This window comes from Mesorhizobium sp. M0768 (genome assembly GCF_040320195.1).
Lineage (GTDB): Bacteria > Pseudomonadota > Alphaproteobacteria > Rhizobiales > Rhizobiaceae > Mesorhizobium.
Genome location: NZ_JAMYPD010000007.1, coordinates 1 through 107,233, shown reverse-complemented (window position 1 = coordinate 107,233; position 107,233 = coordinate 1). Strand labels below are relative to the sequence as shown.

Genomic DNA, 107,233 nt, shown 5'->3' with positions numbered 1-107,233 from the left:
TTCCGCCTATCCGATTGCGGCACGTCGGCAAGAGCCGGAAGCCGCGTCTCAGCGCGGAAACGGCCATGATCGGCCGGATTCCGCATTACGGCGAGTTTGTCTATGAAATAGGCACCGGTGGCAAGAGGCTGACTTGCGGAAGGGTTAAGCCAGTCAGCTCCATGCAGGCTGTTGGAGAGGCTATGGAAGCCGCTATGGTCGCGGCAGATCCATTTGAAAGGCAGCCTGATGAGCACGTTTCCCGAAATCTATCTGGTTCGGCATGGCGAGACGGAATGGAGTGCGTCCGGAAAACATACCGGCCGAACCGACATACCGCTGACGCCGGCCGGCGAGGAAGCGGCAAGGCGGATCGCTGAGCGGCTCAAGGGCCTGTCCTTCTCGGCGGTGTGGTCGAGCCCGTCGCAGCGCGCCTTCAACACCTGTGCCCTGGCCGGCTTCGGCTCGTCAGGCGTGAAGAAGGACGATCTGGCGGAGTGGGATTATGGCGCCTATGAGGGATTGATCACCAAACAAATTGTCGCCGAGCGCCCCGGCTGGCGTCTCTTTCGCGACGGCTGCCCGAGCGGCGAGTCCGCCACGGATGTCGGCTCGAGGGCGGACCGGATCGTCAGCCAGTTGCGCGAGGTCGGCAGCAATGTCCTGGTCTTCTCAAGCTCGCATTTCCTTAGAGTGCTGGCCGCACGCTGGCTCGGCCTGCCGCCGCAAGCCGGCGCGTTTTTCGTGCTGGATACCGCCAGCATAAGCGTGCTCGGTTATGAGCACGACCTTGACGAGCCGGTCATCCGGCGCTGGAACCAGAGATAGCAACCGATCCCGATTTATCGGATCGCGTCCAGCGCCTGCCTTTGCCTGTGCATTTCGAGAAACACGCGGTAGTCGCGATCGAACCGGCCGGCGGCAGCCGGATTGGGCTCTCGCGTCCTGCCGCCCTGTTGCATGGCGACGCAGGCAGCGTTCAAATCGGGAAAAAGCCTGGCCGCGGTGGCGGCAATCATTCCGCTGCCGAGCAGCACCGCCTCGTCCGCCAGCGGCTCGACCACCGTGCAGCCGGTGGCATCGGCATAGAGCTCCATCAACAGCGGGTTCTTGGTGTGGCCGCCGGTGACGTGCAGCGTGTCGATCAGATAGCCGTTCTCGTTCAGCGCTTCCAGCACATGACGGACGCCAAGCGCGACGCTGACGGCGGTGCGCCAGTAGAGCTTGCACAGACTGTCGAAGGAGGCATCCAGCGTCAGCCCGCTGATGACGCCGACGGCATGCGGGTCGGCGAGCGGCGAGCGGTTGCCGTGAAAATCGGGCAGTACGTGCAGCCTTGCGGCGAGGTTGTCGCCCTCGACGGCGCGCAGCTCGGCGACGCGGTGGGCAATCCTGGCATGCATGGCGGCATCCGGCTCGCCGCCGGCGCCATGCCAGCGGATGATGTGGTCGAGCAGCGCGCCGGTGGCCGACTGGCCACCTTCCGACAGCCACAGGCCGGGAAGGGCTGCGCCATAATATGGGCCCCAGACACCGGCGAAAGGCTGCGGATCGGCCGACATCGCCATGACGCAGCTCGACGTACCGGCAATCAGGGCGAGATGGCGACCGATGTTCGTTGCGTCACCGGCGAAACCGCCGAGCACGCCAAGCGCGCCGGCATAGGCATCGATGACGCCGGCGCCGACCCGGCATTTTTCGGTGAGGCCAAGCTCCGTCGCGGCTTGCGCGCCGAGCGGGCCGATATCGGCACCGACCGGGCTTGCCTTTTCCGGCAGGTTGCCGTGCTCAAAGATATCGCCGAGCCCGACGGCTTCGAAGAAGTCGCGCCGCCAGCCGGTCGCTTCATGGGCTAGATAGGTCCATTTGGCGGTCAGCGTGCATTGTGAACGGGAGAGCGAGCCGCTTGCCTTCCAGGTGAGGAAGTCGGTGAGGTCGAATAGATAGCCGGCTTCGTTCCATGTTCCGGGCAGGTTGCGCTTCAGCCACATCAGCTTCGGCGTCTCCATTTCCGGCGACATGACGCCGCCGATATAGTCGAGCACAGCGTGGCCGCTTTCAGTGCATTCGTCGGCCTCGGCAATTGCGCGATGGTCGAGCCAGACAATGGTGTCCCAGCGCCTTTCACCAGTGACGGACACGCTGAGCTGGCCGCCATGCCGGTCTCGCACCACCAGCGAGCAGGTGGCATCAAAGGAGATGCCGACGATATCCTCGGCCCGCACGCCCGCCTTTTCGCGGGCAGCGCGGACTGCCATGCACACCGCCGACCATATATCCTGCGAATCGTGCTCGGCATGATCGGCCTTCGGCTGTTGCATGGCGATCGGGTGCTCGGCGCGGCCGAGCAAGGCGCCACCGGTGTCGAGAATGCCGGCACGAGCGCTTCCGGTGCCGACATCGACCGCGCAAACGAAACTGTTGGTCAAGGTGTTCTTGCTCTCGCTCCCAGGCCTGCAATCAGATCGGGCAATTGCAGCATGTCAGCGAATATAAAGTCCGGCTCACTCGACGCAAGCCGCGCTTTCAATGCCGGGTTGCCGGTGTGCGAGCCGCCGGTGAAGGCAAGGACGCACATGCCGGCCGCCCGCGCCGCTTCTATGCCGGCCGGGCTGTCCTCGACGACAAGGCAGTTTCGCGGGGCTGCTCTCATTTTATCTGCTGCATGGAGAAAGAGATCGGGCGCCGGTTTGCCCCGCGCCACCATGGCGGCGCTGAACAAATGCGGCTCCAGCAGCCCAAGCAACCCGGTGACGTCGAGCGCATAGCGGATGCGTTCCAGGGTGCCGGAGGAGGCGACGCAGCACGGTACGCCGAGCCTCGGCAGGACCTGTGCGATACCTGGCATCGGTTTCAGCTCCTCGCGGAATCTGCGCATCAGTTCGGAGCGCATCTCGGTCAGATGCTGCTCGGTGAGATCGAGCCCGAAGTCGCTTGCGAGGATTTCGCGGACGCTCTTCATGCTCTTGCCGAGGAAGTGCTCGTAGGCAATGTCCTCGCTGACGTTGCCACCGGCAAGCGCGATCATCTCCAGCAATGCCGAGACGGACAGCATCTCACTGTCCACCAGCACGCCGTCACAGTCGAAAATGACCAGTTCAGGCGTCATCGCGCTGGATCGGCTTCAGAGGTCGCCGGCGAGATAGCGCGTCAGTGTCGCGCGCGCGCCGTCCGCCCACAGCAGTCTCAGCGCTTGGCCGAAGGCTTCAGCGAACGGCGGCGAGCGGCCGACATCGCCATAGATGTCCTCCATGGCAAGCCAGGCGGCAGGCATGTCCCTGGCCGCCTTGGCCGTCGCCTGCAACCGGCCCCAGTTCGGGTCGTTGGGCTCGGTGACGGCACCGGAATCCGTCGTGCCGAAGCAGTAGCGACACCAGAGCGCCGATTCCAGCGCAAGGCCGGTGACACTTTTGCCAGCCTTCAGCCGGTCGGTGATGGTCGGGATGATGAATTTCGGCTGGCGGTTGGAGCCGTCGAGGCAAAGCCGGCGTATGGTGTCGCCGATCTTTGGATTGGAGAAGCGGTGCTCGATGAGCTGGTAGTAATCTTCGAGGTCGGTGTCCGGAACCGGCGGCACGGTCGGGATGATTTCGTCATGCTCGAGCTTGTCGAGGAAGCCGCGTACCAGCGGCTCCTGCATCGCCTCATGGACGAAATGGATGTCCATCAGCCCGGCCGGATACGCGATGGTCGCATGGCCGCCATTGAGGATGCGGATCTTCATCAGCTCATAGGGCGCGACGTCGCTGACGAACTGCACGCCGACTTTTTCCAGCGGCGGGCGGCCGTCGGTGAAACGGTCCTCCAGCACCCATTGCTTGAACGGTTCGCAAAACACCGGCCAATTGTCGTCGAGGCCGAACTCGCTGGAGAGAATGCCGCGCTCGCGGTCGGTGGTGGCCGGCGTGATGCGGTCGACCATGCCATTGGGAAAGGCAACGTTCTCGCTCACCCAGTTTGCCAAACCTTCGTCGATCAGCCGCGCAAGGCCGATGACGCCATCTGAGGTGACGTGGCCGTTATGGGGGATGTTGTCGCAGGACATGATTGTGAAGGGCACGATACCGTCGGCGCGGCGGCGCAGCAGCCCGGCGAGGACCAGGCCGAAGACGGTCTTCGGCGTCGCCCCCGGCTCAGCGTCGGCAACGATGTCGGGATGTGTCGGATTGAAGACGCCGGATGCCGGATCGATGAAATAGCCGCCCTCGGTAATGGTCAGGGAGACGATCTTGATCGCCGGATCGGCAAGCCGCTCGACGATTGCGGCCGCATCGCCCGGCACCAGGAAGTCGATCATGACGCCGGTGACGCGCGCGCTCATATGGCCGCTGTCCTGCTCGACCACGGTGGTCAGCCAGTCCTGCTCCTGCAACTTGCCGCGGCCGACCTTCTCGCCCTCGAAGACGCCGGCGCCAACAATGGCCCAGTCGTGGCCGACACCCGAATTGAACAGGTCGTCGAGATAGACGGCCTGGTGCGAGCGATGGAAATTGCCGACGCCGAAATGCACGATGCCGGCCTTGAGCGCGGCGCGATCGTATTTCGGGCCGGCGACCTTGGGCGGCAGCTTGGCGAGGATGGAAGAAGAGAGTTTCACGGTCATCTGCTTTTACCCTTTAGCGGGACGGCTCTTCCCCCCGTGGAGGAGACGGGGGGAAGAGCGCCTTCGCCCCCTCAACTCATCCACTGGCCGCCATCGACATTATAGGTCTGGGCGACGATGTACTCGGCCTCATCGCTGGCCAGGAACACCGCCATGCCGGTGAGGTCTTGCGCCGTGCCCATGCGGCCATAAGGCACGGCTTCGCCGACCAGCCTCTTCTTCTCGCCCCTCGGCCGGTTCTCGAACTTGGCGAACAAGGCATCGACATGGTCCCAATGCTCGCCGTCGACGACCCCCGGTGCTATCGCGTTGACATTGATGCGGTGTTTGATCAGGTCGAGCCCTGCCGACTGGGTGAGCGAGATGACCGCGGCCTTGGTGGCGCAGTAGACGGCAACCACCGCCTCGCCGCGGCGCCCGGCCTGGCTTGCCATATTGATGATCTTGCCGCCCTTGCCGCGGGCAATCATAGAACGGGCGGCGGCCTGCAACGTAAACAGCGTGCCGGCGACGTTGACCGAAAACAATTTGTCGTAGCTTGTCTTGGTGATCTCGACGATCGGCGCCAAGTCGAACAAAGCAGCGTTGTTGATCAAGATATCGAGGCCGCCGGCCCTGGCTTCGACTGCCTTGACGGCCTCATCGATAGACACGAGATCGGTGACGTCGAGCTTTACCGCGTAGGCATTGCGGCCGATTTCCGAAGCCGTCTTCTCGGCGGCTTCGAGATTGATGTCGCCAATCGCGACCGTCGCCCCTTCGCGCATGTAGGCTTCGGCAAACGCCCTGCCGATGCCGCGCGCCGATCCGGTAATCAGCGCCGATTTACCCCGGAGCCTCATTGCAGCATCGCCTTCCCGTCGGCGCCGAAACGATGCAGCTTGGCCTTTTCCGGCGTCAGGTAGATTGTGTCGCCGTGATGGGCGGCCAACTCGCCGTCGGCACGCACCGTCAGCTGCCCGACACCATCCGCCTGGACGTGCAAAAACGTGTCGGAGCCGAGATGCTCGGCAACCCCGACCGTCGCCTTCCAGTCGCCTGACGTCTTCGAAATGTTCATATGCTCCGGGCGGATGCCGACTGTCTTGGCGCCATATTTGGCGGCCGGCGCGCCTTCGATCAGGTTCATCTTCGGCGAACCTATGAACCCGGCGACGAACAGGTTCTTCGGCGTCTTATAGAGCTCCATCGGCGAGCCGACCTGCTCGATATTGCCGGCATTGAGCACGACGATCTTGTCGGCCATGGTCATCGCCTCGATCTGGTCGTGGGTGACGTAGACCATGGTTGTCTTGAGCTGGTGATGCAGCTCGCTGATCTCCAGCCGCATGGTGCCGCGCAGCGCCGCGTCGAGATTGGACAAAGGCTCGTCGAACAGGAAGGCCGACGGCTGGCGCACGATGGCGCGGCCGATGGCGACGCGCTGCCGCTGGCCGCCGGAGAGCTGGCCGGGGCGGCGGTCGAGGTAGTTGGTGAGGTTCAGGATCCGCGCGGCGTCCTTCACCTTCTTGTCGATGGTCGCCTGGTCCTCGCCCGCCATCTTCAGCGGGAAGGCGATGTTCTTGGCCACCGTCATGTGCGGGTAGAGCGCATAGGACTGGAACACCATAGCCAGCTTGCGCTTGGCCGGCGCCTCGCCGGTGACGTCGCGACCATCGATGATGATGGTGCCGCCGCTGGTATCCTCGAGACCGGCGATCAGACGCAACAGGGTGGATTTGCCGCAGCCCGACGGGCCGACGAAGACGACGAACTCTCCGTCCTCGATGACCAGATCGAGGCCGGGGATGATGGACGTCGCCCCGAAGGATTTGGAGACGTTCTTGAGCGTGATGTTTCCCATGGTTTCCTCCCCCGAAGGGCTATCCTTTCGTTTTGCGTCAGGCAATGCCCGCTACTTTACCGCACCGAATGTCAGGCCTCGAACCAACTGCTTCTGGCTGAACCAGCCCATGATCAGGATCGGCGCGATCGCCAGCGTCGAGGCGGCCGAAAGCTTGGCCCAGAACAGCCCCTGCGGGCTGGAGAAGGAGCTGATGAAAGCGGTGAGCGGCGCGGCCTCGGTGGTGGTCAGCCGGATCGTCCAGAACGCCTCGTTCCAGGCGAGAATGATGTTGAGCAGCATGGTCGAGGCGATGCCGGGGACCGCCATCGGCGTCAGCACGTATATGATCTCGTTCCAGAGCGATGCGCCGTCCATGCGCGCCGCTTCCAGGATCTCGCCCGGGATCTCGCGAAAATAGGTGTAAAGCATCCAGACCACGATCGGCAGGTTGATCAGCATCAGCATGACCATCAGGCCGATGCGGCTGTCGAGCAGACCGGTATCGCGGAAGATCAGATAGATCGGAAACAGCACGGCGACGGCCGGCATCATCTTGGTGGAAAGCATCCACATCAGGATGTCCTTGGTGCGTTTGCCCGGCGAAAACGCCATCGACCATGCCGCCGGTATGGCGACGAGCAGAGCCAGGATGGTCGAGCCGACCGACAGGAACACCGAGTTCAGGAAGAATTTGAAATAGCCGTTCTGCGCCTGGACCTCGGAATAGCTCTCCGTGGTTCCCGACGGGAACAGGTTGAAGCCCTGGATAGCCTCCTGCTCCGACTTGAACGAGGTGATGATCGTATAGAGGATCGGGAAGAAGATCAGCAGCGCGACGATCCAGGCGGCCGCGGTAGCAATCGTCTTGTGCTGGGTGGTGACTGCACGTGCCATCTTATCCTCCCTTATTTATCCAGGTTCTTGCCGACAGCGCGCATGGCGAAGAAGGCAACGATGTTGGCGAGAATGACGGCAATGATACCGCCGGCGGACGCCTGGCCGATTTTGAACTCCAGCAATGCCTTCTGATAGACGAGGAAGGGCAGGTTGGTGGAGGCGTAACCCGGGCCGCCGTTGGTGGTGACGAGGATCTCGGCATAGACCGACAGCAGGAAGATCGTCTGGATCAGGATGACGACGGTTATGGCGCGCGACATGTGAGGCAGCGTCAAATAGATGAAGCGGCTGATGAAGCCGGCGCCGTCCATTTCGGCGGCTTCCTTCTGCTCGACGTCGAGCGACTGAAGCGCGGTCAACAGGATCAGCGTAGCAAACGGCAGCCATTGCCAGGCAACGATGATGATGATCGCCAGGAGCGGGTGCTGCCCGAACCAATCAATCGGCTGCCCGCCGAAGAAGCGCGCAATATCGGCGAAAACCCCGTACTGCGGATGCATGATCATGTTCTTCCAGACCAGTGCCGCCACCGGTGGCATGACGAAGAACGGCGAGATGACAAGGATGCGGACGATGCCCTGTCCCCACATCGGCTGATCGAGCAGAAGGGCGAGCAGAATACCGCCAATCACCGTGATCAAAAGCACGCTGACGACGATGGTGAGCGTGTTGAGGATCGACTGCAGGAATGCCGGGTTGGAATAGAACAGCGCGTAGTTCGAAAACCCGACGAAGCCGTCGCGCATCGGATTGAGCGGGTTGTATTGCTGGAAGGAAAACCACAGCGTGAATGCCAGCGGCACAATCATCCAGACCAGCAGCAGCACCACGGATGGCGCCATCATGAAACGGGCAAGCGAACGGGTCTGCTGAGTAGCCATGACGGTCACCCTTCGAGGTCGGCCAAGTTTTTCAGCGGTGTGAAAGCTGGCCGCCCGAACTGGGATTCGGGCGGCCGTTGCCGGTCGCCATTGGCAACCGGCACCGGGAGGAGCTTACTTGATGTAACCGCCCTCGGTCATCGTCGCGGTGGCGGCGTCCTGCGCCTGCTTCAAGGCATCGTCGACGCTCGACTGGCCGGCAAGTGCCGCCGAGAAGAGCTGGCCGACGGTGGTGCCGAGACCCTGGAACTCAGGAATGGCGACGAACTGGACGCCGACATAAGGCACCGGCTTGACGGTCGGGTGCGTCGGATCGGCGGAGTTGATCGAGTCCAGCGTCATCTTGGCGAAAGGTGCTGCCTTCTGGTATTCGGGATTGGCATAGAGCGACGAGCGCGTTCCCGGCGGAACGTTGGCCCAGCCTTCCTTCGAGGCGACGAGCTCGGCATAGTGCTTGCTGGTTGCCCAGGATACGAACTTTTGAGCGGCGTCGGCCTTCTGCGTGCCGGCGGGGATGGCTAGCGACCATGCCCACAGCCAATTGCCGCGCTTGCCGAGGCCGTTGTCCGGCGCCAGCGCATAGCCGACCTTGTCGGCGACGGTGGAGTTCTTCGGGTCGGAAACGAAGGAGGCAGCGACGGTAGCGTCGATCCACATGCCGCATTTGCCCTGCTGGAACAGCGCCAGGTTTTCGTTGAAGCCGTTGGACGACGCGCCCTCGGGGCCGTCGGCCTTCATCAGGTCGACATAGAACTGCAGCGTGTTCTTCCATTCGGGCTGGTCGAATTGCGGCTTCCAGTTCTCGTCGAACCAGCGCGCGCCGAACGAGTTCGACATGGCGGTCAGGAAGGCCATGTTCTCGCCCCAGCCGGCCTTGCCGCGCAGGCAGACGCCGTTCACGCCGTTGGCGCGGTCGGTCATCTTGTCGGCGGCCTGCTTGATGAAGTCCCAGGTCGGTGCATCGGGCATCTTGAGCCCGGCCTTTTCCATCAGGTCCTTGCGGTACATGACGAAGGAGCTTTCGCCGTAGAACGGGGCGGCGTAGAGCTTGCCGTCGACCGACAGGCCGCCGGCTATGGCCGGGATGATATCCTTGACGTCGTAATCGTCGCCGAGCTTGTCGAGCGGCAAAAGCCAGTTCTGCTTGGCCCAGATCGGCACTTCATAGGTGCCGATGGTCATCACGTCGTACTGGCCACCCTTGGTGGCGATGTCGGTGGTGACGCGCTCGCGCAGGACGTTTTCCTCAAGCGTGACCCACTGCAGCTGAATGTCGGGATTTTTGGCGGTGAAGTCGTCGGTCAGCTTCTGCATGCGGACCATGTCGCCATTGTTGACCGTGGCGATGGTGATGGATTCGGCATGCGCGGCGAAAGCGAGGGCGCTGGCCGAGAACAGGCCTAGGGTGAACGTGCGAAGTTTCATCAAAATTCCTCCCATAAACCAAGATGAGCATTTGCCTTGGCTGTGAGCAATTACTCACTTGCGATGAATTATGTCAAGACGGATTCGTTGCTGCAGCGCAGCACGCCGGATCTTGTGCAGCGGCAAGCCTGGAACGTTTGCGGCATGTCTGACGAAGGATTCGGCCGGGCTGATTGGGCCCGGCGCTTTGCTGTCGGTCTTGCTGGGATTCAGCCTATTGGCAAGCGATCTCGCTCAGGATCCAATCGCGGAAGGCGCGGATCTTCGGCACGTTGCGTCGTGCCGTCGGATAGACCAGCCAATAGGCGTGGCCGTCGTCACCGACCAGATCAAAGGGCTGGATCAGGCGGCCGTCGGCAAGTTCGGTCTTGAACAGCGCCTTGGTAACGATCGCCACGCCGTGGCCGGCAATCGCGGCATTGGCCTCGTAGGCCTGCGCGCCCATGCTGGTGCCGGGACGCTTGGCCAGCTCCTCGACCGGCAGGCCGGCGGCGGCAAACCAGTCCCGCCACCAGATGTCACCCGGGTCGAGGATCGGCAGCCGCAGCAGGTCGGCCGGCTCCTTGACGCCGCCGATGCTTGCCGCGAGCTTTGGACTAAGGACCGGCGTGAAATCGGCCCTGAAAAGCATATGGGTCTCGACGCCCGGCCAGTTGCCGCCGCCGGAGCGGATGGCGATGTCGATATCCTCTCTGGCAAAGTCGACAACCCTGTTCGAAGTATCGACGCGCACCGCCAGCGACGGATGCGCGACCTGGAACGAACCGAGATGCTGCGCCAGCCAGTTGGAGGCAAATGTCAGCAGCGTCGAAACGCAAAGCACGCCGTCGGCGCCGGTGCGCGCGGCGGCATAGGCGCCGCTCAACAGCGCGAACGCCTCGCTGACCGCGGGCGCCAGGCGCTGGCCGGGTTCGGTCAGCACGATCTGTTTTGGCTGGCGCAAGAACAGGGGCGCGCCGATGCGCTCCTCCAGAAGCTTGATCTGATAGCTTGCCGCCGCCTGCGTCATGCCAAGCTCCTGGGCGGCCTTGGTGAACGAGAGATGCCGCGCCACCGCCTCGAACACCCGGATCGCCTGAAGCGGAGGAAGCTGCGAAACCAGCTGCCGTGAATTGAGCTCCGGCATAAGCCCTCCTTATGGGCAGTGATCGACGTTTGATTGGCGGCACCGGCCGGTCCTACCGATATTCCGTATTGAAGATCAATTACGCCTAGAGATAGCGAAGGCTGACGATCATGACCACAATACAGGAAAAGCTGCTTCTTGCTCCAGCCCATGGCTGGTTTTCACGGTTGGCTCGGGGATTGGCAAGGCACGCGGCGCGGAAACGGGCCTATCTCGACGTCCGGGAGCTGCCGCCGCATCTGCAGCGCGACATGGGCTTTCTCGACGGCAACGATCCTTGCGGCCGGCACCAGTAGTGACGCTCGTTTTATCGGGGATTCAGATGCGTTTCGATTTCACATGATCGTTTCCGACCGCCAGCGGTTCGGAGATCATGCGCCCGCCAGCAAGGCGGCGGCGGTCCGCTCATCGGTGATGAGGCCGTTGACCAGCCGCCGGTTGACGGCGGCGAAGATGCCCGGCAGCTTGCGGTCGCCCATGGCAAGCGCGATCACCAGCGACTTTTCGCGCGACGGCAGCGGTGCCGACGACACCCGATCATTGGTGATGCCCTCGATCATGCGCCCGTCACGATCGAATACCCAGCCGACGATCTCGGCAACGCCGCCGGCCTTCTGCAGCGCCTTTAATTCACCCTCCGAAATGAAGCCGTCCTCGTAAAGCGGCGCCTTCGGGCCGAGATCGCCGATGCCGACAAAGGTGACGTCGGCCTCGGCCGCAAGCGCCAGCGTCGGCTGGATCATCGGCTGGCTGAGCAGCATCTCGCGCTCCTCGGGCGAGGAAGCGATGACCGGCAAAGGCATCGGAAACGAACGCGCCTTGACCCTGTCGGCCATGGTGAAGATGACGTTGTAGAAGGCCGCCGAGCCGTCCGGCGAGATGTTGCCGGTCAGCGACACCACTTTGTGCTGCGGGCATTCCATCGGCGGCAGTTGCTCGATCGCGGCCTTCAGCGTGCGGCCGGTGCCGATCGCCATGACGATCGGCACCGGCGACCGCAGCCGCCGTTCGATCTCGGCCGCCGCCGCCTCGGCGACGCCGATGACGGTGGAGGAAGAAGAAGGGTCGCTCGGCACCACCTCGACCAGATCGAGCGCAAAGCGCGATTTCAGCCGTGCCGCAAGGTCGAGGCAATTGGCGATCGGATGGTCGACGCGCACCTTGATCAGCCCTTCGGAGACTGCGAGCGACACCAGCCGCTGCGCCGTCTGCCGCGAGATGCCAAGCGTGGCGGCGATCTGGTCCTGGGTGTTGCCTGCGACATAATAGAGCCAGCCGGCACGCGCCGCGTCGTCCAGCCTGTTGCCGCCGCTGTCCTGCCGCGAATTCAAGTTCCTGCCTCCCAACCCCGCCGAGCATAAGAGGCGGAGCGCAGTAGTTTCGCAGGGAATGAACTTGCGCGCAATTGCCTATTGTAAGAGCAATTGCTTAGTGATGAAACTTGGGTGTTTGGAGCGAAGTGACAGGTCGACCCAGTCTCGTTGCAACAGCAAGGCTGTCGAGGTCGCACCAATCCCGGTTCTAAAGCGCGTTGCGTTCGATCGGCCTCATGCGACGCGTTTTAGGTTCCTTTTTATGCATGTCGTCATCGCAAAACCGCTGCACACTTTGCGCGACATGCATTAGCGGGGACGCGGCGGTTTATCTCGCGCGCTAAACGCTTTAAGGAATTTTTTGAGAATGGAGCCTTGCATGACGCCGAAAGCGGTTTTCTGGGATATGGACGGCACGCTGGTCGACAGCGAGCCGCTGCACGAGGCGGCGCTGATTGCGGCGCTGCACAGCGTCGGCATCGCGCCGCCGGCCGACCTGCATGAGCGCGTGCTCGGCATCGCCGCATGGCCGGTCTACGAAATGCTGCGCGACGAGTTCGGCCTCGACCTGCCTTTCGACGACTGGATCGTGCGCAAATACGATCACTATCTGCCGATGGCCGAAACGCTGACGCCACGCACCGGCGCAATCGAGATTTTCAATGAGCTGCTCGCGCTTGGCGTGCCGCAAGCGGTGGTGTCCAACTCGGACAGGCTGATCGTTGATGCCAATCTGCGCGCCGTAGGCCTCGTATATCCCGGCATGAAGACGGTCAGCCGCAACGACGTGCGTGAAGGCAAGCCGCATGCCGAACCTTTCCTGCGCGCCGCCTGGTTGGCCGACGTCGATCCCGCCGAGGCAGTGGCGGTCGATGACAGCGTGACCGGCGCCACGGCGGGGCTGGCAGCTGGAATGAAGACGATTTTCTGGCCAGAGGTGCCCATGGAGGGGCCGCCGGGGGCGATTGTCATCGACAGCGCCGGCGAATTGCGGGCCGAACTCGGGCTTTAAGCCAGGCCCGGCGGGACCGCGCTCAACTCCGGTAGGCAGGCTCCTGCTCGTCGAGGATCGCCTTCAGTTCGGAAAGGTGGCGCTCGGCCTGGCCGGGATAGTCTTCCTGTTCCCTTGCCGCTTTCTCCGCGATCTCATCCGACAGTACCCGCAGCGGCCGGCCGGTCCACAGCGCCTTGATATAGGTTTCGGCGGCGCGCTCGAAATAGAACATGCGGTTGAAGGTGTCGGCGACGCTGTCGCCGATGACCAGCACGCCATGGTTGCCCATCACCATCACCTTGACCTTCGGGTCGACAAGAAGCTGGGAGCAGCGCTCGCCCTCTTCCTCGAAGGCCAGCCCGCCATAATGAGCGTCGACGACATGGCGGTTGAAGAAGATCGCCGAGTTCTGGTCGACCGGCGGCAGCGTCGAGTCGGCGAGCGAGGCAAGCACGGTGGCGTGGATCGAGTGGACATGCATGACGCAGCGCGCATGACGCACGTTGCGATGGATGGCACCATGCAGGCCCCACGCCGTCGGGTCGGGCGCATTCGGGCCGATAAGCGTGTCGGGATCATTGGCGTCGATCAAAAGCAGATCGCTCGCCTTGATGCGCGAGAAATGCACCTGGTTGGGGTTCATCAGGAACTGCGAACCATTGTCGTTGACGGCCAGTGAGAAATGGTTGGCCACCGCCTCGTGCATGTTGAGCCGCGCCGTCCAGCGGAAGGCGCAAGCGAGGTCGACGCGCTCCTCATAGAACGGCAGGTTGGTCAGCACTTCCTTCTGCAGGCGAGTGATGCTCATCGTAAACCTCCGTGAAAAAAGCAAGGATGCCGCGCGGCTGGAACACGCGCAACCCGGTTTCGTTTGGTGCAGGCGAGCGCCGTTATGCCGCCGTGCTGGTGGCCGCGCCGACCCTCAGCCCGCCATGCTCGACGATGAAATCGATCACCTCCTGCAGCCCCTTGCCGCGCGACAGGTCGGTGAAGCCGAACGGCCGCTTGCCGCGCATGCGGGCAGCATCGCTCTCCATGATGTCGAGATTGACGTTCACATAGGGCGCAAGGTCGCTCTTGTTGATGACCAGGAAATCGGACCGGGTGATCGCCGGTCCGCCCTTGCGCGGAATCTCCTCGCCCTGGCAAACCGAGATGACATAGAGCGTCAGGTCGGCAAGGTCCGGCGAGAAAGTGGCGGCGAGGTTGTCGCCGCCCGATTCGATGAAGACGACATCGAGATCCGGGAATTTTTTGGTCATCTCGGCGATCGCCTGCAGATTGATCGAGGCGTCCTCGCGAATGGCGGTGTGCGGGCAGCCGCCGGTCTCGACGCCGATGATGCGATCCTCAGGGAGCGCCTGCAGCCGGGCCAGCATCATGGCGTCTTCCTTGGTGTAGATGTCGTTGGTGACGACGGCGATCGAGAACTCGTCACGCAGCGCCTTGCAAAGCTTTTCGGTGAGCGTCGTCTTGCCCGAGCCGACCGGACCGCCGATGCCGACGCGAAGAGGACCGTTGGGTGATATCATGCGGGGAACTCCGTGAGGGCAAGAATGGCAAAGCCAAGCCCGATCAGCAGGCACAGCGGCGAATAATAACGCAGATCGAGCCGCACGAAAGGCTGCTCGGGCGTCAGCCGGCGCCACCAAGGCGTGAAGCCGGCAATGCCGCGCGCCAGGAAGACCAGTGCGATGAGCAGCGCTGTGGCGGCGAGCCCGGCCTTGGGAAAGGGCGTGGCAAACACGCCTTCGAGCGCCATCGGCCACAGCGTCGCCAGGCCCAGGCATGCGGCGACGGCGAAGCTGGCGAAGGGCGCCGGCATTTCGTCGACGCCACGGAAGCCGACCACCGCGCGGGCGCAGGAGGCAGCGTCCCTGCCCGGCCAGATGCCGCCAATGCCCCAATAAACATGCAGTGCTGTGATCAACAGCAGGACGAGCGAGAGGGCGAAAGCGAGGACGATCATGAGCGGAACAGCCGCGAATACTGGGCCTCGTGCTTCATCGCCGTGACGTCGGAGATGAAAGCGCAGCCGCCGAGATCATCGAGGGTCGAGCCGGCAGCGCGGTCGGCCGTGGCCAGGGCAAGCGGTTCGAAGGCGGCCAGTAGCGTCATCGCGGCACTCTGGCCAACGATGCCAAGCCGGATCGCAGCCTGGACGAGATTGGAGAAGAAGGCCTGCAGAAAGGCCGCCAGGGCGTCCCGCAGCGCAATGCCGTGATCGCCGGCAACGGCGCCGACGGCAACGCAATAGGCACATTCGGCCGGCAGGCGATCCAGCACCTGGCACGGCCAGGCGATGGCCGCCTTCATGAAAGCAGCACCCTGCAGCATGGTCTCGGCATGGCGCTCGCGCGAGCCTGCCAGAGCTTCGGCAAGGGCGACGATTTCATCGAGATCGCCGGTTTCGCGCGCCCTGTGCCAGCTTTCGGCAAACAGCACCGCATCATTCCAGCCCGAACCCATCTCGACCAGCGTTTCCAGCCACGCGGCGAGCTCTTTGCTGTCGGCAACCAGCCCGGCATGCACGGCTTGCTCGAGACCATGGCTGTAGGAAAAGCCGCCGACCGGGAAGGAAGGCGACAGCCACGCCATCAGCCGCAACAAAGCAATATTGGAAGGCTGGGCAACGTTGGAAGGCTGGTCAGTCATGGTCATGGTCGTGCGAATGGCTGTGGGAATGCGATTCGGTATGGGTATGGGAATGCGCTTCGGCATGGCTGTGCGCATGCGCCTCGGCATGAGCGTGGCCATGGCCGCCATGCCCGGAATAGGCGCCGCGCACCGGCTTGAACGGCTCGGAGACGTCGCTCACAATGGCGCCCAATCCCTCCAGCATCGCCTTGATGACATGGTCGCGCAGGATGAGGATGCGCCCAGCTTCGATGGCGGCTGCGAGGTGGCGGTTGCCGATGTGCCAGGCAAGCTCTGCCAGATGGACAGGGTCGCTGGCCCTGATATCGTAGAGCGGCTCCTCGGCCGCGATGATCTCGATGTGGCGGCCATCCTCCAGCACCAGCCGGTCACTATGGTTCAAGGTCACCGGTTCGGGCAGGTCGACCAGCACCTTGTCGCTACGGGCCGTTTCGATGGCGCGACGGCGCAGATGCCGCTCGTCATGGGCAAGCACCGCACTGTCGTATGGCGTGGTGGTTCCGGCTTCGCCTGCGGCCAGGACGGAGACGGCGCGCGGGAATTTGGTGAAGTCGGTGCGAATATCGAGCTTCATGTAAAAACTGCCTCTCCCAAAAAGCCTAGCCTATCGCATCCGCCGCCCCAATGGGGCTCAAACAATCGTGTCGAAGAGCCGCAGGATGAACGATATCTGATAGACGAGCGCGCCGGCGACAAAGGCGATATGGAAACGGCGGTCGCGCAGCAGGATCGCAATGACGCAAAGCGCAACGAAACCCGGGGTGCGGATCAGATATTCGACGCCGAAATGGGCGAAATGCTCCGGCCCTTTCAGCAGCGTGTCGATCACGTCGAGCAGATAGGTCGCCGCCAGCAGGCCGAAGAACCAGGCCCGGCGCGAATAGAAGAAATCCTCATAGCTGGTGTAGTCCAGCATCGAATCCGGAAACAGCAGCGCGCAAAGCAAAAACAGCGTGACGGCGTAGAAGATGATGAACAGGTATTTGCCGAAGGTCCAATTCTCGATCTGGAACAGACCGAACTCCCACCACCAGAAATGCACCAGCATCAAAAGCACCGACGCAACCCAGGCGAGGTGCACGGGATAGAGCCGGTACTGGCCGGGATGCTGGACGATGCGGGCGAGCCCCGACAGCAGCCGTGTGACGCCAAGGCCGATCACCATGCCCAGGACGATGCGGATATGCGGGAAAATGTCGTGGGCGTAGGGGAGTTGCTGGTCCATAGGCCTGGCGCGGCATGTTCTACATTTGGCGTTCTAGATTGTGATCTGAAAAGTGAAAACCGGTTTCTGCTGCGCTGACCTGCCGTTCGAATCTTGAGTCCGTTGAGACCTTGGCTATTGGTGCGCCGCAAGCAGATCGGATGAAATGGATGGCGTCTGCGCCAGATACTTCGTTGCCTTGCGAAAATAGGCCAACGGCCCGGAATCCAGATACTCGCGCGCGTCCTGTATTCCCTGACCGCGCGCCTGGGTGAACAGCGCCAGCGCAAAGGCGCGTTCCGCTGGCGACAGATAGCCTTGTCGCTCGAAGGACCAGCCTTGCGTGCCGGTGGCGGTGTCGCGGTACTGAGTGAAACTCGCCGCAGTGTTGGAATTGAAGATACCAAAGCCGAAGAAGGTGACCGCGAGATCGGTTGCGAACTCCTCCATCTCGGTGCCGCCCGGCGGTTCTTCAGGCACCGAGAACAGCAATGGATGACAAATCTCATGCGCGAACGTCGCAATGAGCTTCATGGGCTTGGGAACGATCGCCGGATTGTAGGTGATTGTCATGGCACCGCCCCGGGACACGGAGAAGGTTCCGGCAGGCTCCCGCGGCGCGTCCTGAAGGACCTGAAGCGGTCCCAAAACCGGATCGATTGAATCTTCCTGTGGCACGAGATTGAAGCGGGGCGCATCGATGCCAAAATATGCCGCCACCTGCCCGAAATAGTGCGATGCAGCGGCGTGCCCCTGTTCTTCAGAGGGGGTGAAAAATGCTCGTGTTGGCAAGATCAGCGAACGTTTGCGCAGCGCGGCTGCCCCGCCGAAATGCCTGAGCAGCCAACCCCAGCAATCGAGCTGCCACTCCTCGTCGTCGGCGTCCAGCGGGGAGCTTGTGCGCCAGAACACGCATCACCTCAAAACAAAAAGTACCTTTGCGCCATCGGTAGCACGGTTGCTGGCTCGCAGGTCAAGAGTTCGCCGTCGGCGCGGACCTCATAGGTTTCCGGGTCGACCTCGACATGCGGCGTGGCGTCGTTGAGCACCATCGAATGCTTGCCGATGCCGCCGCGGGTGTTCTCGACGGCGACCATCTGCTTGTCGATGCCGAGCCTGTCGCGCAGGCCGGTGTCGAGCGCGGCCTTGGAGACGAACGTCACCGACGAATTGGTCATCGCCTTGCCGTAGGCCCCGAACATCGGCCGGTAATGCATCGGCTGCGGCGTCGGGATCGAGGCGTTGGGATCGCCCATCGGGGCGGCGGCGATCATGCCGCCGATCAGCACCATGTCCGGCTTGACGCCGAAAAAGGCCGGATTCCACAGCACGAGGTCGGCGCGTTTTCCCACCGCTACCGAGCCGATGTCCTTCGACAGGCCATGCGCGATGGCCGGATTGATGGTGTATTTGGCGATGTAGCGGCGGACGCGGAAATTGTCGTTGTCGCCGGTCTCCTGCGGCAGCGAACCGCGCTGGCGCTTCATCTTGTCGGCGGTCTGCCAGCAGCGGATCGCCACTTCGCCGACACGGCCCATGGCCTGGCTGTCCGACGAGATGATCGAGAAGGCGCCGATGTCGTGCAGAATGTCTTCGGCGGCGATAGTTTCCTTGCGGATGCGGCTTTCGGCAAAGGCGATATCTTCGGGGATCGACGGCGACAGATGATGACAGACCATCAGCATGTCGAGGTGTTCGGCCAGCGTGTTGATCGTGTAGGGGCGTGTCGGGTTGGTCGAGGACGGAATGACGTTAGGCAGGCCGCAGACCTTGATGATATCAGGCGCGTGGCCGCCGCCGGCGCCTTCGGTGTGGAAGGCATGGATGGTGCGGCCCTTGATCGCCGCGACCGTGTTTTCGACGAAGCCGGACTCGTTCAGCGTGTCGGTGTGGATCATCACCTGCACGTCGTAATCGTCGGCGACCGACAGGCAGCAGTCGATTGCAGCCGGCGTCGTGCCCCAGTCCTCGTGCAGCTTCAGCGAGCAGGCGCCGGCGAGCACCATCTCCTCGAGCGCGGCAGGCAGGGACGCGTTGCCCTTGCCCGACAGGCCGATATTCATAGGGAAGGCGTCGAAAGACTGGATCATGCGCGCCAGATGCCACGGCCCAGGCGTGCAGGTGGTGGCCAGCGTGCCGTGCGCCGGGCCGGTGCCGCCGCCGAGCATGGTGGTGATGCCCGACATCAGCGCTTCCGCGATCTGCTGCGGGCAGATGAAGTGGATATGCGCGTCGAAGCCGCCGGCGGTCAGGATCTTGCCCTCGCCGGCGATGATCTCGGTGCCGGGACCGATGATGATGGTGACGCCGCCTTGGGTATCCGGATTGCCGGCCTTGCCGATCGCGGCGATACGGCCGTCCCTGAGGCCGATATCTGCCTTGACGATACCGGCGGTGGCATCGACGACCAACGCATTGGTGATGACGGTGTCGACCGCGCCTTGCGCGCGCGACACCTGGCTCTGGCCCATGCCGTCGCGGATGACCTTGCCGCCGCCGAACTTCACCTCCTCGCCGTGAAGAGTGAGATCCCTTTCGACCTCGATGAACAGCTCGGTGTCGGCGAGCCGGACCTTGTCGCCGACGGTCGGGCCGTACATCTGCGCATAGGCGGCGCGGGTGATTTTAGCCATCAGCAATTGCTCCCGAAATACAGCCCGAAAATACCGCTTGTCGAAGCCGGGCTCCACATTGCCGCCATCCTATGGTCACGCAATGACCCGCTGAGCGACACTTTCCGATCCCATTTAGCGTTTGAGGTGGCCGGGCCACCCCAAAACGACCATTTGCCAATCGATGGAAAGGAACATCCATGCGCAAAACGACCCTTCTGGCAGCCGCCGCCACGCTGGTGCTCGCAACCGCCGCCAGCGCCCAGCAACAGCCTGCGCAGCAGCCCAGTCCGGCGCCGGCTGCGCCTGCTCCTGCCGCGCCCGGGGCGCAGCCGCAGGCGCCCACCATCCAGGCGATCAACGTCGTCGATATCAAGGATCTGCCCGCGGACACTCAAGCCAAGGTCAACGAGGTGATCGCCAAGCGCAGCGATGCCGACCTGCAGAAACTGCGCGGCTCGATCGACGCGACACCGCAGGTCAAATCCGCGCTCGAAGCCAAGGGGCTCACCTCGGCGCAGGTGATCGCCGCCAGCATGAGCACCAATGGCGCGCTGACGCTGATCACCAAGAAAGCGAGCTGACGAGACGAGGCGGCGGGCCGGTGCCCGGCCAGCCCGCCGCATCACAAAGGGAACCTTCACGGGGGACGTTACGTTTCGGTCCTGTCGCCCTGACACGAGCCTCGAAAAGGACCCTGAGAACGAGCGATGGCGATCACCACCTTCTCCGACACCAGATGGCTGCATGGGATTGCCGCGACCGCGTTTCTGGCAGCCAGCATTCCGCACGCCGCGCTGAACGCGCAGAGCCTCGACAGCGCCGAGACCGTCAACCGGATCGTCGGCTCGGAGGTCGGCCAGGAAGAGACCAAGACAAATGCGGAAGCCGGCAAGGTCAGTTCGGCGATCGACCGCACGCGTGAAAACATCGCCGCCGTGCGCAAGACATCCAAGCTCGACAAGGTCGACATCGTGTTTCTTACTGATGCCGCGCGCACCGAAGGCGGCCCGCCGCCGGCGATCGAAAACAAGGTCAGGCAACATCGGGACGACATCGCCGAGCTGCGCAAGGAGATCGAGGCGAACGCATTGCTGTTCAACGCCATCGATTCGCGGCGAGTGCAAACCGAGGACGTTCTGGCGGTGGAATTCGACGATCCGGGAAAGGTCGTCATCTATGCGGCGGCCAAGCCGCCCGGCTGAGCCGAAACTGCTCGACGCCTTCGATCTCACAGCGCGCCCATGATCTTCTGCTGAAATCCGTAGACCTCGCGCTTGCCGCCGAACGGCACCAGGGTAACGTCGCGCTCCTGGCCGGGCTCGAAGCGCATGGCGGTGCCGGCAGCGATGTCGAGGCGCATGCCGCGGGCCTTGTCGCGATCGAATCTCAGTCCCTCATTGGTCTCGAAGAAATGATAATGGCTGCCTACCTGGATCGGCCGGTCGCCGCTGTTGGCTACCTTCAAAGTGACCGTCGCCAGACCCTTGTTCAGTTCGATCTCGCCGCTTGCCGTGATGATTTCGCCGGGGATCATCGCGGCCTCACACGACGCCGAAAGCGAGGCCGGCGCCAATCGCGGCACAAGCGGCGCCAGCGGCGCGGGCAAGCCCGCGGAAGCGCCAGCCGAGGCCGAGACCGGCCGCGATGCCGACGGCGTGGAGCAGTGCCGTGGCAACGGCAAAGCCCGCCATATAGCCGAGTCCGCCGACATTCTCAGGCACCTCGGTGCCATGGGCATAGCCGTGGAACAGCGCGAACAGGCCGGTGACGGCGACGCCGGCCGAGACAGGAAGATCGACGGCGAGCGCAACCAGCAGCCCGAGTGCCACGACGGACGCCAGTATTGCCGGCTCGACGAAAGGCATCGGCACATGCAGCATGCCGAGCACGCCGCCGGACAGCATGACGCCTACGAAGGCCAGCGGCCATGCCCAGATCGCTTTGTCGCCCTTGAGCGCGGCCCATAGCCCGACGGCAATCATCGCCGTCATGTGATCGAGGCCGGAGAGCGGGTGGGAGAAGCCGGCGGTGAAGGACCAAACCGTGCCGACGCCGACATGGGCATAGGCTGGCATTGCTGCCGCCAGCAGCAGGACCGCCGACAGCGTTGAGCGTTTCATCGTAGCGGGGATCATCGGCGTAGCTTCCATCTTCGAGTACCTCTCACGCCGCCTTGCGGGCCGGAGCGCAGCCCTCTGCCTTGAGGACGCGCCTGGTGGAGGCCGGATATTTCTTCAGCAGCGCTGCCGGACGGATCGGGCGGGCCGAGAAGTTGCCGCCGCAATTCGGACAGGCGCCGCCGAGCACGTTTTGTGCGCAGTCGGCGCAAAAGGTGCATTCGAAGGTGCAGATCACCGCATCCGTCGCATCGGGCGGCAGATCCTTGTCGCAGCACTCGCAGTTGGGACGCAGCTCAAGCATTTTCCTCTCCTTGGCGGTGTTATCTGATCGGCTCGTGCACGGTCACCAGCTTGGTGCCGTCTGGAAACGTCGCCTCGACCTGCACATCGTGGATCATTTCTGCAATGCCTTCCATCACCTGGGCCCGGGTGACGACATGGGCGCCGGCCTCCATCAGCTCGGCGACCGCGCGGCCGTCGCGGGCACCCTCGACGACGAAATCGGTGATCAGCGCGATCGCTTCCGGATGATTGAGCTTGACGCCGCGTTCGAGCCGCTTGCGGGCCACGATCGCCGCCATGGCGATCAGCAGCTTGTCTTTCTCCCTCGGCGTCAGATTCATGCTTTTTCCTGCGGTGGCACAATCGAAATCAGAGTGACCATAATTTGGGCAGGCCCGCCCGTCCGTTGAGCAATTCGACAAGCGGCACCAGCCGCTTGCGGAGCTGGTAGCCGTCCTCGGCGAACAGCCTCGCAAGAAGCTTGCCAGATTTCCGCACGCTCCAGAAACTGACGCCGCCCTGGCCGCCGACTATGCCCCGGGCCGGCTCGAGCAAAGCCTCTGCCCGTGGCGACACCATCAGCAGCGTCGCCACGGCGACGGCACCGCCGGCCGCTGCGGGACGGTTCAAGGCGGCCGCAATGTCCGGCCCGATGCGGAACTCCTCTGCATGGACCAGCGCCCCGTCCTGGCGGACGCGCCAGCGGTCGTGGAAATGGCCTTGCGTGGCCCGTTCACCCATGGCCAGGCGGCCGAAGACGGTGGCCTCCAGGATCAGCGCCTCGGCTCCGGTGGCAAGCTCCACGTCAAGGCTGCGGGCAAAGGCCGAGCGGTCGAAGACGATGGTTTCCTGTGGCAGCCAGGCAATGTGGCCTTCTTCCCCGATAGTCAGCTGCACCCGCACTTCGGCGCGATCGGATGCGGCGCGATAGATTTTCTCGCAGGCCTGCGTTGTCATGGTTGCGGAGGCGCCGGCACCGACATCGACCTCCCAGGCGAGACGGTCGCCACCGGTCAGCCCACCGGCGGTGTTGATCAGGACGGCTTCGAGCGGATCGGCCGAGACCGCCGGCATGCGGATCTTGGCCGAACCGTCCTGGTACAGACGCCGAAGACGCGTGCGGCCTCCGTTCCAGTCGCAGCCAAGCCGCGCGACGCCGGCAACACGCTGGGCCGGCGGCACTGAAGTCAAGCTATATGCGATCGTATCCACGACGCCAACGTTAAGCACTGCGGCGGCTTTGTCGATATATAGCTTGTTGCTTGACAGCGTTTCGGTTTCTATAGAGGGAGCCACCTTGGTACGGTCACCGGCGCCTGGCGGGGGTAAAAGGCGACGATGACGACGTAATCGAGGACAAAAGGGGCGCTGATCAGTTAGCGTCGGGAAACGACAGAGTTGGGGAAGAAACCGAATGGCTGACCAGCTGGCAAACGATATCATCGCCAAGATCAAGGCTCATGCCGAGCCGGGCGGCGAGGAAATCACCACCAGTACCGAACTGACCGCCCTTGGCATCCATTCGCTGGAACTGACGGAGATCATCTTCGATCTCGAGGAAGAGTATGGCATCGAAATCGAGATGAACACTGTCGATGCCTGGAGCAATCTGAAGAATGTCGGCGACATGGTCGAGGCGGTTCGCGCGCTGATCGCGAAAAAAGCCTGACTGAATGCACAAGCGCGTCGTCATCACGGGCATCGGCGGATTATGCGGGCTCGGCACCAATGCACCGGCAATCTGGAATGAAATGCGCGCCGGCCGTTCGGCAATCGGCGCGATCGACAATCCGCTGCTGCATGATCTGAAGGTCAAGGTCGGCTGCGAAATCAAGGCGCTTCCCGAGCACGGCATCGACCGCAAGCAGGTCGTGTCGATGGACCGCTTCAGCCTTCTGGCGACGATCGCCGCGCGGGAGGCGGCACAGCAGGCGGGATTGAACCCGCACGCCGCCAACACCTACCGGATGGGCACCGTCGTCGGCGTCGGCGTCTGCGGCTGGGAGGCGATCGAAGAGAACTATCGCGCCATCCTGCTCGAAGGCAAGAACCGCGCCGGCATCTTCACCGTCCCGAAAGTAATGCCGGGCGCTGCAGCCGGCCATGTCAGCATGAATCTTGGTCTGCGCGGGCCGGTGTTCGGCATCACCTCTGCCTGCTCGTCATCCAACCACGCCATTGCCTCGGCGGTCGATCAGATCAGGCTCGGCCGGGCCGACGTCATGGTCGCCGGCGGCACCGATGCGCCGCTGGTCTGGGGCATCCTCAAGGGCTGGGAGGCCCTGCGGGTACTGTCGCCGGACACCTGCCGGCCGTTTTCGGCCGACCGCCAGGGGCTCGTGCTCGGCGAAGGCGCCGGCATGGTGGTGCTGGAAACATATGAGCATGCCATGGCGCGCGGCGCCGCCATCCTTGCCGAAATCGCCGGCGTCGGCCTTTCCGCCGACGCCTCCGATATCGTCGCGCCAACCATCGAAGGGCCTGAGGCGGCGATGCGCTTCTGCCTCGTCGATGCCGGGCTCAATCCCGAGGACGTCGACTATCTCAACGCGCATGGCACCGGCACCAAGGCCAACGATCAGATCGAGACGGCGGCGATCAAACGCGTGTTCGGCGGCCATGCCTGCAAGCTTTCGGTGTCCTCGACCAAATCGATGCACGCCCACTGCCTCGGCGCCTCCGGCGCGCTGGAAATGATCGCCTGCGTGATGGCGATCCGCGAAGGCATCGTGCCGCCGACCGCCAATTATCGGGAAGCCGACGCCGACTGCGATCTCGACATCACGCCGAACGTGGCGCGCGAACGCACCGTGCGCACCGCGATCAGCAACAGCTTCGCCTTCGGCGGCACCAATGCGGTGCTGGCGGTAAAGGCCGTGTGACCGCACCCCTTGCGGGTCCTTCACCGGGGCCGGCGAAACTTTCCATGCGCATATTGATCGCGCCAGGCGTCGCGCCTAACTCTCTGCGACCCGCCATGACCGTGCCGCTCGGCGCGGTCCCTACCAGGAGTTTCGATGACCGATCTGTCCGCGTTTCCGATTGCCAGGCGCTGGCCGGCGAGCCACCCCGACCGCATCCAGCTTTATTCGTTTCCGACGCCGAACGGGGTGAAGATATCGATCGCGCTGGAGGAACTTGGCCTGCCTTACGAGCCGCATGCCGTCGATATCGGCAAGAACGAGAGCTGGACCCCGGAATTCCTGTCTTTGAACCCGAACGGCAAGATACCGGCGATGATCGATCCGGACGGCCCGGGCGGCAAGCCGATCGGCTTGTTCGAATCCGGCGCCATCCTGCTTTATCTCAGCGACAAGACCGGCAAGCTGGTCCCGGCAGACGCGACGCTGCGTTATGAGACGATCCAGTGGGTGTTCTTCCAGATGGCTTCGATCGGGCCGATGTTCGGCCAAGTCGGATTCTTCCACAAATTCGCTGGGCGCGAAATCGCCGACAAGCGCCCACTGGAACGTTATCGCGACGAGTCGCGACGGCTGATCGGCGTCGTCGAAACGAGGCTCAAGGGCCGCAGCTGGATCATGGGCGACGATTACACCATCGCAGACATTTCGATGCTTGGGTGGGTGCGCAATCTGATCGGCTTCTACGAGGCGCGGGAACTCGTCGGTTTCGACGATTTCCCCAGCGTGGGCGCATGGCTGGAGCGTGGCCTCGCCCGACCGGCGGTGCAGAGGGGCCTCACCATTCCGGCCAGAAGCTGATCTTACGTCGATTCCGCTCGGCTATTTTGCCTTGGTCCGGGGCTTTGAGCCGCCCTTGCCGACTACGGAAGCAGCAAGCGACGCCGCACCTTTGGCGGTGGCAAGCACGGCACCGGCGGCGACATTGGCCGTTGCTTTAACAGTGCGCATTGCGCTGCCTGCGATCGATCCTCTGCTGCTTGCCGATCTTTTGGGCTTGGGTGCAGCGGCTTTGGCCGCGGCAGGCATCACCTTTTTCGGCGCCGCCTTGCCAAAGCTGGGCTTTGCCGCATCCTTGGAGCGGGCCGCTGCTGCCGGGCCGGCGCTGGTTTTCACTCGAGTGGCTTTTGATCGTGTTGCCCTGCCCTTGGCGGGCGCAGGCTTTCTTGCCATGGTTTCCATCGAACGGTTCCCTCATGGGCACAATTGCCGTGTCCGGGATAACGGCCTGAAACTGGCAAGGTTCCGGCCGGGCGGTTCCTTGCAAGTCAGGCCAGGTCGCCGACCACCAGGTCGGCGGGCCGCCGACGGGCAAGCACGCGGTCGATGTTCGGCATATCGTTAGAGGCGATCCAGGCGCGCGCGTCCTCGTCGGAGCGGCCGTGCTCGTGCCATCGCGCCAGCAGTCGGCGCTCGAGCTCGGCGCGCGGCACATCGACGAAGATCGAGAAGTCGAACAGCGGCGCCAGCCGCGTCCAGGGTTCCTCGTCGAGCAGCAGATAATTGCCTTCGACCAGGATGAATTTGGTGTCGGCGGCGACAATCGCAGCGGCGGCGCGCGACAGCTCCATGCTGCGGTCGAAGACCGGGATGGCGATATCCGGCTCGCCGGCGCGGATGCGCTTCAGCAGCGCTTCGAAGCCGGCAAAATCAAAGGTTTCCGGAGCACCTTTTCGCGCGCGAAGGCCGCGTCGATCGAGCACGACGTCATCGTAATGGAAGCCATCCATCGGCACGACTTCCGCCGTGCCTTCCGGCAGCAGGTCGTGCAAGCCTGCCGACAATGTCGACTTGCCGGCGCCGGGCGGACCGGCAATGGCAACGATGAAGCGCGGCGCCTTGCCGGCGCGCTTGAAAATGGCAGCAGCGATATGGGCGATTTCTGACATTGGCCCCCTTACGGTGGTTCTGGCGCATTTTGGCGGCAGTTTTCGGAAATTTCAAACGCCGGCTTGTGCCAAGCCTTCAATCGGGCCTGGATTGGCCGATCGGCAGGAAATCGCCGTCGAAGCCGATGTCGCGCACGGCACCGTCAGCCGCCAGGATGCGCATGCGGCCCGGCGAGGTCGTGACGTCGTGCGGCGGCTCGCCGGATGGCCATGGCAGTGCGCCGATGACATGGCGGAACGAAAAGCGGCGCCCTTCGGAAAGGGCAAAGGCGGTCGCCACGCCTTCGCGCTTCAGCCAATTGTCGCCGAGCGATGCGGCGTGGCCGACGGCCGTGCGGCCGTCCTCGATGCCGAGCACGCCGCGGTGGCGGCTACTCCATGGCGCATAATCGCGCCCGCCATTGCTGACCCACAGCATGGTGACCGGCAGTTCGGCCGGGTTCTTCAGCACCAGCACGAGATCGGCTTCCGCCTGGCGCGCCAGCGCCGTCCAGCCCGGTCCGCCATGGTCGGCTTCGACCAGCGTGACGAAGTCCTCACGCAGCTGGTCCATGCGATAGGTGGTCAGGTCAATCGTGCCGCCGTCGGCAGCGGGAAAGCGCGTCAGGTCGGCGGTTCGCGCCGGGTAGGCGAGCAACGAGCGGCCGCGGGCCGGATCGGGCTCCGGCGCCTCACTCGGCGTTGCGGCAAGGCGCTTCGGCGAGAACGCTAGCCCGCCGCCGGCCGTCATCACCGTCATCGGGTGGTGGGCGACGGGAATGGCGCCGGCGCCGCCGGAAAAGACGTGCTCCTGATAGAGAAAGGGATGATCGTCGCGCAAGGTCAGGATCTTGTCGACGGTTGCGCCCATGACCGGGCGCTGCAGGCGGAAGACGGCGCGCCAGCCGTCGGCCGTTGCCGCGCTGTCGACGACGTCCCAGCGACTATTTGCCGGCCAGCCATGCAAAGGTGCCGCTTCGACGTCGCTGATCGAGAAGGGTGCGCAGAGGAAATCGCCGGACAGGTGGACCGTCCCTTCGGGCAGGTCTTTCGGCAGCATCTCGCGCGGCTCGCCGACCCAGGGTGCGCGATGCAGCGGCTTCAGCCGGCGGCCATCGATATCGACCGTCATGTCGGCGAGATGGCCGACGGCAAGATCGACCGATACCGAAATGCCCTTCGCCGTGATCGTGACCGTATCCATGTGCACCTACCGATTCAGCCCGATTCTGGCGGCCCGATTCTGTCGGCGCCAGCAAAGCCCACTCGCCGCCGGTTGCGCAAGCGCGGTGGCCGGCAATTCACATCAGGCGGCGCCACGTCGGCCTGTGGACAGGGCACCGTTCGAGGGCCAGACCGATATTAACCAAATGGACTGTGCCTTTGCGTTAAGATAGCTTCGCCTCGTCTCAGAAACTGCCTGCCTTCGGAACTGACTTGTCCGCCTTCCGGTTCTTTTCGTCCATCCACAAATGCGTCGCTGTGCTGGCGCTGCTGCTGTTTGCTGCCGGCTGCACGACTGTCACGCCGCCCGACAGCGTGCTGGCGGTACCGGCGCCGCCGCAGAAATATGCCGCCATGGTCATCGATGCCGGCACCGGCAAGACGCTGTTCGAGGTCAACTCGACGGCGCCGCGCTATCCGGCGTCGCTGACCAAGATGATGACGCTCTACCTCCTGTTCGAGGCGCTGGATTCTGGCCGCATCAGCAAGGAGACACAAGTTCCGGTGTCGGACAACGCCGCCCGGCAGCCGCCGACCAAGCTGCGGTTCAGGCGCGGCGAGACCATCGACGTCGATTCGGCGATCCGCGCCATCGTCGTCAAATCGGCCAATGACGTGGCGGTCGCCGTTGCCGAATATCTCGGCGGCAGCGAAGAGGCGTTCGCCGGCATGATGACCGCCAAGGCGCGCCAGATCGGCATGAGCAGCACCGTATTCCGCAATGCCTCGGGCCTGCCGGACGGTGACCAGCACACCAGCGCGCGCGACATGGCGGTGCTCGGCATGGCGCTGCACACCCGCTTCCCGCAGCATTTCCACTATTTCTCCGAAAGCGACTTCATGTTCCGCGGCAGGCTGGTGCGCGGCCACAACGACATGCTCGGCCGGGTGCGCGGCGTCGACGGCATCAAGACCGGCTACATCAGGGCTTCGGGCTTCAACATCGTCACCTCCTATAATGCAGACGGGCACAGGCTGATCATCGTGGTGATGGGCGCCGACAGCGCGCGCCAGCGCAACGACCACGTCGAGGCGCTGATCCAGCGCAGCCTGTTGCCGACCTCCGAGGCAAAGACGCGGCTGCTGTACGCCGAGGAGCAGTGAGAGGTGACGTCCGAGTGTTGACCGCGTACGGGTTCAGGCGACAAACGCAGAGCCGCCGTTTTGCGCGACACTGCTGAGATACTTTGCCGGCGGCTTGCCAAGCGCTTTCTTGAACATGGTGATGAAGGCGGTGACCGATTCGTAACCGAGATCGGCCGAAACCTGCTGCACGCTGGCGCCGGAGGCCAGCTCGCGCATTGCGACGATCAGGTGCAGTTGCTGGCGCCAGCGCCCGAAGGTCAGCCCTGTCTCTTTCACCACGAGACGTGCGAGACTGCTCTCGCTGAGCGCGACGCGACTAGCCCATTCCGCCAGGGTGCTGCGATCGGCAGGATCTTGCGCCAACGCCGCCGCGATGCGCCTCAAGCGCGGCTCGGACGAGATCGGCAAATGCAGCTGCTGGACAGGCATGCGCGGCAGTTCGGTGAGCAGAGCCCTGGTCAGGAGCTCGCCCCTCGCGTCATCGTCCTCAACGCGATCCGTCAGCTCTATGATGAGCTCGCGCAGCAACGGCGTGATCGAAAGCGTGCAGCACCGGTCCGGCAAGTCGGTAGCTCCCGGTTCGATATAGACGAAGAAAATCCGGGCATTGGCGGTCGCGATATTGCTGTGCTCCATGTCGCCGGGAATCCACACCGCGCAATGCGGCGGCACCATCCACAGGCCGCTGGGGACGCGACATGTGACGCCACCGCCCAGCGCGAAGACGAGTTGCCCTTTGTGGTGGTGGTGGTCCGGCACCTCCGCCCTGGTTTCGGTAACGTCAACGCGCACGGCGATTGCCGGGGCGAGGACATCGTCCGGGTCGAAAGGCCAGGGGTAGCGGAGAGGCTGTCTCATATTGACTGATTCTAGCGATCAACTGCCAAGATATCTAAATTACTCAAACAGGAAAGTCGATAGTTTAGGGCCTTAAGTAACTCAGAAGACGGCAGGGCGGGTTTCAGTGCCCTGCTCGCGTTCTGAACGTCGGACCAACAAGCCCGGCGCACGAAAACAGGCTGGCGTCCGCCACGCAGCAAGAAGGGACGATACCGATGCTCGCCTTGGTCACATCTTCCGACAGCGCCACCGGGTTGCGGCTCGCCGAGCTTGGTGAGCCCGAGCCCGCCCCGCATGAGGCGCTGGTCTCGGTCCGGGCAGTCTCGCTGAACCGCGGCGAACTGCGCCTGCTCAACATCCGTCCGAACGGCTGGGTGCCTGGCCAGGACGTCGCCGGAATTGTCGAGCGCGCCGCGGCCGACGGCTCCGGGCCGGCCGTCGGCGCCAGGGTTGCGGCTCTGGTCGACGAGGCCGGGTGGGCCGAACGGGTCGCCGTTCCGACCGACCACCTCGCCGTCCTGCCGGACGACGTCAGCTTCGTCTCCGCCGCCACTGTTCCGGTCGCGGGCACGACCGCGCTGCGGACCCTGCGCCTCGGCGGTGACCTGGCCGGCCAGCGGGTCCTGATTACCGGCGCAAGCGGCGCGGTCGGCCGTTTCCAGATCCAGATCGCCCGCCAGCAGGACGCGTCGGTGGTGGCCGTCGCCGCTGAGCGGCATGCCGACGATCTCCGCGGCCTCGGAGCCGAGCGGGTCGTCGAAACGATCGAGCTGGCCGAAGGACTGTTCTCGCTGATCACCGAATCGGTGGGCGGCGATAGCCTCGCCCACGCGATCGAACGGATCGCGCCCGGCGGGACAGTCGTCATGTTCGGCTCGAGCAGCGGCGAACTCACGCCCATCGGCTTCCGCCAGTTCGTTCCGGGGCACGAAGGCGCTCGGCTGCAGACCTTCGCCTACTACGCCTCCGGTCCGGAGGTAGGCGCCGACATCGCCTCGCTGCTCGCGCCGATCGCAGCCGGCCGGCTCGAAACGCGGGTGGTCCTCACCGTGCCGTGGCGGGACGTCGGTCAAGCCCTCGACGCGCTGCGGCAGCGCAGCATCAGCGGCAAGGCGGTGCTTACCGTGACCGAATGAGCAGGCGGTGGCGGCGGACGGGACGGTGTCTGTCTCCCCCGGGCTGCTACGGCAGTTTGAGCCCGCTGGCGATTGCCCGTTGAAGCCGGCGCCTGCTTCCGCTAAGAAGCCGTGGCTGGCCGGTTTACCGGCTGGTTCGTTTTTGGGATCACCGATCCTGAAAGCACCCGTAGCTCAGCTGGATAGAGCGCTGCCCTCCGAAGGCAGAGGTCACAGGTTCGAATCCTGTCGGGTGCGCCAATCTCAAATGTCCAACCCGGAGACATGGGTTGCGGTTTATACCGGAGACATGGTGGACCGCACCCCTGGGCGAGACACCAGTTCCCCAGATTTTGGATTGCGCACAGCCTCCTAGCGCAACGGTTAAGCAGGCGACCGCGGGAAAGTCCGCGGGGGTCAAGCCTGTGTAAAAACGCCGGGCCTGGCTCCAGCCAGATCCGTGGATCGTGTACTGTGATGAGACGTTGGGACCGAGGATCAGCGAATATGGACGAGGAGGGCTTGGCCGAGATCTCAGCCCGATATATTCGCTTCGCCGATACGGAAGCTCGCGGTCGCTCGCCGCTCTACGAGGAGTTGGCTCGGGCAGTCGCTGGGGATCGGGAGGCACTCGGTTTCCTGTCGACTCTTCCGGACCTAAAGCGGCAACCGAACCTTCTACTTGCAGCGGTGCGTCACCTGTTCGGCACGCCGACAGGGTGGACCGAGCTTCGCCAGGCGCTTCAGGCTAATCCCGACGCTATCCGCTCGCTCATGCTCGAGCGCTCAACGCAAACCAACGAGCCGGGAAGATGCGCCACCCTGCTCCCCGTCCTGGCGCGTTTGCCGCAGCCGCTGGCCCTCATCGAGGTCGGGACCTCCGCAGGGCTCTGCCTCATGCCCGACCTCTACGGCTATGACTACGGACGCAAGGCGATCCGCGCACCTGCGATGGCCTTGGAGCCGCCTGTTTTCCGATGCCTCGCCAGCGAAACAACGCCATTGCCGACGGCCTTGCCGCAAGTCGTCTGGCGGGCGGGATTGGACCTGAGCCCGATAGATGCTTCGGACGACTCGCAAGTCGCATGGCTTGAGACACTGGTCTGGCCGGAACAGACAGCACGGCTTGCCAATCTCCGGGCGGCCCTAAAGATAGCTGCCACAGTCAAGCCTCGGGTGGTGAAGGGCGACCTGCGCGGGAGCGACCTCGTGCAACTCTGCAACGAAGCGCCAAACGACGCTACACTCGTCATCTTTCACACAGCCGTCCTCGACTATGTCTCCGACCTTGGTGACAGAGAAGCTTTCGCCGAGCAGGCGATGCGTCTCTCGCCTTATTGGGTATCGAACGAGTTCCCTCGCGTCTTCCCGTCCATCGCCACACGCGCCGGAACAAGCTGGCCGCCTGGCCGCTTCCTCCTATCTGCGAACAGCTTCCCTGTAGCTTGGACTGACCCGCATGGCGCCTCGCTCGAATGGATCGCGGACGAGGCGTAGGCTATAGGTCGTGGATTGCCGTCCTTGGCCAGAGACGCCATCAGTTCTCAGTTTCATCAATGCTCGTCTGCCACTGCTTGCGTCTTGAATTCGCGGCAAGCGCCCTTCGGACTTGCTACCGGGCGGTTGAACCCAGGAACAGCGCGTTGGGCGCGCGAAGACCGCATCCGCAGTCGGGAACCACAGCTATCGGCAAGCCGTTTACGCTGCAAACCCGCCTGTCGATCCTCAGAGCCGGGCGAGTTCTCCGAGATCCACAAATTGGAGATTGATCATGACTAGCGCTGCCGACCGCGATCCGCGCCACCACACGCAGAAAATGCAGAAAAAGTTGGAGGAGGTGAAGCAGCACCTTCGCGAGGACATCGAGAAGGTCGATGAGCCGCAGCTGAAGGCGATGTTCGAGACGTCCGCCGAGGTGATCGGCGGTCTCCAGAAGGCGTTCCAGGACTATGAACAGAAGAATGAACCCGCTTGGCGTTAAACGGCTTCTTCGCGGGTAGGTTTCAAAGGAGCGCCCCCGTGCCTGCACCACCTGAAATGGATGTCGTCCTCGAAAAGCTGCCTTTGAGGATCGGCGCCTATATCCCCGACGACTTGCTGGAGGACTGGTTTGCGCCGGGAACCGGCATGAACCCGGTCAGCAAGGAGGCGCTTGCCGCCGCCAAGAACTACGGCTGGCGCTTCGAATGCGAGTTCAAGCACTACCCCGAACGCAAGGAAGGCGTGTTCTGGAAGTGGGTGCCGGCGATCTGACCGCCGCTGGACGGTTCATCGTTCCGCGGAAACGCAGAACCGGTCTATCGTATTGTTTGACGCAAATACCGGACGGAAAACCGCTTCACACTTTTCCTGGAATTGCTCAGCCTCCGCCTATCGGCGTCGTCACCTTGCCGGTTCCGCCGCATTCGGGGCAGGTGCGGCCGTCGATCATGCCTGACCCTGCACAGCGGCGGCAAATATTCTCGCCAGCGCCTGGAGTGCCTGCGGGGACTTCGTCCGTGTTGGTCTGACCGGCTTGCCGGGGCTTGCCCTGCAGCTTGTTTCTCAGCCGGGCGACCCAGCCTTCGTCGACCTCGAGCGGCCTGCTGCTATCGTCCGGCAGGCCTTCGCCGGATTGGCCGATGGTTTCATTGCGCGGCCGGTCGTTCGCGCCTGTCGTGATCTTCTGAGCCATTGCGTTTGCCTTTACGCCTTGCAATTTTCGAACGCCTCAGCTCCGCAGAGGTTCCGGTTCGACCGGCAGCCTTTCAGCGGGGTGTTTGCCGCACATTATCTATCCTGAACCCGGATTTCGGCCGCGCCGGCATGCGGGCAAGCGAGACGGTCATATCCTGATCAGGCACCTGGTAGGCCATCGACCGCGTCAGCAGGCGAACCGCGTCCATGATCAGCGCGACGGTGACGGCTTCTCCGGGGCAGCGATGGGTAGTCGCCGGATCTCCGCCGCCATGCGGGATGAAGTCGAAGCCGTGGGTTTTCCAGCTCAAGCCGCGCTCCGGGATAAATCGGTCCGGCTCCACAAACAGGCGCGGATCATGGTTGGTGCCGTGCAGGTCGAGCAGGACCCAGTCGCCTTGGTGGAAACGGTAGCCCTTCCATTCGAAGGGGTGGCGGGCGCGGCCGCCGATGAACGGGAAGAACGGGTAGAGCCGGCGAATCTCCTCGGCGAAGGCTTCCAGCCCGTCGTCATCGCCGGCGGCGAACTTGTCATAGCATTGGCGGTGCTGGTGAAGCGCCAGCGCCGCAAACATGATGAAGCGGCCGATGGCGACGATTGGACGGATAATGTTGATGATTTCGACCGCGGCACTGGCAAGATCGAGCGGCATTCCCTCGGCATCGACATGTTCGCTGACCAGGCGGACCGGGCTGTTTGCCGGCAAATCAAGCGCGCCGCTTCGAACGCGCCGTACAAGCTCGCCGATAGTGCGTTCGGTCCGGCGTCGCCGCCACAGCGCCAGCACGGTCGACGGCCCAATGCCGCCGGCGTTCTCGACCATGCCGCTGAGCTCGCGGCAGAGTTCGGCGCGATCCTTGTCGGCGGGGATGCCGGCCCAAGCCGCTGCCGCCTGGGTCAGGACGAGGTTTACGGCGTCGAACAGGACGATCTCGTCACGCCGCTGCCAGTCTTCCAGCTGGTCGAGCCAGGCGCGACGGAAGGTTGCGCGGAGCCGCTCGATCTGGTCACCATCCAACAGGATCGACAGGAAAAGCGCCTTGCGGTGGCGGTGAGCGGCGCCGTCGAGCGCCTGGACGCTGCCCTTGTCCTGCAGCAGACGCAGCGTGGTCTGCGGCATCGCACCAATTCGGGTGAAGTGGTCGCCGCCATAAAACATCTCGGCAGCCTCGGCACCACGGACACAGATTGCCGGCCGCAGCATCAGGCGCGTCGCAAAGATGTCGGTGTTCATGCGCCGGCAGCGGGCCGAAATGAAGTCATAGCCCTCACGCAGCAGGGCCAAGGTGCTGTCGAACGCGGCATCGCGCGGGATGGGCTTTGCGACACGCTTGCCGCCGTCGGCATCGATCAGTTCACGTCTGTTCATGGCGTGCTCCCTGGCGTTGAAATTCCTCAACGCACGGCCGGCACTTTCGATCACTCGACTTTTTGACGGCTTTGCCGCGCCGCCCTTCGGCCGCGGCTGGCAAGGATGGTGGTCAGCGTGACCGGACGAAAATCCCAGCTGTCGACGCCGACGTCATACTGGCGCGTGACCGGGGTCAGCCTGCCGTGGGAATGGCCATGCAGGTCGATCGATTTCCTGCCGATCTGGTTCCAGGTGCGAAAAGGGTAGTGACAAAGGATCAGCAGACTGCCGTCGAGCGCCAGCTCCTTGTAGTGTTGCGTGCTCGCCCAACCTGTGGCCTCGATGGTGGCCGCAGCATCGTTGTTGCCGATGATCAAATGCTTGCTGCCATGAAGAGACGCCAGAAGCGACGACACGAACGCGGCCGATCCCCTGGCAAAATCGCCGAGATGCCAGACCTCGTCGTCCGGCCCGACAGTCTCGTTCCAGAACGCAACGAGCGACCGGTCATGTTCCGCCAGCGAGCCGAACGGGCGGCGGTCGATGCGCAAAATGCGCGGGTCGCTGAAATGCGTGTCGGCGGTGAAGTAGATCATGCGCTGGAGCCTGTTTCGAACTGCCGATCTGGGCGCGTGGCGCACCAAGTCCATGTTGCTCTCCCGATGCTTGCTCAACCCGCTCGATCGCCGGTTGTTCCTGGAAGCAGGCCCAGGCGGTTTCCGCTCGTTGGCACTTTGAAACGGGGGAACTTTGAACCGGGGAATTTTGAAACGGGGGAACTTTGAAATGAGACGCAGGTTAGAATGCTTGAGGCCGATGCTCTGAAAGGACCTCGACGATGACCGACGCAGCACCTCTTGGGCGAAGCCCGGCTCAAGCGCGGGGCGATATCGACGCCGGGCGCGAAGGGGACAAGACCCCGGGCATCGATCCGGCTGCGGCTCCCATGGAGACCGACGCGGAATCAGCCGGCAACGCTCCGCCGAAGAGCCCTGCCGCGCGCCATGAAACGGCGAAGTTTACCAACCAGGCGAGCTATGCCAATGCGATGCGCCCGCTGACGGATGAGCCCGACGTCCAACCGAGCAGATATTGGCCGGTGCTGGTGATTGCCGCCATCGTCGTGCTGGCCGCGGCGGTTTTCATCGGCGCAGCCATGCTGCGCTGAATACCTTCATCCGAGAGCTGTGGCTGGACATTTCGTGTCCGGTCCGGGAACTTGCTGACGCGCCAGGTCCAGGCGCGATCGAGTCTGCCGCACAATGACCACGACCCATCGTTTCTTTGCCCGTGACGCCACCACCGTGGCGCGCGACATGATTGGCGCCTCGCTGCTCTTGCACGGCGTTGGCGGCATCATCGTCGAGACCGAGGCCTATCGCCCGGATGACCCGGCTTCGCATGCGTTCGGTGGCAGGACGGTGCGCAACGGCGCAATGTTCGGCGCCCCAGGCAGCGCGTATGTCTATCGCTCCTATGGCCTGCATTGGTGCCTCAATGCCGTGTGCCTGCCCGGCAGTGCCGTGCTTGTCCGCGCAATCGAACCGCAATCCGGGCTGGAGGTGATGCGGGCCAATCGCGGCGTTGACGATCCCCGGCTGCTTTGTTCGGGACCGGGTCGCCTTTGCCAGGCGCTGGCAATCGACAAATCCCATGACGGGCTGCCGCTGGACGTGCCGCCATTCGAATTCAGGCAGCCGGGCGACGCCAGCGCCGTTCTGACAGGCCGCCGGATCGGCATTTCCAAGGCTGTCGATGCAGAGTGGCGGTTCGGCCTGCGCGGCTCGGACTATTTGAGCCGCAAGTTCTGACGCCCGCGGCAGCGGCAGAGCAGTTGCCTGGCATCACTCGTCGGGTTTGCCGAGATGCATGGGTGTCGCCTGCTGGCGGGCTTCCCTGGTCACCTCGTCGGCTCCGGCAGGTGAAATCCCTCGCAATGCCTTCGCAGCTACGGTCAGGCGCCCGCGATCATTGCCGAAGCTCTTGATCAGCTGGCGGACCTGATCGGCGGTGATGCCGTTCTGTTGGGCAAAATACTCGACTTCACGGTCGTCTTCCGTAGAAACGCGGTCGCGCTCGCGGAAATCTCGCTTGCTCTTATCGTCGGCCATTTTTTCCTCCTGGTGGAGCGTCGCATCCATCCATGGCAACGTGGACAACGAGCTTTCGTTGCCGCGATCGGGTGGACTTTTCCGCCGTTGTGCCGACTGCCCAGGAACCATGAGGCGAGCAGCCGGTTTGGCTTGGATGCAGACATATTCGGCCACAATTCATACCGATGGAGAATACGATGACGCTCGCAAGCAAAACCACTGTAATTGTCGCGGCGCTGGCCATGTTGGCCGCGCCGGCATTCGGCCAGACGAGCCCACCTGCGCCCGCCGCGCCGGCACCGGATCGTGGCGCCGAACCGTCGCCCGGAGTGATCGGGCAGAGCCAGGATGCCATGCGCGATATGATGCGCCAGATGATGACTGAGATGCTGGAGGAGAGAATGCAGGAAGATCGCGCGCCCTGGACAGAACGGCGAGGTCCCGACCGCTGGCATCGCGACTACAGGATGGGCCCGCCTGAGCGAGGGTGGGAGATGGGAGGGCGCGGCGGCATTCCACGCGGGATGCATGGCGCGAAGATGCGAGTGATGTTCGCCATAGTAGATGCGGACGGCGATGGCGCGCTTTCTCAGAGCGAAGTCCAGGATTTCGTCGGGCGAATATTCAACGCCGTCGATGAGGACGGTGACGGCAGCGTCGACATGCAGGAAATCCGGTCCTTCTTCCACGGAGGCGGCGCCGAGGATCAGGAGTAAGTCTCCTACCGGTCGGCAGGAGGCCTGTCTGGGGCAGCGCGAGCTCGTCGGCCGGGGAGGATAAAAAGTCGCCGGCAACTGGATACCAGGCTGCCAGCCGGGGAGATGCGTTCCTTGGCTGGCCTTGCCGAACGCCGCGGACCAATCAGACCAGCAGGAATTCATTGGCCATGACAGAGAAAGCTACAGAGAAATCCCCGACCATCGCTCGTATCTGGCGCGGCAGAACCGTGCCTGAAAAGGCGGATGCCTATGAGAGTTACAATTACGAGGCCGGCATCAAGCCGCTGATCGAGAAGGCCCTGGGCGTTCAGACCTTTCGCGAGGACACGACGACCCATTCGGAATTCGTGACGATCTCCTATTGGGAAAACGTCGAGGCGATGGCGGCGCTCACCGGCGGCGATCCGACAAAAATCCACCATCTCGAGCGGGACGAAGAGTTCCTGATCGAGCTGCCGTCGCGGGTGCAGGTGTTGCGCATCCGATCGAGTCACGGGCGGCTGGGATAGGGCAGCGCCGCCCGGTTCGGCCCGATCTAGGAAATCGCCGTCAAGTCGATTTCGGTGATGTGCCAGCGGCCGAGATTTGCGGTGTAGAGCTTGTCGCCCTTGAAAGCAATGTTGGTTGGGTGGGCGAGCGTCGTTGCCGCCGGATCCTCGATCAGCACCTCGAGCCCGCTATCCTTTCGCCAGCGATAGATACGGCTGGGCTCGTAGCATGAGATGAACAGCGACCCGTCCGGCGCCAAGGCGACGCCATCGGGAACGTTGCTCACGCCGTCCACGACGAGTTGGCGAGGTCCTGCCGTGCCGTCGGCACGGATTGGCACATAGCTGAGGCAGGCCGCATGGCTTTCCACGACGTAAAGCCCATCGCCACCCGGCGCCATCGCCATGCCGTTGGCGAAGGCCATGGTCTCGCTGCACCACAGGCCGCCTTCGCCGGTCTTCAAATCGTAGCGAAAAATGCCGGAGCGGTTGTCTTCGCCGAGGCTGTCCGACACGTAGAGCCAGCCGCGTGTCTCGTCGACGATCGGATAGTTCGGCACGCGGATGCCGGCCGAGGCGAAGCGCTGCATACCAGCCGTCGCGGCATCCCAGCGAAAGATCGCCGAATGTCTCAAATCGCATGCAAAACAGTTTCCCGCGCTATCGAAGGCGATGCCGAGCAGAAAGCCCTCCGTACCGCCCATGCGTTCGACCGAGCCGCCATCGGCGGCCAAGCGCAGCAGGTCGCCGGTTTCGGTGCCGCACCAGATCGAGCCGTCGCGATGGATGGCCACGCCTTCCGGATGGGCGATGCGCGGGCTGGTGAAGATGCCATCGAAGAAGACCCTCGCGGCCGACATTTCGAGCAACGGCTTTGCCATGCGCACCCCCTTCAATCCGGTGCAGTATGCGACCGCTGTGCGGCGATGCAGCGCTCGACCATCCGCCGGTCGGTGGCCAGGATCTCGGCGATCAGGGCGCTGCGCTCCCTGGCGCTGACGAATTCGAGGCGCCGCAGGCCGAGCGGGTCGATGCGGTTTCGCAGGATGTCGAGCGTCTCGTTTGAGGGTAGCGCAACTTCGTGGCAATCGGCATCGAATGTCAGGGCAAGCCGGTGGCATCCTGGAGCTGCTGGCGCGTCACGCACGGCATGGTCTCGATGACGGCCAATTGCCGGCTCTCCCCGTCGAGCCGAAACACGCAAAGGTCGGTGAACACCAATGCCGCGCCGGTCCGATAGCCCATCGGCTCGCGTTCGGCCTCAGTCAACAGGCCGCGCGCCGAGCTGGCAATCTCGACCGTCTCGACCAGCGACTGCACGGAATGGCGGGGGACGTAGAGCAGATAATCGCGATGCATGTTGGCGACGTCGGCCATGCCGCCTTGCCCGGGCAGCCGGATAAGGCTGCCGTCACACTTGCGCAGCGCAATGGTGTTGACGCGCCCACGGCGGTCGACCTGCGCGGCACCGACGATCTCATGCGTCACCGCGCCGGCCTGATAGTAGGTCGAATAGGTGTCGTCGCCGCCGGCATGCGCCACCGCCGTTTCGCAATCGAGGCTTTCGATCAGCGACAGGATCATCCGGCTCGGTGCTATGTCGAGATGGCCGCAACTCATGGTGGCGATGATCATGTCCGGCGCGTGCGTCGCTTTGGCCAGCCGGTAGGCGACATTGGCGAGCGGCGACACCGCGCCGGCACTGGCAAAGCTCTCATTGTCGAGCTCAGCGGCGATGCGGGCGGCGATGATCTCGTCGATGGACGCCTCCTTGTTGCCGTGCACGAGCCTGGGCATTGCGAGGACTGTTTCAGCGCCGACTTTTGCAGCGTCTTGAACCCGCTCCGGCACGCCTTCCGAAGGCATGCTCAGGCTGTCCGACAAAGGTATTTCCTTGGCCGCGAACGCCTCCGCTAACGCTTGATAGTCCGTCACATAGAATGGCAGGCAGGAGGCGGGATAGGCGCCGCCTGGTGCCAGCGCGATCGCCGACACCTGGTTGCGGGTCAAAATGCTCTGCCGACCATCATGCCGCAGCCCTCCGACCGGGACGATCTCCTCGACCGTCACCAGCACCTCGCGCGCCGCGCCGGCCAGGGCGAAATCCAGCGCCCGTGGTCCGATGATCTGGACATTGCCGCTCTCGTCGGCACGCTGGGCATGGACGACGAACGTATCGAGCCGCAAGGCCGGGATGATCCCGGTCGTGATTCCCGCGATCGGATCGGGCACGGCGATCGCACCCGGCACGCGCGCCAGCATGTCCGAACCCTCCGGAAGCTGAAACGGCATCGACGGCAGGTTCTGCTGCCCCGCCCGCAGCGCCTGGATCATGGCCAGCGCCGTCCAGTCGCGGACCGGCACGGCATTGGTCTCGGCAGCCGCGCGGAAGCGCGGCGGCAAGCCAAAAATATCGAGGCTGGAAAAGCAGATATCAACCTCCGCCACGGCATTCGCTTCGAGAAGCAGTTCGAGCGGCAGGCCGCCGGCCCAGCAGACATAGCGAAGATCCTTGACGCCCAAGCGGGCGATGGCCCGCAACAAGGCGATCGGCAGCCGGGCAAAATGATGGCCACCGACACCGAAGACGTCGCCGCCGCCGACCATCGCGGCCAGGCCCTCGACATCGGTGAAGCGCGGCCGGTTTTGCTTGACCAGGGATGTTATTGCCCAGCCTTCGGCCGCGCGGCGCTTTTTTCGGCGAACGCCTTCACCCGCTGCTGGCCGGTCTCGCTACGATAAAGCCCGCCCAGTACGTCGCGCTCCATGGCAAGGCCTTCCGCCAAGTCGCCCGACACGGCGTGCGCCGTCAGCGCCTTCAATGCCTCGATCGCGGCAGCCGGTTCGGCGGCTATCATGCCGGCGAGTTCCAGCGCCCGCGGCATCAGCTTTTCGGCGTCGACGACCTCGTTGACCAGCCCGGCGGCGAGCTCGGAAGCCGGCACGATGGCGCCGGTCATCAGCAAAAGGTTGGAGCGGTTGCGGCCGAGCTTCTGGACGCTGCGCTGCGTGCCGCCGCCGCCCGGGACCAGCCCGAGCTTGATCTCGGGCAGGCCGAGCTTCGCGAACTGGTTGGCGATGACGATGTCGCAGCACAGCACCAGCTCCATGCCGCCGCCGAGCGCAAAGCCATTGACCGCGGCGATGACCGGCTTGCGGTTGTTCTCGACCGCCGCATACATGCGCGTGCCGGCGGCCTGGAAGGCGTCGAACTCGATAGCCGTCTGGGCAGCGTATTCCTTGATGTCGGCGCCGGCCATGAAGCCGCGCCCCTCGCCGGTCACCACGATCGCGCCGACGCCGTCATCCTGCGACAGCGCTTCGAAAACCTCGGTGATCTCGCTTTGCATCAGCCGGTTCATGGCGTTGAGCTGATCGGCGCGCCGGAAGGTGACGACTGCGACGCGCCCGGATATTTCCAAGCTGAGTGTCTGGTAAACGCTCATCGTCAGGCAGCATCCACGGTCATATCGCCGGACGCCTCAAGCGCTGCAATCTCGCCGCTGGAGAGGCCGAACTCGGCCAGTATCTCGCGGCCATGCTGGCCGACCAGCGGTGCCGGCCGCTCTATGGTAGCCGGCGTCTCGCTCATCTTGACCGCCGGCGCGACCACCCTGACCTTGCCGCCGCGCGGATGATCGTAGCTGGTGATCATGCCCAGGTGCTTGACCTGCGGGTCCTCGGCTGCGCGCCTTATGTCCTTCACCTCGGCACACCAGATGTCGGCTGCCAGCAGCCGCGCCAGCAGGTCCTGCGTGGCAAACTTCCTGGTTTCGGCGTTGACCTTGTCGAACACCTCGTCGCGCCTGTCGAACAGCGTCTTCAGATCGTCGTAGACAGCAAGCTGCGGCGCCTCCAGCACTTCATACAGCGTCTTGAACGGGCTCATGGCGATCGACACATAGCCGCCGTCCTTCGCTTCATAGACGCCGAACGGCGCCTGCATGCCGGGGTGGCCGATGCCGGACTTCGGGCGCACGAAATCCTCGCCGAGATTGAGCACGGCGACATATTCCTGATTGAGATGCGCCAGCATGCCGGCGAGCAGATTGACCTCGATTTTCTGGCCCTTGCCGGTCTTCTCGCGATAGTAGAGCGCCGACAGGATGCCGTAGACCATGTTCATGGCGCCGATCTGGTCGGCCAGGCCGGCACCGGCCGGAACAGGAGCCTGATCGCCGCGGCCGGTGTTGGAGATCAGCCCGGACAATCCCTGGATCAGCATGTCCTGGCCGGGGCGCTCGACGTAGGGGCCCTCCTCGCCATAGCCGGAACCCGAGCAATAGATGATGGCGGGATTGACCGCCCTGAAATCCTCGTAGCCATAGCCGAGCCTGGCGAGCACGCCGGGGCGGAAATTCTGCACCACCACATCGGCCTTCTCAGCCATGTCCATGATGATGGCATGCACCTTGCGACTTTTCAGGTTGAGCGCGATGGAGCGCTTGTTGCGGTTCCAGGCGAGGAAATTCGGGCTTTCGGAGCCGCCGACCCATTTGGCGAAGAAGGTCATGCCGCGGAACATGTCGCCGGCGCCGGCACGCTCGATCTTGATGATGTCGGCGCCCATGTCGCCGAGCAGCTGCGTGGCGAACGGCCCTTGCAGCAGATGGCTGAAATCGAGAATGCGGACGCCTTCGAGGGCTTTGTTCATTTCATGTCTCGTTGGTTGTCAAAGCAGGTCGGGTACGTAGCGGGGTGCCGCGGTGAGGCCGCCGTCGACGCGCAGGTCGGTACCGGTGGTGAAGCCGGCGGCGTCGGAGGCCAGATAGACGGCGGCTTCGGCCACCTCGGACGGTTTGCCGATGCGGCCGAGCGGATGCATCTTGACCCAGGCTTTGGCGAGATTGCCGCCGATCTCCTTGACCAATTTGTCGTTCATCGGCGTGTTGATGGTGCCGGGCGAGATCGAGTTGACGCGGATGTTGAGCGGGCCGAACTCGACCGCCATCTGGCGCGTCATCGCCATCACCGCACCCTTGGCGCCGGCATAGGCGGTCCAGCCGTCGAGCCCGATATGCCCTTGTGCCGAGGCCATGTTGATGATCGAGCCCGATTTCTGCGCGATCATATGTGGCAGCGCAGATTTGCAGCCGCGGAACACGCTGGTAAGGTTGACCGCGATCAGCCGGTGCCACTGCTCGTCGCTCATTTCGTGAACCGGCATGCCGCCGATGGCGATGGCGGCATTGTTGACGAGAATATCGAGATGGCCGGTCTTGCCGACGGCTGCGTCGATCAGGGCGACGATGTCGGCCTCCTCCGCCACGTCGCAATGGATGTAGTCGGCGCGGTGGCCGGCGGCGCGCAGCTCGGCTGCGAATTTTTCACCCTTCTCGTCGGCGATGTCGCCGAGGAAGACGTGCGCGCCTTCCCTTGCCATCGCCTCGCTGATCGCGTGGCCGATGCCGTCGGCGGCGCCAGTGACGATTGCGGTTTTCCCTTTGAGACGATCCATATCAGCCTCCAATGGCGCGCCGGCGCTTTGCTTCGTCGAAGGCGACGGCGGCAATGATGATCATGCCGGTGATGACCAGTTGCCACTCGGTCGGCAGGCCGAGACCGCGCAGGCCGTTGGACAGGAACTGCAGGATCAGCACGCCGAGCGCCATGCCGGTCAGGCTGCCTATGCCGCCGGCAAGGCTCACCCCGCCGAGCACGGTGGCGGCGACGACCTGGAACTCGAAATTCAGCCCGGCCGTATGCTGCGCCGAACCGACGCGGGCTGCTAGGATGATGCCGGCTACCGTCGCCAGCAGCGCGCTGATGATGAAGCAGGTGAACTTGACGCGGCGCACGTCGTAACCCGCCAGCCGTGCCACTTCCGGATTGCCGCCGATGGCATAGATCTGCCGCCCGAACGGCCGGTGCTGCATCACGTAGGCGAAGACGGCGAGCAGGACGATGGCGATGACAGCCGAATAGGGAACGACGTTGAACAGGCGGCCGTCCGACAGCGCGATGAAGCTGTCGAGCGCGGCGTCGTCTGGAATAGCACGCTGGCCGGTATAGAGATAAACGCCGCCGCGCATGATGAACATCGTGCCCAGGGTCACGATCAGCGAGTTGATGCCGGCATAGGCCGTCAGATAGCCATTCACGACGCCGATGATCAGCCCGAACAGCAGCGCGCCGCTGATGCCGAGCAGCAGAGAATTCGTGTCGTTCATGATGATGATCAGCGGCAGTGCGATCGTCGCCAGCAGCGAGCCGATCGAGATGTCGACCTCGCCTGATATGAAGACGATGGCGCAGCCGATGCCGGCTGTCAGCGCCAGCGAAGCCTGACCGAGCACATTGGTGATGTTGCGCACGGAGAAGAAATTCTCGGCGGTGAAGGAAAAGAACGCGATCACCAGGATGAGGCAGAGGAGCAATGCCAATTCCTGCCGCGCGACGAGCCGCGCCAGCATGGACGGCCCAGCTTTCATGGAGTCGGTGCTTGCCAGGCTCATCGCTTGGTCCCTTTGCGAAGCGTCATCGTCTTAGCCGATTGCCGCATTGAGGATGTTCTCCTGCATGGCCTCGTCGCGAGGCATGATCGCGGTGAGGCGGCCTTCGCACATCACCGCGATGCGGTCGGCAAGCCCCAGCAGCTCGGGCATTTCGGACGTCATCATGACGACCGCCAGGCCCTCGCCGGCGAGCCGGTCGATGAGCGCAAAAATCTCCGACTTGGCGCCGACGTCGATGCCGCGGGTCGGCTCGTCGACGACGATCACCTTCAGGCCTCGCATCAGCCAGCGCGCGATCAGCACTTTCTGCTGATTGCCGCCGGACAGATTCTTGACCTGCTGGAACAGGCTGGGCGTCCGGATGCGGAAACGGTCGACATAGTCCTGCACCGCCTTGCGTTCCCTGGCCTTGTCGATGAAGCCCATTCTGGCGAAGGCGCCGAGTGAGGCGAGGCTGGCATTCTGGTAGACCGGCAACTCGCCCATCAGCCCCTCGCTCTTGCGGTCCTCGGTGAGCAGGCCGATGCCGAGCCGGACGCCGGTGTGCGTTTCGTGCGGCAGCAGCCGGCTGCCATCGACCGAAATGGCGCCGGAAGTGATCGGGTCGTAGCCGACGATGGCCTTGGCGAGCTCGGTCCGGCCGGCGCCCATCAGGCCGAAGAAGCCGAGGACTTCGCCGGCATGCGCCTCGAACGACACATCCTTCAGCTTCTTGGCGGTGCTGAGTCCTTCAACGGAAAGCGCGACCTTGCTGCCCGGCGCGCCGCGCTTGCGCGGGAACAGGTTTTCGATGCGCCGGCCGATCATGTCCTGGATCAGCGTGTCGTTGGTATGTTGGCCGATCGGCCTGGTCGAGACGTGGCGGCCGTCGCGCAGCACGGTCACGGTGTCGGCGATCTCGAAGACCTCGTCGAGCTTGTGGCTGACATAGAGCACCGCGATGCCCAGCGCGGCCAGCCGGCGGATGACGGTGAACAGCAGCGAGACCTCGTTAGGCGTCAGCGAGGAGGTCGGCTCGTCCATCACCACGACGCGGGCCTCATGGGCGAGTGCGCGGGCGATCTCGACCATCTGCTGCTGGCTGACCGGCAGCGATCCCGTGCGCGCCGCCGGGTCGACGTTGAAGCCGATACGCTTGAACAGAGCGGCCGCATCGGCACGGATCTTCTTCCAGTCGATCGAGCCGCCTTTGCCGGTCGGATAGCCTTCGAGGAAGATGTTTTCGGCGACGCTGAATTCGGCGATCAGCGCGATCTCCTGGAACACCACCTTGATGCCCTCTTTCAGGCTATCGCGCGGCGACTTGATGTCGGCCTCGCGGCCGCGCAGGCGGATGGTGCCGGCATCCTTGCCGTAGACCCCGGCCATGATCTTGATCAGCGTCGACTTGCCAGCGCCGTTCTCGCCCATCAGGGCATGGATTTTGCCGGGTTCCAAGGTCAGATCGACATTGTCCAGCGCCATCACGCCGGGAAAACGCTTGCCGATGCCGCGCATCTCCAGCGCCGGCACGCTTTTGTCGACAGCCACGGTTTCGCCGGGGTGAAGGAAATCAACCGACATTGGCTCTGTTCCGCACGATGTCGAGAAAGGTCGCCACGATGATGACGATGCCGGGCACCACCATCTGCAGGTCCTGGTTCCAGCCGAGGATGATGATGCCGTTGTCGATGACCTTCAGCACCAGCACGCCCAGCAACGTGCCAAGCAGCGAGCCGCGGCCGCCAAGCAGGCTGGTGCCGCCGAGGATGACGGCGGCAATCACCGTCAGCTCGAAGCCGCGGCCAGCGGTCGGCTGGCCGGCATTCATCAGCGACGACAGGATCATGCCGGCGACGCCGACGCACAGGCCGGTGACGACGAAGGCGAACAGTTTCAGCCCTTGCGAGCGCACGCCGGAGAGACGAACCGCGCGCTCGTTGGCGCCGACAGCGTAGAGATAACGGCCGAGCGTGGTGAAGCGCAGCGTTGCCGCGGCCAGCGCGAAAATCACCGCGGCAACGACCACGGGCAGCGGGATCGCGCCGATATAGCCAGCGCCGAGATCGGTGAAGCCGGCAAGCCGGTGGTGGTTCTGCACCGCCTCGCGGGTGAACAGGTAAACGCCGCCCTGCAGCATCATCATGGTGCCGATGGTGGCGATCAGCGAGTTCACCTTGAGGCTGGTGACGACGAGGCCGTTGAAAAGGCCGACCGCGCCTGAAAAGGCGAGCGCCGCCAGCAGCCCGAGCGTCAGACTGTGCGTTGAATTGAGCACGGCCATGCCGATGCAGCCGACAAAAGCCAGCGATGCACCGACCGACAGGTCGACTTCCGCAGTGATGATCAGCATCGTCATGCCGGAGGCAACGATCAGCACCAGGGCGCATTGGCGCAGGATGGCGATGATGTTGGCCTCGGAATAGAATTGCGGCGCGGCAATCGAAATGGCGATGCAGAGCACGGCCAGGATCACGCCGAGCACCAGCTGGCTGCTGCCCAGCAGCTGGCCGCCGATGAAACGCCTTGGCGCAGAGGGTTGCGTAAGCTCGCTCATGTCCATTTCATTTCCGGGCCCGTATCGGTGCCGTCGCCATCTGGAAACTGCCGGCCAAAACAGGACGGTTGCCCTGTTTTGCCGTTCGGCATATCCGATCCGCCGCCCTTCCCGCCGTGCGGGAAGGGCTACCCGGAATCCTTACTTCTTCAGATCGGCGGAAGTTTTCATGCATTTTTCCGGTGGCTGAAGCGCATTGACGGCATCCCATTTGATTTTGCGTGTGGTGCCATCGTAGTCGTAGAACTTCTTCCAGTCGTCGCCGTTCATCGGCGCGGTCGGGCTGACGATGTGTTCCGGCACCTCTTCGCCATTGAAGAGCTTAACCGCTGCATCGATGGCGGTGTAGCCTTCCTTTTCCGGGAACATCGCGGCCTCGATGCGGTAGGACGGTTCGTTCTGCATCGCATTGATGAAGGCGAGGCCTTCGCCGCCGGTGCCGACAGTCAAGAGGCCGTCCTGCGACTTGCCGGCCGCTTTCCAGGCTTGAAGGCCGCCGAGCGAGGAGGAATCGTTGATGCCGTAGATGATGTTGATGTCGGCGTTCTTGGCAAGAGCCGCCGAAGAGACTTCGAGTGCGCGATCGGGATTGCCGCCGCCGTCGAGGTCGTGGACCATGACCGCGTCGGGGACGATGGTCTTGAGGCCATCCATGAAACCCTGCGACCGCAGCACGGTGGCGGACAGCAGCGGCAGGCCGACATTCATCACCTTGGCTTTGGCTTCGAGCTTTTCCTTGGCGTATTTGCCGGCTTCGACGCCGGCGGTGTAGCCGGTGTCGTAGTCGCAGATCGCGACCATTGTGGTCATGCCCTTAACCGGATTGCCTTCGAGCACGACCGGAACGTTGTTGGATTTCGCCTGGCGCAGCAGCGGCACGACGCCTTCCTCGTTGACGGGCGTGATGATCAGGACGTCGACGCCCTTGGCCATGAAATCTTCGGCGGCGGAGACCTCCTTGGCAACGTCCAGATTGGCGTCCTGCACCTCGAGCTCGATACCGAGTTCCTTGGCGCGTGACTGCATGCCCTTGATGACGTTCTGATACCACTCATGCGTGGCGTAGTTGGTGACGTAGCCGATGCGCTTCGGCATGTTTTCGGCGTGTGCCGCGGCGGCGCTCAGAGCAAGCACCGCCGCCGAGGCAAACAGCATCGATTTGGACCAGTTCATGTTTCTTCTCCCTGTATTTCTTGTCAGTTGCTGAACGGATAGTCCCGCCGTTCCGGGTCGGCACGTGAAGAGGGGGCAGCTTCGCCCGCGCCCAGCGCCGCCGATATCGCCTCGGCCGCCGCCTTCGCCCGTTCGAAGACGGTGCTGCGATCGAAGCGGGCGGCCTTTTGCGGCAGGAAGGGGACGGTGAGCGCGGCAATGACGGCGCCGGTATGGTCGCGCACCGGCATCGAGATATTGGTGCAGCCCTCGACAGCCAGCGAGGCGCGCATTTCATAGCCGAGCCTTGCGACCTCGTTCAGCCGCGCTTCGATTTCCGCCCGGCTGCCTTGGCCTTCGCCTGCAGCGACGATCCGTTCGACGATGCGGTCGCGCTCGGCGCGGCTCGAATGCGCCAGCAGCACCGCGCCGGAGCTCGTTTCGAGGATCGGGAAATGCGAGCCAAGGGCAACCGAATAACGCATCGGCAAAGGCGAATCGATCTGCAGCACGACCAGTGCGCTCTCGCCTTCGCGCACGACCAGATGGCAGCTCTGGTCGGCATTGGCGGCGAGGCCGCGCATCACCGGCAGCGCGCATTCGACCAGGCGGTTCACCGGAGGATGCATATGCGCCAGTTCGAACAGCTTCAGCGACAGGCGGAAGCGGTCCGATTGCGTCCGGAAAATGTAGCCGCGCTTCTCCAGCAGCAGCAGGATGCGGTAGATCTCGTGAATGGAGCGCCCCATTCCGGTGGCGATCTCGGTCTGGGTCAGCGGCTCGCCGCTGGCAGCCATGAATTCCAGTATGTCGAGCGCCTTCTCCACCGCCGGCACCCGATAGCCGTTGCGGCCGCTTTCGCCTTCGTCGACGATCTGGGCAATATCGGCGGCCATTACGCGACGCTCCGTTGCGGCTGGCCATGCCTGGTCTCGCGATAGAGCCGGTTCAGCCGATCCGCGAGCTCGGCCGCCTGCAATTCGCCGGCGATCGCCGCCGCGGCATGCGGGGCGCATTGGCGGAAGAAGCTGATGAAGCCCGGATGGGTCGGGCGCAGATAAGAGGCTTCGATCGTCGCCAGCGTCGAGGCGAAGAAGCCGCCCGAGAGCGCGTTGACCTCGGTATCCTGCCACGCCGCCAGCGACCCCGGCTGTCCGCCGGATTTCACATAGTCGCCGCGCTGATAGCCGGGCGAGCACAGAAATAGCGCGTAATCGATGGCTGCCTGCTTGTGTTTCGATTGGGCGCTGACGCCGATGCCGGCGCCGCCGAGCAAGGCGCCGGCGGATCGCGGCGTCGGCACGTCGGCGAAGCGCAGATACGGCCTGTCTGCCTTAGAGGCGTAGTTCACGTAGCCGAAGGCGAACGGCACGTAGACCACGTCGTCATGCGCAATCATGTGATCGTAGCAACGGATCGGGTTCCATTTCGGCGAGTTCGGATGCGACAGCGCCGCAAGCTGGCGCAATTGCCCGACGGCCCGCTCGATTTTTTCCCCGGCGATGAACTCGTCGCGGTCTTCCCGGGGCTCACCGAGCGTCAAAAGCAGGCACATGGCGTCAGTCGGCACCAACGGCAGCCCAAGCCATTTGCCGTCCTTCAAGGCGCGCCGGCCGAGCTCCAGCACCTCGTCATGGCTGCGCGGCAGCGGTCCGTAGCGCTCCAGGAGATCGGGGCGATACGAGGCAACCTGACAGGCAGCATCGATCGGCAACGCCCATTGAAGCCCGTCCCTTGCGTAGGATTGCCAGGATGCGCCGACCGAATCCCGTTCGAAGCCGTGGCGCTGCTCGGCCGACAAATCGAACGGCACCATCAGCCCGCCTTCGGCAATATCGCCGATGAACGGATGGTCGAACACGACAAGATCATAGGCGCCGAGCACCGGACCAAGCGCGCCCTCGCCGAATTCGTAGAGGCTGCGGCGGTCCCATTCGATCTCAAGACCGGGATTGGCGGCACAATACGGCCCGATGCTGGCGTCGAGCGGACCCCAGCAGCGTCGGTGATCCCACGCGAGACCGCGCAGTCTTGTCATGCCCGAAATTCCTCCCTGAAACCGGCCCAGCCGATTAGTAGCAACTATTTTCACCTAGACAAGTAATTTTTACATACGCAAAAGGCTCGGCTTCGTTTACAGGGAAGCCGCCCAACCGCCGCTGGTGCGCATCGCATGCCGCTGGTGCGCATCGCGTTGCCCGCCGGCCTTCAACCAAAGGCTGCGATGGATCTGGCTTTTTGGGAACTTTCGCGACGAACATTCGTTCGGTTGGCGCAGCCATCTGGAGCAGCATCACTGAAATTAGCAGCTACGTCGCAGGGAGCGGACTAAATGGACCAACCGTGGGCGCGGCCACGAACCGGTTTACCGCCTTGGCATTCGCCACGTTTCTGGCGATAACTTCGATCTGGGTACTGTTTCTGGTTTCTTAGGATTTGGCTCTGGTTGCTTGGGATTTGCCGCTGGTTTTTAGGATTTGGAGGGTTCTCGACAGGTTGACCGCTTAACGATGACGTCCGCCGCGTGTGGTTCTGCCAGCCGGAGCCGCGTGCGTGAAGAAACTGTCGCCAGGAGCACACCGGCGCGCACATTCGGGGTTGGCAGCCACGCTGCCTGCAACGTTCCAATCGGTTTTCAGGAAACGGCGAGATCTCATGCTGCTGAGGGTGATCGTTCGAAACTGTGCCGCCATCCGTCTTGGCTGCCTCGGCGCGACGATCCTGCTGGTCGGGCTGCTTGCCGGCTGCCAGGGCGGCGTGCTCGATCCGCAAGGGCCGGTGGGGGCGGCGCAGCGGACGATCCTGCTCAATTCGGTTGCTATCATGCTGGCCATCGTCATCCCGACGATCGTGGCGACGCTCGGCTTTGCCTGGTGGTTCCGGGAAACCAACACAAGAGCGCGATACCTGCCGGAATGGGCCTATTCCGGACGCATCGAACTGGTAGTCTGGTCGATCCCCATCCTCGTCATCCTGTTTCTGAGCGGCATCATCTGGATCGGGTCGCATGACCTCGACCCAATGAAGCCGTTGGATTCCCAGCAAAGGCCGTTCGAGGTGCAGGTCGTCTCGCTCGACTGGAAATGGCTGTTCATCTACCCCGAGCAGAATGTCGCGAGCATCAACCAGCTCGTGGTGCCGGCGGGCAGGCCGGTGCATTTCTCGCTCACCTCGGCAAGCGTCATGAATGCGTTCTTCGTGCCTCAGCTCGGCGGCATGATCTACACGATGAACGGCATGACGACGCAGCTTCACCTGCAGGCGGATCAGCCGGGTGACTTCTATGGGCGGTCGGCCCATTTCAGCGGTGACGGTTTTCCAGGCATGCAATTCGTGCTGCATGCCGTCGCGGCGGACGCCTTCGAGGCGTTCGTCAATTCGGCGCGAAGCCAGGGACAGGCACTCGACAAGGCCAGCTACCAGGAACTGGCCAGACAGAGCACCGACGTGCCGCTTTCGACCTATCGCTCGGTCGAGCCGGACCTTTTCCACGAAATCGCGACGCAGGGCGTTCCACCCGCGCCCGGCCCCCAGGCCGGTCGCCCCGGGCCGAGCGTATCGCCCAAGGCAGGAGGCTGACAATGCTCGGAAAATTGAGCTGGGACGTCATTCCGTTCGATCAGCCTCTGCCGATGATCGCCTCGGCGGTCGTCGCCCTGGCAATCCTCGGCGTGCTGGCCTGGGTCTTCCTGGCCGGCCATTTCCCCTATCTCTGGCGCGAATGGATCACCAGCGTCGATCACAAGCGGATTGGCGTCATGTACACGCTGCTGGCGCTGCTGATGCTGCTGCGCGGCTTCAGCGACGCCGTCATGATGCGGTCGCAGCAGGCCCTCGCCTTCCAGGCGCCCGGCTATCTGCCGCCCGACCACTTCAACCAGGTCTTTTCCGCCCACGGCACCATCATGATCTTTTTCGGGGCGATGCCGTTCGTCATCGGCCTGATGAACCTGGTCGTGCCGCTGCAGCTCGGCGTCCGAGACGTTGCCTTTCCGACGCTCAACTCGGTGAGTTTCTGGCTCACCGCCACCGGTGCGCTGCTGGTCAACATCTCGCTGGTGATCGGTGAATTCGCGCGTACCGGATGGCTGCCCTATCCGCCGCTCAGCGAGACCGCCTATTCGCCGGGCGTTGGCGTCGACTATTATCTGTGGGCCGTGCAGATAGCGGGCGTCGGAACGCTGCTCACCGGGATCAATTTCGTCACCACGATCCTGAAGATGCGGTCGCCCGGCATGAGTTACCTCAGGATGTCGATGTTCTGCTGGACCTCACTTGCCGCCAGCCTGCTCATCGTCGCCGCCTTCCCGATCCTCACCGCCACGCTCGCGATGCTGACGCTCGACCGCTATTTCGGCTTTCATTTCTTCACCAATGAAGCTGGCGGCAACATGCTGATGTTCGTGAACCTGATCTGGGCCTGGGGCCATCCCGAGGTCTACATCCTCGTCCTGCCGGCGTTCGGCATCTTCTCGGAGGTCATCTCCACCTTCTCCAGCAAGCCGCTGTTCGGCTACCGCTCGATGGTGGCCGCGACGCTCTTCATCTGCATCGTCTCCTTCATGGTGTGGCTGCACCACTTCTTCACGATGGGCGCCGGCGCCGACGTCAACGCCGCGTTCGGCATCGCCACCAGCATCATCGCTGTCGGTACCGGCGTGAAGATCTATAACTGGATGTTCACCATGTATGGCGGCCGCATCCGCTTCGCGACGCCAATGCTGTGGTCGCTGGGCTTTATGGTGACATTCGTCATCGGCGGCATGACGGGTGTGTTGCTGGCGGTGCCACCAGCCGATTTCCTGCTCCACAACAGCCTGTTCCTGGTGGCGCATTTCCACAACGTCATCATCGGCGGCGTGCTGTTCGGCGCCTTCGCGGGATATACCTACTGGTTTCCCAAGGCATTCGGCTTCCGGCTGCACGAGGGCTGGGGCAAGCTGGCCTTCTGGCTGACGCTGATCGGGTTCTACGCCACCTTCGTGCCCCTCTACACTGTCGGCCTGCTCGGCATGACCCGCCGCATGCAGCATTTCGACGTGCCGGCCTGGCATCCGTGGGTGCTGGTTGCCGGCGTCGGCATGTTGATCACCACCGCCGGCGTGGTCGCGCAGATCGTACAGCTCGTCGTCAGCATCCGGCAGCGCGCGGCGCTTCGCGACGCCACCGGAGATCCCTGGGACGGCCGCTCGCTGGAATGGGCCACGCCCTCGCCGCCGCCGGTCTTCAACTTCGCCGCGCTTCCGCATGTCGAGGGCGAAGAGCCCTACTGGAGCATCAAGCAGCGGGCACGCGAGCAAAACCGGCTGCGCGACGAGCCTGACTACGAGCCGATCGAGATGCCCCGCAACAGTCCCACCGGGTTCATCTGCGCCTTTTTTGCGACCGTGATGGGTTTTGCCCTCATCTGGCACATCTGGTGGATGGTGGCGCTCGGCGCGCTCGGTGCTTTGGCCACCTTCGTCGTATTCGCGTGGCGCGACATCCCCGAATACGTCATTCCTGCCGCCGAAGTCGCCCGGATCGACCGCGCCAACCGAAGTGCGCGCCGCGAGGCGCTGGCCACTTACACGGGGCCAAGGCCATGACCGCGATCGACGTTCGAGAGCGTGACCCCTACCGCCTCCATGGCGGGCACGGCCATGCACCCGGCCACGGAGACGGCGGCCCGGCACCGATCCGGATCGTCGTGGGCTACGGCTTCTGGATCTTCCTTCTGAGCGACATCGTGATGTTCTCGGCCTTCTTCGCGGCCTATGCGGTGCTGGCGGGCAAGACGGCGGGCGGACCAAGCGGAGCCGAGCTGTTCGACCTGCGCAACGTCGCGATCGAGACGGCCGCTTTGCTGTTGTCGAGCTTCACCTGCGGTCTCGCCAGCCTCGCCGTGACAGCGCGGCGAAGCTCCTGGTTCTATGTCGCGATGGCTGTCACCTTCGTGCTCGGCGCCAGCTTCATCCTGCTCGAGTTGCGCGAGTTCGCGCATATGGTTGCCAGCGGTGCCGGACCGACGCGCAGCGCTTTCCTGTCGGCGTTCTTCACGCTGGTTGGATGCCATGGCCTTCACGTCACGGCGGGGCTGCTGTGGCTGCTCACGATGATGGCGCAGATCTTCGCCAAGGGATTCCGCGACGATATTCTTCGGCGTTTCATGTGCTTCAGCCTGTTCTGGCACGCCCTCGACATCATCTGGGTCGCCCTGTTCACGGTGGTCTATCTCCTGGGAGCAAGTCGATGAGCAATGCGGACGATCGCCACGCGCAACGGCGCGACACCGATGGGCTGGAGCGCTACGACATCGATACGGCGCCGGGTGACGAATACCTCGGCGACACCGAGGTCGGATCCGGGCTACGCGGCTATGTGATCGGCCTCGGGCTGGCAACGCTGCTGACCATCGCCTCGTTCTGGTTGCCCGGAACCAACCTGATATGGGCACCCGGCATTCCGGTGGCGCTGGTCGTGCTGGCGATCGCCCAGATGGGCGTCCATCTCGTCTTCTTCCTGCACATCACGACGGGACCGGACAACACCAACAACGCCCTGGCGCTTGCCTTCGGCGTGCTGATCGTAGTTCTGGTGATCGGCGGCTCGATCTGGATCATGGCCAATCTCGACCACAATTTGATGCCGATGAATGCGACCATGAACATGAACCGCTAGCGATGTGAGGCGCAGCGCAGTGCCTCCAGCCCGGCCTTGCCCGCCGCTTCAGACGCATTGCCGGATGACGGACCGGTATCAGCTGCGCTGGCTGGAGTTTTGATTTTTGCGATCCTTCGGCGATATCGCGCCTTTCGAGGCCTTTGAGCCGCCGCCCCACTCCTGGGCTTTCCGTGCCTGATCGCCTGCTTCCTTCGGTGCCTCGGCCTTGTCGCTGCCGCTGGCTTTCTTGCCGGATATGGGTTGGTCAACAGGGTTTGATTTGTTGTCCATCATGCTTCTCCGTTTGTGCCGAACCAGGCGACGGGATGGCGTGGCGTCCTCAAGCCCGTTCGAACGTGCCGACGAGCTCGGCCTCTCCCACGACGTGCGGCTCGGTCTGTTTCAGCACGTCTTCGACGGCAGCCTTCTCGCCGAGATGAAGCGTCTCGACGTCGAGTGCAAGAAGCCGGAAATGGTAATGGTGGAGCCCATGCCCAGGCGGCGGCTGGGGGCCGTCATAATGAGGATTGCCGAAATCGTTGACGCCGTGTCCGAGGCTCTCGGTCTTGGCGCCGGCGGTCGTGCCTTCGGGAAGAAAGTTGCGCTGTGCGTCGATGTCGTAGACCGCCCAATGACGGAACATGCCTGAAGGGGCGTCGGGGTCCTCGACGGCCAGGACGAAGCTTTTGGTTCCTTGCGGCGCGTTCGTTGCCGCCGTCGCGGGAATAGCGCGGCGGTATTTTGTCGCCATCGGCAAAGGCAGAGCTTTTGAGCCTGAAAGCCATGGTCTCCATCTCGCTGTCTGAGATTCCCTCATAAACAGCTACGAGCCGCCGAGTTCCGGTCGCCGCCCCGGTCAAACCTCGGTCAAACCGGATTGCCGGCCGTTGGCCGGAACATTCGCCGAGGAAGCGGGTTTTTCGGTTCGGACGCATCGCCGCGGAAACGGCAATGGGCTCGGCAATGGACGAAGGGCGCGACATGACCGGGCTAAGCGGTAAGCAACCAAGCGGGTCGAAAGGTGTTGTGGTCGCATTCTCCGCGCCGGGCGGCGAGACCATCTATGCCCACGAGCGGGAAACCGTCGCTGCCGTTGCGCGCACGATTGCGGCGTTGAAGGGCTTTGCCTTCCGCGAGGGCCTGAGTGACGGCGGCGGTGACAGTCGCCGACTGTATTTCGTGCCGGACGACAGCCTGCTTGCCGTCGATGCGCTCCAACTGGGCATAAACGGGCCGGACGACCTCTTCGGCGGTGTGGTGCCCTGGCGCCTCGCAACCACCAAGGCCATAACCCACGAGCTGGTGGACGGGTCGGCGGCACGGCCAAAAGAATGGCCAGCCGGCTTCGGCAGAGCCGTCGGCGCGGCCGTACTGCCCGGCTATACCGCATTTTCACGCGATGACGCGCTGCGCGCAGCGGAACGTCTGCTGCAGCTCGGGCTGGTCCGGTTCAAGCCACCGCGCGCTTCGCGGGGCCGCGACCAGCACACCGCCGCGACCGTCGCCGATATCGAAAGGCTGCTGGATCGATATCCATCCTCCGACCTGAGGGAATACGGCCTTGTTCTCGAAACGGAGCTTCGCGACATCGTCACGCTGAGCATTGGCAGAACGGCGATCGACGGAACATCGGTCGCCTATTACGGCGTGCAGCGAATGACGGCCGACAATGCCGGACAGCCCGTTTACGGCGGATCCGATCTGGTCGTCGTGCGCGGCGGATGGGAGGCGCTGGACGGGCTGCAGCTTTCTCCGGCGCTAAGTTTGGCTGTGGCGCAGGCGAGGATCTACGACGCCGCGATGGATGGCTATCCCGGATTCTTTGCCTCACGGCGCAACTACGACATCGGCCAAGGTGTCGATTCCTCGGGCATCTGGCGATCGGGAGTGCTGGAAGCCAGCTGGCGGATCGGCGGCAGCAGCAGCGCCGAGCTTGCGGCGATGGACGCCATGAAGCGCGACCCCGACGTGCAGATCGTGCATGTCTCCGCCGTCAAGCAGTTCGGCAACACCGCGCAGCTGCCACTGAATGCAGAAATCCACTTCGACGGAGAGGACCCCGAGGAGGGTCAAATCACGCGTTATACCGTCGTCACCCAGGCGATCCGAGCGCCGGTCGGGGAGGCCGGCCGATCGTCGTTCTAACCATGTCAGGTTGAAGCCAAGCACGCCTCCGGCAGGGAACATCCGCCAATGGCCCGAGTTTGTTTCGGGCAGGCAGCAAGTCAGAGACCGGAGGAAAAAATGATCGAGATGATTTCCGCTCCCCAGAATGTCGCCGCCTTTCGTGTCATCGGCACCGTGACGGCGGACGACTACGACAAAGTCATCCCGGCAATCGAAGCGAAACTGAGCGACCATAAGGACATCGGCGTCCTGACCGATCTTGCCGATTTCGAGGACATGACGGCTGGCGCCTTGCGGCGCGACCTGCAGTATGGGCTGAGCAAACTTGGCGAGGTCCACCGCTTCAAACGTGCCGCCGTGATTTCCAACAAGCAGTGGATCAAGGCAGCCACGGAAATGACGGACGCGCTGTTTCCGCAAATCGAGGCGCGGGTGTTCCCGGAGGACGAAAAAGCCCAGGCCCTGAAATGGGTGGCAGGCGTACAATAGCGGTGTTGGGGAGTGCCATGCCGTTCGACAAACGACAGAATCCGGAAGGCCTCTGGGAGGTCTATGACAGCGAGAGCGACGAAGCCGTCGTGGTCGGCGGGTTGCCGCTTTCCGGTCTCGACGAAAGCGAAGCCGATGAAGCGATTGAAAAGCTCAATCGGGGCGATCTGACGTCGGACAACATCCCCGAGACGGTTCGGTCAGGGTGGCCTCCGACCAAGGACGGTTTGTGATGACAGCCTGACGGACGTCACCGAGGACCGGTCGCGGATCTACGACGAGGCCTTGACCCCAAGCTTGCGGGCTTTGTCCTCAAATTCGTCGCGAATATCCTCGATCGTCGGCAGATGCAGGCGCCGCAGCTGGGCGTGCAACTTTTTGGCGGCATCTGAGCTCAGGTCGCGCTTGAAATTGGTCGCGACCTCCTCGGCCGAGCCGTAATGGCGATAGCGCTCGATCTCGGTCTTCGTGGCTTGCTGGACGTGCTCGAGCGTCTTGCGTTCGGCATCGGATTTTCCGTCTGGTTTGGCCCGCATGACCGGATTGAACGCTTTGCTGATAACGAATTCGACCAGTTCCTGCTGGGCGTGAGCCATGATTGTTCTCCCTCGAAGAAGGGCTGTCCGAGCCTAGAACGGTTCATCGGGGGAAACGCTGAACCGATCACTCTTGTTTTGACGCAATTCCGAACGGAAAACCGTTTCACACTTTTCCTGCAATTGCTCTAACCGCGGCGGCAATTGAAGGTTCCCTGGCTTGGGATTTCATTGCCGCTGGAGGTCAAGGGCGAAGATCACAGCCGCGCCTTGGTGGTGCGCGGCGTTGCCAGGAGCAGGCTTGTTTCGCTGCCGGTAATTCCGGGAATCAGCCGGATACGTCTCAGCACCGCATCGAACTCGCTCAGCGTCTGGGTTCCGAGTTCTATCACCAGGTCCCACCGGCCATTGGTGGTGTGGATGGTCGAGACCTCGGAGAAGCCGCCCAGCGCCCGGATGACGCGATCGGCGGCATGGCCCTCGATCTCGATCATCATGATGCCACGCACCCGCTGATCGACCGCGTCGGCGCGTAGAATGACGGTGTAGCCGACGATGACGCCGTCTCTTTCAAGTCGCTCGATCCGGGACCTTACCGTTGCCCGGGAGACACCCAGGCTGACGGCAAGGTCGGAAATGCTGCGCCGGGCGTCGTGCCGCAAAGAGGTGATGATCCGCTCGTCAAGTTGGTCCATGTTTGCTCACAACGGAAGTAGATGCTGCCGCTATGGTAAGGCAGTTCAACAAATTTGCCAATTTGACATGTTCATTTTGCCAGCGATGCCCGCTTCAATAAAGCCATCGTAATTCGGTGAGTATGACAATGCATTGCACGATCGTTGGGGCGCCGATCCAGGCCGGCTCAGGCCGCATGGGCTGCGAGATGGGGCCGAGCGCGCTTCGCACGGCCGGTCTGGCCGGCGCGCTGACCGAGCTTGGCCATACGCTGACCGACCTCGGAACGATTGTCCCTGCCGATATGCGCCCTGTCGTACACGGCAACGCGGCGGTGAAGGCGCTGCCGGAAATCGCCGCCTGGACGGCAGCGATCAGCGAAACTGCCTATGCGGCAAGCGCCGATGCGATGCCGATCTTTCTCGGCGGCGACCACAGCATTTCGGCCGGCACGCTCGCCGGCATAGCCCGCCGCGCGGCGAATGCCGGTCGGCCGCTCTTCGTGCTGTGGCTCGACGCCCACCCCGATTTTCATACGCTCGACACGACGACCAGCGGCAATCTGCATGGCGTGCCGCTGGCCTATGCCAGCGGGCAGCCCGGCTTCGAGGGCTATTTCCCCCGGCTTGCAGCACAGGTGGAGCCGGCTTGCATATGCGCGCTGGGGATCCGCAGCGTGGACCTGGCGGAACGGGATGCATTGCGCAGAGCCCGCGTGACGGTCCACGACATGCGTTCGATCGACGAGCACGGCATAGCGCAACTGCTTCGCGCCTTTCTCGAACGGGTGAGCGCCGCCAATGGCATGCTCCATGTCAGCCTCGACGTCGATTTTCTCGACCCGTCGATCGCCCCGGCGGTGGGCACCACCGTTCCCGGCGGCGCCACCTTCCGCGAGGCGCATCTGGCGATGGAAATGCTGCATGACAGCGGCCTCGTCACCAGTCTCGACCTGGTCGAGCTCAACCCATTTCTTGACGAGCGCGGCCGCACCGCCACTCTTTTGGTTGACCTGACCGCAAGCCTGATGGGCCGGCGGATCATGGACCGCCCGACGAGGGGGTTCTGAGCCATGACCGCCAATTTGAACATCGTCCCGTTCGTCAGCGTCGACCGCATGATGAAGCTGGTGCTTGCCATCGGCATCGAGCGCTTTCTGGTCGAGCTTGCCGCCTATATCGAAGAGGATTTCAGGCGCTGGGAGCTGTTCGACAAGACGCCGCGCGTCGCCTCGCACAGCATTGACGGCGTCATCGAGCTGATGCCGACCAGCGACGGGCAGCTTTACGGCTTCAAATACGTCAACGGGCATCCGAAGAACACGCGTGACGGCCGCCAGACCGTGACCGCTTTCGGCGTGCTTGCCGATGTCGGCAACGGCTATCCGATGCTGCTTTCGGAAATGACCATCCTGACGGCGCTCAGAACCGCCGCAAGCTCGGCCGTCGCGGCGAAATACCTCGCTCCAGAGGCCGCCAGTTGCATGGCGATCATCGGCAATGGCGCGCAATCGGAATTTCAGGCGATCGCCTTCAAGGCGCTGCTTGGCGTCGACAGGCTGCGCCTCTACGATATCGACCCGGCGGCCTCGATCAAATGCATGAAGAACCTTGCCGGCCTGGGCTTCGACATCAAGCTCTGCGCGTCGGCGCAGGAGGCCGTTGAGGGTGCAGAGATCATCACCACGGTTACCGCCGACAAGCGGTCGGCAACAATCCTGACCGACAACATGGTGGGATCCGGCGTGCACATCAATGCGGTAGGCGGCGATTGCCCGGGCAAGACCGAGCTGCATCGCGACATTCTGCTGCGCTCGGATATTTTCGTCGAATACCCGCCGCAGACGCGCATCGAAGGCGAGAGCCAGCAGCTCGATGCGGATCATCCGGTCACCGAATTGTGGCAGGTGATGACAGGAAAGGCAGCAGGCCGGACGGACGCCCGACAGATCACATTGTTTGATTCCGTCGGCTTTGCGATCGAGGATTTTTCCGCCTTGCGTTACGTTCGCGATCAGCTTCAGCGGACCGGCCTTTACGAGGAACTAGACCTTCTGGCCGATCCCGATGAGCCGCGTGACCTGTTTGGCATGCTGCTGCGCGCCGAAAAAGCGACCGGGCTGGCGGCCGCCGGCAGCTGAGCTGCGATCCTGTCGGTCAGTCCTTCTTTTCCTGATACAGGCGCTCGGTGGCGCGCTCGCTTTCCCTGCGCTCCGCCGGGCCGCGACGGCGCTGCGTGAGCAGGGCGTAGGCGATCAGGATTGCCAGCAGCAGTGGACCGCCTGCAACAACGAGCAACCACAAACTATTCCCAGACATCGACCGTCTCCTTTCCCTCACAACCGGGAAGGACCCGAACCGTTCCTCCGTCTTGTTGGGAGTCGTCAGCGGGGCGCGGTGCAATTCAGGATTTTATGCCTCGGTCAGGACGTTGCACGCCTTGTCTGCACTCAGGATGTCCTTATCTAGACTCTTATCCTTCGATCACATGCACTCTCTGCGAAGTGAAGGGAACCACAAGGGCTTTCTGACATTTGGTTGTTCAAGAGACAAACGTGCAGCCACACCGGCTCCGGGGCTAGGAATACCATGCGTGAGAATCAATCCGACGTCTTCGATCTGTTTTCCGAGGTTTACAAGAATGCGGCTCAGGAGGAGATAAGCCTCCAGCAATATCTGCTTGCCTGCCGCGAGGACAAGTCGATGTACGCCTCGGCACCCGAGCGGATGGTCGAGGCGATCGGCGAGCCGACCTTTGTCGATACCAGCAAGGACGAGCGGCTCGGCCGTATTTTTTCGAACCGGACGATCAAGATCTATCCAACCTTCGCCGACTTTTACGGCATGGAGGATACGATCGAGCGTATCGCCGGTTATTTCCGCTATGCCTCGCAAGGGCTCGAGGAACGCAAGCAGATCCTCTATCTGCTTGGCCCGGTCGGCGGCGGCAAGTCCTCGCTTGCGGAGCAGCTGAAAAGGCTGATGGAGCAGCGTCCGATCTATACGCTGAAGGTCGGCGGCCAGGTCAGCCCGGTCTTCGAATCGCCGCTCGGGCTGTTCGATCCCGACCGCATGGGCGACCTTTTGGAGGACAAATACGGCATCGCCCGGCGGCGGCTGAACGGCCTGATCTCGCCCTGGGCGGCCAAGCGCCTCGACGAATTGTCCGGCGACATCTCCAAATTCAGCGTCGTCAAGCTGATGCCGTCCAGGCTGCGCCAGATCGGCATTGCCAAGACCGAGCCGGGCGACGAGAACAACCAGGACGTTTCGGCCCTGGTCGGCAAGGTCGACATCAGGCAGCTGGAAAACTTCAGCCAGTCCGATCCGGACGCCTACTCCTATAGCGGCGGGCTGAACCGGACGACGCAAGGGCTGCTCGAATTCGTCGAGATGTTCAAGGCGCCAATCAAGGTGCTGCATCCGCTGCTGACCGCCACCCAGGAAGGCAGCTACAACGGCACCGAGAATTTCGGCGCTTTCCCCTATCAGGGCATCATCGTTGCCCATTCCAACGAATCGGAATGGCTGCAGTTCAAGAACAACAAGAACAACGAGGCGTTCCTCGACCGCATCCTGGTGGTCAAGGTGCCGTATTGCCTGCGCGTCACCGAAGAGCGGCAGATCTACGAGAAGCTGTTGCGCGAAAGCGAATTGGCTAACAGCCCCTGCGCTCCGGAAGTGCTCGATATCCTCAGCCGGTTCACCGTCTCGACCCGCCTGGCCGAACACGACAATTCGCCGCTCTACACCAAGATGCGCGTCTATGACGGCGAGAACCTCAAGGAAACCGATCCCAAGGCGAAGTCGGTCCAGGAATACCGAAACGCCGCCGGCGTCGACGAAGGCATGACCGGCGTCAGCACCCGCTTCGCCTTCAAGATCCTGTCGCAGACCTTCAATTACGACACCGAAGAGGTGGCGGCCGATCCGGTGCATCTGATGTACATCCTTGAAGAGGCGATCAAGCGCGAGCAGTTCCCGAAGGAGACCGAGGCGGACTATCTCGATTTCATAAAGTCGGAGCTGGCCACCCGTTATGCCGAGTTCATCGGCCACGAGATCCAGAAGGCCTATCTGGAATCCTACAGCGAATACGGCCAGAACCTGTTCGACCGCTATATCGCCTACGCCGATGCCTGGATCGAGGATCAGGACTACAAGGATACCGATACCGGCCAGATCCTCAATCGCGAGGTCTTGGACAACGAATTGTCGCAGGTCGAAAAGCCGGCCGGCATCGCCAATCCCAAGGACTTCCGCAACGAAGTGGTGAAGTTCACGCTGCGCGCGCGGGCCAGAAACCATGGCCGCAACCCGTCATGGACAAGCTATGAGAAGCTGCGCGAAGTCATCGAGAAGCGGATGTTCGGGCAGGTCGAGGACCTGCTGCCAGTGATCAGCTTCGGCTCCAAGCAGGACAGCGTGACGGAGAAGCGGCATACCGAATTCGTGCAGCGGATGATCCAGCGCGGCTACACCGAGCGCCAGGTCCGCCGGCTGGTGGACTGGTACATGCGGGTGAACAAGGCGGGTTGAAGCCAGCCCGGGGTAACATATGCCGATCTTCATTGATCGCCGACTGAACCCGAAGGACAAAAGCCTCGGCAATCGGCAGCGTTTCCTGCGGCGGGCGCGCGAAGAGTTGAAGCGCACCATCCGCGATCAGATCCGCGCCGGCAAGATCGCCGACGTGGACGCCGAGCATGCCGTTTCGATGCCGGCGCGGGGTACCGGCGAGCCGAGCTTCAACGATGCCAGGAACAGCGGCAGCCGCCAGCACGTCCTGCCCGGCAACAAGCATTTCACCCCAGGCGACCGGCTGCCCAAGCCCGGCCAGGGCGGCGGCATGGGATCAGCCCCGGGAAGAACCGAATCGGAGGACGATTTCCGTTTCGTGCTGTCGCGCGAAGAGGTTCTCGACCTCTTTTTCGAAGACCTCGAACTGCCTGATATGGTCAAGCTCAACCTCAAGGAGATCCTCGCTTTCAAGCCGCGCCGGGCCGGCTTCGCCGCGACCGGCTCGCCGACCAACATCAATGTCGGGCGCACGATGCGCAACAGCCATGGCCGCCGCATAGCACTCAGGCGCCCCAAGCAGGAGGAACTCGACGCAATCGCGCAGGAGATCACGTCGCTGGAGGCGAAGCCGCAGAACGCCGAGAGGCGCCAGCGCATCGTGGCGCTGCAGGAAGAGCTTGAGCGACTGGAGCGCCGCCGCAAGCGAATCGCCTATGTCGACCCGGTCGACATCCGCTTCAACCGCTTCGACGCCCAGCCGGTGCCGAATGCCAATGCGGTGATGTTCTGCCTGATGGACGTGTCCGGCTCGATGGGCGAACGCGAGAAGGATCTGGCCAAGCGCTTCTTCGTGCTGCTGCACCTGTTCCTGAAACGGCGCTACGACCGGACCGAGGTGGTCTTCATCCGCCACACGCACGAGGCGCAGGAGGTGGACGAGGAGACCTTTTTCTACAACACCCAGAGCGGCGGCACGGTGGTTTCCACGGCGCTCGAGGAGATGCACCGCATCGTCGAGCAGCGCTATCCCAGCCGCGAATGGAACATCTATGTCGCCCAGGCCTCGGACGGCGACAATTTCGTCACCGATTCGGAGCGCTGCATCACCCTGCTCGACGAACAGATCATGCGGCTTTGCCAGTATTTTGCCTACGTCGAGATCCTCGACGAGCGCGAGAGCCACATCTTCGGCGCCACCGACAACGGCACGTCGCTGTGGCGTGCCTACAGTGCGGTCAAGCTGAGGTGGTCGAACTTCCAGATGAGCCGCATCGCCACGGCGGCCGACATCTACCCGGTTTTCCGCCAGCTCTTCGCCAGACAGCCGGGTTATCAAAAGAGCGGTGAAAGAGGGGGCTGATGGCGAGCAGATCCGGGTTGTTGTTTTCCGGTTCCGACTGGGATTTCAGGACGCTGTCGCGCGCCTACGAGACCATCGAGGCGATCGCCACCGAAGAGCTCCACCTCGACGTCTATCCGGTACAGATGGAGATAATCTCGTCCGAACAGATGCTCGACGCCTATTCCTCGGTCGGCATGCCGCTGATGTACCGGCACTGGTCGTTCGGCAAGCACTACCTCTACCAGGAATTGCTCTATCGCAAAGGCGGACGGGGGCTCGCCTATGAACTCGTCATCAATTCCAATCCCTGCATCGTCTATCTGATGGAAGAAAACACCATGGCCTTGCAGGCCCTGGTGACGGCGCACGCGGCACTCGGCCATAACCATTTCTTCAAGAACAATTATCTGTTCCAGCAGTGGACGGACGCCAGCGCCATCCTCAGCTATCTCGACTTTGCCAAGGGTTACATTGCCCGCTGTGAGGAGCGGCATGGCGTCGATGCGGTGGAAGAGATCCTCGATGCCGCACATGCGCTGATGGAGCAGGGCGTGTTCAGATATCACCGGCCGCCGAAGCTGTCGTCGGAAAAGCAGCGCGAGGGCGTTCGCGAGCGCCTGGAATACGAGGAGCGTTCCTACAATGACCTATGGCGCACGCTGCCGCCTTCGAAGGACGGCGCCAAGCCCCGCGAGACGGACATCATGGCGGAACGCAAGAAATCGCTCAAGCTGCCCGAGGAAAACCTGCTTTATTTCCTGGAGAAGAACAGCCTGATCCTGGAACCCTGGCAGCGTGAGGTCATCCGGATTGTCCGCGTCATCGCGCAGTATTTCTATCCGCAGCGCCAAACGCAGGTGATGAACGAGGGCTGCGCCACCTTCGTGCATTACACGCTGATGAACCTTTTGTTCGACCGCGGCCTGATCGGCGAAGGTGCCATGCTGGAGATCCTGCGCAACCATTCGAACGTGATCTTCCAGCCGGGCTTCGACGATCCGCGCTTTTCCGGTATCAACCCTTACGCGCTGGGCCTCGACATGATGCAGGACATCCAGCGCATCTCGACCGCGCCGACCGCCGAGGACCGCGACTGGTTTCCCGATATCGCCGGCAATGGCGACTGGCGCCAGACCCTGCTGGACGCCTGGGCCAACCATCGCGACGAGTCCTTCATCCGCCAGTATCTGAGCCCTACCCTGATCCGGAAATGGCGGTTCTTTGTGCTTGCCGATGCGGCCAACGATCCGCACTACGAAGTCACCTCGATACACAATGAGCGCGGCTACGAGAGCATCCGCGCCGCACTCGCCCACAGCTACGATATCGGCGCCAGCCGGCCGGACATCCAGGTGGTGGACGTGGACCTGCTCGGCGACCGGCATCTGCGCCTGCAGCATAAGGTCAAGGACGGCATAGTGCTGGAAGGCGGCAGCCGCGACGCCACACTGCGGCATATCCGCAAGCTCTGGGGCTACGAGGTCAGCATGGTCGCGGTCGACGCGCAGACCGGCGCCACAGTCCACGAACGGTCGACCAGCCAGATCGGGGAATGACCGAACCGGACTTGCCGGCGAAGTCGGGTGTCGTTGCCTTTACCGGATCACCAACCACCCTATCTACGCGCGCACCACGAGGGCATGGTCGGGAGCAGGAACATGCGCGCATTGACGATCGCCACGCTTCTGTTGGTCGCCGTCTCGATGGCGCTCTCGCTCGCGCACGCTCTGGAATTGCCCGGCAAGTTGCGCCTCAAGGAGGCCACCTACAGATCAGTGCAGGCGATCTACTATCCCGGCTTCACGATCGGCGGGTTCGCCGAGATCGGCGGCATCATTGCACTCGCCGTCCTGCTTTACTGACGCCCTATCCAAGCGCCCGATTCTGGTGGACCTTGGCGGCGTTTGTCTCGTTGCTGGCGGAGCACGCGACCTATTGGTTGGTCACGCACCCCGTCAATAATTTCTGGGTGCAAGACACTGCCCTGCCGAAATCCGCCGCGACGTTCTTTTCAATGTTCTCTCGAAAGCAGACCGGCGACTGGAGAGATTTGCGCAACGTCTGGGAGGCTTCGCATGTCGCCAGGGCAGGCCTGGCGATACTGAGCCTCGTCTCAATTGCTGTCGCCGCGACATTTTTTGCCGAATAGCCCCAGGGATCAAGACGGCGCCCTCGTCCGCCAATTTTGCGGCCACGAACGCTGCATCCGTCAGATCAGGGAACGGAGCCGGAGCCGTATTGTCTTAACGTCAAGCGATCCGGCCGTTCAGCGGTCGGCGCGATGCTTGTTGTGGGCGCTTTCCTGGTGCTCGCCGCGGATGATGTTGCGATCGTCGGGATCGGCAATATCCTTCGGGTCCGATCTGAGCTCGGCACCGCGCCGGAACGCCTCGCGCTCTTGCCTGGTCTTTTTCAAATCCGCTTCCGCGTCGAAATCCTTGCCGGCGTTTTTCGTGTTCTCGCGCTCTTCGATGATGCGCAATTGCTGCTCATGAGTCTTTTTTCCGGCCATCGGTGACCTCCTTCTTTTGATTTTCCGCTTTCCCAGGGTCCAAATTCGCTACAGCCCGAAAGGATAGGTCTCGGGAAGGCCTGTCCCCGCACGTTCCGGCCCAAGCGGCGTCACGGCACTGGTTTCATCGAACCAGACGAAAGCATCGAACTGGCGGGCGAGCGAGGCGTCCGCATAATGGCTGTGGAGCTCGGTTTCGGGCCGGTAGATGACGCCGATAAAGCGTTCCAGCCGGCGCTCCAGAAGCCGTTCGCGCAGCGTGTCGTCGCGCTCGAAATCGAGCAGGAAAGGCGAGACGCCGCTGTCGTGGCAAAGCCGCTCATAGCTGTCGTTGTGGGAAGGCCGAACCGGTTTCACTTCCATGTCGCCGTCCCAGTCGGTGGCGGCGGCCACCGTCCCGGAATGCGTACTGAGCCCGATCAAGGCAACCTCGTCGCCAAAACGCTGGCGGCAGAGCTGGCCGATATTCAGTTCGTCCCTGACGATCCCCATTTCGGTATAGCGGGCATCGCCGATATGGGAATTATGGGCCCATACCACCGCCTTGGCGTTCGGGCCGCGGGCCTGCAGCAGGTGCTCCAGCGTTTCGAACATGTGGGTGTCGCGCAGGTTCCAGGATTGCGCGCCGCCATAATACATGGTGCGGTAATAACGCTCGGCGGAGGCGACCAGGCGGGCGTTCTGGGTGGCGTCGAGGAAATCGATACCGTCCTGCTGCGCATAGTCGAGCTCTCTGGAAAGCAGTTCCCGGCATTGCTCGAGCACGGCCTTCTCGCATTTCTGGTAACCGGAGGTGAGTGCGACACGGCCATAGGTGGCCGGGTCGTTCTGCCACGGCGTCAGGCAGCCATAGCGTTCGCGCGCGATCCTCGCCGCCTGCGGATCGACCCGGTCGAGATATTGCAGGACCGCCGCAATCGATCCGCCCATATTGTAGATGTCCAGGCCATAGAATCCGGCCCGCCGGGAGGATTTGCTGATCCGCTCATTACGCACTCGCATCCAGTCGACGAACGCCGCGACGTCGGTGTTGCGCCACATCCAGGTGGGAAAGCGCTGGAACGGCGGCGCGGCGCCCGGCCGCGGCGGCCGATGGCGGACATAACGGTCGATCGCCGCGGCATCGGGCCAGTCGGCCTCGACCGCGACGATGGTGAAGCCATGCTTCTCGATCAGCCTGCGAGTGATCGCGGCGCGCGCGCGGTAGAACTCCGACGTGCCGTGGCTGGCTTCGCCGAGCAAGACGACGCGGCGGTCGGCAAACCGGTCGAACAGCGCACCGAAGGCCGGATCGTCGAAATCCGGAAGCGGCTCGGCGGCGGCCGCTATCATCCGCGGCAGGCTGCTTCTGCGCTGATGCCGGTGCGGAAGATCGGCCGCTATCTGGCTGTCGCTGCCTGGCTCGCCCCAGCCTTGCTCGCCGATCAGCGGAACAAACCGCACGCCGCCGAAATCCTCTTCGGTGTAGGTTGCGGCGCCGGTACGGGTGACCTTGAGCAGGCGCTGCGAGTCGAATTCATCGCCGACCGGGATGACAAGCCGGCCAGCGACGTCGAGCTGTTCCTGCAGGGCGAGCGGCGCGCCGGGTCCGGCGGCCGCAACCAGGATCGCATCGAAGGGTGCCGCCTCTGGCCAGCCCTTGGTGCCATCGCCGGTGCGGACTTCGATATTATCGTAGCCGAGCTTTTTGAACCGTTGCCTCGCCGTTTCAGCCAACGCGGCGTGGCGCTCGATCGTGTAGACGCGTTCGACGATACGGCTCATCACGGCAGCCGCATAGCCTGATCCGGTGCCGACCTCGAGGACGTGGTCACCGGCTCCGACCTCCGCCATTTCGATCATGAACGCAACGATATAGGGCTGCGATATCGTCTGACCTTCGGCGATCGGCAGCGGCCCGTCCTCATAGGCGAATTCTTCGAAACCAGGCTCGACGAAAGCCTCGCGCGGGACCTCGCGCATCGCTAGAAGGACATTGCGGTCGCGAATGCCACGGCGGCTCAGGTGGATATCGACCATTTGGTTGCGGGCATGGGAGAGATCGAGCATCTTTCTGCTCCTCCTAGGGCTTCCGCTGCAATCGCCCAAGCTGCTCAACGGCACTTCGGCCGGCTCATATCTCAGGGCCTCGGCGGTCCCCTTGGATTCAAGCAATGCGGTGCATCTTCCTAACCGTTGGCAAGCCCCGAGGTTCCCCAAAAGACCGACCCGCTTTTGTCTGGCGAGGCGCGTTGCAGGATCGACAAGCGGGCGCCGGCCGCGCCGCCCAAACTTATTTCGAGGCAAATCCTTTCTCCGACGCGACGCCACTCCAGATAACGACGGACGAGGGTATTCCGGAGGCATTTCCATGAACGACGAGGCCCGCACCGCTGCGCATACGACCGGCCTTGACCAGATCGATCTGATGGACCGCTACTGGCGCGCCGCGAACTACATCTCGGTTGGCCAGATCTATCTGCTCGACAATCCGCTCTTGCGCGAGCCCTTGCGGCCCGAGCACATCAAGCCGCGGCTGCTCGGTCATTGGGGCACGACGCCCGGCCTCAATTTCATCTATGTGCATCTGAACCGGATCATCCGTGAACGTGGTCTCGATGTCCTGTTCATCTGCGGTCCGGGTCACGGCGGCCCGGCAATGGTCGCGAACACCTGGCTCGAGGGCACCTACAGCGAAATCTATCCCGAGGTCGGCGGGGACGAAGACGGCCTGCGAAAGCTGTTCCGGCAGTTCTCGTTTCCCGGCGGAGTGCCGAGCCACGCCGCTCCGGAGACGCCCGGCTCGATCCACGAAGGCGGAGAACTCGGCTATGCGCTGGTCCATGCCTTCGGCGCCGCCTTCGACAATCCGAACCTTGTCGTTGCCTGCGTCGTCGGCGACGGCGAAGCCGAGACCGGCCCGCTCGCCGCGGCCTGGCATTCCAACAAGTTCCTGAACCCGGCATCCGATGGTGCCGTCCTGCCGATCCTGCATCTCAACGGCTACAAGATCGCCAACCCGACGATCCTCGGCCGCATGGAAGACGAGGCGTTGCGCAGCCTGTTCCTCGGCTATGGCTACGAAACCTTTTTTGTCGAAGGTCATGAACCTGCCGCGATGCATCGCGAGATGGCCCGCACGCTCGATACGGTGCTCGACCGGGTCCACTCCATCCAGGAGCCGGCACGAGCCGCGGGCTGGAAGGGAGACCGGCCGCTGTGGCCGATGATCGTGCTGCGCAGCCCAAAGGGCTGGACCGGGCCGAAAGAGGTCGACGGCAGACGAGTCGAGGATTTCTGGCGTTCGCACCAAGTGCCGGTGTCGAATGCACGCGGCGATGCGGCGCACCGCCAGATCCTGGAAGACTGGATGCGCAGTTACGAGCCGGAAAAACTGTTCGACAAAGGCGGCCATCTCCTGGCGGAGCTCGCGGCGCTAGCGCCAACAGGACCAAGACGAATGGGCGCAATCCCCTACGCCAATGGCGGCCTGCTGAAACAAGACCTGGTGCTTCCCGACTGGAAAGGCCTGGCGCTCGACGTACCGCGTCCGGGCGGTGCTGTCGGAGAGGCGACGCGGACCGTCGGAAGCTATCTTCGCGATGTGATCCGCTTGAACGCCGATGCCAGGAACTTCCGGCTGATGGGACCGGACGAGACGTCCTCCAACCGCCTCGACGATGTGTTCGAAGTCACGGATCGTATCTGGATGGAGCGGATCGAGCCTTACGACGTCCATCTTTCCCGCGACGGCCGCGTCATGGAAGTGCTCAGCGAGCACCTTTGCCAAGGCTGGCTGGAGGGCTATCTGCTGACCGGCCGACACGGCCTGTTCTCGTGCTACGAGGCGTTCGTCCACATCGTCGATTCCATGGTCAACCAGCACGCCAAATGGCTGAAGACCTCCGGCGAACTTGCCTGGCGCAAGCCGATCGCCTCGCTCAACTACCTGCTGACCTCGCATGTCTGGCGACAGGATCACAACGGCTTCAGCCATCAGGACCCGGGCTTTGCCGATTTCGTCGCCAACAAGAAGGCCGACACGGTAAGGCTCTATTTCCCGCCCGACGCCAACACGCTGCTGTGGATCACCGACCATTGCCTGAAAACCTACAACCGCATCAACGTCATCGTCGCCGGCAAGCAGCCGGCGCCGCAATGGCTGTCGGCCGAGGACGCGGAAGCGCACTGCCAGGCCGGTGCCGGCATCTGGGAATGGGCCGGGACGGTTGCCAAGGGCGAAGAACCGGATGTGGTCCTGGCTTGCGCCGGCGACGTGCCGACACTGGAGACGCTTGCCGCAGCCGACATCCTGCGCTCGGGCATTCCAGACCTGAAGATCCGCGTCGTCAATGTCGTCGACCTGATGATCTTGCAGTCGAATTCCGAGCATCCGCATGGCTTTGCCGACGACAGATTCGACGCACTGTTCACCAGGGCCAAGCCGGTCATCTTCGCCTATCACGGCTACCCCTATCTCATTCACCGTCTGACCTACCGGCGCGCCAATCACGACAACATGCATGTGCACGGCTTTCGCGAGGAAGGAACGACGACGACGCCGTTCGATATGGTGGTGCTCAACCAGCTCGACCGCTATCATCTGGCACTCGCCGCGATCGCGCGCGTGCCGGGGCTGGCCGAGCGGGCGAAGGATCTTGCCGCGGCGTTGCACGGGAAATTGGCTGAGCACACGGCCTATGTCCGCGAATATGGCGAGGACATGCCCGAGATCCAGAAATGGTCCTGGCCACAGGACGGCGCGACGAGGGCCGGCGATTGATGCGACGATCGATCCTTGCGTTGAATACCGGCTCGTCCAGCATCAAGTTCGGACTTTACGACCTTGCAGCGTCCGCCGAGCCGGATCTTGCCTCGCGCGGTTCGCTGGATCTGGGCGATGCGCCAAGGCTGACCGCGAAAGCCGCCGATGGGGAGCTGCAGTGCGATCGGCCACTTGCCGCGGACGCATCACGCGACATGGGCATCGGCCAGATGCTGCAGTGGATCGAGAACGAACTTGGCGGAAGGAAACTCATCGCCGCCGGCCATCGCATCGTCCATGGCGGACGCGAGTTCGTCGAACCTGCCCGCCTGACGCCGACAATTATCGAGGCTCTCGATAGGCTGACCCCGCTTGCGCCATTGCACCAGCCACGCAGCCTCGCACCAATCCGGGCGCTTGCCGCGCTGCGGCCCGACCTGCCGCAGGTCGGATGCTTCGACACGGCCTTCCATCGGACCATCGAGCCTCTGGTCAGCCGTTTTGCGCTGCCGCGCCGCTACGAGGCGGACGGCATCCACCGCTACGGCTTTCACGGGCTTTCCTACGAATATGTTGCCGGCCGGCTCAAGCAGATATCGCCCGATCTGGCGGCGAAAAGAACCATTGTCGCCCATCTCGGCAACGGGGCGAGCCTGTGCGCCATGCGCGACGGGCGAAGCGTCGATACGACGATGGGCTTTTCGGCGCTTGATGGCCTGGTCATGGGCACACGCTGCGGCGCCATCGATCCGGGCGTGCTTTTGTACCTGCTGCTGGAAAGAGGCGTTTCCGGAGAGGCGCTGCAAGACATGCTCTACGAGGAATCTGGGCTGCTCGGCGTGTCCGGCATTTCCGGCGACATGCGCACGCTGGAGGCCAGCGACGACCGCCGGGCCCGCGAAGCGGTGGAGCTTTTCGCCTTCCGCGCCGCCAGGGAAGTTGCCGCCCTCGCCAACACGCTGGGCGGGCTGGAATGCCTGGTGTTCACCGGCGGCATCGGCGAGCACTCGGCCACGGCCCGTAAAGCGATTTGCGACAGGCTTGACTGGCTCGGCGTGGCGATCGACGAGGCCGCCAACAGCTCTCATGCCGCGCTGATGAGCCAGGCGGAGAGCAAAGTGGAAGTCCGCGTCGTGGCGACCGACGAGGAAGGTGTGATCGCCCGCCACACGCGCAAGGTGATGGAGGGGCCCGGCTGAGGCGGATGGCCTCGGCTCAGCTCGAATGGCTCTGCTCGACCAGATGGTATTTGTACCGGTCGCGAATATGCGCGTTGAAGAACCGGCCCTTCGACGAGGCTTTGCGGAATGCCGCGTGGACCTGCGGCGGCACGTCCTCGTAATCATAGCGGTTTCCGCTCGGGACGAACCATACGGAGAGTACCCTCGTCGCCGGCTGGTAATCGATGCTTCTGATCGCAGTTGAAGGCATTCTCAACAGGTCCAATCCACGCCGTCGTGTGAATAACCCTGCACGGAGAGCGAGGTTCCTTCCTGCCGAAGTAGCCTTGCCGCTACGGGCCGGCTTCACCAAATACGGTTGATGCCACCGCTCAAGACATCGGCTGCAGCCCGCCAGGGCGATCTCTTTGCCGCCGCCGACGACCTGCCGGAAGGATTCCGCTACCAGCCCGAACTGATCACGCCGGACGAGGAGGCAGCGTTGGCGAGCCAGCTCGCAACCCTGCCTTTTCAGCCCTTCGACTTCTATGGCCATCTGGCAAACCGGCGGGTGGTCGGTTTTGGGCAGCGTTATGATTACGACCGGGGCGAAGTCGTCGAGGCACCGCCGATACCCGGCTTTCTGCTGCCGCTCAGGGAAAAGGTTGCAGGCTTTGCCCGCTTGCCCGCCGAAACCTTCGTGCAGGTGCTGATCAACGAGTACCGGCCGGGCGCCGGTATCGGCTGGCACCGCGACAAGCCTCATTTCGAGGCGGTCGCCGGCGTTTCGCTGCTGGCCGCCTGCAGCTTCCGCCTGCGCCGGAAAAACGGCACCCGATGGGACCGCAAGACGGTCACCGTCGAGCCAAGATCGGCCTATCTGATGACGGGCGCCGCGCGCAACGAATGGGAGCACAGCATTCCGCCGGTTGCCGAGCACCGCTATTCGATCACGTTGCGCACGCTGCGGCCGCAACGCGCTTAAAGCAGAGCGGTGAGGAAGCCCGAGCACTGCCCTTAAGAACTGGGCTGAAACAAATTCATCCGTCGCCATGCCGACCGGCAAACTCCGCCAGCATGGCGCGCTGGCCTTTCAGGATCTTGAGGTTGGCTTCAGGCAGGGAGAACCAGCCCGCTCTGTCGACTTCGGCAAATTCCTTCATCGAGCCGGACCTTGGCGGCCATTCCATGACGAAGGTGTTGCTGTTGATGGCGTCGCTGTCGAAATCCGCCTCGACGCACCATGCGATGACGAGCTTGCCGCCCGGCTGCCTGTAGCTGCCAAGGTGTTCGAAAACGCCATCGATGGCGACGCCTAGCTCCTCTTCGGCCTCGCGTTTTGCTGCCGCCAGGTCGTCCTCGTTCTCGTCGACCAAGCCCTTCGGGATCGACCATGCGCCGTCGTCCTTCTTCGCCCAGAATGGTCCGCCCGGATGCACCAGCAAGACCTGGAGATGTCCTTCCCTTCGGCGAAAGATGAGCAATCCTGCGCTGCGTTGGGCCATCCCGCTATTCCCCTGACGAAACTGAAACGAACGTCCGGGCCGGCATATGGAACAGCCTGCCATGGCGGAACGATTTCGGCTCGCAGCCGTTCCGTCCGTTCGACAAATGAGTGATCGACATGGCGACGCCGCGAGCTGCCTGGAAGGGCTTTATGAAAGTCGGATCGGTTTCCTGTGGCGTCAAGATCATCGGTGCCGTCAGCGAGGCCGAGAAAGTGCATTTCAGGATTCTGAACCGCAAGGACGGTCTCCCGGTCAAGAGCGCCTATCTAGACGAGGAGACCGGCGACACGGTCGAGGCGGCCGAGCAGGTAAAAGGCTATGAGGTCGAAAAGGGTGAGTTCATCCATATAGAGCCGGACGAAATCAAGAAACTGAAGATGGTATCGCAGCATACGCTCGAGATCGGCGAGTTCGTGCCTGCCGCCGAAATCGACGCACGCTACCTCGAAAAACCCTACTATCTCGTTCCGGCCGATGCGCCCTCCACGGAGGCTTTCGCGGTGATCCGGGACGCCATGGCCAGGAAGAAAGTGGCAGCCCGCTCCTGCGTCGTGCTGTACCAGCGAGGCCGAGAGGTGCTGATCCAGCCGCTGGGCAAGGGCATGCTGATGACGGAATTACGCAACCACAATGAAGTGGTCGCGGCGGACGCGGTGTTCGAAGGGCTGAAGGCTCGCAAGGTCGATCCCGAGATGCTGGAAATCGCGCAACTGCTGATCGACAAGAAGCCCGCCAAATTCGACCCGTCGAAGTTCGAAGACACTTATGAACAGGCGCTGGTTGCAATGATCGAGGCCAAGCGCAAGGGCAAGAAACCGCCCAAGTCGGCACCCGAGCCCAAGACGAACGTCATCAATCTCGCCGATGTTCTGCGCAAAAGCCTGGCGCAGGAAGGCGGCAAGGCTCCCAGCAAAAAGCCGAGAACGGCCCCGAAACGCAAATCAGCCTGAATGTCCGAAAGCGGATCGAACGGAACCGAAAACGCTCGCGCGCATTTAGATGACGTAGCAATCCGTCGGCAAGCCAAGCGGAGCGGGGGACTGGTGGACGTCGTTGAACTAAGGACTGGCGGGATCCCGCAAGTTTCCTCCGCCGATCTGATGCAGGCGTTGCCTGTGGCCGTCTACACCACCGACAAACAAGGCTACATCACCTTCTTCAACGAAGCCGCTGCCGATCTCTGGGGATATCGTCCGGTTATCGGCCAGGATCGCTGGTGCGGGTCATGGAAGCTTCGCCACCTCGACGGGCGACCGATGGCGCATGACGAGTGTCCAATGGCCGTTGCCTTGCTCGAGGAGCGGGACGTTCGTGGGGGCCGGGCCATCGCCGAGCGGCCGGACGGCCAACTCATCCCGTTCAGTGCGCATCCGGTCCTGCTTCGCAATGAAGTCGGCGAGGTTGTCGGCGCCATCAACACCCTGCTCGACCTGCGCGTGCAGACGCTGGCCGACGACGCCGGCATAAGGCTCGCTGCCATCGTCGAATCCTCGATGGACGCCATCGTGTCCAAAGACCTGAACGGCATTATCACCAGCTGGAACGACGCGGCACAACGCCTGTTCGGCTATACGCCCGCCGAGGCGATCGGGCGCCCGGTGACGATCCTCATCCCGGCCGACCACCTGGATGAGGAAGCCATGATCATCAGCCGCATTCGCGCCGGCGAACGGATTCCTTCATACGAGACTATCCGGCAGCGCAAGGACGGCACCTTGGTTCCGGTTTCGCTCACCATCTCGCCGATACGCGACGGCATCGGGCGTATCATCGGCGCCTCCAAGATCGCGCGCGACATCAGCCCGCACAAGGAGAGCGAACGGCGCATCCGCACACTCATGCGCGAAGTGAACCACCGCGTCAAAAACCAATATTCGGTGATCGTCTCGATGATCCGCGAGACCAGCAAGCTGGCGGGGACGCCAGAGGCTTTCCTTTCACAGGTCCGGGAACGCATCATGGCGCTATCGGAATCGCACGATCTGCTGGTCGATGCCGAATGGCGTGGGGCGACTATCGGCGAATTGATCCATGCCCAGACCAAGGCCTTCGCGACACAGGCCCGTCTGTCGATGAGCGGGCCAATGATCATGCTGCAGCCGAACGCGGTGCAATATCTCGGCATTGCCTTTCACGAGCTGGCCACGAATTCGGTAAAGCACGGAGCGCTGTCGCACCATGACGGACGGGTCGAGGTCGAATGGACCGTGACGCCAGCCGCCGACGGCAGCGATGGCTTCCGCTTTGTCTGGCGGGAACTGGACGGGCCATTGGTGGATGAAAACACGCGACGCGGGTTCGGAACGGTTGTGCTCAAACGCGTCACGCCGCAGGCGCTCAGCGGCACCGGCCGCCTGGAATTCGCCAGGCACGGCATCAGCTGGACGCTGGAAGCGCCGCTACGCTTCGTGCAGATGTCGACGGCTGGCATCGCGGCTGATTGAAGGCCGCTTCACCCGCCGCGGCTTGGCGGCCGTGTGGCAGCACAATCCCCATGGAGGCAATCAGGAGGAGCAGCGATGAGTTGGCTGGGCATCTGGCAAAACCAGTACGGGTCGGTGGTCGAACTGACCAGCGAAGAGGGCGGACGGATCAACGGAACCTTCAGGACGGCGCTGGAGGACAGCGCCTTTTTCGGCATGACGTTGCCGCTGTTGGGAGCCTGCCATGGAGATGTCATCGGCTTCACTTGCGCGGCCGAAGGGCGGGTCGGAGCCGCAGCGGTGAGCTATACCGGCATTCTCAGGGATGGGAAGCTGGAGATGCTGTGGCACACCGTTGCGGATGCCGCTTTGTCGGCGGAAAAGGAAGGTGCCCCGGCCCGAGCCAGGAAACTGCCCGCCTGGCGCGCCTTTGGAACCAGCCTCGACAGTTTTGAACGCGTGTCCTGACGCGTCGCGCCCGCCGCTCGCAAGTGAGGCAGCAGGGTGCCGCGGCGCGTAGGAACTCGCACCGACGATGGCGCGTTGGTGCGCCAGGACATGCTCTGTTCGTTACGGGGTCGACCCAATGAGCGTGCTTTATCGCGCAGCGAAAATCGCCGAACAGGCTCATGCCGGGCAGACGGACAAGACAGGGCGGCCATATATCGAACATTGCCGCCGGCTCGTCGATGCCGTCGAAACGCTCGACCAGAAAGCTATCGCCTATCTTCACGACGTCATCGAAAAAGGCGACGGCTGGAACCGCGACCGGCTTGAGGCGGCCGGGTTCGGGCCGTCCATCGTGTCTGCCGTCGACGCCATGACGCGGCTGCCGAACGAGGACGATGCCGCGTTCGTTCGCAGGGCTGCGGCCAACCCGCTGGCGTTGCCTGTCAAGCGCGCCGATCTTGCCGACAATCTATGGCAGGCACGGCAGATCGGGGCCTCGACGGCGAAATACGAAGACGGCCTGCGCATCCTCAGAGAAGAGTTCGCGAGCTGACGGACCGCTGGCGGCTGTCGCCGATGTGGGTCTACTCGGTGACGTGCGGTGTGTGCCGCTTGTCTTCCGCGGGATCGGCCTCGATCCGCGCCCTGCCGGGATCGAACGCACCGTGGCGGGCGATCGCCAATGCCGGGGTGTCGGGCGTCTCGTAGGCCCACATGAAGTCTTCTGCCGACGAACCGACCGCATGAACCCGCCAATAGCTTGCCGTGCCCTTCAGCGGGCTGTGGCTCGTCGTGTTCGTCTTCTCCAGAAGGTCGAAATAGATGTCCTCGAAGGGTATGTAGAAAACAGGATCATGGCCGTCTTCATAGAGCAGCTTTGCCCGCTCGCTCGACGCAATAATGGCATCGGAGAACCGGACGGTCACGGTTCCATCGAACGGGACAATCCTGAGCGGGCCTGGGCGGGGGGCGGAATCTGCGGCTAAGGACTGCATTCGACTTCTCCGTTGACTGCGCTGCCTTTCCGAAACGTGTTGTTGCCCGTCAGGGTTCCAGACCGCCGGCGCGCCGAGCCCGGATGGTGGAACGGTTCTGCAAGGTCGTCGTTGTTTCAGACCTCCGCACGCGCCATAATCGCAATGGCCGCCACTCACCGACTCAACAGCAAATGGATAACATGCTGGATCGATCGCCTACCCTTCCAAGGTCGCTTGGCGCTGCGCTGCGAAGGGAAGTGCCGCGGTTTACGGTACCCGGCAATGAAATTTCGTGCACCACGGTCGCATCCTACAACGTGCATAAATGCGTCGGCACCGACGGCAGGTTCGATCCGGAGCGGGTCGCGGCCGTGGTTAAGGAACTCGACGCCGACATCATTGCTTTGCAGGAGGCCGACGAAAGAACCGGAAGCAGGCAGGGTTTGCTGGATCTCGCAGCGCTCGAGCGGGACAGCGACCTCGTCCCCACCCATGTCCCGGAAAACCGCCGCAGCCATGGCTGGCACGGAAATCTGATCCTGGCACGCCGCGGCGTGGTCGAAAGCGTGAACCAGATCCGGCTGCCCGGCCTCGAGCCGCGCGGTGCGGTTATCGCGGACCTGGAACTGAAGGGCGTCTCCCTCCGGATCATAGCCGCACATTTCGGCTTGCTGCGGCGGTCGCGCTCGCAGCAGGCCAACGCGCTGGTCGAAGCCACGCACCCGGTTCTGCGGCCAACAATCCTGCTCGGCGACCTCAACGAATGGCGCGTCCGCAACAGGTCTTCGCTGCTGGCCCTGCTGCCGCATTTCGGTCCGATCGATGCGGTTCTGCCGAGCTTTCCGTCGCGCTTTCCGCTGTTTGCGCTCGACCGCATCCTGGCCAGGCCGCCGCACCTGATTTCCAGCATCGAGGTGCACAAGACGCCGCTGGCGCAGCGGGCTTCCGATCATCTGCCGATCAAGGCCCGGCTGAACCTGGACGCGATACGGCAGCCGCGACTGCAACCAGAATGAACCTGAAGGGTTGTTAGTCAGATTTCAGACGGTTTGCTTCGCTGATGTTTGTCGGTGCACTTTATGGATACAGCCATTTCGCGGTTTGCCCGGGACAAGATCGCTGCCGGCAATAGCGGGCTGCTGCTGATCGCCGACAATTATGACGCGTTTGCCGCGCGAATCCTTGCCGCGCGCGGTGCCACAAGCAGCCTCGACCTGATGTACTATCTCTGGCACGACGACCATAGCGGCCGGCTGCTGATGCAGGAGGTCGTCAAGGCGGCGGAGCGCGGTGTCCGCGTCCGCATGCTGCTGGACGATATCAATCCGCGCAACAGCGACGCTGCTTACCTGGCGCTCAACAGCTACAAGAACATCGAGCTGAGGCTGTTCAACCCCAGCGGCATGAGGAACGGCAGCATCTTTCGCACGCTGGAGATGGTCGCCCGGCTGTTTGCGATGACCCGCCGCATGCACAACAAGGCCTGGATCGCCGATGAGGGCTTGGCCATCGTCGGCGGAAGAAATATCGGCGATGCCTATTTCGACGCTGCGGAGACGAATTTTCGCGATCTCGACCTGTTGCTTCTCGGTCCTGCCGTAGGGCAGACGATGCAGATATTCGAGGCGTTCTGGAATTGCGAGGCGGCAAAGCCGATCCAGCTGCTCAACCCGGCTGCGGTGGGCTCGCGCGCCGATTTCCTCGACAATCTCGATGCGACCGCGGACGGCCAGCTTTTGAACAGCCTCAGTGCCTGGCGCACGATCACGGAGTTCATTGCAGCGCACAGCGACGTCTGCTGGACCAAAGGCGTTCGCGTCATTTCCGATCCGCCGGAAAAGGTGCGCGGCAAAAGGCGCAGGAACTGGCTGACCAAAGAGCTGCTTCCCGCTATCGCGGCGACCAGGCAGCGCCTCGAAATTGTCTCGCCCTATTTCATCCCCAGCCGCACCGGGTTGGCCATCCTGTCGAAGCTGGTGGATCGTGGCGCCGAGGTTGCAATCCTGACCAACTCGCTCGCCGCGACGGACGTCGCCGCCGTGCACGGCGCCTATGCCAAATGCCGCCGCAAGCTGCTTAAAAAAGGTATCCAGCTTTTCGAATTGCAGCCCTTCGACCGCCAGGCCAACATTTCCGTTTTCGGTTCAAAGGGAGCCAGCCTCCACACCAAGGCCTTCACGGTCGACGATACGCTCGGGTTTGTCGGCTCCTTCAATTTCGATCCGCGTTCGGTGTCGTTGAATGCGGAAATGGGCGTGCTTTTCCATGATACCAATCTGGTGATGGAGTTGCGCCGGCTGTTCGAGCACGAAAAGTCACCGCAGACGAGCTATCAGCTGGTCCTGGACAAAGGCGCCTTGCGGTGGCTCGGCATGGCGGATGGCGAGATGCGGCAATATTCGCGTGAACCGGAGGCCAGTCTCTATCGGCGCATCGTTGCAGCGCTGGTTGGGTGCCTGCCGATCGAATCGCAGTTGTAGAAGCGACGGATTTGTCGGAACGCAACTCTTTGTCGGAACGGAACTCGGGGATCACGAGTTGTAACCCGTGTCCGGAGCATGCCGATGAAGACCACGATATACAGTTTTCTTGCTGAGCTCTTGCCGTTCTGGATGGCGCATAAACGCAAAATGCGCGCCGACCGCGCCGCCGAGTGGCCGGCACGACCGGCTGCTGCGGATGACGATGTTCGGCCGTCAGGCGATCCTAATCGAGCAGCACCGGCGCGGCGGCGTAACACGTCCTAAGGGCAGCATGATCCCGCTCCAACTGTCTGGCTAGCCGCATTTCCGCGACGCCGATAATCCCATTTGGCTGCAGAAGCTCTAGCCCTTAGGGCGATCACGCTATCGTCAAGTATCGCTATTCGAAATCCGGCGTTGCCAAGCATCCATTTTGCAGCACGTACGTTAATGTGCACTACAGGTTGCCGCTATAGGTGAGCGCCATGAGTGATAGTGCGATAGAATTCTTGCAGGACTGGATCCACGAAAACGTTCATGTGCCGCCGCCTCCGATCAAGCTTGAAAGGGAGGCGGAAATCCTCGCCAGGGAATGCAAGGAAGAGGCTGCCGATGCCGGCGTACCCATCGAAGACATCGAGGAAGAGGTCGGCGATCTCAAGGACCTGCTCGTTGCCAAGCTTGAAGACGCAGCCGAGGACGAGGCCCGGCAACTCAACGGCCACGGCCAAAAGATTTCTACGCTGGCGGCCGGGCAAAAGCGGGCCGTATGAGGCCGGTCCGAGCGCAGGCAAGGCATCACGAGGTGCGCCGCTTCGGCCTATTGTCCGATCAGCGTCAGCCCGAACAGGATCATCAGCCAAAACCCGGCAGCAGCGACCGCAAGACGCGGCAGGAAGCCGTCGCTGGCCAGATGCATGAACAGGATGGCGATGACGGCGGCCTTGGCCGCGGCGATCACCAGATTGAGCGCCGAATTGCAGCCGCCGAGCGCGAGGAAGGACGAGCCGACGGTCAGGGCCAGCAAGGCTAAAAGCCCGATATAAGCAAGCGTGAGTTTGCGGAGCTCGCTCATCTGTTGATCAGATAGAGGACGGGGAACAGGAAGACCCAGACGATATCGACGAAATGCCAATAGAGGCCGATTGCCTGCACGCGCCGGAACCGGCTGGCCTCGATCGTGCGTGGCCACAGCGCGAGGATGCCGCCGATGACGATTATGCCGCAAATCAGATGCAAGGCGTGCAGTGACGTCATCGCGAAATAGAGGCCGAAGAAGAATTCGGCATGAACAGGATCCGGGCCCTTATAGAAGAAAGGCGCGCCGAGCACCGGCGCCAGCCCTTCGCTGAATTCCCTGGCGTACTCCGTCGCCTTGATCGCCAGGAAGACGACGCCGAGCAGCGCCGTCGCAGCCAATGCCCAGCCAGCGGCGCGCCATCGCCGCGCGGCCGTGTACATGTGAGCAAGCGCCATGGCAAAACTGCTGGTGATCAGGACGACGGTGTTGGCCGCGCCCAATGGCAGCGACAGATGCTTCGCCGCGCCGGCGAAGGCGTCGCCATAACTCAACCGGGCAAACATGAAGACGAGCAGGATGGCGCCGAACAGCATCGCCTCGGAGCCGATAAACACCCACATGGCGAAGCTGTCGGCAGCCGTTTCGCGAGTCGGCCGGTCGAAGGCGATGCTTGTCGTTGGTGACTTCAAACCAGATCCTCCACCGGGTCTGACCGTCTCTCCGTCAGGCCTTTCATCGGATAGTCGTAGGCTGGCCTAGTGACGGTCGGCATGCGATCGAAATTATGCGCCGGCGGCGGCGAGCTTGTTTGCCATTCCAACCCGGTGGCCCGCCACGGATTGTCCGGGGCTCGCGCGCCTCGAAACAGCGACCACGCCAAATAGAGGAGCGGCATCAGATAGCCGATCGCCAGCACAACGGCGCCAGCCGACGACAGGATGTGCCAGAAAGCGAATTCCGGCGGATAGGTATGGTAGCGCCGCGGCATGCCCAGAAAGCCGAGCACATATTGCGGAAAAAAGGTCAGGTTGAAGCCGATGAAGGTGACCGCCGCGGCTATACGCCCCCACACCTCCGAATACATTCGGCCGGTGAGTTTCGGCCACCAGAAATGCAGCCCTGCCATGTAGGCGGTCACCATGCCGCCGACCATGATGTAGTGGAAATGGGCGACGACGAAATAGGTGTCGTGAACGTGGACGTCGATGGCGAGCGCGGCAAGGAAAAGGCCGGCCAGCCCGCCGAAGGTGAACAATGCCAGGAAGAACAGCGCATAAAGCATCGGCGTCTCGAAGCTGATTTCGCCCTTGCGCAGCGTCAGGCTCCAGTTGAAGACCTTTATCGCCGATGGGATCGCGACGCAGAAGGACAGGAACGAAAACACCACGCCGGCATAGGCCGACTGCCCGCTGACGAACATGTGGTGGCCCCAGACGAGAAAGCCGAAGACGGCGATCGCCATCGAAGCCAGGGCGACGGCCTTGTAGCCGAACAGCGGCCGGCGGCTAAAGCAAGGCAGCACTTCCGAGACTACTCCCATGCCTGGCAGGATCATGATGTAGACAGCGGGGTGCGAGTAGAACCAGAACAGATGCTGGAACAGCAGCGGATCGCCGCCGAGGTCGGGATTGAAGATGCCGATGCCGAAGACGCGCTCCAGCACGATGAGGATCAGCGATGCTGCAAGCACCGGCGTCGCCAGCACCATCACCAGGCTGGTGGCGTACAGTGTCCAGACGAAGATCGGCAGCCGGAACCAGGTGAGGCCAGGCGCTCGCAAGGTGTGGATGGTGACGATGAAATTGATGCCGGTCATGATCGTCGAAAAGCCGACGATGAAAACGCCGAATGCCGCGGTCGAGACAAACCCGTTGGCATAGAGCGTCGACAGCGGCGTGTAGAAGGTCCAGCCGGTGTCGACGCCACCCAATACCACCGAGGCGAGCGCGAACACGCTGCCGAACATGAAGACGTACCAGCTTGCCAGGTTGAGCCGGGGAAAGGCGAGGTCGCGCGCGCCGATCATCAGCGGCAGCAGGAAATTGCCGAGCGTTGCCGGGATCGACGGCACCAGGAAAAACCACACCATGATGATGCCGTGCAGCGAAAACAGCCGGTTGTAGACGTCGTCGGAGACCAGGTCGCCGGCCGGCGTCGCAAGCTCGATGCGCATCAGCACGGCAAAGGTTCCGCCGAGGAAGAAGAAGGCCGTCAGCGAGACGAAATAGAGCCACGCCACCCGTTTGTGGTCGGTTGTCAGCAGCCAGGAGCGCGGCCCGGCACCTTCTGCGAGATAGCTTGCCGACGCCAAATCGTAGCTCATTGCGGCGCCTCGCTTTTTGCCGCCGGGAACGAGGGAGATTGGAGTGATAGGGATTTGAGATAGGCCATCAGCATCTGCAGTTCGGCTTCGTCAACGAGACCGTCGAAGCTCGGCATCACCGGCTGGTAGCCGGCGGCGATTTCCTTGTTCGGGACAAGGATCGAATCGCGCAGATAGCGATCGTCGGCGATGACCGTCTGCCGGTTGGCCAACGCCACCGGCTGGCCGAAAACCCCATCGAGGCCGGGCGCCCGCACCTTGCTGGAATTGCCGTGACAGCCGGAGCAGCCGAGTGCGCGGAACAGTTTCCCGCCGCTCGCGGCGAGGCTTTCGCCTTCACCTTGATTGCCGAGCCATGATGCATATTGCTCCGGCGCCAGCACCGTCACCCAGCTGCCCATTTCGGAATGCTGGGTGCCGCAATATTCGGCGCAAAACAGATGGTAGCGGCCTGGTTCGGTGGCAATGAACCAGAGGTTGGTGGTGCGCCCCGGCACCGCATCCTGCTTGACCCGAAGGGCCGGCACGTAGAAAGAGTGGATGACGTCCTGTGATACCAGCGACACCACCACCGCCTTGCCAGCCGGCACGTGCAGCTCGTTGATCTCACGCTGGCCGCCGGGATGGCGGAATTCCCACATCCATTGCTTGCCGAGGCCGGCGATCTCGACGGCGTCCGGTGGCGGACGGTCGCGCCGGACAAAAAGGACTGCGCCCCAGCCGAAGAAGATGAAGGCCATCACCAGGCTGGCAATGGTCCACGTCATCTCCAGCGGCAGGCAGCGGGCACGCGCCCCGGTACGGTCGGCTGCGGAGCCGATACGATATTTCACGGCGTAGCCGACAACGAGAGCGGTCAGGAACAGGCCGAGCGCGACTGCGAAAGCCAGCAATGTGTAGAACAAGGCATCGACGCTGGCTGCGATGGACGAGGCTTCCTGCGGGAAAAACCGGATGCCGAAGCTCACGCCCGCCTCCCGCGCGCCAGCAGCAGTATGGCCGTCGCCAACCCCACCACCATCACGATGCTGGCGAGCTTCAACGCTGCCCAGATCGCCGGCGTATATCGCCCCTTGGACGCGTCGAAGCCGGCGCAGAGCAGGAAGACATGATCGGCGATCGAGCCGAGCCTGCCGGAAGATGCCTCGACAAGGGCAAGCTCAAGATCGCGCGGCGTGAAGCTCAGCGCCGGCAGCACCTGCGCTATCCGGCCTTTTGGCGTCAGCGCGATGACCGCGATCGGATGGGCGAATTGGTCGATCCGGGCGCGGGTGTCGAAACTGATGCCGGCTTCCGCGGCAAGGGCGCCGCCGGCGCCTTCGGCGCTGGTCAGGAACCGCCACGCCGACAGGTTCCTCGCGTCGGCCGCCGCGGCGACCGTGGCTTGCGCATCGCCCGCATCTTCGGGCGTGTCGGCGGCATCGATCGAGACGAACAAAGCGCGATAGGTGTCGGGGTCGAGCGAGGTCTTTTTCAAATCCGAGGCGACCGCCTGTTGGGTCACACCACAAAGGTTCGGGCATTTGTCGTAGCCGAAAATCAGCAGCGCCGGCCGGCCGGCAAGCATTTGGCCGATCGTGCGCTGCTCGCCGGACGCATCGCGAAACACCCGGTCGAGGCTGAGCTGCGCGCCGATCTCGGGATCGAAGGCCGGGCGTGCGAAGGCCATGGCCGGCAGTGCCGCGAGAAGGGAAAAAGCGGTTAGCCAGGCCTTCACGGCCGGCCTCCCTGGCCTGGCGCGGTCCGGCAGCGAGCGGCCTGTGGCGCGCGCGGTATCTCGGCCTCGACCAATCGGCAGTCGTCGCCGGCGGCCGGCGCTGGCTGCCCCCAGTTCGGCAAACCATGGCTGACGATCGCCCACATGGCGTCCTCGATCGGAATGCGGGCAATGCCGGCGGTGCGGTCGACCCAGCCGACCTTGTTCAGCTCCTGCTCCTCCGCCTTGCGGAAGGCAGCGAGGTCGTCTTCTGGAAAGCGCTGCAAGGCTGGACTGGCCCGGTTGCCGACCGATGATGGCCCCGGCAGCGGCCTGAACGGCCTAGTGTCGAAGACGAGCCCGAGGACGATGACTGTTGCGGCCAGGAGCAGCAGCAGGCCGGCCGCGAAGGCAAGCAGCGCGCCCGGCCAGACGTCGCGCGTTTCGGGATGGCGGGCCGGCCTAGCCATGGACCGGCCTCCGGCGCCAGAGGCCGGTCCGGTCCGGCCCGCCAAGCACGAAAAGCAGCAGCGCAAGCCAGAGACCGCCGGCTCCTGCCAGCGCGGCAAGATCGTACCAGAATGCGCTCACGCGGCCGTCTGCCAGCGGCGGTCTGATCCGCCACAAGACATCGACATAGTGGCCGGCCAGCACGATGCCGCAGATCGACAGCAGGCCGGCATGGCTGCGCTTCAGATCCCGGCTGAGCAGCCCGGCAAAGGGGACCGCGAATTGCAGCGCAACCAGCAGCCAGAGCAGATATTGCCAGCCATTGCTGCTGCGGATGAGGTACCAGCGGATCTCGTTTGGCAGGTCGCCGCCCCAGGTCACCAGCCATTGCATGAACGATAGGTAGGTCCACAGCAGCACGAAGCCGAACAGCATGTTGGCCAAATCCTCGCTGAGCGCGACATCCTCCTCGCCGCCCGCCATGACCTCGATCGAGCGGTTAACACACAGTACCGTCATTGCCAGAGCGTAAGCGCCGACGACTTCGGCCGACGCTTCCAGCAACGCATAGATGGTCGAGGAGAACTCCGGCTCGAGCGAGAGCATCCAGTCGATGGCAAAAATCGTCACAGCCAGCCCATGCGCAGTCAAGCCAGCGGCATAGGCCTTGCCGCGGCCGGCGCCGCCGTGGCCGCCATCGGTCGTTGTCCAGTTAAGCACGCGCCACGCCAGCACCAGCCAGATCGCGGCGCAGGCGGCAAAGCGCAGCAAAAAGAACGGAACGTTCAGATAAGAGAATTTCTGGCGCACCGTCTCGGGCAATGCAGCCGCGTCGGCACTCGCCCAGGGAAAGACCAGGTAGAGCCTGAGCAGAATCGGCAGCAGCAGTAACAAAGCCAGCGGCAGCGTCGCGACGAGAGCGCGCAGCGGCTGGCGGATTGCCTCGCCCCAGCGGCCGCCGGTCAGCCCATGCACCATCAGGATGGTCAGCGCGCCGAGCGGTAGGCCGAGCAGGAAGAGCGCCGCAGGCAGCCAGCCGGCCAACATGGCTCTGAAGTCGAAGGCCAATCCCGTGGCGCAAAGCACAAGTCCGACGGCGGCCATGGCAAGCGCCGGCAAAATCAAACGTTCGGTGGCAAGCCGCATCATCGATCCGGCTCCACATTGAGCTCGGCGCGGAGGCTTTCCGGCAGTTCGACAATTGGTGCATCGCGCGAATATTGCAGGGCGCGGATATAGGCGACGATCGCCCAGCGGTCGGCAGGCGCGACGCGTGCCGCGTAGGAATACATGGCGCCATAGCCGTTGCTGATGACGTCATAGAAATGCCTGTCGCTCGCCTTGCGCAACGCGTCCTGGTGATAGGTCGGCGGCGCCGGAAAGCCCCGCTCGACGATCATGCCGTGGCCGTCGCCGGCGCGGCCGTGGCAAGGCGAACAGAAGATGTCGAAGCGTTGCTGGCCTCGCCGCAGCAGCGTCATCGTGACCGGATAGGGAAACGTGTTGGGTACCGGCGAAAGATCGGCATCGCGTGCGACCGTGTCCTCGACCGGCGCCCGCGCCGACATGCCGTCGGCGAACTGGTTGCTGCTTTCGAGCGGATCGTAGCGCGGCTGGTCCTCCATGTCCTGCCGGCAGCCGGCGACCAGCAAGGCTGCCGACAGCAGGATCGTGCGCATGTTCACGCCTCCACCTCCTCGACGGTTTCGGCGCCGAGCCGTGTCAGCTGGCCCTTGGTCACGCCCTTGCGGAACTTCGGATCGGCGGCCTCGACGAGCAGATAGAACTTGCCGCCGCGCGCATAGGTGAAGCTCGTGGCGTTGAAGACCGGGTGATAATATTCGGGCAGGCGATTGGCGGCCAGCATGCCGAAGAATGCGGCCAGCGCAGCGCCAAGTATCGCGGCCTCGAAGGCGATGACGAGAAAGGCCGGCCAGGAATGCAGCGGCCGGCCGCCGACATTGAGCGGAAAATCGATCTCGACCGAATAGAGGATCAGGCCATAGACAAACACCGCGCCGGCGACGGCACCGCCAAGGATGGCCCATGGCAAGCGCGTCTTGCGCATGCCGAGCATGTCGGCCAGCCCATGCACATGGAACGGCGAGAAAGCGTCCATGCGCCGGTAGCCGCGCGCCCGCATGGTGCGGACCGCCTCGGTCAGCGCTTCGGGATCGGCGAAAGCCGCAATGACGCCGTAAAGGGTCATCTTGCGCCGCCCCTCTCCCCGGCCAGCTCCTCGACCTCGAAAATGGTGATGGCCGGCAGGACGCGGATGAACAGGAAGACCAATGCGAAGAAGGTGCCGATCGAGCCGAACAGGATGCCGAAGTCGAGCCATCTCAGTGATTGTTCGCCCCAGGACGACGGCAGGTAATCGCGGCTTGGCCCGGTGACGACGATGACGTAGCGCTCGATCCACATGCCGACATTGATGATCAGGGCAATGGCGAACAGCACCGCCATGTTGAGGCGCACCCGCCGGAACCAGAGCAATTGCAAAACAGCGCCGTTGCAGGCGAGCATGGTCCAGAACAGCGGCGCATAAGGCCCAAAGGCGCGCTGCCACATCATCGTGCGCTCATAGGTTTCGCCCGAATACCAGGCGAAGAAAGCCTCGGAGGCATAGCCGTAGATGACGATCATGCCGGCGGCGATCATCAGCTTGGCGGCATTGTCCATGTGCCGCAGCGTGATCAGATCCTGGACCGAAAACGCCCAGCGCAGCGGGATGGCGATGGTAAGCACCATGGCGAAGCCGGACAGCAGCGCGCCGGCAACGAAATAGGGAGGAAAGATAGTCGAATGGAAGCCCGGCGTGATGGCGAAGGTGAAGTCGAGCGAGACGATCGAATGCACCGAGACGACCAGCGGCGTGGCCAGTGCCGCCATCAGGAAATAGACCGTCTGATAACGCGCCCAATGAAAGGCCGAACCGCGCCAGCCGAGCGCCAGTATCCCGTAGAACAGCTGCGCCGGGCGTGATTTCGCCCGGTCGCGCAGGACGGCGAGATCGGGCAGCAGGCCCATATACCAGAACATCAGCGAAACGCTGGCATAGGTGGCGATCGCCGCGAAATCCCAGACCAGTGGGCTGCGCCATTGCGGCCAATGCATATGCGTGTTGGGCAGCGGCAGCAGCCAGTAGAAGAACCAAGGGCGGCCGAGATGCAGGATCGGGAAAAGCCCCGCCATCGCCACGGCAAACAGCGTCATCGCCTCGGCAAAGCGGTTGATCGAGGCGCGCCATGGTTGGCGCAGAAGCAGAAGCACCGCCGAGATCAGTGTGCCGGCATGGCCGATGCCGATCCACCAGACGAAATTGCCGATCATCGTGCCCCAGACGACCGGGATGTTGATGCCGTAGGCGCCAACGCCGACCGAGATCAGATAGGCAATCGAATAGAGAAAAATGAGGACGAAGACGAAGCAGGCGAAAAACGCGGTCCAGAAATAGCGCGGCAGCCTGCCGTCGAGGACGATCGCACTGATACGGCCGCTGATCTCCGGAAGGTCGTGCCGGCCGCGCAGGACGGGCAGTGCGCCCGGTTTTCTAGCAATAGCCTCAGCCATCGGCTTTCCCGCCTGGCGAGAGACGGCCGTTGATATTCCTGATCTTGCCGAGATAGGTGGTGCGGGGTCGCGTGTTGAGGTCCTCGAGCAAGGCGTAGTGTTGCGGCGCTGCTTTTTCCTGCACGACAGCGGCGCCCTTACTGTTGAGGTCCCCGAAAACGATCGCCTGTGTCGGGCAGGCCTGCTGACAGGCGGTCACCACTTCGCCGTCGGCGATGTGGCGGTTTTCGATCTGCGCCTTGATGCGTTTTTCGGAAATTCGCTGGACGCAGTAGGTGCATTTTTCCATCACACCGCGCGAACGGACGCTGACGTCTGGATTGTGCGCGGCCTGTTCCGGTCCGGCCGCATCCTTGTCGAATTCCTGGAAGTCCAGGAAGTTGAAGCGCCGCACCTTGTAGGGGCAGTTCTGCGAGCAGTAGCGCGTGCCGATGCAGCGGTTGTAGACCTGCGCGTTCAGCCCGTCATGGGTGTGGGTGGTGGCGTTGACCGGACAGACGACCTCGCACGGCGCCTTCTCGCAATGCATGCAAGGCACCGGCTGGAAAAAAACGTCGGGATCGTCGAGCGGGCCGGAGTAGTAGCGGTCGATCCGCAGCCAATGCATCTCATGGCCGAGTGCCGACTCGTCCGGCCCGACGGTGGCGATGTTGTTTTCCGCCTGGCAGGCAGAAACGCAAGCCATGCAGCCGATGCATGCCGACTGGTCGATCGACATGCCCCAGGCTTCCTGGCTGTATTGCCAGTCGGGATAGAGCGATCCGGTTGGCGCGGGCGGGGCGCCTTCGCGCACCAAGTGTGGATTTTTGCGGAAGGCATCGAGCGAAGCATGGCGAACGATCGCCCTGCCCTCCATCGCCTGATGGTGTTGCGTGGTGATGACCCGCGCACTGCCGTCCCGCGGTGCTACCGTGGCGCCATAGACGATCCAGGGAGCCTCGAGGCTTCGCAGCCTGTACGCGTCGTGGCCGTCGGCGAGTGCTGCCACCGAACCGAGCTTCCGGCCGAAGCCCAGAGAAAGGGTCACGGTCCCGTCGGGATGGCCAGGCATGATCCAGACCGGCGCATCGATGTCCGTGCCGTTCGACGCGATATTGACGACCCGGGCGTTTTCCACCTGAAGCCGCCCCGCCGTCGCCGGCGACATCAGCGCTGCATTGCCCCAGACGATCTTGCTCAGCGGCCGCGGCAATTCCTGCAGCCAGGACGAGTTGGCATTGCGTCCGTCGCGCAGCCAGGGATCGGCAACGAAACGGATTTCGACGCCTTTTGCCGCTTCGGTGCGTGGCTTCAGGCCGCGCAAATCCGGGGGCATCGCAACTTCGACTGGAGTGCTGGCACTACCGGATACAAAGCCGTCGCGAAGCGCCTTTCGCCACGCGGGATCGTCCAGTGCTTGCGCCCGGGTCGTTTGCGCCCAAGTCCGGCGGACGAGCGGCAGCGCAGAAACAGCTGATTCACCGCCAAGCACGGCCAGGATTTGATGCACCGTCCGCCCCTGGTAAAGCGGCCTGATCAGCGGCTGCACGATCGACGCGGTTCCGTCATGGGCGCGCAGGTCACTCCAGCTCTCGAGGTCATGCGCAGCAGGGATATGCCAGTGTGCGACGAAGGCGGTTTCGTCGCGGTAGAGTCCCCAGTGGACAAGAAGCTTCAACCGCGAAAACACGTCGCGGACGCCAAGCCCCGCAGGTGCGGTGTGGAGAGGATTGGCGCCAAGTATGACAACGGTGTCGATGTCTCGCACGGCGATCGCCTGGCAAAGACGCGCGAGGTCGCCCTCGATGGGCATCGCGTCGGGCGGCTCGATCAGTTCCACGGTGTTGCCAAGCGCACCAAGCCGCGCGTTCATGGCAAGGGCGGCGGTATGGACGAACGGTGTTTGATGGGCGCCCGGCACGATCAGCGCCGCGCCGCCGGCCGCCTTCAGGTCGTCCGCGGCGGCAGCCACCCAGGCCGGGTCCAATGCCAAGGCGCTTGGCGCCGCTTCGCCGCCAAGCACCGCGCTCAGCGCCGCGGCGACGGCTTCGACCTCGCTCGGCCGCACCGGCCGGCGGTGATCGGCGGCAGCGCCGGTAATCGTCGGCGTCGATTCCACCGCGTAGAGCCGGCTCATCGTATCGTCTGCCCGGCGCACGCGACGCCGCGCGGCAAAGTCCCGGGCGTAAGCGAGACGACCGGGCCCTTCGCCCAGGAAATCCGCGTCGAGACTGACAATCGCCGCAGCGCGATCGAACCGGTAGACCGGTGCAAGCGCCCTGCCGAAAAGAGTCTGCGTGGCTTCGGCGCCGGACGGCGTGGCCAGGGGATCGTGCTGGAACAGCCTCAGCCTGGGGTAGCGCGCGCGCAGCGCCTCGAGCTGCGCCTTCATGGTGGGCGAGGTCGTCGCCTCGATCACCAGCGCCGCGCCGGCGCCGCCCGAGCCGGCCAGCCGCGAGGTGAGCTCGGCCATGTCGGCAAGGAAGTCGCCATAGGCCGCCGGTTCGCCGTGTTTCAGCGGCATGCGCGAGCGATCGGGGTCGAACAGCGACAGCACCGCCGCCTGCATGATGGCGTCCGTCGCGCCGCGCGAGGCCGGATGGTCGGGATTGCCTTCCACCTTGGTCGGCCGGCCCTCATGGCTTTCGACCACCGCACCGATGCCGTAGCCGTCGCTCGAAAGCGTGGTCGCGTAATAAAGCGGCTTGCCGGGAACGATGTTTTCCGGCTGGCGGATATAAGGCAGGATGTCTTCGGCCTCGCTGCACGCCGCAAGCGCCGCCAGCGACAGCGATGCACCCACCAGCTTCAGCAGCGTGCGCCGGTCGAGCCGCGCAGGAATCCGTTCGGCGATCGAGGGAAATTCGGCATCGACAAAGCGGCGGAATTCCGGCGTATCGGCGAGCTCGTCGAGGCTTCGCCACAGCTCCGGGCCGGGCGAAAGCCGTTGGCGCAGGCCGGCCATGTCTGGAGCCGCGATCGGTTTGTCAGCGGTGGCAGACATAACAGTCGGTCATGGTCTCGGGGTGGATATCGAGAAGGCTGATGAGCGATCGGCGGATTTCGGCGATACCGGCCGGCGGCTTCCAGTGCATCAGGAACACGTCCTGCGGCGGACGCAAATTAGGCTCGGGATCGCGATGGCATGCCAGGCACCATTCCATCGATAGTGCGTGCGCCCGCCGCATCAGCGGCATGTCGTCGACCTCGCCATGGCACGTCTCGCAGGCGACGCCTTTAGCGATATGGATCGAATGATTGAAATAGACGAAGTCGGGGACACTGTTCACCCGCTGCCACTGCAATGGCTGCCCGGAAGCAAGGCTTGCCCGTATCGGCGCCAGCATATCCGCGTTGGTGAACAGCTGCGAATGGCAGGTCATGCACACCTCGGTCGCCGGCAGACCCGCCGATGACGAAGTCTCGACGCCGCTATGGCAATAACGGCAATCGACGCCAAGCTCGCCGACATGGTGCCTGTGGCTGAACGGCACTGGTTGCGCCAATGGCCGGCCAACGCCGGTGACGAAGTCCGAACGCAGGATGGCGGTGCCGCCGAGAGCCGCAAAGATCGCCATGAAACACGCGCCCCACAGAGCGAAGCGTGAAATGCCGTTGGCGTTCCTTGAAAAGACCTGCGGCATTCCCTCGCCGATTTCGCATCCAGCAAACCGTATTCACCCCCCAAAACCCCTAACTGCGGCTGCGTGGGTAAGTTCCGGCTGGGGCAGCGGAGATCACAGAATGGTTACCCCCTGGCCCATCTGGTCGGGCTGATCGGAAACCATCGAACCCTCCATACGTTCGGATGAGGTCACGTTCTGTTTCACCCGGATAAGCATCATGATCATGACCATCCCCCACCCCCATCCGGTCCGGCGTTGCCTTCTGGTGGACGATGTTCGTCGGCGCGCTGCTGACGATCCTCGGCCTGCTGATCGGAGGGGGCGGTGCCTGGCTGATCGCGCTGGGCGGATCCTGGTACTATCTGCCCGCCGGGATCGCCCTGCTGGCCGCCGGCAGCCTGCTGCTTGCCGGCAATGCCGCCGGTGTATGGCTTTACGTCCTGACCTGGCTGGCGACCCTTGCACCCGGCAGCCACCATTTCATGGAGACCAGGATCGGCGACGCCATCATTGCCTGCGCACTGCCAAAAAGCTGACGCCCGACGATGACGGCTTCGCGGGACGCTTCCATCCTGATCGTCGGCGCCGGCCCGACCGGGCTGACGGCGGCAGTCGAACTGGCAAGGCGCGGCATTGCACCTCGCGTCATCGACCGCAAGGAAGGCCCTACGCCGCTCGCCAAGGCGGTCGGCATCAGTTCGCATAGCCTGGACGTCCTTGAACCCTCCAAAGTCGCTGCCCGGTTGCTCGCCGAGGGATTGAAAATTCGTCGAGCCCGTTTCTACTTCGAAGGACGAGCACTCGGCGAGATCGATTTCTCGATCCTGCCGCACCGCCATAATTTTCTGCTGTCATTGCCGCAGCGCGACACCGAATCGCTGATGACCGACACGCTCAAGGGATTCGGCGTCGACGTCGAATGGCGAAGCACATTTGTCAGGATGGCCGAGCACAAAGGCCGGGCCGAGGTGCGGATCGAGGCGCCAGACGGCCGTGACGAGGCAAGTTTCGACCTTGTCTTCGGAGCCGACGGTGCGCAAAGCACGGTGCGTGATGCCATCGGCATCGGCTTCGATGGCTACACGCATCGGCGGCAATGGAGCATTGCCGACGCCGACATCGACGATTGGCCCTATCGGCGAGAAGCGCTATCGCGCGGTTTCAAACAGCGAGGATGCGTTGGCGCGCATCCCCGGCAATTACCGGATCACGCGGTTGTTGCGGGCCGACCGCTTCCATATTCCGGTACGACAGGCACCGCGCTATCAAACCGCATGCGTCTTGCTGGGAGGCGATGCCGCGCATGTGCATTCGCCGTTAGGGGCGCGCGGCATGAATCTCGGCATCGAGGATGCCGCGTCATTCGCCAGGCGTTTCGTCGACGGCACGCTTGCCGGCTACACAAGCGAACGCCACCCGGTGGGGCAACGGTGGATCACGCTCAGCGAGCGCATCCTGTCGCTGGCCCAATCGGACAACGGCATCATGCAAGGCGTCAGGAACGCAGCCTTCAGCGTCGTCGGCCATCTGCCGCTGCTGCAACGGCCGCTGCTGGAGCGTGTCGCCGGGCTCAAGGAATGACGTGGTCGCATAAACCTTTTCGCCGGACATGCGTTGTTGGGTTTCAAGCCAGGGAGATGACCATGCAGATGAAATCGGAAGTCGCCGGCGAGGCCGCCAAGCAACGGCACATCCAGCGCCGGATCGACGAGAAGGACAAGTCCAAATCCAATGGCAGGCAAAAAGGCGCCATGCAGGCCGGTGCCCGCAAATATCCCGAGCCGCCCTTCCCCGAGCAGCACCAGCCGAAGCCGGGGCATGAATGGGCGATCGAGCCGGCGCCGCTTTACGATGCGCCGTACTATATCGGATCGAAAAAGCTCGACGGCAAAGTGGCCGTCATTACCGGCGGCGATTCAGGCATCGGCCGTGCGGTGGCCGTGCTCTATGCGCGTGAAGGCGCCGATGTGGCGATCGTCTATCTCTCGGAGGATAGGGACGCCAGAGATACCAAAAGGGCCGTCGAAGCGGAAGGCCGGCGCTGCATCCTGATCAAGGCGGACGTCAGCGCACGCAACCACTGCCACAACGCGGTGGCTGAGATCGTGCAGGAGTTTGGGCGGATCGACGTGCTGGTCAACAACGCCGCTTTCCAGATCCACTCCAGCGATTTCAGCGAGCTGACCGAGGAGCATTTCGACACGACGCTGAAGACCAACCTCTACGGCTATTTCCACATGGCGCAGGAGGCCGTGCCGCACATGAAACCCGGTTCGGCGATCATCAATACCGGTTCAGTGACCGGCATCGAGGGCTCGAAGCAACTGGTCGATTACTCCATGACCAAGGGCGGCATTCATGCCTTCACCCGCGCGCTCTCGGGCAACCTTGTCGAGAAGGGCATAAGGGTCAACGCCGTGGCGCCAGGCCCGGTTTGGACGCCGCTCAACCCCTCGGACAAGGAAGCCGGCGATGTTTCGAAATTTGGCGCTGACACGCCGATGAAACGGCCGGCCCAGCCGGAGGAGATCGCGCCGGCCTACGTGTTCCTCGCCTCGCCGCACTGCTCGAGCTACATCACCGGCGAGATATTGCCGATCGTGGGCGGCTATTGACGGCATGTATTTCATTGCCCTGGCCACTGACTATGACGGCACGCTGGCGCATGAAGGGATCGTTGCCGAGAAGACGCTTGCGGCGCTTGAACGGTTCAAGAAGAGCGGCCGCAAACTCATTCTCGTCACCGGGCGCGAGCTGCCCGACCTCAAGCGCGTCTTTCCCGAAGTCGCGATTTTCGACAAGGTGGTCGCCGAAAACGGCGCGCTGATCTACACGCCGGCCAGCGAGGAGGAGCGGACGATATCTCCGCCGCCCGCCCCCGAGTTCATCGCCAAACTCAGGAAACGCGGTGTCAAACCGCTTTCGGTCGGACGCTCGATCGTCGCAACCTGGGAACCGCATCAGGCTACCGCGCTCGAGGTCATCAAGAAATTGGGGCTGGAGCTGGAAATCATCTTCAACAAGGGCGCGGTGATGATCCTGCCCAGCGGCATCAACAAGGCGACCGGGCTGACAGCTGCGCTTCAGGACCTCAGACTGTCGCCGCACAACGTCGTCGGTGTCGGCGACGCCGAAAACGACCACGCCTTCCTGCGCGCCTGCGGCTTCAGCGTCGCCGTCGACAACGCACTGCCGGCAGTCAAGGATACGGCGGATCTCGTGACACGCGGCGCGCGCGGAAAAGGCGTCGAGGAACTGATCGCCAAGGTGGTCGAGCGCGATCGCGAGCTTGTGCCGAGCCGCGACGGCATTGTGCTTGGCTCGGAGAATGGCAAGGAGGTGTATCTGTCGCCAACCGATACGGTGCTGATCGCCGGCAGCTCCGGCATCGGCAAATCGACCCTGGCGACCGCACTGACGGAGCGCTTCGTCGAGAGAAAGTTCCAGTTCTGCATCTTCGATCCGGAAGGCGACTACGATGGCCTCGAAGGCGCCGTCCGGCTGGGCGACGGCTCGAACGCGCCGACGAAGACGCAACTGCTCGATCTCCTGGGGAAGCCGGACAACAATCTGGTCGTCAATGGCCTGGCGCTGCGCGTTAACGAGCGGCCGGACTTCTTTGCCGACCTGCTGCCGGGCCTTGGCGGTGTTCGCTTCCGCACGGCACGACCACACTGGCTGATCATCGACGAGGCGCATCACCTCTTGCCGAAGCGGCGCGACGACACGCCAATGGTGCTGGCCATGGAATTGCCGGGCACGATCCTGATCACGGTTCATCCGGACGCGATCTCAACCGAGGCATTGCGGCTGGTCACCGCCGTCATCGCACTCGGCCCCAAGGCGAAAAAGGTCATCAAGACGTTCTGTCACGAGACCGGCACCGAACCGCCAAAGGACAAGGACCTGAACTCTCCAAAAGACGAGCGCGTGCTGTTCTGGCGGCCGCAGGCGCGCAAGAAACCTGCCATGGTCGAGCCGATCGAACCGCGGCAGTCGCTCAAGCGCCACAGCCGCAAATATGCCGAGGGCCAGCTGGACGAGAAGGGCAGCTTCTATTTCCGCGGCCCCGACAATGCGATGAACCTCCGCGCCCATAATCTGATGATTTTCGCCCAGATCGCCGAGGGCATCGACGACAGGACCTGGGAACATCATCTGCGCGCCGGCGACTATTCCGAATGGTTTCGCCACCAGATCAGGGACAAGGAACTGGCGCGCGAAACCGCCGAAGCGGAGAAAGACGGCACACTTTCGGCGCAGGAGAGCCGCAACCACATCCTGGACGCAGTGCGCCGCCGCTATACCGCGCCCGCCACCGCGCCAAAGGAATAGCTGCAACGGCGCCCCGCCGTGGAACCTCATCCGCCAAACGAGATTGTGTTCTATCGGGCGCCAGATCCATTCAATGCCGAATAATGCCCCGGAAGGAGACGATGGATGAGCAGCGACCGGGACAAGAATGGTCCTGTCTTTTCGGCGGAGCAGGCGCGGCAGGGCGAGATCATCCTGCGGACGCGGGCGCGCCGGATCATTTTCATCGGCGGCCTGGTGGGTCTCGTCTTGCTGGCATTGCTGGTTTGGTGGATTTGAATTCCTCACGGCTGGAGCAAGATCATGAAATCACAGCTTGTCGCCGAAAGCGCCGGACAGAGAACGTTCGTCGTTGTGCTTGATCCCGGCGAAGAGGCGTTTGCGCAGCTGACGTCATTTGCGGTCGACCGTGGCGTCGGCGGCGCGTCGCTGACCGCGCTCGGCGCTTTCGAAAGTGCAACCGTCGGCTGGTTCGACCCTGGAGAAAGGACCTACCGGAAAATCCCCGTCCGGGAACAGTGTGAAGTGCTGAGCGCGATCGGCGATGTTGCCATCGGCGACGACGGCAGGCCCAGCTTGCACGTCCACGCAGTCCTTGGATTGAGTGACGGCACCACGAGGGGCGGTCATCTGCTGGACGGCATCGTGCGGCCGACGCTCGAGGTCACATTGGTGGAGACGCCTGGCCATCTGCGCCGCAGGCACCGTCCCGAACTCGGCGTCGCCCTGATCGACTTGGAGGCTTGATCCGAGCCGATCACTTCGTTGATTTGACTGCGGCCGTTTCGGGTACGACCTCCCAACCGAAGACGCTGCGGCCGCCGAGCAGATGCGATTGCTCGAACTCCCCGGCGACTATTTCCTTCAGGCTTGGGCCGGTGACATAGCGCTCGACCTGCCTCGACTGGTCGTCCAGCCGCCGCAACGCGCCGATCTCTTCGTCACGGCCGAGCCTGGCCTTCTGGACAGCCGACTTCAGCACGCCGATCGTCTCGTCATAGACCTTCAGCGGCACGGGGAACGGGTGCCTGTCCTTACCGCCATGCGCCAGCGAGAAACGGCCTGGATCGGAAAAACGGCACGGCGCGCCATGCACGACTTCGGCGACGAGCGCCAGCGCCCGCACCGTGCGCGCGCCGACATTGGGCACGAGGAGAAGCCCGGCGAAATCTGTCGGGCCGCGCTCGGCCGCCGCGGCGATGTTGCCGTGCAGGCGGCGCATGACGACATCGCTTTCGCGCACATCGTGGTGCGCCGGCATCACCAGATGCGGCAGCAGCTTTTGTGCCGGCTCCGGCGCTGGCGCCGAACCCCGCTCCAAAGCGGCAAGCTCCCTCACGATGCGATCCGGTCCAAGGCCGTGCAGAAGGTCCAGTTGTCCCTGGCGCGACGCTTCGGCGCGGCGGTCGGTCAGGTTGACGATCTCGCCCTGATTGGCGCCCTCGATGGCAGCATGCGGCTGGTCGACAAAGCTCTTCAGGCCTTCGGACAGCCAGTGATAGCGGCGCGCCACCTTGCTGTCGCCGTTCATGCCCTGCTGCACCACCACCCAGTTGCCGTCGTCGGTGACGATAAAGCCGTGCAGATAGAGATCGAAACCGTCCTGGACCGCGGCGCTGTCCACCTTGGCGACAAGCCGGCTGGCAGTCGCGAGGCCTTGCCCGTCGAGGCCGACACGCTCGCCGATCAGGGCAAGCTCGTGCGGGGTCTTGCGCGAATGCGCGCCGCGGCCGCCGCAAACGTGGATGCCGAGCTCGCCGGAGAGCGGCGACAGACCGCGCTTCAACGCTCCGACGACGCTGGTGGTGATGCCGGAGGAATGCCAGTCCATCCCCATCACGGCGCCAAAAGACTGGAACCAGAACGGATGCGCCAGCCGGCGCAGCAATTCATCGCGGCCGTAATGGTGGATGATCGCCTCGCACATGACCGCGCCAAGCCGCGTCATGCGGTCGCCGAGCCATTTCGGTACGCGCCCGCCGTGAAGTGGGAGATCAGCACTTCCCGATCGCTGTGCCACGGTCTTTTGCTTGCTCCTTGAGTCCTGCCTCGACAGATAGGTATCGAAAGGGGTGTGGAGAAGCTATGGCCCGATTCAGGCCGCGATCGTTGCAAGCCGCCAGCTAGCGGGCAGGTTCGCTGAGGAGATCAAACTTCTGGATCTCGCAATGCTCGCCCACCGATTCCAGCAGATCCATTGGCGGTGCCCCAGTGTCCGGCCGCCTCCAACTGATCTCGAACGAGAAAACAGGGTCTTTGAGATCCGGGCGCCTCTCTATCGCGACGAGGCGTGCCCGGTAGCCAAGCGGCCCGATGAGCGCATCGAGCTCCTGTCGAGCCGCGGCCTTCCAGGTCAGTGCCAACTGGGCATGGTGTTCGCGCGACATTCGAAGGTCCACCCATTTCAGGACCAGCAAGGTGGCCAGCGTCAGCGCCGTGCCGGCCGCGCCCAAGCCGTATTGGCCACCACCGAAAGCCAATCCGATCGCCGTCATCACCCACAACGTGGCCGCCGTGGTGACGCCGCTGACAAGATTGCCGCGGCGAAGAATGGCGCCACCGCCGATAAAGCCGACGCCGGTCAACACGCCCAGCGGAAAGCGCAAGACGTCCATCGTTGCAAACGAATCCGGGTGCTTGCCAACGGTCTCGAGCAGAATACTGGCCTGGATCATTGTGATGGCGGCGGCCAATCCGACCAGCACGGTGGTGCGTAGCCCCGCCGCGTGCCCGCGCGCCTCGCGGTTGAGGCCTATCAACAGGCCGGCGAGCGCGGTCAGAAGCAGTCGTGCCGCGATGTCCTGCCAGACCGGAACAACGAGGAGCATCCCGTTCACCCGTCAGGCCAAGCGCTGCTGGCCAGGAATAGCGCCAAGGTCAAAGCGAACAAGGGCAAGAGCGTCTTCATCGCAAATTCTTTTCGTCGATAAGCAACAAACGATGCGCTTGGATTTTGGTTGCGCCGCCGACGATTCACCCCGGCGATGGGCAGCGGCGGAACAAAACCTTCGGCCTGCGGGTTGGTGGGTTCACACCAACGAAGGATTTGCAGTCATGGTCCGCTTGCTGCTTGCCGGAGCCGTCGCTTATCTGGCCTATCGCATCACCAAGGAGATCGGCGGGACCGACGAGGTTGATCCGCTGTCGCCTTCGCCCGAGCAAACCGGCCGCGAGGCGCCGAGGCGGCAAAGCGGGGCACAGAGGAATGGCCGACGGCGGTAGCGAATGCCGTAGCGGCGGCGCGGACCGGCCATGACCGCATTTCCGTTGCCGCTCGACCTTCGTCCGATGGAAGCCAAAGCCGCCGATGCAATCCCTGGCGGCGACGGGCTTTGGCAATACGAGCCGAAATGGGACGGGTTTCGCTGCCTCGTGTTCAAGGGCGACGATGCCGTCGATCTGCGTGCAAAATCGGGCAAGCGGCTTGGCCGCTATTTTCCCGAACTGGTCGCGGTGCTGCGCGATGTGAGCTCGCGACGGTTTGTTGCCGACGGCGAGATTGTCATCGAGGTCGACGGATCGTCCTCGTTCGAGGCCCTGCAAATGCGCCTTCATCCCGCCGAAAGCAGGATCCGCAAGTTGAGCCTCGAGACGCCTGCCATGCTGGTCCTGTTCGACATGCTGGCCGAACCCGGCGGCAGGATCATCATCGAAGAGCCTCTCACCACCAGGAGGCAGGCGATTGAGGCCTTTGTCGCGTCGGCGGCACGGCCCCAACTGCACCTGTCCAAATATACGCACGACGCCGCCACCGCCGAGCGCTGGCTGCAGGGCGCCGGCCACGGCTCGACCGACGGTGTTGTTGCAAAACTGATCGCCGAGCCATACCGGCCCGGCGAGCGCGCCATGGTCAAGGTCAAGCGGCTGCGCACTGCGGATTGCGTGGTCGGCGGCTTTCGCTATCTCGCCGGCAGCAACGAAGTCGGATCTCTGCTGCTTGGCCTCTACAATAACGAAGGCAGGCTGGATCATGTCGGATTCACTTCGACCATCGGCAAGAACGACAGGGCGGCGCTGACCAGACGGCTGGAAAAACTGCGGGCCAAACCAGGTTTCACCGGCAAGGCGCCGGGCGGACCAAGCCGCTGGAGCACGGAGCGGAGCGGACAATGGGAACCGATAAAGCCTGAACTGGTGGTCGAGGTTCGGTTCGACCATGTGACAGGCGACCGGTTCCGGCACGGAACCAAGCTGTTGCGCTGGCGGCCGGACAAGCAGCCGCGGCAATGCACGTTCGAGCAGATCGAGTAAGTCCGTCCCGAGTCACCGCTTCAAGGCGCTTGCTGCCCGCTCTACCGTTCATGACGGACCAATGCAGAATTTCACCGGTTCGCCGCGGCCAACCGAGCCTTGGCAACCAAGGCTCGGTTGCGGTTTTGAAATCAGGCGGCTTCCTGCATGGCGCGCTCATTGACGCCGCTTTCGCCGAGCTTGGAAAGCGCTTCGTCGGTCGCGATCTCTTCCTTGAGAGTTGCCCTGAGCAGCTCGACAACGTCGCTCTTGCCAAGTTCTTCCGCCCACGCGATCAAAGTGCCGTAGCGAGCGATCTCGTAATGTTCGACAGACTGCGCTGCGCCGACAAGTCCGGCGTCGAGTGCAGGAGCACCATTATACTCCTCGAGCATTTCCGAGCCCTCTTCGATGATGCCGTCAATCGCCGGACAGGTTTTGCCGCGGGCCGGCTTGCCGAATTTGTCGAACACCTCCTCGAGGCGGTCGACATGTCCTTCGGTTTCCATGCGGTGTTTCTCGAAGGCGGCGGTCACTTCTTCCGACTCCGCGCCCTTGGCCATTTTGGGCAGCGCTTTCAGTATCTTCTTCTCGGCGTAGTAGAGGTCTTTGAGCCCGTCGAGGAACAGATCCTCAAGGCCCTTGCTTGCCGCCTTCGCGGCCTTTTTCGTAGTCGCCATGATCCTCTCCCGAATGGTTGGTGCCGCCTCGCAAAGTGGAGGCGTCCGATAACCCTCCGACGGGAAACAAGTTCCCTGACGGTCCGGCAGCTTTGCAAATTTTTCCGACCCGCCGTGTGGTGTCGCAGGGGCCTTCGACCTGCGGCAGCAATCGGCCAGAAAAGCGCCGTCAGCGCTCGCCGATATGCTCGACCAGGCGGGTATATTCGGCCTCGGCCAGGCCGTAGCCGCCATCCGCCAGTGCGACGAGACCATCGCGATCGCGGATGATAATTTCGCCGCGGCGGGACCGGATGAGCCCTCGCCCCTCGAGCAGCTGCAGCGCGACCGTTACACCCGGGCGCCTTACGCCAAGCATGATCGACAGGAATTCGTGCGTGATCGTCAGCCGGCCGCCGTCCACCCGATCGTCACACATGAGAAGCCAGCGCGCCAGCCGGTCTTCAAGTTTCGATCGCGCGTTGACCAGCGCGGTATAGCCAGTCTGGACATGCAGATATTGCACGTAGCGCAGCAAGAACAGCCGCAGCGTCGGGCTTTGCGTCAGCGCCGCCTTGAACGGCTCGGCGTCGATCCTGGCAGCTTCTCCCGCCAGCTGCACATAGCAATCATGGACCGTACGGTCGTCGCCCATTATCAGGGCCGAGCCGGTCATACCTTCCAAGCCGACAAGGCCAACTTCCGCATCGCTGCCGTTCGGCATTTTCGCAACCACCGAACCGATGCCGTCCTCGAGGAAATAAATGGCCTCGATCGGCGATCCGGACACTTCGAGCGATTGCCGTAACTCCAGCGAACAGCGCTCGATGTGCGGCTCGAGAGATGCGAAATCGCCGGCGCTCATTCGGCGCAACAGCTTGTTTTTGTACGGATTTTTATTGGAATTTGCTGGATCAGACATAGCTGGGCCCAAAACAGGGCAAGAGCCTTTTTATCTCCCAGCCGTCCGCGCCCGGTATAACCTGCGGACGATAACGCTTATATAAGCACTGAAAGGTATGGAGCCTACTAAATAAAAAAATGAATCGATGCACGGCAGTTTCTCCTGCCGCTTGCCTACGAAAACATCCGGCTGAAAGTTAGAGTTGGAAACGTACCAAAGTCGGTTTGGTACGAAAACGACAATTGAGATCGCCGGGCTCGAAAAGAGCCCGTCGCGAGGGATGCAACGGGCTCCATTCGGGCGTCGTGGGCTACGCCCAGTGATCCAAATGAGGGGTGGGTTGGATCGCAGCAACAATGCAGGTGCAAGGCAGTCGTTCCCAAACTGTCTGCTTGGTAATTTCCGTACATTGAGTTTGGACGAGAGCGGCGCTAATTGAATTGGAGTCGTCCACACAGGCACGGCGAGTGGACGCTTGAAAGACGCTTCGCGCTTTCGCCCTTTTCAAGGGAGGATGGCATGCCGATGCAAGGTGCAGCAACTCCAGCCGAACTGAGCGTGCTGAGAAAAGCGCTCGACGACTGCTGCCGCGAGTTGGGTGTTGCGGACGACAGTCCTGTCCGCGAGCGGTTGGCAGCCCGTATCATGTCGCTGTTCAACGAGGGTGTGCTCAACGCCGATCTGAAAGAAGCGCTGGCCGCCGATCGCCAACAATAAGCTGCTGCTATGGTGGCGTCCTCGGCGCCGAAAGGTTCGGCACCGAGTCGCCCTTTCTAGCCAGGGTCCCGGTTTGCCAAGGATCTTGGAAATCTAGTCTTTTCACGACAAAAACGCCCGGCGCTAATTACCAAGCGGCAGGCGTTTTTGTCGCGAGCGTGACACTAACGCGTGTCGCGTTTGGCCGGCCTCATGCGACGCGCTTACTTCCTGTTTTATGCATGTCGTTATCACAAAACCGCTGCACACCCTCGGGTCAAGCCCGAGGGCATGCTTTTGCACGACATGCATCAAATGCGCCCAAGCAGGACCAGGATAATGACGATAAGCAGCACCAAGCCGAGGCCGCCACCACCGTAATAGCCGGTGCCATAGAACGGTCCGCCGCCCAAGCCGCTGAAGCCGCCAAGCAAGGCAAGGACCAAGATGATGATGAGAATGGTTCCAAGGCCCATGATGTCTGCTCTCCTTGTTTGCGCTGCCGCCATTCGCATCAGCGCGTCGCATTGTACAAAGGTATGAACTCACAAGGAGCATTCCTGTTCCGGCGGGACGGTAAGGCGTACGCTCATGCGGCGAGCAAAATACCGGGCCGGGCCGTCAGAAAAGTCCACAGATGCATGCCCGCGGAGAATGGCATGGCGGCCGCCTTGAACACCCAAGAACATGCTGAAATTCATGGGGAATTTGTCGGAACCTTCGCCCGCCCGAACGGTTGTTTTCGTAGTCGCAACGCGACGACCCTCGTAAAAAGGAGAAGCATCATGCTCACGAAAATTCTCGCAGCTTCGGCGCTTACGATCGGTCTGGCCACGTCAGCGATGGCCCAGAACGTCGGCGATCCCTCCGGGGCCGCTGCCGACGGCAGCGGGCGGACGATAGTAGTCCCGGATAATGGCGGCCCTGACACCGGCACGGATTCGACCATCACCAACAGCATTCGCGATTTCTCAACGACGAATTCGAATGCCGACCGGAATTGCCCACCAGGCCCGCAGGGGGCTCTGCCCGACGCGACCGGCAAGTCTCCGGGCACGATGGCGCCGACGGTGAACGACAACCACTGCGGCAAGTAAGCGCCCGGTTTATCATAGTCTGTGATGAGGCTGCGGAGCGTACGCTCCGCGGCCTCATTGGTGATGAAATCGGCCGTCTAACGGCAGCGGTGGTCGAAGCTGACCGCGATCTCCCGACCGTCCAGCGCCCGAACGATGAAGCCAACCAGTTCCTCGTCGGTTTGCCGGAACCAGGGAAAGCGTTTGCGCAAATCGGCTATGACGACAGTGGTCGAGAGAATGTCGCCCGAATTGTAGTCGGCCATGACGATATGAACGGCTTTGTCGGTATCAATACCGATTCCAAGCGGCGACTTGATCTGCCCCACGGAAGCCTCCACCCATCTGTCCCGGCAGACGATAGCAAGACTGCGGCAAAGCGAAAGAGCTTGTACGATTCCGTACGGTCCTACGGGTTGCGTTGCACTTTGCAGGACCCAGCCGGCGTGTTTTATTTAAATCATTTGTTTGGCTCGCGGCGGCTGTGGCCACTGCGACCAGGCAACCTCGTCGCAGCTTCCGCGTTGAGCCATCGGAGGGATGACATCAGCCTCGGAGAACCCCCATGAAAACGCTTCTATCCATCACTGCGGCAGCGATGATGGCCGGCGCGCCTTTGGCTGTTTTTGCCCAATCGGCGACGCTGACGCCGCTGACGACCGACACCATGAGCAAGGTTGACACCGCGACATTCGTCAAGACCGTGCCCATCGCCAATACATTTGAAATCGAATCGAGCCGACTTGCGCAGACGCAGGCGACGGCTGACGATGTGAAGGCCTTCGCGGCGCAAATGGTCACGGACCATACCAAGGCCGGCGAGGACTTCAAGGCGGCGCTCAGCATGGGGCAGACGACTTCGGCCACCGCGCCGGCCGGCCCGTCGCTGGACACCAAGCACCAAGCGCTGCTCGACCAACTCAAGGAGGCCAGCGGGGACAGTTTCCAATCAAAATATATCGACATGCAGACCCAGGCGCATAAGGAAGCGGTGGCGCTGTTTTCCGCTTACGCGAATTCCGGCGACGATCCGGCGATGAAGGAGTTTGCCAAGAAGACGCTGCCGGTGCTGCAAATGCACGAACGTCATGTCAAGGACCTCGCTGCCGCGCATCAATGAGAGCGAAGAGTGCCTTTTGCAAACGAAAGGCCGCCCCACACACGGCCTGTGTGACGCGGTTGTCGTCCGGCCACACGGCCGGGAACAAAGCACCGAGAGTGCCGTTATTTACCCGGCTTGTTCGGGGAGGATCCAATGGAAGGCGGCGTTCGCGGGGCGTCAAGGATAGTAGCGCCGGCTTTCGGCGCCGTCCTGGTCGCCGCTGTCACAGGCTGAAATCGCTTTCCGAACGGGACAGGCTGCCTTCATGCGCTACGGCGAGATATTTGCAAATGTTACGGCACTCATGTTGCTGGCCTTGATGATTGGCGGCGTCTTCGTCCTGTTTGGAGAGCCGCTGTGGCCGCGGCACTACGCGAGAATGGTGCTGGTTACGGATATCGATGCCATGACCACCGCGTCAGTCCGAACAACCTGCCTGCCCAGTCCCTGCCTGCCCGACACCATCAATCATACCGTGCTCACTCCTCGCCCCGAGGACGGACCTTGATTTGCGATTTGCAGACGCTGGAGCTGGGTACGGAAAAGCCCGCCGCCCGAGCTGCGCGGCGG

Annotated in this window: 125 protein-coding genes, 1 tRNA gene and 1 pseudogene; 56 read left to right on the top strand and 71 right to left on the bottom strand. The window is 63.1% G+C overall.

Annotation, left to right across the window (positions count from 1 at the left end; all coding sequences use genetic code 11):
* Nucleotides 1-225: 225 nt before the first annotated feature.
* A complete protein-coding gene (locus tag NKI08_RS12015) occupies nucleotides 226-807 on the top strand; it encodes a histidine phosphatase family protein (protein ID WP_352769669.1) in 582 nt (193 codons plus the stop codon).
* A gap of 14 nt (nucleotides 808-821) precedes the next feature.
* Here the strand turns inward: NKI08_RS12015 and NKI08_RS12010 are convergent, their stop codons facing one another.
* From NKI08_RS12010 to gcvA, 9 genes are all read right to left on the bottom strand, one after another.
* Nucleotides 822-2,408, bottom strand: coding sequence for an FGGY-family carbohydrate kinase (locus NKI08_RS12010; protein ID WP_352769428.1), 1,587 nt, complete (start codon nucleotides 2,406-2,408; stop codon nucleotides 822-824).
* Nucleotides 2,405-3,088, bottom strand: coding sequence for an HAD family hydrolase (locus tag NKI08_RS12005; RefSeq protein ID WP_352769425.1), 684 nt, complete (start codon nucleotides 3,086-3,088; stop codon nucleotides 2,405-2,407). The genes NKI08_RS12010 and NKI08_RS12005 overlap by 4 nt, the downstream gene beginning before the upstream one ends.
* 15 nt (nucleotides 3,089-3,103) lie before the next feature.
* Complete coding sequence (locus NKI08_RS12000; protein ID WP_352769422.1) at nucleotides 3,104-4,582, bottom strand: mannitol dehydrogenase family protein; 1,479 nt, start codon at nucleotides 4,580-4,582, stop codon at nucleotides 3,104-3,106.
* A 71-nt stretch (nucleotides 4,583-4,653) separates the two neighbouring features.
* Nucleotides 4,654-5,424, bottom strand: coding sequence for an L-iditol 2-dehydrogenase (locus tag NKI08_RS11995; protein WP_352769419.1), 771 nt, complete (start codon nucleotides 5,422-5,424; stop codon nucleotides 4,654-4,656).
* On the bottom strand, nucleotides 5,421-6,425 hold the full coding sequence (locus tag NKI08_RS11990; RefSeq protein WP_023676991.1) for an ABC transporter ATP-binding protein: 1,005 nt from the start codon (nucleotides 6,423-6,425) through the stop codon (nucleotides 5,421-5,423). Before NKI08_RS11990 ends, NKI08_RS11995 begins: the two co-directional genes overlap by 4 nt.
* Nucleotides 6,426-6,476: 51 nt before the next feature.
* Nucleotides 6,477-7,301 (bottom strand): carbohydrate ABC transporter permease, encoded by an 825-nt coding sequence (locus tag NKI08_RS11985; protein ID WP_023676992.1) that lies wholly within the window; start codon nucleotides 7,299-7,301, stop codon nucleotides 6,477-6,479.
* Between the two features lie 11 nt (nucleotides 7,302-7,312).
* Nucleotides 7,313-8,185, bottom strand: a complete 873-nt coding sequence (locus tag NKI08_RS11980) for a carbohydrate ABC transporter permease (protein ID WP_023676993.1) — start codon at nucleotides 8,183-8,185, stop codon at nucleotides 7,313-7,315.
* Nucleotides 8,186-8,299: 114 nt separating this feature from the next.
* Nucleotides 8,300-9,610, bottom strand: coding sequence for an ABC transporter substrate-binding protein (locus tag NKI08_RS11975; protein ID WP_023676994.1), 1,311 nt, complete (start codon nucleotides 9,608-9,610; stop codon nucleotides 8,300-8,302).
* A 214-nt stretch (nucleotides 9,611-9,824) separates the two neighbouring features.
* Complete coding sequence (gcvA, locus tag NKI08_RS11970) at nucleotides 9,825-10,736, bottom strand: transcriptional regulator GcvA (protein WP_292662413.1); 912 nt, start codon at nucleotides 10,734-10,736, stop codon at nucleotides 9,825-9,827.
* Between the two features lie 110 nt (nucleotides 10,737-10,846).
* Between gcvA and NKI08_RS11965 the strand changes: the two genes are divergently transcribed.
* On the top strand, nucleotides 10,847-11,032 hold the full coding sequence (locus NKI08_RS11965; protein WP_254815832.1) for a hypothetical protein: 186 nt from the start codon (nucleotides 10,847-10,849) through the stop codon (nucleotides 11,030-11,032).
* Between the two features lie 75 nt (nucleotides 11,033-11,107).
* On the opposite strand, the gene NKI08_RS11960 is transcribed toward NKI08_RS11965, so the two are convergent.
* Nucleotides 11,108-12,067, bottom strand: coding sequence for a sugar-binding transcriptional regulator (locus tag NKI08_RS11960; RefSeq protein WP_023676997.1), 960 nt, complete (start codon nucleotides 12,065-12,067; stop codon nucleotides 11,108-11,110).
* A 361-nt stretch (nucleotides 12,068-12,428) separates the two neighbouring features.
* Here NKI08_RS11960 and NKI08_RS11955 point away from each other — a divergent pair, with 361 nt between their 5' ends.
* The gene (locus NKI08_RS11955) at nucleotides 12,429-13,061 is read left to right on the top strand and encodes an HAD family hydrolase (RefSeq protein ID WP_352769416.1); all 633 of its coding nucleotides are present in this window, start codon (nucleotides 12,429-12,431) and stop codon (nucleotides 13,059-13,061) included.
* Between the two features lie 22 nt (nucleotides 13,062-13,083).
* Here the strand turns inward: NKI08_RS11955 and NKI08_RS11950 are convergent, their stop codons facing one another.
* From NKI08_RS11950 to ureC, 8 genes are all read right to left on the bottom strand, one after another.
* Nucleotides 13,084-13,851, bottom strand: coding sequence for a class II aldolase and adducin N-terminal domain-containing protein (locus NKI08_RS11950; protein ID WP_352769413.1), 768 nt, complete (start codon nucleotides 13,849-13,851; stop codon nucleotides 13,084-13,086).
* A gap of 82 nt (nucleotides 13,852-13,933) precedes the next feature.
* Nucleotides 13,934-14,575 (bottom strand): urease accessory protein UreG, encoded by a 642-nt coding sequence (ureG, locus tag NKI08_RS11945; RefSeq protein ID WP_352769410.1) that lies wholly within the window; start codon nucleotides 14,573-14,575, stop codon nucleotides 13,934-13,936.
* The gene (locus tag NKI08_RS11940; protein WP_352474738.1) at nucleotides 14,572-15,012 is read right to left on the bottom strand and encodes a DUF3995 domain-containing protein; all 441 of its coding nucleotides are present in this window, start codon (nucleotides 15,010-15,012) and stop codon (nucleotides 14,572-14,574) included. Before NKI08_RS11940 ends, ureG begins: the two co-directional genes overlap by 4 nt.
* Entirely contained in the window at nucleotides 15,009-15,704 is a 696-nt protein-coding gene (locus tag NKI08_RS11935) for an urease accessory protein UreF (protein WP_502899592.1), read from the bottom strand. The genes NKI08_RS11940 and NKI08_RS11935 overlap by 4 nt, the downstream gene beginning before the upstream one ends.
* Nucleotides 15,691-16,275, bottom strand: a complete 585-nt coding sequence (locus NKI08_RS11930) for an urease accessory protein UreE (protein WP_352769404.1) — start codon at nucleotides 16,273-16,275, stop codon at nucleotides 15,691-15,693. The genes NKI08_RS11935 and NKI08_RS11930 overlap by 14 nt, the downstream gene beginning before the upstream one ends.
* A 57-nt stretch (nucleotides 16,276-16,332) precedes the next feature.
* On the bottom strand, nucleotides 16,333-16,926 hold the full coding sequence (locus NKI08_RS11925) for a hypothetical protein (RefSeq protein WP_352769402.1): 594 nt from the start codon (nucleotides 16,924-16,926) through the stop codon (nucleotides 16,333-16,335).
* Between the two features lie 114 nt (nucleotides 16,927-17,040).
* Nucleotides 17,041-17,817, bottom strand: a complete 777-nt coding sequence (locus tag NKI08_RS11920) for a hypothetical protein (protein WP_352769399.1) — start codon at nucleotides 17,815-17,817, stop codon at nucleotides 17,041-17,043.
* Nucleotides 17,818-17,825: 8 nt separating this feature from the next.
* Nucleotides 17,826-19,538, bottom strand: a complete 1,713-nt coding sequence (gene ureC, locus NKI08_RS11915) for an urease subunit alpha (RefSeq protein WP_502899591.1) — start codon at nucleotides 19,536-19,538, stop codon at nucleotides 17,826-17,828.
* 179 nt (nucleotides 19,539-19,717) lie between these two features.
* Here ureC and NKI08_RS11910 point away from each other — a divergent pair, with 179 nt between their 5' ends.
* Together NKI08_RS11910 and NKI08_RS11905 are read left to right on the top strand one after the other, a co-directional pair.
* Nucleotides 19,718-20,101, top strand: a complete 384-nt coding sequence (locus tag NKI08_RS11910) for a hypothetical protein (RefSeq protein ID WP_023677006.1) — start codon at nucleotides 19,718-19,720, stop codon at nucleotides 20,099-20,101.
* A 126-nt stretch (nucleotides 20,102-20,227) separates the two neighbouring features.
* Complete coding sequence (locus NKI08_RS11905) at nucleotides 20,228-20,722, top strand: hypothetical protein (protein WP_352474746.1); 495 nt, start codon at nucleotides 20,228-20,230, stop codon at nucleotides 20,720-20,722.
* 26 nt (nucleotides 20,723-20,748) lie between these two features.
* Here NKI08_RS11905 and NKI08_RS11900 read toward each other — a convergent pair whose 3' ends face one another.
* Genes NKI08_RS11900 through NKI08_RS11880 form a run of 5 tightly spaced genes read right to left on the bottom strand, consistent with a single transcriptional unit; the run spans nucleotide 20,749 to nucleotide 23,113 of the window.
* Nucleotides 20,749-21,054: an urease subunit beta gene (locus NKI08_RS11900; RefSeq protein WP_023677008.1), complete on the bottom strand. Its 306-nt coding sequence runs from the start codon at nucleotides 21,052-21,054 to the stop codon at nucleotides 20,749-20,751.
* A gap of 7 nt (nucleotides 21,055-21,061) precedes the next feature.
* Entirely contained in the window at nucleotides 21,062-21,655 is a 594-nt protein-coding gene (locus NKI08_RS11895; protein ID WP_352769663.1) for a HupE/UreJ family protein, read from the bottom strand.
* 28 nt (nucleotides 21,656-21,683) lie between these two features.
* Nucleotides 21,684-21,941, bottom strand: coding sequence for a DUF1272 domain-containing protein (locus NKI08_RS11890; protein ID WP_352539910.1), 258 nt, complete (start codon nucleotides 21,939-21,941; stop codon nucleotides 21,684-21,686).
* A gap of 19 nt (nucleotides 21,942-21,960) precedes the next feature.
* A complete protein-coding gene (locus NKI08_RS11885) occupies nucleotides 21,961-22,263 on the bottom strand; it encodes an urease subunit gamma (protein ID WP_023677011.1) in 303 nt (100 codons plus the stop codon).
* 28 nt (nucleotides 22,264-22,291) lie between these two features.
* Nucleotides 22,292-23,113, bottom strand: a complete 822-nt coding sequence (locus tag NKI08_RS11880) for an urease accessory protein UreD (protein WP_502899590.1) — start codon at nucleotides 23,111-23,113, stop codon at nucleotides 22,292-22,294.
* 223 nt (nucleotides 23,114-23,336) lie between these two features.
* On the opposite strand from NKI08_RS11880, the gene NKI08_RS11875 reads away from it, so the two are divergent.
* The 3 genes from NKI08_RS11875 (at nucleotide 23,337) to NKI08_RS11865 (ending at nucleotide 25,644) form a co-directional block, all read left to right on the top strand.
* The gene (locus NKI08_RS11875) at nucleotides 23,337-23,591 is read left to right on the top strand and encodes an acyl carrier protein (protein ID WP_023677013.1); all 255 of its coding nucleotides are present in this window, start codon (nucleotides 23,337-23,339) and stop codon (nucleotides 23,589-23,591) included.
* Nucleotides 23,592-23,595: 4 nt separating this feature from the next.
* Complete coding sequence (locus tag NKI08_RS11870) at nucleotides 23,596-24,804, top strand: beta-ketoacyl-[acyl-carrier-protein] synthase family protein (RefSeq protein ID WP_352769394.1); 1,209 nt, start codon at nucleotides 23,596-23,598, stop codon at nucleotides 24,802-24,804.
* A 135-nt stretch (nucleotides 24,805-24,939) separates the two neighbouring features.
* Nucleotides 24,940-25,644, top strand: coding sequence for a glutathione S-transferase family protein (locus NKI08_RS11865; RefSeq protein ID WP_352769391.1), 705 nt, complete (start codon nucleotides 24,940-24,942; stop codon nucleotides 25,642-25,644).
* Nucleotides 25,645-25,665: 21 nt separating this feature from the next.
* Here NKI08_RS11865 and NKI08_RS11860 read toward each other — a convergent pair whose 3' ends face one another.
* The 4 genes from NKI08_RS11860 to NKI08_RS11845 all read right to left on the bottom strand — a co-directional run bounded on the left by NKI08_RS11860 (nucleotide 25,666) and on the right by NKI08_RS11845 (nucleotide 27,915).
* Complete coding sequence (locus NKI08_RS11860) at nucleotides 25,666-25,794, bottom strand: hypothetical protein (protein ID WP_302893450.1); 129 nt, start codon at nucleotides 25,792-25,794, stop codon at nucleotides 25,666-25,668.
* Nucleotides 25,781-26,041 (bottom strand): hypothetical protein, encoded by a 261-nt coding sequence (locus NKI08_RS11855; RefSeq protein WP_352539907.1) that lies wholly within the window; start codon nucleotides 26,039-26,041, stop codon nucleotides 25,781-25,783. Before NKI08_RS11855 ends, NKI08_RS11860 begins: the two co-directional genes overlap by 14 nt.
* Nucleotides 26,042-26,111: 70 nt before the next feature.
* Entirely contained in the window at nucleotides 26,112-26,732 is a 621-nt protein-coding gene (locus NKI08_RS11850) for a nucleoside triphosphate hydrolase (protein ID WP_352539906.1), read from the bottom strand.
* 76 nt (nucleotides 26,733-26,808) lie between these two features.
* On the bottom strand, nucleotides 26,809-27,915 hold the full coding sequence (locus NKI08_RS11845; RefSeq protein ID WP_352769387.1) for a hypothetical protein: 1,107 nt from the start codon (nucleotides 27,913-27,915) through the stop codon (nucleotides 26,809-26,811).
* A gap of 233 nt (nucleotides 27,916-28,148) precedes the next feature.
* Here NKI08_RS11845 and NKI08_RS11840 point away from each other — a divergent pair, with 233 nt between their 5' ends.
* On the top strand, nucleotides 28,149-29,039 hold the full coding sequence (locus NKI08_RS11840) for a D-alanyl-D-alanine carboxypeptidase family protein (protein ID WP_352769384.1): 891 nt from the start codon (nucleotides 28,149-28,151) through the stop codon (nucleotides 29,037-29,039).
* 33 nt (nucleotides 29,040-29,072) lie between these two features.
* Here the strand turns inward: NKI08_RS11840 and NKI08_RS11835 are convergent, their stop codons facing one another.
* Complete coding sequence (locus NKI08_RS11835; protein WP_352769381.1) at nucleotides 29,073-29,879, bottom strand: AraC family transcriptional regulator; 807 nt, start codon at nucleotides 29,877-29,879, stop codon at nucleotides 29,073-29,075.
* A 197-nt stretch (nucleotides 29,880-30,076) separates the two neighbouring features.
* On the opposite strand from NKI08_RS11835, the gene NKI08_RS11830 reads away from it, so the two are divergent.
* The 5 genes from NKI08_RS11830 (at nucleotide 30,077) to NKI08_RS11810 (ending at nucleotide 33,229) form a co-directional block, all read left to right on the top strand.
* The gene (locus tag NKI08_RS11830) at nucleotides 30,077-30,997 is read left to right on the top strand and encodes a zinc-binding dehydrogenase (protein WP_352769378.1); all 921 of its coding nucleotides are present in this window, start codon (nucleotides 30,077-30,079) and stop codon (nucleotides 30,995-30,997) included.
* A gap of 163 nt (nucleotides 30,998-31,160) precedes the next feature.
* Nucleotides 31,161-31,237 (top strand) — tRNA-Arg (locus NKI08_RS11825).
* Nucleotides 31,238-31,483: 246 nt separating this feature from the next.
* On the top strand, nucleotides 31,484-32,473 hold the full coding sequence (locus NKI08_RS11820; RefSeq protein WP_352769375.1) for a DUF2332 domain-containing protein: 990 nt from the start codon (nucleotides 31,484-31,486) through the stop codon (nucleotides 32,471-32,473).
* A gap of 274 nt (nucleotides 32,474-32,747) precedes the next feature.
* A complete protein-coding gene (locus tag NKI08_RS11815) occupies nucleotides 32,748-32,957 on the top strand; it encodes a hypothetical protein (protein ID WP_352474763.1) in 210 nt (69 codons plus the stop codon).
* A 38-nt stretch (nucleotides 32,958-32,995) separates the two neighbouring features.
* Nucleotides 32,996-33,229, top strand: a complete 234-nt coding sequence (locus NKI08_RS11810) for a hypothetical protein (RefSeq protein WP_352539901.1) — start codon at nucleotides 32,996-32,998, stop codon at nucleotides 33,227-33,229.
* Between the two features lie 106 nt (nucleotides 33,230-33,335).
* Here the strand turns inward: NKI08_RS11810 and NKI08_RS11805 are convergent, their stop codons facing one another.
* The 3 genes from NKI08_RS11805 to NKI08_RS11795 all read right to left on the bottom strand — a co-directional run bounded on the left by NKI08_RS11805 (nucleotide 33,336) and on the right by NKI08_RS11795 (nucleotide 35,600).
* A complete protein-coding gene (locus NKI08_RS11805; protein WP_352540042.1) occupies nucleotides 33,336-33,650 on the bottom strand; it encodes a hypothetical protein in 315 nt (104 codons plus the stop codon).
* Nucleotides 33,651-33,723: 73 nt separating this feature from the next.
* Complete coding sequence (locus NKI08_RS11800) at nucleotides 33,724-35,022, bottom strand: cytochrome P450 (RefSeq protein ID WP_352769371.1); 1,299 nt, start codon at nucleotides 35,020-35,022, stop codon at nucleotides 33,724-33,726.
* 50 nt (nucleotides 35,023-35,072) lie between these two features.
* Nucleotides 35,073-35,600 (bottom strand): metallophosphoesterase, encoded by a 528-nt coding sequence (locus NKI08_RS11795; RefSeq protein WP_352539899.1) that lies wholly within the window; start codon nucleotides 35,598-35,600, stop codon nucleotides 35,073-35,075.
* 242 nt (nucleotides 35,601-35,842) lie between these two features.
* Here NKI08_RS11795 and NKI08_RS11790 point away from each other — a divergent pair, with 242 nt between their 5' ends.
* Nucleotides 35,843-36,172, top strand: a complete 330-nt coding sequence (locus NKI08_RS11790; protein WP_352539898.1) for a hypothetical protein — start codon at nucleotides 35,843-35,845, stop codon at nucleotides 36,170-36,172.
* Between the two features lie 94 nt (nucleotides 36,173-36,266).
* Nucleotides 36,267-36,815 (top strand): DNA-3-methyladenine glycosylase, encoded by a 549-nt coding sequence (locus NKI08_RS11785; RefSeq protein ID WP_352539897.1) that lies wholly within the window; start codon nucleotides 36,267-36,269, stop codon nucleotides 36,813-36,815.
* A 33-nt stretch (nucleotides 36,816-36,848) separates the two neighbouring features.
* Here NKI08_RS11785 and NKI08_RS11780 read toward each other — a convergent pair whose 3' ends face one another.
* Entirely contained in the window at nucleotides 36,849-37,271 is a 423-nt protein-coding gene (locus NKI08_RS11780; RefSeq protein WP_352539896.1) for a DUF3606 domain-containing protein, read from the bottom strand.
* 23 nt (nucleotides 37,272-37,294) lie between these two features.
* Here NKI08_RS11780 and NKI08_RS11775 point away from each other — a divergent pair, with 23 nt between their 5' ends.
* Complete coding sequence (locus NKI08_RS11775; RefSeq protein ID WP_352769366.1) at nucleotides 37,295-37,813, top strand: EF-hand domain-containing protein; 519 nt, start codon at nucleotides 37,295-37,297, stop codon at nucleotides 37,811-37,813.
* A 170-nt stretch (nucleotides 37,814-37,983) separates the two neighbouring features.
* Nucleotides 37,984-38,325, top strand: coding sequence for an antibiotic biosynthesis monooxygenase family protein (locus tag NKI08_RS11770; protein ID WP_352539894.1), 342 nt, complete (start codon nucleotides 37,984-37,986; stop codon nucleotides 38,323-38,325).
* Between the two features lie 26 nt (nucleotides 38,326-38,351).
* On the opposite strand, the gene NKI08_RS11765 is transcribed toward NKI08_RS11770, so the two are convergent.
* A complete protein-coding gene (locus tag NKI08_RS11765; RefSeq protein ID WP_352501148.1) occupies nucleotides 38,352-39,185 on the bottom strand; it encodes an SMP-30/gluconolactonase/LRE family protein in 834 nt (277 codons plus the stop codon).
* Nucleotides 39,186-39,211: 26 nt separating this feature from the next.
* Here NKI08_RS11765 and NKI08_RS11760 point away from each other — a divergent pair, with 26 nt between their 5' ends.
* Nucleotides 39,212-39,370 (top strand): hypothetical protein, encoded by a 159-nt coding sequence (locus NKI08_RS11760; RefSeq protein WP_352769362.1) that lies wholly within the window; start codon nucleotides 39,212-39,214, stop codon nucleotides 39,368-39,370.
* A gap of 35 nt (nucleotides 39,371-39,405) precedes the next feature.
* Here the strand turns inward: NKI08_RS11760 and NKI08_RS11755 are convergent, their stop codons facing one another.
* From NKI08_RS11755 to NKI08_RS11710, 10 genes are all read right to left on the bottom strand, one after another.
* Nucleotides 39,406-40,911, bottom strand: coding sequence for a CoA-transferase (locus tag NKI08_RS11755; protein WP_352769359.1), 1,506 nt, complete (start codon nucleotides 40,909-40,911; stop codon nucleotides 39,406-39,408).
* A 56-nt stretch (nucleotides 40,912-40,967) separates the two neighbouring features.
* Nucleotides 40,968-41,750 (bottom strand): enoyl-CoA hydratase/isomerase family protein, encoded by a 783-nt coding sequence (locus tag NKI08_RS11750; RefSeq protein WP_352769357.1) that lies wholly within the window; start codon nucleotides 41,748-41,750, stop codon nucleotides 40,968-40,970.
* Nucleotides 41,751-41,752: 2 nt separating this feature from the next.
* Nucleotides 41,753-42,958, bottom strand: coding sequence for a CaiB/BaiF CoA transferase family protein (locus NKI08_RS11745; protein WP_352769354.1), 1,206 nt, complete (start codon nucleotides 42,956-42,958; stop codon nucleotides 41,753-41,755).
* Between the two features lie 18 nt (nucleotides 42,959-42,976).
* Complete coding sequence (locus tag NKI08_RS11740) at nucleotides 42,977-43,762, bottom strand: SDR family NAD(P)-dependent oxidoreductase (protein ID WP_352769351.1); 786 nt, start codon at nucleotides 43,760-43,762, stop codon at nucleotides 42,977-42,979.
* 1 nt (nucleotide 43,763) lies between these two features.
* Nucleotides 43,764-44,759 carry an ABC transporter permease gene (locus tag NKI08_RS11735; RefSeq protein WP_352769348.1) on the bottom strand — a complete coding sequence of 332 codons (996 nt, stop codon included), beginning with the start codon at nucleotides 44,757-44,759 and terminating at the stop codon, nucleotides 43,764-43,766.
* Nucleotides 44,760-44,789: 30 nt separating this feature from the next.
* A complete protein-coding gene (locus NKI08_RS11730; RefSeq protein WP_352769345.1) occupies nucleotides 44,790-46,322 on the bottom strand; it encodes a sugar ABC transporter ATP-binding protein in 1,533 nt (510 codons plus the stop codon).
* A complete protein-coding gene (locus NKI08_RS11725; RefSeq protein ID WP_352769342.1) occupies nucleotides 46,312-47,295 on the bottom strand; it encodes an ABC transporter permease in 984 nt (327 codons plus the stop codon). Before NKI08_RS11725 ends, NKI08_RS11730 begins: the two co-directional genes overlap by 11 nt.
* 141 nt (nucleotides 47,296-47,436) lie before the next feature.
* Nucleotides 47,437-48,468 (bottom strand): sugar ABC transporter substrate-binding protein, encoded by a 1,032-nt coding sequence (locus NKI08_RS11720; RefSeq protein WP_352769339.1) that lies wholly within the window; start codon nucleotides 48,466-48,468, stop codon nucleotides 47,437-47,439.
* A 23-nt stretch (nucleotides 48,469-48,491) separates the two neighbouring features.
* On the bottom strand, nucleotides 48,492-49,343 hold the full coding sequence (locus NKI08_RS11715) for an IclR family transcriptional regulator (RefSeq protein WP_352769336.1): 852 nt from the start codon (nucleotides 49,341-49,343) through the stop codon (nucleotides 48,492-48,494).
* Nucleotides 49,343-50,485, bottom strand: coding sequence for an extracellular solute-binding protein (locus tag NKI08_RS11710; RefSeq protein ID WP_352769333.1), 1,143 nt, complete (start codon nucleotides 50,483-50,485; stop codon nucleotides 49,343-49,345). Before NKI08_RS11710 ends, NKI08_RS11715 begins: the two co-directional genes overlap by 1 nt.
* 617 nt (nucleotides 50,486-51,102) lie before the next feature.
* Between NKI08_RS11710 and cyoA the strand changes: the two genes are divergently transcribed.
* The 4 genes from cyoA to cyoD are packed head-to-tail and all read left to right on the top strand — an operon-like array spanning nucleotide 51,103 to nucleotide 55,107.
* Nucleotides 51,103-52,026 carry a ubiquinol oxidase subunit II gene (gene cyoA, locus NKI08_RS11705; protein ID WP_352769330.1) on the top strand — a complete coding sequence of 308 codons (924 nt, stop codon included), beginning with the start codon at nucleotides 51,103-51,105 and terminating at the stop codon, nucleotides 52,024-52,026.
* A 2-nt stretch (nucleotides 52,027-52,028) separates the two neighbouring features.
* A complete protein-coding gene (gene cyoB, locus NKI08_RS11700) occupies nucleotides 52,029-54,035 on the top strand; it encodes a cytochrome o ubiquinol oxidase subunit I (RefSeq protein ID WP_352615131.1) in 2,007 nt (668 codons plus the stop codon).
* Complete coding sequence (gene cyoC, locus NKI08_RS11695; RefSeq protein ID WP_352449535.1) at nucleotides 54,032-54,682, top strand: cytochrome o ubiquinol oxidase subunit III; 651 nt, start codon at nucleotides 54,032-54,034, stop codon at nucleotides 54,680-54,682. The genes cyoB and cyoC overlap by 4 nt, the downstream gene beginning before the upstream one ends.
* Nucleotides 54,679-55,107, top strand: a complete 429-nt coding sequence (gene cyoD, locus NKI08_RS11690; RefSeq protein ID WP_352769325.1) for a cytochrome o ubiquinol oxidase subunit IV — start codon at nucleotides 54,679-54,681, stop codon at nucleotides 55,105-55,107. Before cyoC ends, cyoD begins: the two co-directional genes overlap by 4 nt.
* Before the next feature lie 78 nt (nucleotides 55,108-55,185).
* On the opposite strand, the gene NKI08_RS11685 is transcribed toward cyoD, so the two are convergent.
* Complete coding sequence (locus NKI08_RS11685; protein ID WP_352769322.1) at nucleotides 55,186-55,380, bottom strand: hypothetical protein; 195 nt, start codon at nucleotides 55,378-55,380, stop codon at nucleotides 55,186-55,188.
* 49 nt (nucleotides 55,381-55,429) lie between these two features.
* Nucleotides 55,430-55,840, bottom strand: a complete 411-nt coding sequence (locus NKI08_RS11680) for a YbhB/YbcL family Raf kinase inhibitor-like protein (RefSeq protein WP_352769319.1) — start codon at nucleotides 55,838-55,840, stop codon at nucleotides 55,430-55,432.
* Nucleotides 55,841-56,040: 200 nt separating this feature from the next.
* On the opposite strand from NKI08_RS11680, the gene NKI08_RS11675 reads away from it, so the two are divergent.
* The 3 genes from NKI08_RS11675 (at nucleotide 56,041) to NKI08_RS11665 (ending at nucleotide 57,938) form a co-directional block, all read left to right on the top strand.
* Complete coding sequence (locus NKI08_RS11675) at nucleotides 56,041-57,234, top strand: DUF3182 family protein (RefSeq protein ID WP_352769316.1); 1,194 nt, start codon at nucleotides 56,041-56,043, stop codon at nucleotides 57,232-57,234.
* Between the two features lie 99 nt (nucleotides 57,235-57,333).
* Complete coding sequence (locus tag NKI08_RS11670) at nucleotides 57,334-57,705, top strand: SpoIIAA family protein (protein ID WP_352682402.1); 372 nt, start codon at nucleotides 57,334-57,336, stop codon at nucleotides 57,703-57,705.
* 17 nt (nucleotides 57,706-57,722) lie between these two features.
* Nucleotides 57,723-57,938, top strand: coding sequence for a hypothetical protein (locus NKI08_RS11665; RefSeq protein ID WP_352769313.1), 216 nt, complete (start codon nucleotides 57,723-57,725; stop codon nucleotides 57,936-57,938).
* 39 nt (nucleotides 57,939-57,977) lie between these two features.
* Here NKI08_RS11665 and NKI08_RS11660 read toward each other — a convergent pair whose 3' ends face one another.
* Together NKI08_RS11660 and NKI08_RS11655 are read right to left on the bottom strand one after the other, a co-directional pair.
* On the bottom strand, nucleotides 57,978-58,301 hold the full coding sequence (locus tag NKI08_RS11660) for a hypothetical protein (protein ID WP_352539878.1): 324 nt from the start codon (nucleotides 58,299-58,301) through the stop codon (nucleotides 57,978-57,980).
* Between the two features lie 197 nt (nucleotides 58,302-58,498).
* A complete protein-coding gene (locus NKI08_RS11655; protein WP_352769310.1) occupies nucleotides 58,499-58,936 on the bottom strand; it encodes an Lrp/AsnC family transcriptional regulator in 438 nt (145 codons plus the stop codon).
* A 128-nt stretch (nucleotides 58,937-59,064) separates the two neighbouring features.
* Here NKI08_RS11655 and rocF point away from each other — a divergent pair, with 128 nt between their 5' ends.
* The gene (rocF, locus tag NKI08_RS11650) at nucleotides 59,065-59,985 is read left to right on the top strand and encodes an arginase (RefSeq protein WP_352614279.1); all 921 of its coding nucleotides are present in this window, start codon (nucleotides 59,065-59,067) and stop codon (nucleotides 59,983-59,985) included.
* A gap of 3 nt (nucleotides 59,986-59,988) precedes the next feature.
* On the top strand, nucleotides 59,989-61,056 hold the full coding sequence (gene ocd, locus NKI08_RS11645) for an ornithine cyclodeaminase (RefSeq protein WP_352769306.1): 1,068 nt from the start codon (nucleotides 59,989-59,991) through the stop codon (nucleotides 61,054-61,056).
* Nucleotides 61,057-61,072: 16 nt separating this feature from the next.
* Here ocd and NKI08_RS11640 read toward each other — a convergent pair whose 3' ends face one another.
* The gene (locus tag NKI08_RS11640) at nucleotides 61,073-61,234 is read right to left on the bottom strand and encodes a hypothetical protein (RefSeq protein WP_292655465.1); all 162 of its coding nucleotides are present in this window, start codon (nucleotides 61,232-61,234) and stop codon (nucleotides 61,073-61,075) included.
* Between the two features lie 270 nt (nucleotides 61,235-61,504).
* On the opposite strand from NKI08_RS11640, the gene NKI08_RS11635 reads away from it, so the two are divergent.
* The 5 genes from NKI08_RS11635 (at nucleotide 61,505) to NKI08_RS11615 (ending at nucleotide 66,927) form a co-directional block, all read left to right on the top strand.
* Nucleotides 61,505-63,454 (top strand): PrkA family serine protein kinase, encoded by a 1,950-nt coding sequence (locus tag NKI08_RS11635; protein WP_352449545.1) that lies wholly within the window; start codon nucleotides 61,505-61,507, stop codon nucleotides 63,452-63,454.
* 19 nt (nucleotides 63,455-63,473) lie between these two features.
* Nucleotides 63,474-64,796 carry a YeaH/YhbH family protein gene (locus NKI08_RS11630; protein ID WP_352473049.1) on the top strand — a complete coding sequence of 441 codons (1,323 nt, stop codon included), beginning with the start codon at nucleotides 63,474-63,476 and terminating at the stop codon, nucleotides 64,794-64,796.
* Nucleotides 64,796-66,334, top strand: a complete 1,539-nt coding sequence (locus NKI08_RS11625; RefSeq protein WP_352769301.1) for a SpoVR family protein — start codon at nucleotides 64,796-64,798, stop codon at nucleotides 66,332-66,334. Before NKI08_RS11630 ends, NKI08_RS11625 begins: the two co-directional genes overlap by 1 nt.
* Before the next feature lie 102 nt (nucleotides 66,335-66,436).
* On the top strand, nucleotides 66,437-66,640 hold the full coding sequence (locus tag NKI08_RS11620; RefSeq protein ID WP_352769298.1) for a hypothetical protein: 204 nt from the start codon (nucleotides 66,437-66,439) through the stop codon (nucleotides 66,638-66,640).
* A 32-nt stretch (nucleotides 66,641-66,672) separates the two neighbouring features.
* The gene (locus NKI08_RS11615; protein WP_352769295.1) at nucleotides 66,673-66,927 is read left to right on the top strand and encodes a hypothetical protein; all 255 of its coding nucleotides are present in this window, start codon (nucleotides 66,673-66,675) and stop codon (nucleotides 66,925-66,927) included.
* Between the two features lie 117 nt (nucleotides 66,928-67,044).
* Here the strand turns inward: NKI08_RS11615 and NKI08_RS11610 are convergent, their stop codons facing one another.
* Both NKI08_RS11610 and NKI08_RS11605 read right to left on the bottom strand, forming a co-directional pair.
* The gene (locus tag NKI08_RS11610; protein WP_023720508.1) at nucleotides 67,045-67,290 is read right to left on the bottom strand and encodes a hypothetical protein; all 246 of its coding nucleotides are present in this window, start codon (nucleotides 67,288-67,290) and stop codon (nucleotides 67,045-67,047) included.
* A 48-nt stretch (nucleotides 67,291-67,338) separates the two neighbouring features.
* Entirely contained in the window at nucleotides 67,339-69,339 is a 2,001-nt protein-coding gene (locus NKI08_RS11605) for a protein-L-isoaspartate(D-aspartate) O-methyltransferase (protein WP_352769292.1), read from the bottom strand.
* Between the two features lie 301 nt (nucleotides 69,340-69,640).
* On the opposite strand from NKI08_RS11605, the gene NKI08_RS11600 reads away from it, so the two are divergent.
* Nucleotides 69,641-72,052, top strand: a complete 2,412-nt coding sequence (locus tag NKI08_RS11600; protein WP_352769289.1) for a phosphoketolase family protein — start codon at nucleotides 69,641-69,643, stop codon at nucleotides 72,050-72,052.
* The gene (locus NKI08_RS11595; protein WP_352769288.1) at nucleotides 72,052-73,233 is read left to right on the top strand and encodes an acetate/propionate family kinase; all 1,182 of its coding nucleotides are present in this window, start codon (nucleotides 72,052-72,054) and stop codon (nucleotides 73,231-73,233) included. The genes NKI08_RS11600 and NKI08_RS11595 overlap by 1 nt, the downstream gene beginning before the upstream one ends.
* A gap of 16 nt (nucleotides 73,234-73,249) precedes the next feature.
* On the opposite strand, the gene NKI08_RS11590 is transcribed toward NKI08_RS11595, so the two are convergent.
* On the bottom strand, nucleotides 73,250-73,465 hold the full coding sequence (locus NKI08_RS11590; RefSeq protein ID WP_352473055.1) for a KTSC domain-containing protein: 216 nt from the start codon (nucleotides 73,463-73,465) through the stop codon (nucleotides 73,250-73,252).
* Nucleotides 73,466-73,576: 111 nt separating this feature from the next.
* On the opposite strand from NKI08_RS11590, the gene NKI08_RS11585 reads away from it, so the two are divergent.
* On the top strand, nucleotides 73,577-74,179 hold the full coding sequence (locus NKI08_RS11585; RefSeq protein ID WP_352769285.1) for an alpha-ketoglutarate-dependent dioxygenase AlkB: 603 nt from the start codon (nucleotides 73,577-73,579) through the stop codon (nucleotides 74,177-74,179).
* A gap of 55 nt (nucleotides 74,180-74,234) precedes the next feature.
* On the opposite strand, the gene NKI08_RS11580 is transcribed toward NKI08_RS11585, so the two are convergent.
* Nucleotides 74,235-74,699: an NUDIX hydrolase gene (locus NKI08_RS11580; RefSeq protein WP_352501155.1), complete on the bottom strand. Its 465-nt coding sequence runs from the start codon at nucleotides 74,697-74,699 to the stop codon at nucleotides 74,235-74,237.
* Between the two features lie 119 nt (nucleotides 74,700-74,818).
* Between NKI08_RS11580 and ku the strand changes: the two genes are divergently transcribed.
* The 4 genes from ku (at nucleotide 74,819) to NKI08_RS11560 (ending at nucleotide 78,128) form a co-directional block, all read left to right on the top strand.
* The gene (ku, locus tag NKI08_RS11575; protein WP_352769281.1) at nucleotides 74,819-75,652 is read left to right on the top strand and encodes a non-homologous end joining protein Ku; all 834 of its coding nucleotides are present in this window, start codon (nucleotides 74,819-74,821) and stop codon (nucleotides 75,650-75,652) included.
* A gap of 93 nt (nucleotides 75,653-75,745) precedes the next feature.
* Nucleotides 75,746-77,146 (top strand): PAS domain-containing HWE histidine kinase family protein, encoded by a 1,401-nt coding sequence (locus tag NKI08_RS11570; protein ID WP_352769279.1) that lies wholly within the window; start codon nucleotides 75,746-75,748, stop codon nucleotides 77,144-77,146.
* A gap of 75 nt (nucleotides 77,147-77,221) precedes the next feature.
* The gene (locus NKI08_RS11565) at nucleotides 77,222-77,593 is read left to right on the top strand and encodes an avidin/streptavidin family protein (RefSeq protein WP_352473062.1); all 372 of its coding nucleotides are present in this window, start codon (nucleotides 77,222-77,224) and stop codon (nucleotides 77,591-77,593) included.
* Between the two features lie 118 nt (nucleotides 77,594-77,711).
* Nucleotides 77,712-78,128: an HD domain-containing protein gene (locus NKI08_RS11560; RefSeq protein WP_352473064.1), complete on the top strand. Its 417-nt coding sequence runs from the start codon at nucleotides 77,712-77,714 to the stop codon at nucleotides 78,126-78,128.
* 31 nt (nucleotides 78,129-78,159) lie between these two features.
* Here NKI08_RS11560 and NKI08_RS11555 read toward each other — a convergent pair whose 3' ends face one another.
* Nucleotides 78,160-78,570, bottom strand: a complete 411-nt coding sequence (locus NKI08_RS11555; RefSeq protein WP_352769276.1) for a DUF427 domain-containing protein — start codon at nucleotides 78,568-78,570, stop codon at nucleotides 78,160-78,162.
* 182 nt (nucleotides 78,571-78,752) lie between these two features.
* Here NKI08_RS11555 and NKI08_RS11550 point away from each other — a divergent pair, with 182 nt between their 5' ends.
* From NKI08_RS11550 to NKI08_RS11540, 3 genes are all read left to right on the top strand, one after another.
* Nucleotides 78,753-79,568 (top strand): endonuclease/exonuclease/phosphatase family protein, encoded by an 816-nt coding sequence (locus NKI08_RS11550; RefSeq protein ID WP_502899431.1) that lies wholly within the window; start codon nucleotides 78,753-78,755, stop codon nucleotides 79,566-79,568.
* Nucleotides 79,569-79,631: 63 nt separating this feature from the next.
* Nucleotides 79,632-81,032 carry a phospholipase D family protein gene (locus NKI08_RS11545; protein ID WP_352769271.1) on the top strand — a complete coding sequence of 467 codons (1,401 nt, stop codon included), beginning with the start codon at nucleotides 79,632-79,634 and terminating at the stop codon, nucleotides 81,030-81,032.
* 467 nt (nucleotides 81,033-81,499) lie between these two features.
* Nucleotides 81,500-81,787 carry a hypothetical protein gene (locus tag NKI08_RS11540; RefSeq protein WP_352449563.1) on the top strand — a complete coding sequence of 96 codons (288 nt, stop codon included), beginning with the start codon at nucleotides 81,500-81,502 and terminating at the stop codon, nucleotides 81,785-81,787.
* Between the two features lie 47 nt (nucleotides 81,788-81,834).
* Here NKI08_RS11540 and NKI08_RS11535 read toward each other — a convergent pair whose 3' ends face one another.
* Genes NKI08_RS11535 through NKI08_RS11480 form a run of 12 tightly spaced genes read right to left on the bottom strand, consistent with a single transcriptional unit; the run spans nucleotide 81,835 to nucleotide 93,700 of the window.
* Entirely contained in the window at nucleotides 81,835-82,089 is a 255-nt protein-coding gene (locus tag NKI08_RS11535) for a cytochrome C oxidase subunit IV family protein (RefSeq protein ID WP_352769268.1), read from the bottom strand.
* Complete coding sequence (locus tag NKI08_RS11530) at nucleotides 82,086-82,724, bottom strand: cytochrome c oxidase subunit 3 (RefSeq protein ID WP_352769266.1); 639 nt, start codon at nucleotides 82,722-82,724, stop codon at nucleotides 82,086-82,088. The genes NKI08_RS11535 and NKI08_RS11530 overlap by 4 nt, the downstream gene beginning before the upstream one ends.
* Nucleotides 82,721-84,358: a cytochrome c oxidase subunit I gene (gene ctaD, locus NKI08_RS11525; RefSeq protein ID WP_352769263.1), complete on the bottom strand. Its 1,638-nt coding sequence runs from the start codon at nucleotides 84,356-84,358 to the stop codon at nucleotides 82,721-82,723. Before ctaD ends, NKI08_RS11530 begins: the two co-directional genes overlap by 4 nt.
* Nucleotides 84,355-85,326, bottom strand: coding sequence for a cytochrome c oxidase subunit II (coxB, locus tag NKI08_RS11520; protein WP_352769260.1), 972 nt, complete (start codon nucleotides 85,324-85,326; stop codon nucleotides 84,355-84,357). The genes ctaD and coxB overlap by 4 nt, the downstream gene beginning before the upstream one ends.
* Entirely contained in the window at nucleotides 85,323-86,075 is a 753-nt protein-coding gene (locus NKI08_RS11515) for an SCO family protein (RefSeq protein ID WP_352769257.1), read from the bottom strand. The genes coxB and NKI08_RS11515 overlap by 4 nt, the downstream gene beginning before the upstream one ends.
* Nucleotides 86,072-86,524: a hypothetical protein gene (locus tag NKI08_RS11510; RefSeq protein WP_352769254.1), complete on the bottom strand. Its 453-nt coding sequence runs from the start codon at nucleotides 86,522-86,524 to the stop codon at nucleotides 86,072-86,074. The genes NKI08_RS11515 and NKI08_RS11510 overlap by 4 nt, the downstream gene beginning before the upstream one ends.
* Complete coding sequence (locus NKI08_RS11505) at nucleotides 86,517-87,653, bottom strand: hypothetical protein (RefSeq protein ID WP_352769248.1); 1,137 nt, start codon at nucleotides 87,651-87,653, stop codon at nucleotides 86,517-86,519. The genes NKI08_RS11510 and NKI08_RS11505 overlap by 8 nt, the downstream gene beginning before the upstream one ends.
* Nucleotides 87,650-88,183 carry a c-type cytochrome gene (locus tag NKI08_RS11500; protein WP_352769657.1) on the bottom strand — a complete coding sequence of 178 codons (534 nt, stop codon included), beginning with the start codon at nucleotides 88,181-88,183 and terminating at the stop codon, nucleotides 87,650-87,652. The genes NKI08_RS11505 and NKI08_RS11500 overlap by 4 nt, the downstream gene beginning before the upstream one ends.
* 2 nt (nucleotides 88,184-88,185) lie before the next feature.
* Nucleotides 88,186-88,713, bottom strand: a complete 528-nt coding sequence (locus NKI08_RS11495) for a DUF3341 domain-containing protein (RefSeq protein WP_352769245.1) — start codon at nucleotides 88,711-88,713, stop codon at nucleotides 88,186-88,188.
* Entirely contained in the window at nucleotides 88,710-90,077 is a 1,368-nt protein-coding gene (gene nrfD, locus NKI08_RS11490; protein WP_352769242.1) for an NrfD/PsrC family molybdoenzyme membrane anchor subunit, read from the bottom strand. Before nrfD ends, NKI08_RS11495 begins: the two co-directional genes overlap by 4 nt.
* The gene (locus NKI08_RS11485) at nucleotides 90,070-93,060 is read right to left on the bottom strand and encodes a TAT-variant-translocated molybdopterin oxidoreductase (protein WP_352769240.1); all 2,991 of its coding nucleotides are present in this window, start codon (nucleotides 93,058-93,060) and stop codon (nucleotides 90,070-90,072) included. The genes nrfD and NKI08_RS11485 overlap by 8 nt, the downstream gene beginning before the upstream one ends.
* Nucleotides 93,044-93,700, bottom strand: a complete 657-nt coding sequence (locus NKI08_RS11480) for a cytochrome c3 family protein (RefSeq protein WP_502899588.1) — start codon at nucleotides 93,698-93,700, stop codon at nucleotides 93,044-93,046. The genes NKI08_RS11485 and NKI08_RS11480 overlap by 17 nt, the downstream gene beginning before the upstream one ends.
* 254 nt (nucleotides 93,701-93,954) lie before the next feature.
* On the opposite strand from NKI08_RS11480, the gene NKI08_RS11475 reads away from it, so the two are divergent.
* From NKI08_RS11475 to NKI08_RS11445, 7 genes and pseudogenes are all read left to right on the top strand, one after another.
* Nucleotides 93,955-94,218, top strand: a complete 264-nt coding sequence (locus NKI08_RS11475) for a hypothetical protein (RefSeq protein ID WP_352769234.1) — start codon at nucleotides 93,955-93,957, stop codon at nucleotides 94,216-94,218.
* A gap of 9 nt (nucleotides 94,219-94,227) precedes the next feature.
* Nucleotides 94,228-94,761 (top strand): annotated as a pseudogene (locus tag NKI08_RS11470) (FAD-dependent oxidoreductase); the annotation flags it as partial.
* Nucleotides 94,736-95,263, top strand: coding sequence for an FAD-dependent oxidoreductase (locus NKI08_RS11465; protein WP_352769654.1), 528 nt, complete (start codon nucleotides 94,736-94,738; stop codon nucleotides 95,261-95,263). The pseudogene NKI08_RS11470 and the gene NKI08_RS11465, both read left to right, overlap by 26 nt.
* Nucleotides 95,264-95,325: 62 nt before the next feature.
* Nucleotides 95,326-96,297 (top strand): SDR family oxidoreductase, encoded by a 972-nt coding sequence (locus NKI08_RS11460; protein WP_352686079.1) that lies wholly within the window; start codon nucleotides 95,326-95,328, stop codon nucleotides 96,295-96,297.
* A 4-nt stretch (nucleotides 96,298-96,301) separates the two neighbouring features.
* Entirely contained in the window at nucleotides 96,302-98,017 is a 1,716-nt protein-coding gene (locus tag NKI08_RS11455) for an HAD family hydrolase (protein ID WP_352769231.1), read from the top strand.
* A gap of 105 nt (nucleotides 98,018-98,122) precedes the next feature.
* Entirely contained in the window at nucleotides 98,123-98,275 is a 153-nt protein-coding gene (locus NKI08_RS11450) for a peptide ABC transporter permease (protein WP_352769229.1), read from the top strand.
* Between the two features lie 24 nt (nucleotides 98,276-98,299).
* Nucleotides 98,300-98,743, top strand: a complete 444-nt coding sequence (locus NKI08_RS11445) for a PPC domain-containing DNA-binding protein (protein ID WP_023677099.1) — start codon at nucleotides 98,300-98,302, stop codon at nucleotides 98,741-98,743.
* Between the two features lie 10 nt (nucleotides 98,744-98,753).
* On the opposite strand, the gene NKI08_RS11440 is transcribed toward NKI08_RS11445, so the two are convergent.
* Nucleotides 98,754-100,016 (bottom strand): DUF763 domain-containing protein, encoded by a 1,263-nt coding sequence (locus tag NKI08_RS11440; RefSeq protein WP_352769225.1) that lies wholly within the window; start codon nucleotides 100,014-100,016, stop codon nucleotides 98,754-98,756.
* Between the two features lie 103 nt (nucleotides 100,017-100,119).
* Nucleotides 100,120-100,824, bottom strand: coding sequence for an MgtC/SapB family protein (locus tag NKI08_RS11435; protein ID WP_352614284.1), 705 nt, complete (start codon nucleotides 100,822-100,824; stop codon nucleotides 100,120-100,122).
* 226 nt (nucleotides 100,825-101,050) lie between these two features.
* Here NKI08_RS11435 and NKI08_RS11430 point away from each other — a divergent pair, with 226 nt between their 5' ends.
* Both NKI08_RS11430 and NKI08_RS11425 read left to right on the top strand, forming a co-directional pair.
* Nucleotides 101,051-101,218, top strand: coding sequence for a hypothetical protein (locus tag NKI08_RS11430; RefSeq protein WP_352769222.1), 168 nt, complete (start codon nucleotides 101,051-101,053; stop codon nucleotides 101,216-101,218).
* Nucleotides 101,219-101,248: 30 nt separating this feature from the next.
* The gene (locus NKI08_RS11425) at nucleotides 101,249-102,247 is read left to right on the top strand and encodes an ATP-dependent DNA ligase (protein WP_352769219.1); all 999 of its coding nucleotides are present in this window, start codon (nucleotides 101,249-101,251) and stop codon (nucleotides 102,245-102,247) included.
* A 131-nt stretch (nucleotides 102,248-102,378) separates the two neighbouring features.
* On the opposite strand, the gene NKI08_RS11420 is transcribed toward NKI08_RS11425, so the two are convergent.
* Nucleotides 102,379-102,906, bottom strand: a complete 528-nt coding sequence (locus NKI08_RS11420) for a YciE/YciF ferroxidase family protein (RefSeq protein WP_352473081.1) — start codon at nucleotides 102,904-102,906, stop codon at nucleotides 102,379-102,381.
* Nucleotides 102,907-103,075: 169 nt separating this feature from the next.
* Entirely contained in the window at nucleotides 103,076-103,807 is a 732-nt protein-coding gene (locus NKI08_RS11415) for a Crp/Fnr family transcriptional regulator (protein WP_352473082.1), read from the bottom strand.
* 507 nt (nucleotides 103,808-104,314) lie between these two features.
* Between NKI08_RS11415 and NKI08_RS11410 the strand changes: the two genes are divergently transcribed.
* Nucleotides 104,315-104,506 (top strand): hypothetical protein, encoded by a 192-nt coding sequence (locus tag NKI08_RS11410; RefSeq protein ID WP_352769215.1) that lies wholly within the window; start codon nucleotides 104,315-104,317, stop codon nucleotides 104,504-104,506.
* Between the two features lie 290 nt (nucleotides 104,507-104,796).
* Here the strand turns inward: NKI08_RS11410 and NKI08_RS11405 are convergent, their stop codons facing one another.
* A complete protein-coding gene (locus NKI08_RS11405; RefSeq protein ID WP_023677107.1) occupies nucleotides 104,797-104,961 on the bottom strand; it encodes a DUF3309 family protein in 165 nt (54 codons plus the stop codon).
* Between the two features lie 309 nt (nucleotides 104,962-105,270).
* On the opposite strand from NKI08_RS11405, the gene NKI08_RS11400 reads away from it, so the two are divergent.
* The gene (locus NKI08_RS11400; RefSeq protein WP_502899596.1) at nucleotides 105,271-105,582 is read left to right on the top strand and encodes a hypothetical protein; all 312 of its coding nucleotides are present in this window, start codon (nucleotides 105,271-105,273) and stop codon (nucleotides 105,580-105,582) included.
* A 77-nt stretch (nucleotides 105,583-105,659) separates the two neighbouring features.
* Here the strand turns inward: NKI08_RS11400 and NKI08_RS11395 are convergent, their stop codons facing one another.
* Nucleotides 105,660-105,890: a hypothetical protein gene (locus NKI08_RS11395; protein ID WP_352473085.1), complete on the bottom strand. Its 231-nt coding sequence runs from the start codon at nucleotides 105,888-105,890 to the stop codon at nucleotides 105,660-105,662.
* Between the two features lie 236 nt (nucleotides 105,891-106,126).
* Here NKI08_RS11395 and NKI08_RS11390 point away from each other — a divergent pair, with 236 nt between their 5' ends.
* Nucleotides 106,127-106,681: a DUF4142 domain-containing protein gene (locus tag NKI08_RS11390; RefSeq protein ID WP_352769211.1), complete on the top strand. Its 555-nt coding sequence runs from the start codon at nucleotides 106,127-106,129 to the stop codon at nucleotides 106,679-106,681.
* A 247-nt stretch (nucleotides 106,682-106,928) separates the two neighbouring features.
* Nucleotides 106,929-107,171: a polymerase gene (locus NKI08_RS11385; protein ID WP_352769208.1), complete on the top strand. Its 243-nt coding sequence runs from the start codon at nucleotides 106,929-106,931 to the stop codon at nucleotides 107,169-107,171.
* The last annotated feature ends 62 nt before the right edge of the window (nucleotides 107,172-107,233 follow it).

Excerpts from the sequence above, each read along its gene's own strand:
- NKI08_RS11465 (WP_352769654.1), top strand. The coding sequence starts at position 94,736 with ATGCCATCGGCATCGGCTTCGATGGCTACACGCATCGGCGGCAATGGA.
- NKI08_RS11790 (WP_352539898.1), top strand. The coding sequence starts at position 35,843 with ATGACCGACGCAGCACCTCTTGGGCGAAGCCCGGCTCAAGCGCGGGGC.
- NKI08_RS11725 (WP_352769342.1), bottom strand. The coding sequence starts at position 47,295 with ATGAGCGAGCTTACGCAACCCTCTGCGCCAAGGCGTTTCATCGGCGGC.
- NKI08_RS11950 (WP_352769413.1), bottom strand. The coding sequence starts at position 13,851 with ATGAGCATCACTCGCCTGCAGAAGGAAGTGCTGACCAACCTGCCGTTC.
- NKI08_RS11765 (WP_352501148.1), bottom strand. The coding sequence starts at position 39,185 with ATGGCAAAGCCGTTGCTCGAAATGTCGGCCGCGAGGGTCTTCTTCGAT.
- NKI08_RS11990 (WP_023676991.1), bottom strand. The coding sequence starts at position 6,425 with ATGGGAAACATCACGCTCAAGAACGTCTCCAAATCCTTCGGGGCGACG.
- NKI08_RS11475 (WP_352769234.1), top strand. The coding sequence starts at position 93,955 with ATGTTCGTCGGCGCGCTGCTGACGATCCTCGGCCTGCTGATCGGAGGG.
- NKI08_RS11485 (WP_352769240.1), bottom strand. The coding sequence starts at position 93,060 with ATGTCTGCCACCGCTGACAAACCGATCGCGGCTCCAGACATGGCCGGC.
- NKI08_RS11400 (WP_502899596.1), top strand. The coding sequence starts at position 105,271 with ATGCTCACGAAAATTCTCGCAGCTTCGGCGCTTACGATCGGTCTGGCC.
- NKI08_RS11735 (WP_352769348.1), bottom strand. The coding sequence starts at position 44,759 with ATGAGCCTGGCAAGCACCGACTCCATGAAAGCTGGGCCGTCCATGCTG.
- NKI08_RS11635 (WP_352449545.1), top strand. The coding sequence starts at position 61,505 with ATGCGTGAGAATCAATCCGACGTCTTCGATCTGTTTTCCGAGGTTTAC.
- cyoC (WP_352449535.1), top strand. The coding sequence starts at position 54,032 with ATGACCGCGATCGACGTTCGAGAGCGTGACCCCTACCGCCTCCATGGC.
- NKI08_RS11535 (WP_352769268.1), bottom strand. The coding sequence starts at position 82,089 with ATGAGCGAGCTCCGCAAACTCACGCTTGCTTATATCGGGCTTTTAGCC.
- NKI08_RS11750 (WP_352769357.1), bottom strand. The coding sequence starts at position 41,750 with ATGAGCGTTTACCAGACACTCAGCTTGGAAATATCCGGGCGCGTCGCA.
- NKI08_RS11925 (WP_352769402.1), bottom strand. The coding sequence starts at position 16,926 with ATGGACCAGCAACTCCCCTACGCCCACGACATTTTCCCGCATATCCGC.
- NKI08_RS11510 (WP_352769254.1), bottom strand. The coding sequence starts at position 86,524 with ATGGCTAGGCCGGCCCGCCATCCCGAAACGCGCGACGTCTGGCCGGGC.
- NKI08_RS11460 (WP_352686079.1), top strand. The coding sequence starts at position 95,326 with ATGCAGATGAAATCGGAAGTCGCCGGCGAGGCCGCCAAGCAACGGCAC.
- rocF (WP_352614279.1), top strand. The coding sequence starts at position 59,065 with ATGCATTGCACGATCGTTGGGGCGCCGATCCAGGCCGGCTCAGGCCGC.
- NKI08_RS11955 (WP_352769416.1), top strand. The coding sequence starts at position 12,429 with ATGACGCCGAAAGCGGTTTTCTGGGATATGGACGGCACGCTGGTCGAC.
- cyoB (WP_352615131.1), top strand. The coding sequence starts at position 52,029 with ATGCTCGGAAAATTGAGCTGGGACGTCATTCCGTTCGATCAGCCTCTG.
- NKI08_RS11385 (WP_352769208.1), top strand. The coding sequence starts at position 106,929 with ATGCGCTACGGCGAGATATTTGCAAATGTTACGGCACTCATGTTGCTG.
- NKI08_RS11420 (WP_352473081.1), bottom strand. The coding sequence starts at position 102,906 with ATGGCGACTACGAAAAAGGCCGCGAAGGCGGCAAGCAAGGGCCTTGAG.
- NKI08_RS11805 (WP_352540042.1), bottom strand. The coding sequence starts at position 33,650 with ATGGCTCAGAAGATCACGACAGGCGCGAACGACCGGCCGCGCAATGAA.
- NKI08_RS11555 (WP_352769276.1), bottom strand. The coding sequence starts at position 78,570 with ATGCAGTCCTTAGCCGCAGATTCCGCCCCCCGCCCAGGCCCGCTCAGG.
- NKI08_RS11965 (WP_254815832.1), top strand. The coding sequence starts at position 10,847 with ATGACCACAATACAGGAAAAGCTGCTTCTTGCTCCAGCCCATGGCTGG.
- NKI08_RS11445 (WP_023677099.1), top strand. The coding sequence starts at position 98,300 with ATGAAATCACAGCTTGTCGCCGAAAGCGCCGGACAGAGAACGTTCGTC.
- NKI08_RS11540 (WP_352449563.1), top strand. The coding sequence starts at position 81,500 with ATGAGTGATAGTGCGATAGAATTCTTGCAGGACTGGATCCACGAAAAC.
- NKI08_RS11935 (WP_502899592.1), bottom strand. The coding sequence starts at position 15,704 with ATGACCATGACTGACCAGCCTTCCAACGTTGCCCAGCCTTCCAATATT.
- NKI08_RS11830 (WP_352769378.1), top strand. The coding sequence starts at position 30,077 with ATGCTCGCCTTGGTCACATCTTCCGACAGCGCCACCGGGTTGCGGCTC.
- NKI08_RS11685 (WP_352769322.1), bottom strand. The coding sequence starts at position 55,380 with ATGGACAACAAATCAAACCCTGTTGACCAACCCATATCCGGCAAGAAA.
- ocd (WP_352769306.1), top strand. The coding sequence starts at position 59,989 with ATGACCGCCAATTTGAACATCGTCCCGTTCGTCAGCGTCGACCGCATG.
- NKI08_RS11795 (WP_352539899.1), bottom strand. The coding sequence starts at position 35,600 with ATGATCTACTTCACCGCCGACACGCATTTCAGCGACCCGCGCATTTTG.
- NKI08_RS11595 (WP_352769288.1), top strand. The coding sequence starts at position 72,052 with ATGCGACGATCGATCCTTGCGTTGAATACCGGCTCGTCCAGCATCAAG.
- NKI08_RS11890 (WP_352539910.1), bottom strand. The coding sequence starts at position 21,941 with ATGCTTGAGCTGCGTCCCAACTGCGAGTGCTGCGACAAGGATCTGCCG.
- NKI08_RS11565 (WP_352473062.1), top strand. The coding sequence starts at position 77,222 with ATGAGTTGGCTGGGCATCTGGCAAAACCAGTACGGGTCGGTGGTCGAA.
- NKI08_RS11815 (WP_352474763.1), top strand. The coding sequence starts at position 32,748 with ATGACTAGCGCTGCCGACCGCGATCCGCGCCACCACACGCAGAAAATG.
- NKI08_RS11495 (WP_352769245.1), bottom strand. The coding sequence starts at position 88,713 with ATGACCCTTTACGGCGTCATTGCGGCTTTCGCCGATCCCGAAGCGCTG.
- NKI08_RS11680 (WP_352769319.1), bottom strand. The coding sequence starts at position 55,840 with ATGGCGACAAAATACCGCCGCGCTATTCCCGCGACGGCGGCAACGAAC.
- NKI08_RS11670 (WP_352682402.1), top strand. The coding sequence starts at position 57,334 with ATGATCGAGATGATTTCCGCTCCCCAGAATGTCGCCGCCTTTCGTGTC.
- NKI08_RS11855 (WP_352539907.1), bottom strand. The coding sequence starts at position 26,041 with ATGAGGGAACCGTTCGATGGAAACCATGGCAAGAAAGCCTGCGCCCGC.
- cyoD (WP_352769325.1), top strand. The coding sequence starts at position 54,679 with ATGAGCAATGCGGACGATCGCCACGCGCAACGGCGCGACACCGATGGG.
- NKI08_RS11390 (WP_352769211.1), top strand. The coding sequence starts at position 106,127 with ATGAAAACGCTTCTATCCATCACTGCGGCAGCGATGATGGCCGGCGCG.
- NKI08_RS11560 (WP_352473064.1), top strand. The coding sequence starts at position 77,712 with ATGAGCGTGCTTTATCGCGCAGCGAAAATCGCCGAACAGGCTCATGCC.
- NKI08_RS11770 (WP_352539894.1), top strand. The coding sequence starts at position 37,984 with ATGACAGAGAAAGCTACAGAGAAATCCCCGACCATCGCTCGTATCTGG.
- NKI08_RS11740 (WP_352769351.1), bottom strand. The coding sequence starts at position 43,762 with ATGGATCGTCTCAAAGGGAAAACCGCAATCGTCACTGGCGCCGCCGAC.
- NKI08_RS11620 (WP_352769298.1), top strand. The coding sequence starts at position 66,437 with ATGCGCGCATTGACGATCGCCACGCTTCTGTTGGTCGCCGTCTCGATG.
- NKI08_RS11895 (WP_352769663.1), bottom strand. The coding sequence starts at position 21,655 with ATGATCCCCGCTACGATGAAACGCTCAACGCTGTCGGCGGTCCTGCTG.
- NKI08_RS11625 (WP_352769301.1), top strand. The coding sequence starts at position 64,796 with ATGGCGAGCAGATCCGGGTTGTTGTTTTCCGGTTCCGACTGGGATTTC.
- NKI08_RS11410 (WP_352769215.1), top strand. The coding sequence starts at position 104,315 with ATGCAAGGTGCAGCAACTCCAGCCGAACTGAGCGTGCTGAGAAAAGCG.
- NKI08_RS11800 (WP_352769371.1), bottom strand. The coding sequence starts at position 35,022 with ATGAACAGACGTGAACTGATCGATGCCGACGGCGGCAAGCGTGTCGCA.
- NKI08_RS11870 (WP_352769394.1), top strand. The coding sequence starts at position 23,596 with ATGCACAAGCGCGTCGTCATCACGGGCATCGGCGGATTATGCGGGCTC.
- NKI08_RS11425 (WP_352769219.1), top strand. The coding sequence starts at position 101,249 with ATGACCGCATTTCCGTTGCCGCTCGACCTTCGTCCGATGGAAGCCAAA.
- NKI08_RS11430 (WP_352769222.1), top strand. The coding sequence starts at position 101,051 with ATGGTCCGCTTGCTGCTTGCCGGAGCCGTCGCTTATCTGGCCTATCGC.
- NKI08_RS11905 (WP_352474746.1), top strand. The coding sequence starts at position 20,228 with ATGGCGATCACCACCTTCTCCGACACCAGATGGCTGCATGGGATTGCC.
- NKI08_RS11835 (WP_352769381.1), bottom strand. The coding sequence starts at position 29,879 with ATGAGACAGCCTCTCCGCTACCCCTGGCCTTTCGACCCGGACGATGTC.
- NKI08_RS11715 (WP_352769336.1), bottom strand. The coding sequence starts at position 49,343 with ATGGCCGCCGATATTGCCCAGATCGTCGACGAAGGCGAAAGCGGCCGC.
- NKI08_RS11785 (WP_352539897.1), top strand. The coding sequence starts at position 36,267 with ATGACCACGACCCATCGTTTCTTTGCCCGTGACGCCACCACCGTGGCG.
- gcvA (WP_292662413.1), bottom strand. The coding sequence starts at position 10,736 with ATGCCGGAGCTCAATTCACGGCAGCTGGTTTCGCAGCTTCCTCCGCTT.
- NKI08_RS11435 (WP_352614284.1), bottom strand. The coding sequence starts at position 100,824 with ATGCTCCTCGTTGTTCCGGTCTGGCAGGACATCGCGGCACGACTGCTT.
- NKI08_RS11985 (WP_023676992.1), bottom strand. The coding sequence starts at position 7,301 with ATGGCACGTGCAGTCACCACCCAGCACAAGACGATTGCTACCGCGGCC.
- ureG (WP_352769410.1), bottom strand. The coding sequence starts at position 14,575 with ATGATATCACCCAACGGTCCTCTTCGCGTCGGCATCGGCGGTCCGGTC.
- NKI08_RS11930 (WP_352769404.1), bottom strand. The coding sequence starts at position 16,275 with ATGAAGCTCGATATTCGCACCGACTTCACCAAATTCCCGCGCGCCGTC.
- NKI08_RS11885 (WP_023677011.1), bottom strand. The coding sequence starts at position 22,263 with ATGAATCTGACGCCGAGGGAGAAAGACAAGCTGCTGATCGCCATGGCG.
- NKI08_RS11850 (WP_352539906.1), bottom strand. The coding sequence starts at position 26,732 with ATGTCAGAAATCGCCCATATCGCTGCTGCCATTTTCAAGCGCGCCGGC.
- NKI08_RS11865 (WP_352769391.1), top strand. The coding sequence starts at position 24,940 with ATGACCGATCTGTCCGCGTTTCCGATTGCCAGGCGCTGGCCGGCGAGC.
- NKI08_RS11875 (WP_023677013.1), top strand. The coding sequence starts at position 23,337 with ATGGCTGACCAGCTGGCAAACGATATCATCGCCAAGATCAAGGCTCAT.
- NKI08_RS11730 (WP_352769345.1), bottom strand. The coding sequence starts at position 46,322 with ATGTCGGTTGATTTCCTTCACCCCGGCGAAACCGTGGCTGTCGACAAA.
- NKI08_RS11450 (WP_352769229.1), top strand. The coding sequence starts at position 98,123 with ATGAGCAGCGACCGGGACAAGAATGGTCCTGTCTTTTCGGCGGAGCAG.
- NKI08_RS11900 (WP_023677008.1), bottom strand. The coding sequence starts at position 21,054 with ATGATCCCCGGCGAAATCATCACGGCAAGCGGCGAGATCGAACTGAAC.
- NKI08_RS11975 (WP_023676994.1), bottom strand. The coding sequence starts at position 9,610 with ATGAAACTTCGCACGTTCACCCTAGGCCTGTTCTCGGCCAGCGCCCTC.
- NKI08_RS11845 (WP_352769387.1), bottom strand. The coding sequence starts at position 27,915 with ATGGATACGGTCACGATCACGGCGAAGGGCATTTCGGTATCGGTCGAT.
- NKI08_RS11590 (WP_352473055.1), bottom strand. The coding sequence starts at position 73,465 with ATGCCTTCAACTGCGATCAGAAGCATCGATTACCAGCCGGCGACGAGG.
- NKI08_RS11775 (WP_352769366.1), top strand. The coding sequence starts at position 37,295 with ATGACGCTCGCAAGCAAAACCACTGTAATTGTCGCGGCGCTGGCCATG.
- ureC (WP_502899591.1), bottom strand. The coding sequence starts at position 19,538 with ATGGCTAAAATCACCCGCGCCGCCTATGCGCAGATGTACGGCCCGACC.
- ctaD (WP_352769263.1), bottom strand. The coding sequence starts at position 84,358 with ATGAGCTACGATTTGGCGTCGGCAAGCTATCTCGCAGAAGGTGCCGGG.
- NKI08_RS11665 (WP_352769313.1), top strand. The coding sequence starts at position 57,723 with ATGCCGTTCGACAAACGACAGAATCCGGAAGGCCTCTGGGAGGTCTAT.
- cyoA (WP_352769330.1), top strand. The coding sequence starts at position 51,103 with ATGCTGCTGAGGGTGATCGTTCGAAACTGTGCCGCCATCCGTCTTGGC.
- ku (WP_352769281.1), top strand. The coding sequence starts at position 74,819 with ATGGCGACGCCGCGAGCTGCCTGGAAGGGCTTTATGAAAGTCGGATCG.
- NKI08_RS11630 (WP_352473049.1), top strand. The coding sequence starts at position 63,474 with ATGCCGATCTTCATTGATCGCCGACTGAACCCGAAGGACAAAAGCCTC.
- NKI08_RS11980 (WP_023676993.1), bottom strand. The coding sequence starts at position 8,185 with ATGGCTACTCAGCAGACCCGTTCGCTTGCCCGTTTCATGATGGCGCCA.
- nrfD (WP_352769242.1), bottom strand. The coding sequence starts at position 90,077 with ATGGCTGAGGCTATTGCTAGAAAACCGGGCGCACTGCCCGTCCTGCGC.
- NKI08_RS11720 (WP_352769339.1), bottom strand. The coding sequence starts at position 48,468 with ATGAACTGGTCCAAATCGATGCTGTTTGCCTCGGCGGCGGTGCTTGCT.
- NKI08_RS11415 (WP_352473082.1), bottom strand. The coding sequence starts at position 103,807 with ATGTCTGATCCAGCAAATTCCAATAAAAATCCGTACAAAAACAAGCTG.
- NKI08_RS11600 (WP_352769289.1), top strand. The coding sequence starts at position 69,641 with ATGAACGACGAGGCCCGCACCGCTGCGCATACGACCGGCCTTGACCAG.
- NKI08_RS11580 (WP_352501155.1), bottom strand. The coding sequence starts at position 74,699 with ATGGCCCAACGCAGCGCAGGATTGCTCATCTTTCGCCGAAGGGAAGGA.
- NKI08_RS11860 (WP_302893450.1), bottom strand. The coding sequence starts at position 25,794 with ATGCGCACTGTTAAAGCAACGGCCAATGTCGCCGCCGGTGCCGTGCTT.
- NKI08_RS11640 (WP_292655465.1), bottom strand. The coding sequence starts at position 61,234 with ATGTCTGGGAATAGTTTGTGGTTGCTCGTTGTTGCAGGCGGTCCACTG.
- NKI08_RS11660 (WP_352539878.1), bottom strand. The coding sequence starts at position 58,301 with ATGGCTCACGCCCAGCAGGAACTGGTCGAATTCGTTATCAGCAAAGCG.
- NKI08_RS11995 (WP_352769419.1), bottom strand. The coding sequence starts at position 5,424 with ATGAGGCTCCGGGGTAAATCGGCGCTGATTACCGGATCGGCGCGCGGC.
- NKI08_RS11405 (WP_023677107.1), bottom strand. The coding sequence starts at position 104,961 with ATGGGCCTTGGAACCATTCTCATCATCATCTTGGTCCTTGCCTTGCTT.
- NKI08_RS12000 (WP_352769422.1), bottom strand. The coding sequence starts at position 4,582 with ATGACCGTGAAACTCTCTTCTTCCATCCTCGCCAAGCTGCCGCCCAAG.
- NKI08_RS11605 (WP_352769292.1), bottom strand. The coding sequence starts at position 69,339 with ATGCTCGATCTCTCCCATGCCCGCAACCAAATGGTCGATATCCACCTG.
- NKI08_RS11500 (WP_352769657.1), bottom strand. The coding sequence starts at position 88,183 with ATGCGCACGATCCTGCTGTCGGCAGCCTTGCTGGTCGCCGGCTGCCGG.
- NKI08_RS11655 (WP_352769310.1), bottom strand. The coding sequence starts at position 58,936 with ATGGACCAACTTGACGAGCGGATCATCACCTCTTTGCGGCACGACGCC.
- NKI08_RS11910 (WP_023677006.1), top strand. The coding sequence starts at position 19,718 with ATGCGCAAAACGACCCTTCTGGCAGCCGCCGCCACGCTGGTGCTCGCA.
- NKI08_RS11610 (WP_023720508.1), bottom strand. The coding sequence starts at position 67,290 with ATGGCCGGAAAAAAGACTCATGAGCAGCAATTGCGCATCATCGAAGAG.
- NKI08_RS11755 (WP_352769359.1), bottom strand. The coding sequence starts at position 40,911 with ATGGTCGGCGGCGGCGACGTCTTCGGTGTCGGTGGCCATCATTTTGCC.
- NKI08_RS11760 (WP_352769362.1), top strand. The coding sequence starts at position 39,212 with ATGCGACCGCTGTGCGGCGATGCAGCGCTCGACCATCCGCCGGTCGGT.
- NKI08_RS11545 (WP_352769271.1), top strand. The coding sequence starts at position 79,632 with ATGGATACAGCCATTTCGCGGTTTGCCCGGGACAAGATCGCTGCCGGC.
- NKI08_RS11480 (WP_502899588.1), bottom strand. The coding sequence starts at position 93,700 with ATGCCGCAGGTCTTTTCAAGGAACGCCAACGGCATTTCACGCTTCGCT.
- NKI08_RS11745 (WP_352769354.1), bottom strand. The coding sequence starts at position 42,958 with ATGAACAAAGCCCTCGAAGGCGTCCGCATTCTCGATTTCAGCCATCTG.
- NKI08_RS12005 (WP_352769425.1), bottom strand. The coding sequence starts at position 3,088 with ATGACGCCTGAACTGGTCATTTTCGACTGTGACGGCGTGCTGGTGGAC.
- NKI08_RS11455 (WP_352769231.1), top strand. The coding sequence starts at position 96,302 with ATGTATTTCATTGCCCTGGCCACTGACTATGACGGCACGCTGGCGCAT.
- NKI08_RS11675 (WP_352769316.1), top strand. The coding sequence starts at position 56,041 with ATGGGCTCGGCAATGGACGAAGGGCGCGACATGACCGGGCTAAGCGGT.
- NKI08_RS11820 (WP_352769375.1), top strand. The coding sequence starts at position 31,484 with ATGGACGAGGAGGGCTTGGCCGAGATCTCAGCCCGATATATTCGCTTC.
- NKI08_RS11710 (WP_352769333.1), bottom strand. The coding sequence starts at position 50,485 with ATGACAAGACTGCGCGGTCTCGCGTGGGATCACCGACGCTGCTGGGGT.
- NKI08_RS11585 (WP_352769285.1), top strand. The coding sequence starts at position 73,577 with ATGCCACCGCTCAAGACATCGGCTGCAGCCCGCCAGGGCGATCTCTTT.
- NKI08_RS11550 (WP_502899431.1), top strand. The coding sequence starts at position 78,753 with ATGCTGGATCGATCGCCTACCCTTCCAAGGTCGCTTGGCGCTGCGCTG.
- NKI08_RS11505 (WP_352769248.1), bottom strand. The coding sequence starts at position 87,653 with ATGATGCGGCTTGCCACCGAACGTTTGATTTTGCCGGCGCTTGCCATG.
- NKI08_RS11940 (WP_352474738.1), bottom strand. The coding sequence starts at position 15,012 with ATGATCGTCCTCGCTTTCGCCCTCTCGCTCGTCCTGCTGTTGATCACA.